The sequence below is a fragment of the Leptolyngbya sp. NK1-12 genome, from assembly GCF_032598965.1.
Lineage (GTDB): Bacteria > Cyanobacteriota > Cyanobacteriia > Elainellales > Elainellaceae > Elainella.
On the sequence record NZ_CP053586.1, the window covers coordinates 4,132,776 to 4,248,118 of the forward strand.

The following is a 115,343-nucleotide window of genomic DNA, read 5'->3' on the forward strand; positions in this document are numbered from 1 at the left end:
ATTTTGCCAAGCATTTTGCCGAGCGAGTGAACCGGGTCTGTTTCCAGCTTAGACGACAAAATAGTTCAATCCACCCACCAGCAGCACCAGCACGACCCAAGCACCAGAGCCTAGCAGAATCAGGCGCTTAGATTGCTCCCAATTCTGGGGAGAGGCATAGGCGACCGGTACACCAACGACCATGATGAACGACAGAATCACTAGAGCAGCGAGAGCAAGTTGGAACAGAATGGACATTGTTATCCTCCCAGTACAGCATCGGACAATACAACAATTAGGCATTGATGCGCCAACGCATTGCCCATGCTAGTAAGCTATCAGAAAGTGACACGCTCTGGAAGGATGAAGCTGGGAGGGAGGTTTTGTAGCTTGCTTCTGCGTAGCAGTGGTTTGAGTTTTGAGTTTTAAGTTTTGAGTTTTGAGTTTGGGCTGGCGCTTCAGGCTTGAGTTATGGATTTGATTCTTTGCCACATCACTGCTGATTTTGACACGCTGGGGGCAGCGGTGGGTTTGTCGCGGCTGTATCCGGGGGCCAGGATTGTGCTGACGGGCGGGGCGCACCCAGCGGTACGCGATTTTTTGGCGCTGCATCGGGATGAATATGCTTTGATTGAACGCCGGTCAGTAACGCCAGAGCAGATTCGCACCGTAATTGTGGTGGATGCTCAGCAGCGGGATCGGTTGGGGAAGGCGGCGGAATGGCTGGATCTGCCAGGGGTGGAGGTGATTGTCTACGACCATCATCTAGAGGCTGAGTCGGATATTGCAGCAACGGAACGACGCATCGCAGCGATTGGGGCAGTGACCACGCTGGTGGCGGAACAGCTTCAGGCACATCAGATTTCCCTGTCTCCGGTGGAAGCTACGGTGATGGCGCTGGGGGTGCATGTCGATACGGGTTCACTCACCTTTGATCACGCTACTGTGCGGGATGCGGCGGCCTTGACTTGGCTGATGCAGCAGGGGGCGAATTTGCGAGCGATTGCCGAATATGTGGAGCCGGGTCTTTCTCCCCAACTGCAAGATTTACTTTCAGTGGCGTTAGAGAACTTACAAACCGAAACCCTGCGGGGCTACTGTCTGGCCTGGGTACTGCTGTCGGTAGAAACCTATGTGGCGGGACTGTCGAATCTGGCTTCACGGTTACTTACCCTGACCGAAGTGGATGTGTTGCTGTTGGCAGCGCGCTATCCGATTAGCGAAACCGAAGAACGGCTGACGGTGATTGGTCGGGCACGCAGCAGTGCTGGGGCTGCTTCAATGCAGAGCTTTAATTTGGGAGCGCTGTTTCAGCAATGGGGCGGAGGGGGGCACAGTCGAGCGGCTGCCATGACCCTACGCGGAGCCGATCCAGAAGCTGTGCTGCAAGAGCTGATTGATTCGCTCCGGCAGCAGGTGCCCCAACCACCTACCGCTCGTGACTTGATGTCGTCTCCAGTCCGCACAATTCGCCCCGAAACCACGATTGCCGAAGCCCAGCGGATACTGTTGCGCTATGGTCACTCTGGTTTGTCGGTCGTGGATGCCAATGACCAGCTCGTGGGGATTATTTCGCGACGCGACCTGGATATTGCCCTGCATCACGGATTTAGCCATGCGCCGGTGAAGGGCTACATGACCACGAATTTGAAAACAATTACGCCCGATACGCCGCTGCCGGAAATCGAATCGCTGATGATGACGTTTGATATTGGTCGTTTGCCGGTTTTGGATGCCAGTCAGCTGGTTGGCATCGTCACCCGCACCGATGTGTTGCGCGAACTGCACCAAGCTGGATTACGAGAACAAGACCAAGCAGTTCCGGAGGCTGAACAAACGCTGCGAGATTACTGCCTGCTGCCGGGAGTGGTGCAAACTCTGCTGCGACAGCGGTTGCTTCCGGCTCTGTGGGATCTGCTGCTAGAAGCGGCGAAACAGGCCGAACAGCGGGGATGGCAGCTTTATCTAGTTGGGGGTGCGGTGCGCGATCTGCTGTTGGCAAAACCCGGCCAGCCCTTGTTGCTCGATGATGTTGATCTAGTGGTGGATGGATTTCACCGGGCGGCAGATCAGGCGGCAGGAGTGGCAATGGCAAAAGCGCTCCAGCAACTCTATCCAGCAGCGCGGCTGCAAATCCACGGTCGGTTTCAAACGGCGGCCCTGCTGTGGCACCATGATCCAGTGCTAGATTCCCTCTGGATTGATATTGCCACGGCCCGCACCGAATTCTATCCCTATCCGGCGGCCAACCCAGAAGTGGAAGCCAGCTCGATTCGGCAAGACCTCTACCGGCGCGATTTTACGATCAATGCTCTGGCGATTCGGCTGACGCCTCCCCGCATGGGGGAACTGCTGGATTTCTTTGGCGGAGTAGTAGACCTACGAGCCAAGCAGATTCGGGTTCTACACGCCAACAGCTTTATCGAAGACCCGACTCGCATCTACCGGGCCGTGCGGTTTGCGGTTCGCTTAGGCTTTGAGATCGATCCCCAGACCGAGGGCTATATTCGCACTGCCATTGCCAGCGGCATCTACCACCGCATTCAGGCAGAAGTGGAGAAAACGCCAGCCCTACAAACCCGGTTGCGGCAAGAGTTGCGCTATATTCTGGAAGCCCGCTACTGGAAAGCTGCGCTTCAGCTACTGTCGGAATTGGGTGCGATTTGCTGCATTCATCCAGACTTGGAGCTAAACGACACGCTCTGGTGGCAGTTGCGTTTGGTAGACCGTTGGCTGAGGTGCTTTATTCATCCTCTAGGCGGTGCGGAGCACTATCAACTCGCCAACCTGGAACATTGGCTGATTTTGTTGGAACTGATGCTATTCCATCTGGAAACCGAGGCGCGAGTCAAGGTTGCTACAAACTTCCAGTTGCCTGCCGAAAGCGTGCAGCGATTACAAGCGTTGGATCAAAATCAAACCGCGATTGTCGCGGCTCACTCTCACTGCCAACGTCCAAGTCAGGTAGTACGAGAACTGAGTCAGTACGATTTACCCACGTTGATTTTGGTAGCTGTGAGCGTACCGCGACCGATTCGCCGCCAAATCTGGCAATACCTGATCCATTGGTCGCAGGTGAAGGCTCCACTCGATGGCAATGATCTAAAAACGCTGGGCTACAAACCCGGACGGCAGTACAAGCAGATATTGGACCAGTTGCTAGATGCCACCCTAGATGGCGAAATTCACAACCGAGCCGAAGCCAAGGCATTGCTGACAGCCCAATTTCCACTGAAGTAAGCTAAATCAACGATAGCCAGCTGCCTGTAGGGCAAAAAGCTGGGCATAGCGTCCGTTTTGCTGCATTAATTCCTCGTGGGTGCCCTGCTCTAGCACTTTTCCTTCGGCCAGTACCATAATTTGATCTGCCATGCGCACGGTAGAAAAGCGGTGGGAAATCAAAATCGCCATCTGGTTTTGCGTCAGTGCCTTGAGGCGGCTAAAAATTTCGGCTTCGGCTTCCGCATCCACGGCAGATGTGGGTTCGTCCAAAATCAAAATGTCGGCATTGGCGCGCATGAAGGCTCGCGACAGGGCAATTTTTTGCCACTGACCGCCGGAAAGCTCGCGGCCACTTTTGAACCACTTGCCGAGACGAGTAGAAAATTGCTCCGGCAGTTCTGCGATAAAGGGGAGCGCCGTTCCCTTATCGGTCGCCACTTCCCAACGCTGCTGATCCATCAGGTTTGCCACATCACCTACGCCCACGTTTTCTCCTACCGTGAATTGGTAGCGGACAAAGTGCTGAAAAATCACGCCAATGCGCTGCTGCAACACGTCGATATCCCACTCTTGCAGATCGCGTCCGTCTAGCAGAATTCGTCCGGATGTGGGGGTGTAGAGGCGCGTCAGGAGTTTGATCAGGGTTGTTTTGCCAGAGCCGTTTTTGCCGACAATCGCCAGCTTTTGGCCCGGTGCTAGATGAAACGTGACGTTGTTGAGGGCAGACCGATCGTTGCCGGGATAGGTAAAGCTGACATTCTCGAACCGAATCCCGTCGTCGGGCTGGGGGCCATAGGTGGCGTATCCGGGCGGATCTGGAACCGGTTCTTCTAGGAATTCGTACAACGTCGCTAGATACAGATTGTCCTCATACATGCCGCTGATCGAGCTGAGGATGAGAGAAAAGGTAGACTGCCCCTGCCGAAACACGACCAGATACATGGTCAAATCACCAATCGAAATCCGTCCGGCAATTGCTTCAAGGATGATCCAGACATAGGTGCCATAGAAAGCAGCAGTGCTAATCAACCCCAGCAAATAGCTCCAAACCGTGCGGCGTACATGCAGGCTCCGATCTTCGGCATACACCCGCTCAAAGATTTGCCGATAGCGATTCACCAGCATGTCGCCCAACTGATAGAGCTTTACTTCCATTGCGTAGTCTTCGCGCCCCAGCAGTACCTCTAGGTAATGACGCTCTCGCGTTTCGGGTACCCGCCAGCTAAACAAGCGAAAGCTGTCTCGCGCAAATCGGGTTTCGGCAAAAAAAGCGGGGATGGCCGCCACCATCAGTAACAGCACGGCCCATCCAGAAAATTGCAGCAGCAAGCCGCTAAAGGTGAGAATCGACAAGCCATCTTTGACAAAGCCAAACGTGCGGTTGACCACATTCAAGGGCCGATAGGCCGCACCTTCACGAGCGCGAGTCATCTTGTCATAAAACTCGGCATCCTCGAAGTGGCTCATCTCTAACGTCAAGGCTTTTTCTAGGATGAGCAGGCCAATCGTGTGAGCCAACAGCGGTTTCAGCAATGCCTGACACAACAGCATCCCCTGCTGACAGCCCGATTGCAGCACAATCGCCACGGCCTCCAGCCCTACATACTGAAATGTCCGCCAGCGATCTGTTGCTAAACCAGACTGGGCTGCCTGCACCACTCCATCGACAATCAGCTTGCCCAAGTAGGCAATGGCACCGGGCAGTAAACCTGTCAAAATCGTCAAAATGGCCAGACTAATCGTCAGCAGGCGATCGGTGGTCCAAACCAGCTGCACGGCCCGACCGGAATATTGAAAAACTGAAAGGGATTGGTGAAAACCTCGGAGCTGCCGTAGAACCGTGGAGAGACAGGGGATGGTCATGGTTCTACGATAGCGCGCGGGAGGGGTGGGAGATGCGGCTCGTGAGCCTCGCCGAACGAGGGAAGGTGGGGGAGGACAACCCTGCGTACTTTGGCAAGCAGTTGTCCAAAGTCCGGCATCTGGTTGAAAATTGCTTTGCTAAGCTCAAACAGTATCGCGCAATTGCGACAGGCTACGACAAGCGAGCGGAGACGTTTCTCTGTGCTACTTACATGGCGACCGCCGTCATCTGGCTGAATTGATCACACGCTTTGACCTGTCAGCCACGTTTCATTGGGCTGACTGAGTCGCTGATTCTGTCGATGGCTGGGCTGCCGGTTGATTTGCCTGGAGCGCATCCTTTGCCGACAAATGGCTGCCCTGGGTGCCAAACTGCCACAGCACTGCCGCTGCCTCGGCTCGACTGACGGTTTTCTTGGGCTGGAATAGGGTCGTGTAGCCGAAGGCACGCCGGATGTTCGACAAGTCACCATTCTGGTGGTCGGCCAGTACGGCTCGCATCGCCTTAGGATCAATTTTGGCCGAATCCTGAAAGCCCCAGGCTTGTTGAACCGTGTCAATCGCAGCGTTGGGTAGCGCTTGGCGAGTATCGACCGGTACCTTCCAGAGAATCATGTCTTCGCGAGTCAGAGGCGCATCGGGCCGGAAGGTGGTGTTGGAGGTATCACCCGTCAGCGGACTGGGAATGACGCCAGCGTTGGCTAATCCCTGAATCACGGCAAAATCCGGATCTGAGGCAGGCATATCCTGGAAGGCGGGTTGATCGGTCGCGGCGGCTAAGCGAATTTTGCGAGCGGGCTGATTAGCATAGATCAGGTTGTTGGCGGTGACTAACCAGCGGGCATACTCGCGTCGAGAAATTTCGGCATTCGGCTTGAACTCGCTGCTAGTACCGTTCTTAGAAAAAGCACCCAGTTTGGCTAAATCGGTGATGTAGGGCTGGAGTTCGGCAGGTGCTTGGCTCAGATCGGAAAAGCTACCATTGCTAGGCGCAGGTGAGGCGCTTGGCTCCGACGCTACTTCTCCCGGCAAAACTGGCCCAATGAAGTCTGGGTCTCCGGGCTGGGGCAGTTCGCCGTCTGCAGTGGTTTCTGCCTCGCTAGGGCTAGGAACCGAACCCACTGTGGCCTCCCCAAACTGATACTCAATGGTGAATTCGGTATTGCCGGAAGAATTGTCTGAAGTACTAGCTGAACCACCTGAAGCGACTGTGGCAATTTGCACCTTCAAGCCGTCGCGCGTTGCTGCAATGGGCTGATCGCTACTCTCAGCCGTGTCAGCCGCGAGCTGCCATCCCTCAGCCTGGAATTTCTCCTGATAAAACTGCCGCACTTGAGCTGCATTGTCTGAAGTTTGCCAGCGGGTTTCGGTTGACTGATTGGCTCCCACGACAACATCCTCGGACGAGCTTGCGCCGCCAACTGCCACCAGTTCGGCATTCGGATAGCGGGGAATCTCGGCTGGAAAGTTCGTCGGCAACTCTACCCCTGCTGGCGAGGCTGTTGGCTCCGGGCTAGCTTCTACCGTACTCGCTTGCAAGCGGGGATCGGCAGACAGCGCCTGCTCTAACTGAGCGGCCCAAGGCGTATTGGCACAGGAACCAAGGGGCAACAACGCCAGAATCGTTAAACTGCTCCAGAGAACGGACTGCTTGAGGGGCAACACAGGCACTCCATAGAATTAAAGCTCTTCTCCCCTACGCTAGCGCAAATCAAAAACCACCGGGATCGGAAAACCTGCCCGCCAACGGAGAGATATCTCACTCCGGCATCACCGCCCCGTCTAAGTTGGCTCCAGTCAAGTCGGCTTTGAAGAGATTGGCTCCCCGCAGGTTGGCGTAGGAGAGATCGGCGTTTTTGAGGTTGGCGCGGCTGAGGTTGGCTCCCCGCAGGTTGGCGGCATGCAGACAGGCATGGCTGAGGTTGGCGCGGCTGAGGTTGGCCCAGCTGAGATCAGCGTGCTCAAAGATGGCTTCTACGAGGGTGGCACCGATCAAAAAAGCCCTGGTCAGGTGAGCTTCGGCAAAAATCGTGCGGTAGAGGCTGGCCTTGATCAGGTGGGCGGCGATCAGTTCGGCCTTGACTAAATTGGCGCGGCTGAGGTTCGCGTTGCAGCAGTTGGCGGCATTTAGGTTGGCGCGGCTGAGGTCGGCCTTCATTAGATTGGCGTCTCCCAGATCCGCATCGCGCAAAATCGCAGAGCGCAGATCGGCTCCAATCAAGTCGGCATGGTTGAGGTTGGCATGGGCAAGGAGGGCTTCGCGCAGGTCGGTAGTGCGCAGGTTGGCTCCTTGCAGGTCGGCTCCGGTCAGCGTAGCTCCAATCAAATTGGCATCAACTAGCTCGGCTTCGGTCAGATCGGCGGCGGTGAGGTTCGCCTCAAACAGATTGGCTCTGGTGAGGGTGGCCTGCCTGAGGATGGTGGCCGTCAGGTTGGCGCTGGACAAATAAGCGCGATACAGGTTAGCTCCACTCAGGTTCATGCCGCTCAGATCTCTGCCGCGAAAGTCGGCTTGGCTGAGGTCGGGTTCCACCTGCGGATAGTGGGAACGCCACTTACCCCAATCGATGGCGCTCCAGTGCAGGACTGCCAGATGCTCTCCGTTTGCCATCTCGATTGCCTTCCTTCGCTGTGCCTCCAACGTCAATCTCACAGTCCCAGCTACTCGTTCCTGCCGCCGGCCCGTTCGGCCCGACCGGCCACATTTTCGATGGCTGCCACCGCCGCACGGGAGCCAGCAATGATGTCTCGCTCTTGCCCACCCAGGTAGAGTCGCCCAAAGCTGCCCACCGCAGAAATATGCAGAATATTGATCAATGCGGCTTTCTCGGCTTCGTTAGCAGCAAGGGCGGCATAGGCGGCGGGTTCCACCTCCAATACATACAGCGTTTGCCCTGCTAGCAACATATTGCCTTTGCGGGTGCGGTTGATCAACTGGGTGTGGTGAGCGTCAATGTTGCGAATAATTTGACTGGAAATAATGCGCGGCTTCAGACAGTCGCGGCGGTCAGCTCCGATTGCTTCTAACACGGCTCGTCCTGCGGCCTGAGTGTCGCTCTGCCGACTCGAATGCACCTCCAGTAGCCCATACAAGCGCTCGATCACCAGCACCCCCGGACGCACCACAGCAGCCTTGAGGGCAATATCCATTAGGCGGTTGATTTCGATGCCAGGGGAAATCTCAACCCACAGCGAAGAGTCACCCGGCAATGGCAAAAAGCCCAGTGCTTGCGTTCCTAAATAGGCAGCATGCTGCGGCTGCAAGCTGTCCAGATATACGTAACTGCGAAGATCAATACCCAAGGTATGTCATCAAACCCCAACGTCAACCTGCACCATCGTCGATCTCGGCATAAACTGCGCTGACTCGCTCAATTAAATTCACTAATCGCCAGGATTAGCTGCAATCATTGACTGCCTTCGATGACGACCTTGCATTGAGTTCTATTATCTCTGAATTGTAAACAACCTTTAAAAATTTCTGTCTCCGGTTTTGGGAACGCACCTGCCGCTCTACTGCTAATTGTCACTGCCAATTGCTTCTGCCAATTGCTTCTGCTAATTGCTACAGGCAGGGCTAGTCAATATTCTTGATCTCAAACCCTTCATTTCAAGCTAGGATGAAGGTCGAGATGCCATATTCGGTGCTAAGTTGCATTTGTACAAGGTTGACAATCAACGCTCCGACTATTTAATTCTCTGTACTGTTACATGGAGCGGTTTATGTCAATCTACGTTGGAAACCTGTCCTATCAGGTCACTGAAGAAGATATTAATACGGTCTTCTCAGAGTACGGCACCGTAACGCGGGTGCAGTTGCCAACTGATCGTGAAACTGGCCGGATGCGCGGCTTTGGATTTGTCGAGATGTCATCGGATGCGGAAGAACAAGCTGCTATTGATGCGCTTGACGGTGCAGAGTGGATGGGGCGCGACCTGAAGGTCAATAAAGCTAAGCCTCGCGAAGAGCGCCCGGCAGGCGGTAGCTTTGGCAACAACCGCAGGCGGAACGACCGTCGCTACTAGTTGCTGTTACAGCCACTATTGAGCTTAGGCCGACATTAGGCTAATCAAAATATTCGGAGCTTTCAGCAGACCAGGGAACTGCCTTGCTCTGTTGGAAGCTCCTTTAGGCTTTAGATTTTTGCTGCTGTTTATGAATAGAGGAATTTCTGCATGGCTCAAGTCATTTTGGGAGAGAACGAAGGGATCGAGTCGGCCCTACGCCGCTTTAAGCGTCAGGTGTCCAAGGCGGATATTTTTGCTGACATGAAGAAGAACCGACATTTTGAGACGCCGTTAGAAAAGGAAAAACGTAAAGCACTGGCAAGACGGAAGAAGCGCCGCTTTCGCTCCAAGGCATAAGGGAATTTGAGTCTGGTCTCTAATTAGCTTTCGCTCAGTATTGTTCCTTTCGCACAGTATTGTTCATAGTTTTTGATAAGGTGCAGGTTAGATGGCGCAGTCGGTCAGTCCGTCTCGCAACCGCACCTTATTGGCGTATTTATTACCCATGCGAAAACTCGTCAGAGGTTTTGAATTTCAAAACCCCTTCGAGGATTTCGAATAAGCTCTTAAGACCGGATGAAGAATTTGCCCACCCTGCAATAGCGATGGCTGATCCAATCTCGCTGTCCGGAAATCTGCTGCTCTGGGCTGTGGTGAGTCGAGCTGTTACCCTTCTCAGAGATGGTTGCCCTGTTCACTGGCTCGATCACTAGCCCGGATAAGCTGCCACAATAAGCCGCTACAATAAAGCCATTCCATATTGATCACGCGATTCGATCAACGCTTATCCGCAAGATTCCATGACTACTGCAACTCCAGCAAAAAAAGCTGCCAAGACTGAGTACGAGGCCATTATTGGTCTAGAAACCCACTGTCAGCTCAGTACCGAAACCAAGATTTTTTCCAGTAGTTCAACCAAATTTGGATCCGATCCCAACACAAATATTGATCCGGTTTGTATGGGTTTACCGGGAACGCTGCCCGTGCTGAACGAAAAGGTGTTGGAATACGCGGTCAAAGCTGGTTTGGCGTTGAATTGTCAGATCGCACCCTACAGCAAATTTGATCGCAAGCAGTATTTCTATCCCGACCTACCCAAGAACTACCAAATCTCCCAGTATGACCTGCCAATTGCCGAACATGGCTGGCTAGAGATTGAGCTAGTCGATGCCGAAGGCAACCCGGTGCGCAAGCGGATCGGCATTACCCGTCTGCATATGGAAGAAGATGCGGGCAAGTTGGTGCATGCCGGAAGCGAGCGGCTGTCGGGATCGGCCTATTCCCTGGTGGACTACAACCGGGCGGGCGTGCCGCTGGTCGAAATTGTTTCGGAACCCGATATTCGGTCGGGACAGGAAGCAGCCGAATATGCCCAAGAGCTACGCCGGATTATGCGCTATTTGGGCGTGAGTGACGGCAACATGCAGGAAGGCTCGCTGCGCTGTGATGTAAATATTTCCGTGCGTCCGATGGGGTCCGACAAGTTTGGCACGAAGGTCGAGATCAAAAACATGAACTCGTTTAGCGCCATCCAAAAAGCAATCGACTACGAAATCGAGCGCCAAATCGAGGCGATTGAATCGGGCGAGCGGATTGTGCAAGAAACGCGCCTCTGGGATGAAGCAACCCAACGCACCTTTACCATGCGGGTCAAAGAAGGCTCCAGCGATTACCGCTACTTCCCCGAACCCGACCTGGGACCAATTGAAGTCTCACCCGACCAGCTAGCTACCTGGAAAGCAGAACTGCCCGAACTGCCAGCCCAAAAGCGGCACCGCTATGAATCAGAGCTGGGCTTATCGGCCTATGATGCTCGCGTGCTGACGGACGATCGTGCCATTGCGGAATACTTTGAAGCCGTGGTGGCCGCCGGAGCCAGTGCCAAACCCGCTGCCAACTGGATCATGGGCGATATCAGCGCCTACCTCAACAACGAGAAGCTTAGTATCAGCGAAATTCCGCTCAAGCCCGAATCGCTGGCGGAAATGATCAAGCTGATCGAAGCCAACACCATCAGCAATAAAATCGGCAAAGATATTCTGCCGGAACTGCTGACCAAGGGCGGCTCGGCTAAACAGTTGGTGGAGCAGAAGGGGCTAATTCAAATCTCGGATCCCAATCTGATCGAAGCCGAGATCGACAAGGTAATTGCCGCCAATCCGAATGAGCTAGAAAAATATCGCAGCGGCAAGAAAAACCTGCTGGGTTTCTTTGTCGGTCAGGTGATGAAAGCTACTGGCGGTAAGGCCGATCCGAAGCTGACCAATCAACTGCTCCAGAAAAAGCTAGATGGTTAATCGGGGAAATCCTTGGGCAGGATTGACCTGCCCTTTTTAATTGTGCAACTCAAAACTCCGCACTCCACGCAGGCTGCGCCAATAAAACTTAAAACTGAGAACTGGTGGTATGCCAAGCCTCTACTCCCCAGAGTTTTTCCCAACGGATTGTAACTTGCGAGCTAATTTGCTGCTTCTGCCGCTGCTGGTTTTGCTGCGGGTGCTGCGCCACCTAAACGAATCTCCGAACAAAAGGCCGCTGAGGTATAGTTGCCGTTGCGCTTTACGGCGCTAGTCCGCAACCGAAAGTTGGGATTAGCGAACCAGATCCGTTCTTCGGCGTACAGATCGCCTGCTTCGCTGGTGAGGGTCAACACCTCATCGTCACCCATTTCGTAGCGCCCCATCATCGGTTTCGGCGAATTGCTAGCCTGCCGCAACAGCTTGCCTTGATTCGAGTCAGCCGCATCGGGCACAATCACCAGCAAACTAGAGCCAACCTGAGGCTTGGGGTTGCGATCCACAATGCCATTCCAGTTCATCTTGAGGCTACACAATACCTGAGCCGGATCGACCCCCAACTGCTGACAGAGCTGCATCACCGCCGGATCATCCTGCGCCAAGGCTTCGACCATCAAATCTGATTTGGCGTTCTCGGTCTGGTTCTGGAGCAAATGGTGGCTGCTGCGCTGCGAAACCCATTTGCCAACGCTTTGCTGAAAAAATTCTGTAATATTCATGCACTCAAAAAGCGATTGCTGCTTAACCTTCTTTAAGAATAAAGGATGCGGGATCAGGATGCAGGCAGTGCCAGTGCAAAATTGAATCACAAAATTGAATCATTAGGCTGCTGTAATAGCTGCATCGCCTCGGTTTTATAGAGCCTGTCAATGACTTAGCTGGCAAAAATTTGATTGGCCGTTAGTGTCCATGCTGGAATGATACTGGATGCGATCCGTTGGTCTGCCGTAATTACGGTATCTTCGTACTGGCCGTCATTCCACTGACAAACTGTGACTTGTTGCAATTCCGGATCAACGATCCAATACTCGGCGGTGCCTCGGGCTGCGTATTCAGTGTGTTTGTGGCGGTAGTCGCGAGAGCGGTTGACAGCACCGGGGGAAACAATCTCGATCACTAGAGCTGGGGGCGGCATGTCGCGGGTGAGGGTGGCCCGGGTGGCTCCAGCCAAAGCGGCTTTTGATTCTTCGGTATGAACCAGCAAATCCGGCAAACGACACTTGGCTCGTCGTCCGCTCACCTCGATTTCGGTGTCTTTATAGCCAATTCGGTTAACCGGAACATGTTTCAGCAGTTCTACAAACAACCGTTTAGCGATGTCATTATTGTCATCACTCTCTGGAGGCATTTCTAGCAACTCTCCATCTACTAGTTCGTATCGCCGCTCGGTGCCATCGTCGTAGGCGAGGTATTCCTCAAATGTGAAGTAATGGGCTGTGGAGATTGGTGTTTGGGGCATGGCCTTGGTTCGCCTAGAGCTGAATCAGCTTAGCTGGATAATTTCGAAGGAGCTTATCGTTCAAGATATCGCTCACAAGATTAGGCAAATTCACTCAGTATTGTACTCATTATGCGGCTCTAGCAAACAGGCTGCTTGTAATAGCCGTAAATCTCGTTCTTGCAAAACTGTACAGGCGTTGAGGCGTTGCTGCACTAGGGGCGGGGCGTGTTTCAGGTTGTCTAAGGCAGCTTGCAGCGCTCGCGGGTATTGGCGAATCCATTGTGGCAGAGCAGCAGGATTAAAGGAGTTGGCATCGACCAGCCAAAAATCGACGCCGGAGGTCTCGATAAACCATCGCAGAGTAGCTAGGTCGGAGGTGTATTGGGCTTGAATCAAATCGATGGCTCGCTGACGAAATTGAGTGGCATAGCCGATGTGGTAAGGAACGGCATATTCGGGCGCAACGAATACCGAGCGTTGGGCAAAGGTGGGTAGATTATCGGCTTCTTTCAACAGGGAGGCCACCAGACTATCTTTGGGTTGCTGTGCCAAAAACTGATACAGGGCCTTGGCAGTACCCGTTCTGTAACCCGTATGGGGAAAATTTTCGGCATAGGTTGGGTAGAGCCACAGCAGGCCACCGAACCCTAGGATTAGACCCCAAACTAGCATCTGACGAGGCCAGGAAGCTGGGTATTGCTGGTATTGCTGGAGCCAGCGTAAGCCAGCTTCCAAGCATAGGGTCAGGTTAATAGCGGTGGCAAACACCAGCACCAATCGCAGTGTGTAGGCCGTGTAGCGGCTGGGTAGATGCAGGTAAAACAGCAGCAGATGGGCTACCCCAAACAGCATCAGAGCCACTACCACGATGTGTACCAGCACCCGCAGATTGGCTGTGATATGGCGAGTTGGTCGCAGTTGCTGGCGCATGAATTTAGAGAGGTGGGCCAGTCCCAGCATGACTGGTAGCAATAGCCCCAATCCTAGTAAGGGTGGCTTTAGGGTGGGAAAAATGCCACTGCGGTTGCCCGATAGCCAAAACATCCAAGGGTCAGACAGAAAAAAGCGCCCGCGTCCGTCTGGAGCAAAATCGGGAAGCTGTTTGGCAACGGCAGCCGTGATCACAGGACCATAGGGTGACGTAATCAGCCCATAGGGCAGCAGCACCAAGAGCGCGGTTAGCAAACCCGCTAAACAGAATCGGTACTCCTGGCGGCTCTGAGTCAGCCTCAGGCCATTTTGCCAGCGCAGGGGTTGTAAACAAAGAATTCCGGCGAATACCAGTACATATTGGGGATAAAATAACCCTTCTAGCCCAATCGTCACCAAGCAGGGCCACAGCGCCCGCCGCATCAGATAGTCGAGAAAGGCTAGAAAAAACAGCGGCATAAAGGCTCTGGGGGTTGCAGATGCCAAATCGTCGTGGCTCCAAAACACCTGATTCAGCAGCACTGCCGCCAGAAAGCCCGTGAACGGTATGGGCAGTAGCTGCATACAGACTCGAAACCCGTATAGTGTGGCCAGTACTCCTAAAACCAGCGGCAAGCCTTTACCGAGCCAGATTGGATCAATCCCCACGGCTGCAAACATGCGGTAGAACAGGGTGTAGCCCCAGGGCGCAACCGACTGGAAATAATCGGCAATCAGATCCTGGGGAAACAGCTCTGGATCCAGAAATCGCCGCAGCCAAAACAAATGCTGTCGGGCGTCGTCTTGCACCACATATTGCCCCCACCAAGCTGTTTGACAGCCCCAGATTCCATACCCCACGGCCACAAGCAGACTGGCCCCTAACCAAAACCGCAGTTGCTGGCGCGAGCTAGGCCATGATCTAAAAGCTAATCCAGAAACTGAATCAGAAACTGAATCAGAAACTAATCCGGGAAATAAGGTGGCGTACAATCGTTTGCTGAGCATCGTCTAAGGAGGCTGATTCAGGGCTAAGTGAAGGCTAAGTGAAGGCTAAGTAATAGGCAGAAATTGTAAGCTCTGAATTGTAAAAGGGTTGCCGGTCAAACGATTAAATCTCAACCGCTATAAGCCACAAAACTTAAAACTTGGCAGGCAAAACGTCCCTTAATCCTGTAAACTTTTGTGGACTTTATCCGATTGTTTTAAACGAGTTTGGCGGTATGAACAGTGAGGTTGGACTGGGGGCAGACGCACCGTTAGAGCCAGAAAACCTAGACCGGGAAAAACGACGCTCGCTGCCGCGCTGGCTCAAGTACAGCGTGATTGTGTTAATCGCACTGGGCGTGTTCTTTCGCTTCTATAACATCGATAAAAAGGTCTACTGGATCGACGAAACCAACTCATCCCTGCGGACACTGGGCTATACCAAAACCGAACTGATTGAGACGCTGTTTACTGGCGATGTGATTACGGCGGCCCAACTCCACCAGTTTCAGCAGCTCAGTTCAGAAAAGGGTTGGGACGACACTTGGAACGCCCTCACAGGAACCGCTGAACACACGCCGCTGTATTTTTTGCTGGCGCGGGCTTGGGTTGGACTAGTTGGTCATTCGGTGACTGCGATGCGGTTTCTGACAGCGTTGTTTAGTGTGCTGGTATTGCCCTGCCTCTACTGGCTCTGCTGCGAACTATTTGGTGCGCCTATCGTTGGCTGGATTGCCATGGGGTTGGTGGCCGTGACGCCGGTGCATGTGCTCTATGCTCAAGAAGCCCGACCCTATAGTCTGTTGTCGGTGCTGGTTTTACTGTCGAGTGCGGTGCTGCTGCGAACGCTGCGAACAAACACCCGCCGAAATTGGATTGCCTATGGCCTCACGGTAGCTGCCGGACTGTATACCCAGCTTTTGTTTGGCCTAGTTGTGATGGCTCAAGGTTTATATGTTTTCTTGACCGAGCAATGGCGGATGAAACGAACCTATTTAATTGCAGCTGGGGCTGGTAGTCTCAGTCTAGTGCCGTGGCTGCTGATCCTGGTCCGCAATTGGCAAAAGGTCCAGCAGTCTACGATTTCCCTCAACGATGGTTATTCTTCCAGCTATATTTTCGATCGCTGGTTTCTTAATCTCAATTTGGCGTTTTTGAGTCGTGAGTTGGGTGGAGCGAATATTTTCCTAGTCATCATCACGCTGATTGCGCTTTATGTATTTTGTCGTTCCGCGCCCAAGCGAGCTTGGCTGTTTGTGCTGCTGTTGATTGGCGTTACGTTTACGGTGTTAGCTGTACCAGATTTGATTTTGGGCGGGCGGCGTTCGCTGCGAATTCGCTATTTGTTTCCTTGCTTTTTCGGGATTCAGATCGCCTATGCCTATGTATTTGCGACGCAGGCGGTGTGGGCAAAAACTTGGCGGCAGCAGCTTTGGCGCGGGTTTATGGTGGTGTTAGTGGCCGGAGGATTGGCGGCCTGTATAGCCAGTTCCCAAGCCGTCGTTTGGTGGAATAAAAGTGTACCCCGCAGCAGCTACTATCCCCCGGTTGCTGAGCTGATCAATCAGGCAGCAAACCCGCTTGTAGTTAGCGATGGTCCAGTGACGGACACGCTGGCCTTTAGTGCGTGGCTAGAGCCAGACGTGAAGCTGCAATTAGTGGCTACCGAACCAAGAAAACTGAAAATTGCGCCGGGTTACGATCCGGTTTATCTGCTCAATCCATCGGAGCAACTACAAAAAATCCTGACGCGGCGCGGCTACAAGCTGAGTGTGGCCTACGAAGATCGGGCAGACCCAACCGAAGTAGAAAACCGTCTGTGGCTGGCGAAGCAATAGGAAGCGGATTTATAAGTTTTTAATGTTGCCCATGTTTCTTGCAAACGAGACGGATAAGTACCCATCTGGGTAATGCCGGCTACTGATCAAGTTGCTTAAAGTGAATACACCAGTCAGGAAATGCATTGAGTTACGGTGAATCGCTGCACGTTGTTATGACTAGGCTATGACTATCATTTTCCTATCAACATAACATTGAATCAATGCATCAACCGCGCTTGAATTTCAATTTTGCATTTCAGCTTCAAGACATCATTCAACCCAGTTAAAAACTAATACAGCGTTTTTCACTCATGTGAGGTATGGGGGATGTGGAAGCTTTGCCCCCACACAGGGGCAGTGCCCCTGCACCCCGTTTTTCGTACTTCACTAGCCTGAAAAAGGCCGTATCAATTCTCTAAAGTTTGGCTACAGATTCGGACCCCATCCATCCTCTCCGTGCCAAGGGGAGGTGCCGGAGGCGGAGGGGGAATCTTTTGTGGTTCTTACTTGAGGCATGACTAGCAACCCACCGTGAATAGATGGGTGAATGATGCATTTGGGATTTCGTTTCTGTTTGCTGACTAACTTGCTGTGTTCACGCAAATTGTGCAAGGAGATTTATGGCATTTACAGATAATTCTGACCTTTATGGTTCAGTCAATGAAGCAGGCGTCAATCGGGTTGTCCGACACATCATGCGAAAACGTCCCTCGTTGTTTAACTACGCCACAGCTGCGGTGGCTTCTAATCGCGCCCTCTGGTGTGTTCCGGTTGATTTCGACTCCTCTATTAATGATTCGTTTTTTGCCAACAAGAAAAATGGCGGACGCCCCAATCCCATCTTCACGATCGAAGATCCGCTGCCGGTTTTGGGTGCCCGTACTAGCTATAGTGTGCAGGTTGGGTTGAATTTTTGCGTTCAGCTCGTCAAAGCAGAGCTAGATTTGCATCCAGGCCGATTGTTTGAGCTACCGCCTGAACTAGAACCACCCCTAAAGGAACAGCGGTTTGCCATTCGGGCATCGGTTTGCGGTGGGTTGGGCTGCCCCGAAAAAGACTTTTTGGATGCGGTTCGTCCTGATCAAACCAATACAACGAGTTTGGCCGCGCAACGGAATCCAGTCGTGGTGCTGCCAAGCCGCAAACTCAACTGCTTCTGCCTGGATTTGTTTGTGGTTGGGCATGTGGAAGTTGTGCTGTCTGGCTCTGAGCAGCGCCTGCTGGCGAAGGTAGACGCTCTAGAGATTGTCGATGTCAAGCCAGAGGGTTTGGAAAGCAACATCGAATGTTATTTGGAATTGCTGCTGCAGTTGGTGATTTTGCCGCGGGTGAATACAGCAGCGAAAGAACTAGTGCTGGATTTGCTGACCACACTGAACAATCTCCCCGGAACCATCGTGCCCCTGATCATGCCCAAACCGCCAGCGATTCCCCATAATCCGGCGATCGAAGATGACCAACTCAAGCTATTTGTAGATTTGCAGGTGATGCCATGAGTGATTTAACGATTGCAGCGTCAGAGAATACATTTCGTCAGCTTTTCACAATCGTGCGCGACAACTTCAGCTTTGCTAGAAGCGACAGCGCCAATTTTGGTGGATTTACGGCCAGCTATGCGGTTGCGGCCCATCTAGAAGGCGGTACGGTTGACCTGCGGGACAACAACAGCGTTAGTATTAGCGAACTCGACATCAAGTGGGACACACTAGAAGCGGGAATTGGCTTTGATATTCCCGAAATTTGCATTGGCGGATTTTGCATTATTCCCAATCCCTTCGGGGGCTGTTTGTTGCGAGCACCTCGCCTCTGTATTTTTAGTGCCAATCCTGATATCGGCATTACTCTGCCCCTGAGTGGCATTACCTCGGAAGTGTCGGCAACGGCGCGGCTATTGACCAAGTATCGCGTCGATCCGGCTCGTACCTCCAGCATGTCAGACCTAGAGGCGGAAGAACGAGACCCGGCGATTCCGAACAAATGGCAGATTTTTATCGATCCGATCACGCTAGATCTGGATCCGCTCGATCTTGCCGATACGGTTGGCGATCTGCTGGAAAATGCCGTGAAAGCTGCCTTGAACAGTTTGCTGGGACCGTTACCGGGCTGGGCGAAGGATTTGATTCTGGCAATTTTGGGACCGATTATTGACCTAGTTCGCGCCATTCTGGATTTACCTGACGATATTGGCGAGTGGCTATCGAATTTGCTCGGCGTTAGCCTCGGTTTACTAAACGCGATTGCCCAGTTTATTGCTGACTATTTTGCCAATCAGTATCCGCTGCATGAATTTGAAGACCCGCTGCCCATCCTGAGCGAACAGCTAATCTCACCGCCTACGGGTGCCCTGACGCTGATCCCAGTCAAGATCCCGGTCCGCGACTTTGCCGTAAAAGTGAACGATGTAGAGATGATTTTGTCAGCGAATGTAGGAGCGTAACGATGAAAGCCGTAATCAATCAACGATTATTTACAGAGACCAGCATTGATAGTGGTGCTTTGTCGATGTTGGGAATGGTTGTGCATCGATTTGATCAACCGGGTGAATATCAAGGCACTGTGTTGCGGGACGGCCAAGTCGTGGCCAAGTTGGTGCTGACCGTTGATGAATGCTCAACGGCAACGCAGGTGAACATTGATTTGGCAGCCCTGAATGCCCGTGAGGTGAGCGAGTTTAGCGTCAGTGTAGCGGGTTATGCCGTGTTTCATGTCTCGCGGGGTGTGGGCGGCTATTCGGTGGTGCTGCGCCGCAGTGAGGATTGCGATAGCCACGAGTTCGACAGTCGCGAGCTCAATGCCGAAGATAGCTTTGCCGCCACCTTGCTGCGCCCCGGCATCTACCGTGTCACGGAAACCTACAGTGGATATCGGGGCGAAATTGTCGTAGCCTATCCCGATCCAGCCGCCCTCCGTTGCCCCCTCGATCCAATTTCGATTGGCTTTGACTGCAACGGCTTTGTGCCCGATTGGGTCGAAGTGCAGCCCACCCAAGGCATTGTTTACCGCATTGAGGAACGCGCCCGCATTCAAATTAACCTAGTTGAACCAATTGATCGCTAGGCTTGTTGGCAAGCTTATTGGTAATTGCTTTGGTAATTGCTCAATCATGGCTTGGCAGGCATCTGATTCGGCAGTCAACCCGTTACCTGATGCCTGCTGATCCAACGCTAATTGCACTGCGGTTTAGCTGAGCTGTTTCTTCTCTTCTAGGTCTTTAACTGGGCATAAGTAAACTGCTCAAAGTTGCCTTCGTTGAGTTTATTCCAGGCGTAAACCCGGTTGCGGAACTGTTTCCACTCGTCAAATACGGATTTGAAATCGGCATCTTTGGCCGCAAATTCATCGTAGAGGGCAAACGAAGCTTGTTCAGCAGCGGTCATGATCTCATCGCTGTAGCGGCGCAACTGCACCCCACCCTGGATCAAACGCTGGAGCGCTTCGTTGTTCTGGGACTCATAGCGCGACAGGGTAATCATATTGGCTTCGTGGGCCGCCGTTTCAATTGCGGCCTGATACTGAGGCGGCAGCTTTTTCCATTCGTTTAGGTTAATCTGCACTTCCAGAGTAGTGCCCGGTTCCCACCAGCCGGGATAGTAGTAGAACTGCGCGACTTTGTTCAATCCCAGCTTTTCATCGTCATAGGGGCCGACCCACTCTGCCGCATCAATGGCTCCGGTTTGTAGGGCCTGAAAAATTTCGCCACCCGGCAAGGTCTGCACCGTCACGCCCAGCTTGCCCATCACCTGTCCACCCAGACCCGGAATCCGCATTTTTAACCCTTGCAGATCGCTGAGTTGGGCAATTTCTTTGCGAAACCAACCGCCCATCTGAGCACCCGTGTTGCCCGCTGGGAACTGAATTACATTGAATTTACTGGCATAGATTTCTTGCAGTCGTTTCAAGCCGCCACCCTCATACAGCCAGGCATTTTGCTGCTGGGCATTAAAGCCAAAGGGCAAGCTAGAGCCAAAGCCCATCACCGCACTCTTGCCCACATAGTAGTAGGAGGCCGAGTGGCCGCAGGGCACAGCGCCTTGAGAAACGACATCTAGTACTTCCAGTCCCGGAGCCAGTTCACCCGCTGCCCGCGCCGTAATCTTGAACCGACCACCCGTCATTGCCGCTACCCGATCGGCAAACAGCTTGGCTCCACCAAACAACGTATCGAGGGAAACCGGCCAGCTTGTCGCCATTTGCCACTCAACAGTAGGCAGCGAAGCATCGGACGTAGCCGTGCCGCTTGAAGCCGTTGGTGTGGAGCTGTTGCAGCTACTAACAACACCGACGGTTGTGGCGGCAATTCCCCCCTGGGCTAACGCAGTTAACAATTTACGACGTTCCATAAAGCGCTCTTAATTATTTCTAAAGGGATCGTAAGCATAAGCGTTTGTTTATAAGGCTTACACGGATTTCTAGTGAATACCATCTTCTAGTGAAATGCGACGACCGGGCATAGTTTTTCAACAATCTTTAGTTTTCAGCGCTCTGAGGCTCGGGAAATTTGTGTTCAACATTGCTGCCAACCCCTTAACACTCCAAATCCTTAATCATTCTTTAGGCAGACCCGTAGTTCCATGAAGATTAGCCTTGGGTTACATTTAGTGAAATTGTCTTTTCGTTGGCAAAATAGTAAAATAAGATACAGAAATAAAAGATGTTTCGTTCATCTCTGCCCGCCATGTTTAGGGTGGGGACGGAAGTAAGGAGTTATTCCTGAAGGAACGCGCCTCTCTACACCTGATTGAATGACGCATTCCGGGAGTTAATATGCAGCTTACCTATCGTGGAGCACATTATAATCGCGAACCCCAACCTGTGGATATGGTGGATAGCCCAATTCAAGGCACCTATCGGGGGCAAGCTTTTTCGTTTAGTTATCCTCGCCATATTCCGGTACCTCAGCCGGTTCATACCCTCACTTATCGAGGCGCGACCTATCGCACGACTGAAACAGGCCAAACCATGCCTGCACCTCGTCCGGTCGCTCGCCCAGTGACATCTCCAGTGACATCTCTGTCTCAAGCTTCGGCTAAACGGGCTATGGCTTCCACCAATCCTAGATGGCAGACCAGCAAAGCTCAGTTTGCAGAATATGAGCAGACCCATCAAATGCATATCCGCCGTCGATTGCAGCAACGAATTGAAGCTGCTAAAGCTAGAGGCGACTATAAACTGCTGAACCTGCTGCAAAATGAGATGCAGCAAGCGGGTTGAATCGATTAGGCATACGGCTAATTGGTTCTGGCACAGCTAAATACACCGATCTGGAGTCCGCAGGATCATCACATTCTGTGATTCCAGATTTGTGTTGTTACTTTGGTGTTGAACAGTGAATTCGGTAGTTTTGGAGTAGTTTCAGTGATTTTGTAGCGCAGGCATCATGCTTCAATCGCACCTCCACAAGAGCTGCCTGCTCCCGCTGTGCAGCCAAAGCAGTGACGCCCTGTGATGATCTGCCGTTGGGCGAGTTGGGCGGGGTCAAAGTTACGGATATGGGTCGGTTTGCCGGCAGGATCTCGAATTTCTAGATCCAGCATTTGGTTGAAATCACAGTCAAACAGGCGTCCGTCCCAGGAAACTGATAGCGTGTTACGACACATTAACCCATTAATCGTTGCTGGATTAAAGCGACTGACCAGTAATTCCATATAGCGCTGTAAATTGCCCGACTGCTCTAGCCATTCCAAATACCGCGAAATTGGCATGTTGTTGAGGGTAATCAACCGATCAAACTGGATGCCGTGGTTCTTTTGCAATCCAGCTTTCCACTCCTGCTCCATCTTGGCCTGACCGCTGGCCAAAAACGCCCCCACCGGATTGGACATCAAGGTCAACTGGCGCTGTGGATCACCCTGACCGTACCCGGCTGCATTTAGTCGCTGTAGGGCTTCGATCGATTTTTCAAACGTGCCGTCACCGCGCTGGCTGTCGGTATTAAACTTGCGGTAGTGAGGCAACGAGCAAACCACTTCCACACCTCGTTCTGCCAGCCACTCTGGTAAATCTTGAAACGGCGGCAGCAACAGCACCGTTAAATTACAGCGATCGATCACATGCTTACCCCGCGCTACACATTGATCCACCAAGTAGCGAAAATGGGGGTTTAGCTCTGGAGCGCCGCCGGTAATATCTACTGTGTGAGCCGTGGTTTGGTCCAACGCCCGCAGACAGGCGTCCACGGTCTCGCGGTCCATCATTTCGCGGCGATCCGGTCCAGCATCCACATGGCAGTGGCGGCAGGTCATGTTGCACAGTTTGCCGACATTGATTTGAAAAATTTCCAACTGTGCAGGCTGCAAGGTTGACCATCCCTGCTGAGCCATCTGAACTGAAAAATTGCCCTGAGACGCCGTATGAGACAGATCCAATTCGGCCAGCCTCTGCATCTGATACTGGGGAGAGGCCAACGGCAATCGACGACGCATCAGCGAAGTAGTCGGCTTGGGACCCGCTGCGGTGCTGTCAAGATCCAATTCGGGGGGGGAGAACGCTTCAACCATGAAATTCAAAACTCAAAATTCAAAACTCAAAATTCAAAACTTAAAATGTACGGACCAAGCATTTAGCAAACCAATTATTGTCTGATTGAGTCTCAATTATCGAAATGCTTTGTCCCTACTACATTGCAACTTGCTTGACGTGATCGAGCATCTGCATGCCATGCACAAGTGAGGCTCCACCCCGGATGGCAGTAGCCACATGCAAGGCTTCCGTCATTTGCTCTAGGTCAGACCCCTGCTGTAGACATTCCTTACTGTAGGCGTCGATGCAGTAGGGGCACTGCACAGTATGGGCCACAGCAAGGGCAATCAGGGCTTTTTCCCGCGCCGATAAAGCACCTTCGGCAAACACAGCCCCGTAGTAGGCAAAGAATTTTTCGGCCAGTTCAGGATTGCCTTGGCTGACTTGACTAAACTGGGCAAGGTGTTCGGGCTTGTAATAATCAGTCATGAAATTATCCTTGGAGGAAGGGGGGCAGACGGAAATAGGGGCAAAACAGCTAGCTAGGTTAACTGGGTTGACCTACTGGTTGACCTACTTATCTAGGCTAGCGATCGTAGCTGAGAATTAGCTGAGTGCGGCTCTATCTTCGAGACTGTTTTTAACTGGGTTCAACTGTATTGTGGTGTTGTGCTGTATTTGTATTGTGCGTACCCTGCTCATCGATGCTGGACTCGATAGATGCGCCCGTTGGCTTCTTCGGTAAACAGCAGGCTGCCATCGGGTAGCACCAGCAATCCAACTGGACGGCCCCAAGTGGTAGGACCGGCTGGATCGGTAAGGAAGCCAGTGACAAAATCTTCGTAATGTCCTACAGGACGATGATTAGCGTTAAATGGAATGTACACAATTTTATAACCAGTGCCTTCATTGCGATTCCAGGAACCGCGAAACGCTACAAAGGCTCCGTTGCGATAGCGCTCTGGAAACGTAGTGCCATCATAGAATTGCAGGCCCAGTGCCGCCGAGTGAGCCTGGAATAGCACATCTGGGGTAAGGGTTTGGCTTGCCAATCCGGGATTGGTGCTGCGATTACCATCTATGTGGCGCGGATCGAGTCGGTCGGGCGTCAGGTAGGCATAGGGCCAGCCATAGAATTCACCTTGGCGGATGCGGGTCAGATAATCAGGAACTAAATCATCTCCCAAGCCATCGCGTTCATTCACGGTGGTGTATAGCTCCTGACTCACCGGATGAAAGGCCAGCCCTACCGGATTCCGCAGCCCCGTCGCGAAGGTTTGTACATTAGATCCATCCAGATTCATCACCTGCACCGAGGCGCGGGGCAGTGGTTCTCGATCCACATTCGACGCTGAGCCAATCGAGACATGCAGCTTTTGCCCGTCGGGTGAGGCAAGCACATTGCGTGTCCAGTGGTTGTTGTAGCCATCGGCAGGCAGTTCGGCAATTTTCTCGCCAATGCTAGTGATCTGGGTTTGAGCGGTTTGGTAGGGGAAGCGCAGCACCCCATCGGTATTGCCCAGAAAGAAATAGCTGCCGGCAAAGGTCATGCCAAAGGGCTGATTCAGGCCATTCTCGGCGTTGGCAAAGGTTTGTTTCACCTCCGCGACCCCATCACCATTGTGGTCACCTAGCAGCATGATGCGGTTCTGGCCAGTTTCCGTCACCAACACATCGCCCCTCGGTGTCAGGGCTAGCCAGCGAGGTCGAGTCAGCCCTTCTGCAAATACATTCACCTCAAAACCTGCCGGAACGTTCAGCGTAGGCTGAGCTGGGATTGCAACTACATTCGGGGATTTGGAAGCGCTATCAGTGGCAAAGGGAGGAGGCAGATCGGCTAGGGCAATTTGAATCGGCGTTGGAGTCAGGGGACGAGTAGCAATCAGGGAATGGGCTGGAACACGAGCAATCGATGCCAGAGCACTGGGAGCATTGCTGGGAGGATTAGCAGCTAATGGCTCTCCTTGTGACTGCGAGGATGGTTTCGTTATAGCCGCATTACAGGCCGCTGCAGTCAGTAAAATTGCCAAAATCAAAACCCGATTGAAACGCATGAGAAACACACCGCACAACTGGACACTATTGTCTGGATACTATACAGAGCCGATTCACCCAAATCCGGTTTACACAGATGCTAATTCTGAATCTGTTTTGGAGTCTTCGGTCCTCTGATTTTCAATGCTTTGGCTTTGGCTTTGATTTTCGGCTGTTTGATCGGCTGTTTGATCTTTAGCCACCTCAACCGGAGCACCATCCCGTGTCAGCGACGGTAGTTCACCCCCTTTATTGAACAAATTACTCACCATTGCCAGCATGGCATTCACTTTGCGATGTCGCCAGTTATCAACTTGGGCACAAACTTCAGCGTAGGGCAGACGTCGCTGCATCGCTTCTCGTAAATAGGCGGCATGCCGCTCTTCGTCTTTGGCAATGCTCAGTAAGCCTTTCTTCAAGTTAGCGCTGGCCAAATCGCTGTCGGGTAAAACCTTCGCCATGCGGGCAAAATCTTTGCTAGCATCAAGCTCCAGAATATGGGTACTGGCAAAAAACACAATCCAATCGATTTTCTGGGGAGCCAGATCATCCCTACTGTAGCCTTCATAATAGGCTGCCAGGAAAGGACTGCGGCGATTATTGGCTGTTTCGCTGGTTCTTGAGGCTTTGTCTGCACTCGCTTGCTTGGACAGAGCGCTAAAGTCAATCATCTGTTTGTTTAGCTGCTTCAGGGCATGGGCAAAAATCTGGCTGTGTCGCCGTTCGTCTTGCGCATGAATGGCCAGCTTCTCTGCCAACCAAGCATCGCCTTCCGCTGCGGCTCGTTGAGATAACGCCTCTAAATACGGCACTGCGCCACCTTCTGCCAATTGAAAGCCCGCCAGCATATCAGGCCGAGTCCGCGAATCACGCAAGTTGCGGGCCGTGATGTAGGCTACAGCTCCCGAACCGACGAGATGCAACAGTTGGGTCAATGGATTCATAAAGCTTCTCGGTATCAAAGGCATCTCTCTTAGTCTAGTCATATTCCATCGATCTGACTGGCGTGGGTAGAGGTTGCTTGAGTCTAAGCGTCAGCTTCGCCCTTGATGAAGTCGCTAATCACACAATTATCCGGTAGATCACTCATCACGGCTAGCTGGAGAAGGCTACACGGCATTGGCAGTTGATTTATACAACGGACAAGTCGTACAAACTCCAGAACAGGCTAGGCCACTTTCCCAGGCCGCGATGCAAAATCCGCAGGCGTTAGAAGTTAACCTGCGGCAAGCGTATCAATATCTGGAAACCAGAAACGCCAATTTTGGGCAGCTTTGGAGCACTGAACGATAACCCGCCAGTAGAAACCGTTCAACAGTTTGAAACGGCGCTCAAGTCCCTGAATAAACCGGATGAAGGAGCCGATCACGCCTTTGCCAACCCCTCAGGCACCCGCTATAACGAAACTGCTGCTGCCGATGCATGGGATAAAACAGTTGCGTTCCTAAAGCGTCATCTACAGAATTAGCAAAGACTGGCATGAGAATTGGTGAATCAAGTTGCTTTGCAATGCTGGACTTCAACCACAGTGTGAACATTACCGCGTGGTGCAAAGTCTCCTTTGATCGTTACCTCTAGTGGGTCGCAAGCAGCCACAAAGTCATCTAAGATTTGATTCACCGATTCCTCATGAGAGATATACCGATCGCGATAGCTATTGATGTAAAGCTTGATTGCTTTTAGTTCTACGACCTTTTGATCAGGTACATAGCGAATCTGGATCGTTGCAAAATCAGGATAGCCAGAGAACGGGCACTTGCAGGTAAATTCTGGCAGCGTAATGTCAATCGTATAGCGACGACCAAGACGCGGATTGGGGAAGGTAATTAGCTCCCCTGCGGCAATTATACGTTCGCCATATTTTAGTTTTGAGGTTGGTTCTGAGGTTGGTTCTGAAGCTGATTCTGAGATTGGCAGTTCGCTGGTCGGCACACTGGTCGGTACATTGGCTGGTACAGAAGTGGATTGAAAATTCATCGTTATAGATATCGGCTATAGATTGAGTCACTATCTAGGGCTAATCATATCAAATCCGACTAAACGCCCTAAATTTAAATGCCGCGTTGTACAGGCGTTTCGGCGAAACGCCTGTACGCGAACTCTGGCTGATCAACCGGATTTGATATCATAACCAATTCCGCATTCCCAATCCTGAACTATGAAAGCAAACGACGAACTAAAAAAATCCCCTCTCAGATGTCTGAAAAGGGATGGTAGGACTGATTGAGCTGTCGGTTTGGCGGTCCAATCAGCGTTTAGGTGGTTTCCGGAATGCTGGTTACTTTCAATCCGGCTTCCGCTTGGGAATAGGTGCCCAGATCAATCGGCATCGGCTCCACATCCCAAATATCGCGGCAGTATTCGGCAATCGTGCGGTCAGAGGAGAATTTGCCCATCCGAGCCACGTTGAGGATCGACATCCGGGTCCAGTTGTCCTGATCGCGGAAGGCTTCGCTTACCCGTTCCTGACAGTCCACATAGGATTGATAGTCAGCCAGCAGCATGTATTCGTCGCTATGCAGCAGAGAATCCACAATCGACATAAACAGTCCCGGCTCCTTGGGCGAGAAGAACCCAGAGGCCATTTGGTCGATCACCAGCTTCAGCTCTGGATTGGACTGATAGTATTCGGTGGGTTTATAGCCGCGCGCTTTTAGATCCACTACTTCCTGAGCGGTGAGGCCAAACAGGAAGAAGTTTTCAGTGCCTACCTCTTCGCGGATTTCTACATTCGCGCCATCCAGAGTGCCAATCGTTAATGCGCCGTTGAGCGAGAACTTCATGTTGCCCGTCCCAGAGGCTTCCTTGCCTGCTGTAGAAATCTGCTCAGACAGGTCGGCAGCCGGATAGGCAAACTGACCCAACGATACCGAATAGTTGGCCAAGAACACCACCTTCAAGCGTCCGGCAACATCTGGATCGTTGTTGACCACCTCGGCCACCGAGTTGATTAGCTTCACCACCATCTTCGCCATGAAGTAGCCTGGAGCTGCCTTGCCGCCAAAAATAAACGTGCGGGGCAGCATGTCCATCCTGGGATTGGCCTTCAAGCGATTGTAGAGGGTGATGACATGCATGGCGCAGAGGAGCTGCCGCTTGTACTCGTGAATCCGCTTGATCTGCACATCAAACAGGGAGTTTACATCCACTTCCAAATTATTGTTGCGCTGGATGTAAGTCGCTAAATTGATTTTGTTTTCCTGCTTGATCTGCCGCCAGCGGGCACGGAACTGGGGATCATCAACGAACACCTCGAGTTTGCGTAGCTCATCCAGGTCTTTGATCCAGCCCTCGCCAATTTTTTCGCTAATCAGGTGAGCCAGACTGGGGTTGCTCATCAGCAGCCAGCGGCGGGGCGTAATGCCGTTGGTCTTGTTCTGGAATTTTTCTGGCCACAGCTCATAGAAATCCCGCATCAAGTCCTGCTTGATCAGCTCGGTATGCAGCTCAGCTACACCATTCACCGTGTGGCTGCCCACACAGGCCAAATGGGCCATGCGCACCTGTTTTTCTTGCCCCTCTTCGATCAGCGACATGCGGGCTAGTTTCGCCGTATTACCGGGGTACTTGAGCCGCACTTCATCGAGAAAATGTTGGTTAATGTCGTAGATGATCTCTAGATGGCGGGGCAACAGACGACCAAACAGGCTAACCGGCCAGCGCTCCAGGGCTTCGGTCAGCAGGGTGTGATTCGTGTAGGCAAAGGTACGACGGGTTAGATCCCAAGCGTAGTGCCACTCAAGCTGATGCTCGTCGAGAAACAGCCGCATCAATTCCGCTACACCGATGGCCGGGTGGGTATCGTTGAGCTGAATCGCCACCTTATCTGGGAAGGCATCAAAGTTGTCATGCTTGCGCAAATACAGCCGGATGATATCCTGCAATGAACAAGACACAAAGAAATATTGCTGCTGCAAGCGTAGCTCTTTGCCCTGGGGGGTGTGGTCGTTGGGGTAGAGCACTTTCGAGATGTTCTCTGAGAAAGTCTTGGCTGCTACCGCCTGGGTATAATCGCCCGCATTGAACACGTGAAAGTCAAAGTCTTCGCCTGCTCTGGCCGACCAGAGGCGTAGGGTGTTGACCGTATTGTTGCCATAGCCAGGGACAGGCGTATCGTAAGGGGTGCCGAATACGGTGATGCGGGGCGACCAACGGCTGCGGGTCTTGCCTTCTTGGTCTATATAAACTTCGGTATGGCCGCCGAATTTGACCTCGACCATATAGTCGGGGCGGGCAATTTCCCAGGGATTGCCGAAGCGCAGCCAGTTGTCAGGATGTTCGACCTGCCAGCCATCGCAGATCAACTGGTCAAAAATGCCGAATTCGTAGCGGATACCGTAGCCAATGGCAGGAATTTCCAGCGTGGCCAATGAATCGAGGAAGCAGGCAGCGAGCCGACCCAAGCCTCCGTTGCCGAGACCTGGCTCCTCTTCGCGGTCGATCAAGTCCTCTAGATTGAGGCCAGATTCTTTCAAGGCTTGCTGGATCTGGTCGTACAGCCCCAGGTTGATCAGGTTGTTGAGCAGCAGGCGACCGATGAGAAACTCAGCAGAGAGGTAATAGACGATTTTGGCATCTTTCTCGTAGTAGGTCTGGGCCGTTTTAATCCGACGATGCACCAGACGATCCCGTACCGTGTAGGCCAGCGCCATGTAGTAGTCGTACAGGGTGGCAAAGGTTTCGTCTTTACCTTGGATGTAGTATAAATTGTCGGCGAGTGCCCGCTTGAGTGTAGAGACCGTCGTACCTGTGCGGTCGTCTTCTACATGTACATGAGCACAAAGGTCTGTTGGGTGACTGGTCATAAGCTGAAGTTGAGCGATGGTTCACCTAAACTAATGCACACTACAACCTTGAATGACAAGGATTCGTGTTTAAGATTACATCAAGCAAAGGCTTAAGCAATTCTTAGTAATTGTTTGGTGGTTGTTTAATAACTGTTCGGCAATTGTCTCGTCATTGTTCCCAGAATTGAACTCACGATGCCTTATAATTGCTGGCTACAGCATAAAGACAACATTAAGAGCCTGTCCAAAAACCCCTTCGGGGCTTTGAAATTCAGAAACTCTGACGAGTTTTCGAATAGGTGGTAAGCACCCTTGAGAGCGGCAAGAGACCTGCAAAAACACTCCACCTGAGCTGAGGGATTAAGAAAACATCAGCTCTTGTAGATTAGGATAATCTAGCGCAATCCTGCGAAAGCTAAAGCTTAGCGCGCGCGGGTAGAGTCATGCCGCAAAAAAGCACAAAAAACGTTACAGATTATGGGTTAATAACTCCAGGTCTCACTCCAAGCAAATATCCTCGGAGATTTCTTCAAAACGTCCTAGAAACAACATGTATTGCTATTGTATTGCCAATCGATTCGAGTGGGTGAGTTGTTGCAGTAACGTCATGAATGGCAATACTTGAAGCAGATTTATACACACAACTCACTAACCAAATTGGGTCAATCCAATCAACATCAACATTGATCTCAAGAAATTAAATCAATTGGTTCATCGGCAACCGATGTCGCTGTCATTTCCCCGGAAGTAGTAATGGCTAAATCAGCCAGGTTCATGTGTTCATAAACTTCAAAGGGTTGATGAATCCAAGGGTTGTCGCTGAGATAGTCCACGTAATAATCCGGCGCAATCATAGAGCAAGCTTTATACCACAGGACTGCTGTGCGAACCTCATCAACATAAAAGCCATAGTGCCGATCTAGCCAAGTTAAGGTGCGCTTAAGGCTTTCACCCGAATCCACCAGGTCATCTACTAACAGCACATGGCTGCCCAAGTTGGGGGTGGTCATGGTTAGATCGCGGGAAAACGTCAGCGAACTGCGGCTTTGCTTGCCCGGCCCCCGGTAGGACGATGTTGCCAGAATTGCCAACGGCAAATCAAAAATCCGGGATAGGATATCGCCGACTCGCAGCCCGCCGCGAGCCAGACAGATAATTTGGTTGAACTCCCAGCCCGACTGATAAATCCTTGCGGCAAGCTGCTCAATTTTTTGGTGGTATTCCGTCCAGGAAACATGGAGGTCTGACATGGCCGATGCGGTTGATGTTGCGGAAGATGAAAAGCATCATACCAACTGTGGCGGGTTTGGGAGGTAGAAAAGTTTTGCAGCCTTAGATCAAGGGATCGAGATCGAACGAGTCATGATATTCTACAGTAATCGCATCGGGGAACTAGGGTTTGGTTGCCGGTCGATCGCAATCGATTGTGTTCAGGTCATGCGCAAGTCATAGGCAGGAGGGCTATTGCGGTGGGTATTGTTGTGGAACGAGTATCGAAGCAGTTTGGTGACTTCAAGGCGGTAGACCAGGTCGATCTGGAAATCGAGACTGGCTCACTTGTGGCGTTGTTGGGACCATCGGGATCGGGGAAATCGACTTTGCTGCGGATTATTGCCGGGTTGGAGACCCCGGACAGCGGCAGGATTTTGTTGACCGGACAGGATGCCACGCAGCAAAAGGTACAAGACCGGAACATCGGCTTTGTGTTCCAGCACTATGCCTTGTTCAAACACATGACCGTGCGGCAAAACATTGCCTTTGGTCTCGATATCCGCCGGATGCCTCGGCCTAAAGTCAAGCGCCGCGTCGAAGAACTGCTGGAGCTAGTGCATTTGTCAGGGTTGGGCAATCGCTATCCCTCTCAGCTTTCGGGTGGGCAACGGCAACGGGTGGCGCTGGCACGAGCGCTGGCGGTTGAACCCAAGGTGCTGCTGCTGGATGAGCCGTTTGGTGCCCTTGATGCTAAAGTGCGCAAAGACCTGAGAGTTTGGCTGCGGCGGCTGCATGATGAAGTGCATGTAACCACAGTGTTTGTCACTCACGATCAGGAGGAAGCAATGGAGGTGGCCGACGAAATTGTAGTGATGAATCACGGCCGAGTTGAGCAAGTTGGCACACCCGCCGAGGTGTATGACCATCCGGCCAGCCCGTTTGTCATGAGCTTTATCGGCCCGGTTAACGTGCTGCCCAGTACATCGCGTCTATTTCAAACGAATGGTATTGAATCGGCCCATCCCGAAATGTTTTTGCGCCCCCACGATGTGGTGATTGAGCTGCAACCTGACGAAACAACCGTACCGGCCCGAATTAGCCGCTTGATCCATTTGGGTTGGGAGGTGCAGGCCGAGCTGACGCTGGATGACAGTCAGGTAGTGACGGCTCACCTGTCCCGCGACCGCTTCGACACCCTTCAGCTAGAACCACAGCAGCGCGTTTACGTAAAACCCAAGGGAGCCAAAGCCTTTCCTCTGTTTTATTCGATTTGATTTGAAATTTAGGATTGCTTTATGCCTGCTATAGTTGAATGCTGATGCAGAGAACTAGCCGATTCTGAGTAAGGTGGAGAGGGTTGGCATGAAAAATTTAGTGGATGGGATGCAGAGAAATTTGCAGAGCAGCAAGCTGCGCCAATGGTGGTCGGCGCTGCGGCGTGAACGGGTACTGCGGCTTGTGGGGCTGTTTAGCCTCTGTTTGCTGCTGACCGTGAGTTGCGGCGGGGGGCAGTCTACCTCTACAGGTAACACTCCGGCCACCGGAGCCACAGGCGATGGCCGGGTAACGATTGGCACGACGTTGGAAGCCCGCACCCTGGATCCAGCTGATGCCTACGAAGTTTTCCCAGGAATTTTGCTGCAAAATCTGGGCGACCGGCTCTATACCTACCAACCCGGCACCACCCAACTCGTGCCCCAGCTCGCAACTGCGCTGCCCGAGGTGAGCGAAGATGGCTTGACCTATACGATTCCCCTACGCACTGACGTAAAGTTTCACGATGGTGAGCCACTCAACGCCGAAGCCGTGGTGTTTTCCATCAAGCGGTTTATGGAGAACGAGGGGCGGGCTACCTTTTTGCTGGCAGACCGGGTGGAATCGATCGAAGCGACCGGCGAGAACGAAATTGCCATCAAACTCAATCAGCCATTTTCTGCCTTTCCATCGCTGCTGGCCTTTTATGGCACGACGCCTGTTTCGCCCAAAGCCTATGAAATTGGTGCGGGCAAATTCAAACCCAATGACTTTGTGGGCACCGGACCCTACAAGCTGGCCCAGTTCTCCCCCGACACCATCCGCCTTGATCCCAACCCCGACTACTGGGGCGAAAAACCTGCTAACCAAGGGGTTGACATCCAGATTATTGCCAGTCCAGCCAACCTCTACAACACCTTTAAGACCGGCGGCATCGATGTGGCCTATCAAACCCTCGATCCCGATCAAATTCGAGATTTGGTGAAAAACGCCCAGTCTAGCGGCTGGCAGGTGATCGAAGCTGGATCGAATGTGGTGAATTACCTGGTGCTGAATCAGAAGAGCAAGCCGCTGGATGATGTCCGAGTCCGGCAGGCCATCGCTGCCATGATCGACCGAGAGCTGCTGAACGAGCGGGTGTTTCAGGGGCAGGCCGAACCGCTTTATAGTCTGCTGTCTACTAGTTCTGCCGAATACAAGCCCGTATTCAAAGACCAGTATGGCGATGGCAACATGGAAAAAGCTAAGGCGCTCCTCACCGAGGCGGGCATTTCTGCGTCCAATCCGCTGACGCTAGAAATCTGGTATTCCTCCAGCTCAACCAAGCGCAATCTGGTTGCCAATACGCTTAAGGCCGCCATTGAAAAAGAGATGGACGGCATGGTGGTGATTGAACCAAAAAGCGTAGAAGCCGCTACCCTGTTTGACAACCTGGATAAGGGCACCTATCCTTCTGTGCTGCTCGACTGGTACCCCGACTATTTCGATTCCGACACATTTATTGAACCGTTCATGTCCTGTGAGAAGGGCAGCGCCACCACCGGCTGTGAATCAGGGCAAAGCCAAACTGGCGGATCTTTCTACTACAGCGAAAAAGCCAATCAATTGATTCAACAACAGCGATCCGAACAAGACCCGGCTGCTCGCAAACAGCAATTTGAAGAACTACAAGACCTGCTGGCCGCAGATGTGCCCTATATTCCCCTCTGGCAAGACAAGGACTATGTATTTGCCCAAAATGATGTCGAAGGCGTAGAAATTCAGCCCAGTCAGCAGTTTTTCTTCTGGCAAATCAAAAAGTAATCGTCCAACATTGAAGTGATGGGCAAGGGGAACATTAGCCCAGGGAGCAGCTCTCCTGGATACAGTTTGCTGGCAATCGATACAGTTGAATAATCGTTACATAATCTTCGGACAACCTCTTGCCGGCTATGAAAGTTGCCATTGCCCAGCTCAACCCCACCATCGGCGATCTGTCGTACAACACCCAGCAGATTTTAAGCGCCGCTCAAACTGCCGCAGCTCAGGGAGCGCGCTTGCTGCTGACGCCAGAACTCTCCCTCTGCGGCTATCCACCCCGTGATTTGCTGATGCAGCCTGCCTTTGTAGCCGAAATGGCGGCCATGCTGACTCAGCTTGCCCAGGCCCTACCGACAGAGATAGCGGTCTTAGTTGGCACGGTGACACCCAATCCGCACGCATTTCAAACTGGCGGCAAACCCCTATTCAACAGTACAGCCCTGCTGCAAAACGGCCAGATCGAGCAGTTCTTTCACAAACGCCTGCTGCCCACCTACGATGTCTTTGACGAAGACCGCTACTTTGAACCCAGCAGCCAGAGTCGCGCCTTTACCCTAGATGGCGTGCGGATTGGCGTCACCATCTGCGAAGACCTGTGGAACGATGAAACTTTCTGGGGCAAGCGCAACTACGCTATTGATCCCCTCGCCGAACTGGTAGCAGCCGGAGTCGATTTGATTGTCAATCTCTCGGCTTCTCCCTACAGCGTTTCTAAACAGCAGCTCCGAGAGGCAATTTTGCGGCAGGCTACCCAAACCTACGGACAGCCAATTTTGTACGCCAACCAGGTGGGCGGCAACGATGATTTGATTTTTGACGGCAGTAGTGTCGGATTTGACCGGCAGGGCGACCTGGTGTGTCGCGGTCAAGCCTTTGCCTCAGATCTAGTGATTGTGGAGTTTGACCCAGAGAAGGGCGACCTTTGTGCCGGATCGATTGCGCCCCAACCCGCAACGGCAGATGCTGAAATCTGGGCAGCTCTGGTGCTGGGGGTCCGCGACTATGTGCGCAAATGCGGTTTCTCAAAAGTGGTGCTGGGTCTGAGCGGCGGTATTGATTCGGCTCTAGTAGCGGCGATCGCGGCGACGGCGGTAGGGGTAGACAATGTGCTGGGTGTGCTGATGCCATCTCCCTACAGTTCCGATCATTCGATCAAGGATGCGCTGGAGCTAGCAAGAAACCTTGGGATCCAAACCCAAATTTTGCCAATTGGCGATTTGATGAAAGCCTACGATCAGACCTTTGCAGAGCTATTTGCCGGCACTGAGTTTGGCCTAGCCGAGGAGAATATCCAGTCCCGGATTCGCGGCAATTTGCTGATGGCAATCTCAAATAAATTTGGGCATCTGCTGATTTCTACCGGCAACAAATCGGAGTTGGCCGTCGGCTACTGCACCCTATATGGCGACATGAACGGAGGTCTAGCCGCTATTGCCGATGTACCCAAAACGCGGGTCTACTCCATCTGCCGCTGGTTGAATCAAACAGGCCAGAGCACTTCAGGATTAGAACCTTCCTTCAATCCCAGATCAAACCCTGCCCAGTCAGAACTGATTCCAGCCTCGATTCTCACCAAAGCGCCCAGTGCTGAACTGAAGCCGGGTCAAGTTGATCAAGACTCGCTACCGCCCTACGACATTTTAGATGACATTCTCTGTCAGTTTATTACGCAACACAAGTCTCCCGCCGAGATTGTTGCATCTGGACAGGATGCAGCTACCGTCGATCAGGTGATCAAGCTAGTGACACGAGCCGAGTTCAAACGCAAACAGGCCCCACCCGGCCTCAAAATCACCGATCGTGCCTTTGGTACGGGGTGGCGGATGCCGATTGCCAGCCGTTGGTTACCGACTCACGAACACCCAATAATGCCGACCTCACCACCAAAACTTAAAACTTAAAACTTAAAACTTAAAACTCAAAACTCAAAACTCAAAACTCAAAACCACGTGCCCCAGCTCCACTGCGTCACCGAACACGCACAGACTAAGCCACCAAGACTCAAAACTGAGACAAAAGCAAAACCCCGGCGTCGGAAACCGGGGAAATGAATTGGTCTGAGGATGGTGCTAGAAACCTATGAGATTTAGAATAGGGCCACCGTATGACGCCCATAGGTCGATTGTTTGTCAATCCTGTCACATTGTTTTTCTATAGATAAAGTAATTTCTTCTCAGGCAGTTCTGGAACACCAGCTGCAAACCGGGCTTGCAGTGCCCGCGTGTAGGGGAGCAGCAAGCTCAGCTGATCTGGCTTAACTCGCGCCTGAATCTCCTGGACTAGAAGCTGGAGGACTGATTCAACTAAGGTCCAGCTTACTCCCACAGTTGGAAACACCATTTGACAGAGCGGCAACAACTCCTGCTCAATCGGGGTCAGGTCATTCTCTAGCAGGCAGAGCCACAAGTAGGCTTGAATCATATTTAGGTCGCGAATCGTGGACGCAGCAATCTCTGGATTGCTAAACGCTCCGCGCTGACTGCACGACTGACCATGAAGACCACTAGCCTGCCGGTATACCTCCTCTGCAATCGTCTGGCTATTCGGTAACATCTGCTCAACCAAAACGAAAGTTGGCGAAACCGTTGAGTAGTGTTCTGCAGCCTGACAAATCCGCTGCCACGGAATACAGACCTGCTCTTCTACAAACTTGAGATAGGGTGAAAGCAACACCTGTTCGCAAGGAGATAGGTGCTTCAGCAGTTCTCGCGTACTGAAGTGAAACTGTGTTGTCATAAATCCAATCGATCGGCGATTGGAAGAACACAGATGCTGGGCTTGAAGCTGAAGTATGGCGGGTTCTACAGCCTCGGCAAGTTGAATTATGGTGGGCAACATTAGCGCCGAGAGCGCCAGCCTACTGAACACATCGCTAGAGACAGTCATGAAGCGGAGATAGCGGCTAGGAGGCGGCTGTTGCAGATACACCTCCAGCATAGTGCTATAGACCTGCTCAACCGAGTCAGCCAACTGACGTGCTTCGGCTAAGTTGACGATATTGGGGAGGTAGGAGAAAAGCGAGTTGGTCTTTAATCCAGCGATTTGGCAGTGGAGTTTCAGCAGTCGCCTTGCCTGTTCAACCGTTTGCGATCGCCCTGCTTCAGTTGCGTATTCCATTAAGCTAGCGATGGGAAACTGCCCCTTCTCAGCCGGCAGAACCGATAAATCGGGCATATATCGAGCTGCCCATAGCTTAATCAACTGATTGACTGAAGCTGTATCAGCAATTCGGGTTGGTTTCAACATGAGTTCCTTTGTTGTTCGAGCTAAGGGGTTGGGCTAGATAAAACAAAACTGGCGCAGAAGTGTGGCACTTCTAACCCACCCTGAACCGACAGCAAGTTTAGTCAGCAGAAATGGGTGCGCTAGCAGGATAGATGCCTCCCTCCAGCGGTTAGATAAATCTAAGCAAAAGCACCAAAATCAGAAAAATTAGAATCAGAAAAACAAAAGCAAAATGGTCAGGGCTAAATTAGCAGCCCGTTCAAAGCTGGCCTACCATCTAGTCAATAGCGCCAAGATTGCTCAGCTTCAGTAGGGCCACCCAAAGCAAGGTAGCCTAATTAATCCATCGAGCGAATGCCTGCGCGTTCTGTGGGCAGAGCGCAACCATCTGGTTCACCACCGGCAGAACGCCAGGACTACAGGAGCGCCAAATCATTGGATTAACTGGTTGAGCGGACTTGGTTTGAGGGATTCGCCCTACTAGCCTGATCTGCGACTTGGTCTTTCATCGTCCATCCGCTTGAAACTGGTAATTCTCGCAAAACACTACACAGGAGAACACAACTAAGACAAAATACTACTGAGTAAGACCGTAATATCCCGTAACTATCTAAATACATTATTCAAACTCGTAGCAAATAGCACTATAAAGATCTAGTGAAGCTACGTCGAAATTGCTTAAAGTTTCTTCAAGATCTGCACGATTTTAGCTGCCTTTATTGGCTGAAACGATGGATTAAAAAGGCTTTAGCCACTTGATACTCCCAGCTCAGCCATTAAGCCTGTTGATGGTGAACTTACTGAGATTTGATTCAATAGATCAGAATCTGTAAAGCCACCGAAGTATAGGAAGATCAGGGTTTAGTCGCAGATACTCCCGCTGATAGCTTAACCATTGCCTTACCAAGCCTACGTTGCGATCTTTACGGGTTAACAGATTGAATTACGATTCTAAGAATTGCTAAAGGAACAAAAAGGATAGATTGAGCGGATAAAGTTTCGAATAGTTGCTGCATGGGCTGTTTAATATATAGGTTTACGAGATAAATTGCTGTATATCTAGACTTATGTTGAGCAATCAATACAAGTTCCCAACTTTACTAGACCGACCAAGCAAAACTTGAGGTTATACAGCCTAAGTGAGCCTACATTACAGGAACTGACAACTGGCTTGCCTTCCCCTCGCTTTCAGCTAAAAACCCCTGTATGATTCCTCTTTAGGTAGTTTTTGTTTGGCGGTCTGTCCGCTTTAATGATTGGCAGATCTGGCACCTGAAGGTCATCATTTTCCTACTTCAGGGTGTTAGTTACCGTTAATCACCTTTGATGTGCCGAATCGGGAAGGAGTCTGCATGAGCTTTTTTGACCTGTTTGGGATCTTCATTCTCATTTCTTCGTTGCAGCCGGTCATTCAACGGCGGATCGTAGAATCTCGTCGGCTAGCAGCCATTCGAGCCTTGGAGCAACAGCGCGGCAGCCGGGTGATCCTGATGATTCACCGTCAAGAATCCATTAGCCTGTTGGGGATTCCCCTCTCTCGCTTTATCAATATTGAGGATTCCGAACAGGTGCTGCGAGCCATCCGTCTGACTCCCCCCGACGTGCCGATTGATTTGATTCTGCATACTCCCGGCGGGCTAGTACTTGCTACCGAACAGATTGCTAGAGCCTTGCTGCGTCACCGCGCCAAAGTGACTGTATTTATTCCCCACTATGCAATGAGTGGTGGCACCATGCTAGCCATGGCAGCCGACGAAATCGTCATGGATGAAAATGCTGTCCTTGGTCCGGTCGATCCTCAGCTTGGCAATACACCAGCGGCTAGTGTGTTGCGAGTAGTGGAAGATAAACCCGTGAGTGATATCGATGACCAGACTCTGATCACAGCCGATATTGCCCGCAAAGCAATCCGACAAGTGCAGCGGTTTGTGCGTGCTTTACTAGAGGATGAGGTGCCGCAGCAGAAAATCAATCCAGAAAATATTGACCGGATTATTGAGGCGTTGACCACAGGCCGAGTCACCCACGACTATCCCATCCTAGTTGAAGAAGCCAAGGAATTGGGTTTGCCGATTACGGTAGGACTGCCTCTAGAAATTTACAATCTCATGGAGTTGTATCCTCAACCTATGACCGGACGCCCCTCGGTTCAGTACATTCCCATGCCCTATCAGCCACGGCCCTTACCCGAAGCCGCAGACACCAAGTAGTGGCTTGCATCCTATCTTCCAATCTGCTAAGCACAAGGCACAGAACAATCAGCCAAGTGCTTTTTAAAATAAAGGCGGTAAAGCTCACAGCTTGGTTTCGCCAGCGTGCCATCTAGCTGGATTAACCCCAAGCTTTCGAGTTGGTAGGCGACCTTAAGGGTCTCCAAGCGAACTCCTATGTCGGAATTGAGCACTTGCTGCATGGCTAGCACCAGAGCAGGTTCATTTTGTACGATGGCCAAATGGTCTCGCAGATATTGGCCATAAATTCCGCTGGGTTCTGCGGCAGTATCCAACAGTTGCTCTAAGGTGAGCACACCACGACGCAGATGATAAAACGCCAAGTTCGTTAAGTAGGGATGCCCTCCTAGCAGTTGATAGAGACTAATTAATTGCGGGCTATCAATCTCCAACGCCCACAGCAAGCCATAGCGCAACGCCAAATCCTGCATCTGCTCCAGCGTAAAGGCAGATAAAGTCAGCGCCAGTCCCACATCAAAGGGAGATTGCTGAAAATCAGCCGAAGTATACACTTCTGTGCTTTGAACAACAATGAAGCGCAGCTTACGCCAAATCGTTCCTTGTTTAGCCTGCTCGTGCCAATAGCGCAGCATCGACAAAACATCATCCGCTACAGTGGGATAATCAAAAATCCGATTCACTTCGTCTAACCCCAGCACAATTGGTGCCCGAATTTGCTCTAGCAAATAAGCTTCAAAATACACACTACAGCTAACTTTGCTGCCCATACTTTCATCCCAATAGGCTGCAAGGGCCGGATTCAGATCCAGCTTTCGGCTGACATTAATACAAAGCCAACGCAGTAGCCGATCCAGCGACTCAAACACCGCATTATCTGCCTCCTGAAAGTCGATGTAAACGGGCCGACAGCCTTGTACCGCCGCGTGAGCCAGAATCCGGGTCAGCAGCGAGCTTTTTCCCATTTGGCGGGGCGCTCTAATCTGCAGGGCACAGCTCGGTTGGGTAATTTCTGCCAGCGCCAGTTCTTCGATAGGAGGACGAGCAACATAGAAGGGAGAATTTGCTGGTACCAGTCCTGAAGGGAATTCCAAGGAGGCTCTGAGGTTTGATTCAGCCGCAAGTGTTGCTGCAGGTATGGCTCCAGATGCTGCGACGGATTCATCTACAGTTCCCTGCGTCTTACGAATGGTTTCTTGGTTAAATTCCGCTAAATGGCGTTTGTCTTGTCGCAAAACAAGATGCAAATTCTTTTTAGTTACCTTTTCACCAGTTGCTTTCGAAAGATCCTGCCAGAGTTGGGAGCCAACTTCTTTAATGTAAGTTGTGCCATAGCTGCAATCTTGCGACATATCTTGGTAGTTCCGGCCCAGCCATGACTGTTGAAAGATAAATCGTTCGATTGGATTCAGTTGTCTCAGCAGCAAAACCTGCTCTATGACTTTTAGAGCTTCATCAACACTCATGTGGAGGCCAAATTGGGCGAAATTATTGTAAAGGTGAACTTAATCTATTACACTCACCGCTCCAGTTCAAGCTGGTTCAAGTAGTTCATTAAGACATTGAATTTTGCGTATTTTTACGCTGTAGAACCATCGCTGTAGTACTGGCAATTCCCAAACCTAGTCTCGATTTGGTAGAGGAAAATAGGTTCAAAGGTAGAGTAATTTCAGCTAATTCAATGTTTTCCTACGACAAATCTTATTGGCTTAGAAAGTAGTCGTAGAACGGAGAATCAAATAGCAATTTTTGCGTGTTTCAACTTAATAACTATTCAAAAGTTATACGCACTGTACTCTGGCCAAAAATCTTTTGGACTAGTTCATTTCGTCAGCAGTATAGTTCGTGTAATTACATACAACTCTAGAGTTTTGCAAGTACTTTCTGCTAAAACTGCCTGAAAAGCTCTACTAAAAAGCTAAGGCTCCAGTATTTTCCAGGTTAGAAGCTGGTCCTTTTGAAAGTCCTTTTGAACAAGTAGAGTAGCCGATCAGAGTCACAAATAGAGTCACAACTGGAGTCCATTCAGCTGTCAGCCGTAGGTTACAGTTTGAGGAGACAGAGCAGAAAAACCATACCTCTGTGGTCTAGACAGTAGCCCCAGGCTTAATCACTTCGACACGAAGTTGAAAAACCTAAAGCAATGGTGTCGATATAATGTCGCCAAAACACTACCAGGAACGTTATGAGCACCACGTTCCGACTCTGCCAGTTAAACTTTTCCCCGCTTATGCGCAGCCGAATTAGGATCTGTAAATGTTTCTGTAAATGTTTCTGTTCGCTTCGGTGCCTGACCCGCCCATAGATGAATCGCGGGCTATTGATTCGCGGGTGGGCGAAATACGACGTCAAACGCTGGATTGACCCAAAACTTTGAACAGCCCCCTAAATTAACCCTGGAATGCACTTAAACCAAGCTGCTCTAAGTAATTTCCTTGCTCCTTCACCTGACAACTCATGCAAAGTACGAGCAAGAAGATAAGCCTCAAACAAACTGATAATGCCTCTAAATCAGCATCCTATCAGTACTTTTAAGTGCTTTGATTCAGTATTCAATTCAGCCGCTATTGAACAAATGGCTAAGGAAATACACCCTGATTATCTTGGAGTTTCCTATTGATGACTTTCTCCTACCTTCTGTTTTACATCAACTAATTGACCAAAACAATACAAACAGAAATCCAACTTTTAATTTTGCAAAAAACTACTTCTAATGTGCCATCAACTGGCTCAGGTTTTCCTACTTTTCCTACCTTTGCAAATGTTCTCTAGATGTTCTGTAGCCAAATTTCTAATCATCAAAACTAGCTCCAAAGCCGTTGCAAAAACCGGATCTAGGGCTAGTTTCACTGCTTTTTGATTACTCGATCAATCATCAATCTAAGAGGAGGCTTTAAAGGTGCTGATTACTATTCAAACTGCTCTTCTAGCCCGTCAATTTGTCAATTTGTCAATTTGTAGCCCTGTGGGCATGACAAGGAGAACCCAGTTCGAAGTCCCAGCCCTGACGAGCATACCAGAGAGGAGATTTGGGGGCAGATGCAGCGTATTTGATACTTTTCAAGCATCTTCTAATCTCAATCAACAACAATCAACAAAAAACGATCGCCCCCTCCCACGGAAGCGATCGTTAATTTTCACCATAGGGACTTATTTAGCCCTACTGTTTGACGTTTCCTACTTTGTCTCAGAGAATTCAGCGTCGATCACATCATCTTCGCCGCCACTGGGGCCAGCAGAGCTGCCGTTGGTGTCGTCGCTGGGCGGTGTAGCTCCGCCGGCACCTTGATACAAGTTGCTGCCAATCGTGTAGAGGGTTTGTTGCAGTTCGCTGCTGAGAGACTTGATCTTGTCGAAGTCTTCCTGAGTAACTGCGTCGCGCAGATCTTTCACCAAGCCTTCGACTTTGCTCTTGTCGTCATCGGAAACCTTATCACCCAGGTCAGCAATTTGCTTCTCAGCTTGATAGGCCAAGGAGTCTGCTTGGTTCTTCAGGTCAATCCGCTCACGCCGCTCTCGGTCTGCGTCGGCATTGCGCTCAGCTTCGTTCACCATCCGCTCTACTTCATCCTTGGGCAGGGTCGAAGCACCTGTGATGCTGATCGACTGCTCCTTGCCAGTGCCCTTGTCGCGGGCTTTGACGTTGAGGATACCGTTGGCATCGATGTCGAACGTGACTTCAATCTGAGGTACGCCACGGGGAGCTGGCGGAATGCCATCGAGACGGAAGGTGCCCAAGCTCTTGTTATCAGAGGCCATCTCGCGCTCGCCCTGCAGCACGTGAATTTCCACGTTGGTTTGACCGTCAGCAGCGGTTGAGAATACCTCGGACTTCTTGGTCGGGATCGTGGTGTTGCGGGGGATGATCTTGGTCATAACGCCACCCAACGTTTCCACACCCAAGGAGAGGGGTGTCACATCGAGCAGCAGGATATCCTTTACTTCACCCGCCAGCACACCGGCCTGAATCGCCGCCCCAACAGCCACCACCTCATCTGGGTTTACCGTTTGGTTCGGGTCTCTGCCCAGGATGCGCTTCACCAGCTCTTGAACGGCGGGAATCCGAGTCGAACCACCCACCAAAACTACTTCATCGATGCTGGTCTTGTCTTTCTTGGCATCGCGCATCGCGTTCTCAACGGGGACGCGACAGCGGTCGATCAGGTCAGCACATAGCTCCTCAAACTTGGCGCGAGTCAGCGTCATTTCCAGGTGCTTCGGACCATCCTGAGTCGCGGTGATGAAGGGTAGGTTGATCTCAGCCTGAGTCACACTCGACAACTCGATCTTGGCCTTTTCAGCCGCTTCGGTGAGGCGCTGCAACGCTTGCTTGTCCTTGCGCAGCTCAATTCCTTCCTGGCTCTTAAAGGCTTCGGCTAAATAGTCCACGATCTTCTTATCGAAGTCGTCACCGCCAAGGTGGGTGTCGCCAGAGGTCGCCAACACTTCAAACACGCCGTCGCCCACTTCCAGGATGGACACGTCGAAGGTACCACCACCCAAGTCAAAAACCAGGACGGTTTCGTTGGTTTTCTTATCTAAGCCGTAGGCCAGCGATGCGGCGGTCGGCTCGTTGATGATCCGCAGTACTTCCAGACCCGCGATTTTACCAGCGTCTTTGGTGGCTTGCCGCTGCGAGTCGTTGAAGTAGGCAGGAACAGTAATCACCGCTTGGGTGACATCTTCGCCCAGGTATTTGCTGGCATCTTCTTTCAATTTGCGCAGCACTTGGGCTGAAATTTCTTCAGGGGCAAACTGCTTGCCTTGGGCAGGACAATCGATTTTAACGTTGCCGTTGACGTTGAGAACTTTGTAGGAAACTTCCGTGGTTTCGTGGGTGACTTCATCAAACCGTCGTCCGATGAATCGCTTCACCGAATAGAAGGTGTTCTCAGGGTTCATTACGGCTTGGCGCTTGGCGATTTGACCTACCAGGCGGTCACCATTCTTGGCATAGGCAACAACCGAGGGAGTCGTCCGAAACCCTTCGGCGTTAGCAATAACGGTGGGCTTTCCCCCCTCCATGACCGCTACACAAGAGTTCGTTGTCCCTAAGTCAATTCCAACAACTTTTGCCATAAAACTAATGCTCCGGTTCTAGATACAGAATCTTGTCTGGATAACCAATCAGTTGGGGAGTTCAGTGTCCCTTGGCTGTTTGTGCGTTACGAGTAACCTGGGGCCATTCCCCTACTCATCGCAAACGGGTTGGCGGCTGGTTGTCTGCTAACCATGCAAACAGCATTGTGCGGCAGGGAGTCAGCACCACACTTATATATACTGTGTGCCTTTCGCCGTTCGATGAAGGCGGGTTTACCGAACCAGGGATGGGCGGTTAACCTGAATTTCACTGAAAAACTGGATTGATTGCTCAATTCGCTTCATTTCAACTTGATGTTTCCAGTGTAGGCAGTGAGGCCATCACCGGAATTGGGGCGAACCGTAACATCAAAGGTGGGTTTGCCGCCAGAACTCGGTGAACTTCTGAATTACAGTGTTTTTCACTCCTGTGAGGTACAGGGGGTGGGGGGGCTTCGCCCCCACGCAGGGGCAGTGCCCCTGCACCCCGTTTTTCGTACTTCACTAGCCTGAAAAAGGCTGTAATTGCGATAGGCTGAATCTAGCATTTAGTCATGCTCGAACCAATGGCTACTCCGACTCCTGTTGCTAAACCGATCAGCCAACTCCAACTCGCACCCGGCAGTGTGGTCACGATCCCTGATGTGAGCTGGGACGAATTTGAGGCGATTTTGCAGGACCTGGGTAAAAAGCGAGCCGCACGGGTGGCCTATAGCAATCAAACGTTAGAAATTATGGTTCCGCTGCCTGAACATGAAAAGCCGAACGATTTAATTTCAGACATCGTCAAGCTTTTGCTGAGGCAAAGTAATAGAAAGTATGAACCGTTTGGCTCTACCACCTTTAAGCAGCAGGGCAAGGCGGGAGTAGAGCCAGATGCCTGCTTCTATATCCAAAATTATCAGCAGATGATTGGGCATCGCCGACTGGCCCCGACTGACCCACCCCCCGATCTGGCAATCAAAACCGATGTCACCTCAAAAACGACGCTGGATGCCTACGAAGCAATCGGAGTACCAGAGCTATGGGTGTATGGCAACGGCAGATTGACGATCTATTTGCTGCAAGCCGGAAAATATGTCGAGTCGAGGTACAGCCCCACGTTTCGCGATTTGCCCTTGACGGAACTGATTCCCGCTACGGTTGAGCGAGCTTGGCAGGTGGGGACGGTTCAGGCGCTAGAAGAATTTGAAACACAAATTGCCAGTAATTGCCGCGATATTGGTCAGCCATGAACTGAAAAACAGAGTAAAACTGATGTATCTACTCCCATAGCGGTAGATTTGCTGGAGGAGGTGGCGATGCAACAGCTTAAAGCATCAGTCTCCACTCAGGTGCAGGTGGTGGACTGTCGTAATTTTGATGAAGCAACAATCAATTTGTTTTTAGCGCTTGGAGTTAATCCCTATCAAGATACCGAAGAATTTTTGCTTGACTGTGAGATGCGCGCCGATGAGATGCCGCGGTTTGTCCGCCGAGCCTTGCTAGAGTTTCAGGTCCGCTCTAACTCCGAAGGAATTTTGCTGTTGCGCGGTCTGCCGATCGATCCGGGACTCTACCATGTCCACACGCCGATCAATGCTCGTCGCTCTGAGGAAAAAACCACCTTCGTCAGCGAACGCTGCTTAGCCATGATTGGTAGCCGTCTGGGTCATTTGGTGTCCTACATCCAGGAGAAAAACGGCGATCTGTTTCAAAATCTTGCCCCCGTTAAAACGCAGGAAACAATTCAATCCTCCGGCGGTTCTAAAACTCGGCTGCAATTTCACCGAGAGACGGTATTTCACCCTTACGCACCGGAATACCTGCTGCTGTTTTGTCTGCGGCCCGATCACGATCGCGTTGCCGAAACTACCTATGCCAGCATCACCCATGCGTTACCGCTACTTTCTTCTCGCCATCGTGAATTATTATTTGAACCGTTATACCGAACGGGTATTGACTATTCCTTTGGCAATATCCAAACCGTGAAAGGCAACGGTCCAGTTTTACCTGTACTCTACGGCAATCCCCAAGATCCTTTTCTTAACTACGACGAAGACCTGATGGAAGCCCTGACCCCCGAAGCTGAAGAAGCGCTGGAAGCTTTGAAAGACGCGATTGCCCAGGTATACCGAAGCATCAAGCTCGACACAGGCGATCTGCTCTGTATTGACAATCGCCGCACCGTACATGGTCGTTCTGCCTTTACGCCTCGCTATGACGGCTTTGATCGCTGGTTGCAGCGTTCGTTTGTGGTGCGGGACTTGGGCGAATCGGCAGGCGATCGCAACTTAGGAGAGCGAGTGATTCGGACGGTGTTTTGAAGAACAGGAGTCAGGCTTCCCAGAGCGTCAGCCGACGGGAGGCAGGAGTTGGGATTGTCAGATACAGATACCTGATCAGGGCTTACGCAGGAAGGTAGTACTGGGGTAGCCCACGTCCACATAGAGTAGTTCCATGCTGTCTGTTCTCTTAATTGGGTGATCAAGGGGTTGACTAGGGGAAAGCTGTTTCCCTTAAAAAGCACATTGATTCCCTCCTCGACAGTGTATTGCTACGCATACCACAATTTAGAGGCATCGCTGCGCTAGTTGCAGCACCCCAAGACCCAATCAAACTTCATCTAAGCTTCATCTAATCTCAGCGTTAAATTTACATTTGTTGTATAAATTAAAACTAATTCAAGAAGCTTACTGATACGGCATCAAATTGAGTAGCCTGCTCAGATTGCCCTAGTTGCAGCCTCCACAGCCACATCAGCTCTTCTCAATTTAGAATGCTTGAACGCTCGGTACGCCCCACTGAGCCAACATCACTAGCTCCTAGCTTCGTCCTACCGGCAAGTTGAGCATTTCTGCCGAAGGTTGCCCCAGTGAGTGGGGTTCAATCTGTGTTCAAGGCCATGTTTTTGGTCTATGCGCCTCTTTTTCACCTAAATTCTTCACCTAAATAATCAATATGTGTGACTTCTAATCAGTTGATTATTTCTTGCGTTCAGATTCTGCTGCTTTAGTTTGAGAGTGACATTGCTCTCAGCTACATCTTGCTGACTTCTCATGAGAAGTAACGCAGCAAAGTTTTTGATGTTGTTGCCGATTTTATACACAACAGCATCTCAGTTTCGCTTGCTTAGCTTATCTCAAGCTCAATTCAACGTTCAAATGATTCAACCCTACCATCATGGAAGAGATACCAATTCATTGGCTGGCTGCTGAACTTTCGCTGGGCAATACCCCTCTACTGCCACCTAATTCTGGGCTAACTTCACAGCAACCTGTTCAGCCCAGCTTGGGAGATCTGCCCTCTGCAGTTGTTCCAAGTGGTGTGGTGAGTTTATTCTCTGTTGTTCCACAGCTCAATTCTCTTGATTGGTCTAGCCCAGTTTTGGATCAGGCTTCCCCTCAAGATATCCTCACTGGCCGTCCTTCCGATGCTCCACTGGTCCACTCGGATGTAGAATCATTGAATCTGAATTTCACTCAACCCTTCAACAAACCTGGCAGCTCGACTGAGGAGACCTTGTCCGCAGCAGTGAAGATGGCTGCTCAGCAGCTAGAAGCTTTTCTGGCAGATCCAGCCTTCAGCGTCAAACTGCAACAAGCGTTTGGAGGACCGTGGACCGTGGAAGCTGGACGAGCAGCGCTGAGCCAATTGTTGAGTTCTAATATTACAACTCACGCTCCACTCCGCCTTGAGATCTTACCCACCGCTTCGTCAGCCGAGACGAGTGTGCAAGGCGCATTTTCAGCCGAGACGAATACGATTTATCTATTTGAGGATTTTCTGTCTCGCCAGATTGACCATCCTCAAGCCGTTGCAGCCGTGTTGCTCGAAGAGATCGGGCACTACCTCGATGCTCAGCTCAATCCAACTGATACTCCAGGTGATGAAGGCGCTATGTTTGCCGCCCTCGTCCAAGGAGATGCCTTATCGCCGCAAGCATTGGCGGACTTAAAGACCGAAACTGATTTTGCCACGTTGACGATCCGTGATCAACTCGTTCTCGTTGAATGTGCAGCCGCCAACGACCACTGGGGCAATGCAATCACTTTGAGTGGAACAACCGGCTCGGTTTCAGGCAGTAATGTGGGGGCAACCGGACAGGCTGGCGAACCGGCCCAAAGCGGCACCATTCACTCAGTCTGGTGGAAGTGGACCGCGCCGAACAGTGGAGGTACGCTCACACTAGATACATTTGGCAGTAGTTTTAATACATTTCTCTCGGTCTTTAGCGGCACCAGTGTGAGCAGCCTGACACCACTGGCGCGAAATGATGATACGGATGGTTGGCCACAAAGCCAGGTGCAGCTTGCGGTTCAACCGAATCAGACTTACTCCATTGCAGTTGATGGCCACAATACGGCTACTGGAACTATCAAATTAAACTACCGATTCGGGCCACCCCCAGCGAATGATAAGTTAGCTGCTGCGACAACGCTGAATGGCACATCCGGTTCAGTGCCTGGTAACAATAGGCATGCGACCGGAGAGCCAGGTGAACCCGCTCAAAGCGGTACCCTGAACACAGTCTGGTGGAAGTGGACGGCACCGAAAGATGGCGCTTTGACTGTCGATACGCTGGGCAGTCAGGTAGACGCTTACCTTTCCTTGTTTCGCACCAACAGCACCAGCAGCACCCCCAGTTTCGCCAATCTCACCTTACTGGCCCAAGATGATTACAGCGCTGGTTGGTCTCAAGGTCGAGTGCAGGTCGAGGTGCAATCCGGCAAGACCTATTACATAGCTGTCGATGGCAATGCGTATCTGACGGGTGCAATCACACTCAACTATGCCTTCGCTGAGTCGCCTCGGAATGACAAATTGGCGAATGCGATACTTTTGGAAGGAACCGCGAATCAGGTGACAGGAACCAATGTCAATGCATTCGGGGAAAGCGGCGAACCCGCCCAAGATGGAGTGATTCACTCAGTCTGGTGGAAGTGGACTGCTCCGCGCAATGGTGTGTTTACAGTCGATACCGGCGACAGCGATTTTAACACCTATGTTTCAGTGTATAGCGGCACTAGCCTCAATACGCTCACCTGGCTGCCGCGAAATGGGGAAGGCTGGGGCATGCAATCAGATCGCTGGCAAGCGGAAGTACAAGCTGGAAAAACGTATTACATTGCCGTAGATGGTATTGCTGATCACACGGGGAACATCATCCTCAAGTACAACCTAGCTGACCCACCCGCCAATGACAAATTTATGCAGGCGGCTGAATTGACCGGACGGAATGGTCGAGTCGTTGGGACGAATGTCAATGCCCTCTCAGAAGCTGGTGAACCAGGACAAAGTTGGACGATCAACTCGGTGTGGTGGCGTTGGACTGCGCCAAAGAATGGGGTTTTGAATCTGGATACGATGGGTAGCAACTTCGATACCTACCTCTCGCTGTTTAGCGGTAGTAGTCTAACCAGCTTGAGTGTATTGGCCCAGAATGACGATATCAGTGGTACCAATTACCACAGTCGCATTCAGGTTCCAGTTCGAGCGAACACCACCTACTACATTGCCGTAGACGGTGCTGGGCATGAGACTGGCGAGATTACCCTCAATTACCAGCTTTTCGCCCCGCCTGCCAACGACCACTTTGCCAATGCCAAGGTACTGTCGGGTTCATCGGGACAGGATACAGGCAGCACGATTGATGCCAGCGCTGAACCGGGCGAACCGATTCAAGATGGGGCGATTCACTCGGTCTGGTGGACATGGACCGCACCCGCCAATGGTGTATTCACTGTGGAAACGAGGGATGAGCGCTTCATGGGCACGTACCTGTCGCTGTTTCAGGGCAATCGTCTCAATACGTTGACCCGACTGGCCCAGGACGGTCCGGGACAAAGTCGCGTGCAGGCCGCCGTGCAGGCCAACACCACCTACTATATTGCCGTCGATGGCTATGCCGACCAAATGATGGACTTCAGCCTCAGCTACCGGTTTGGACCGCCGCCGAGCAATGATTCATTCACCAATGCCAGTTGGCTGACAGCACCATTCGGTCAAATCAGCGGCAGCAATCTCAATGCCTTGGCTGAGGCCGGAGAACCCGACCAAAGTGGCCCGATTAATTCGCTCTGGTGGCGCTGGAGTGCACCGAGTGATGGCTGGTTGACGCTTGACCCCAGCCAGAGTTGGATTGAACCCTTTGTCTCGGTGTTCAGCGGTAGCCAGCTCAGCGCCCTCACAGGTCTGGCCCACACCAATCCTGAAGAGTTACAAGCGCCTCTGGCCGTCCCCGTACAGGCTGGAGTGACCTACTACATTGCCGTCGATGGCTATGATAACCTGCTCGGCACAATTCAGCTCGACTATCGCTTTGAGGCCGCACCCGCCAATGACAAGCGCAGCAATGCAATTGAATTAACCGGCACCAGCGGACGAGTGGTGGGGCACAACCGCACCGCCTGGAGCGAAGCGGACGAACCCGACCAAAGTGGTCCAATTCACTCAGTCTGGTGGACATGGACCGCACTCAGAAATGGGCTGCTCAGCCTTGATACACTCGGCAGTGACTTTGATACCTATCTGTCGGTGGTGAGTCGCCATCTAAACCACTTGACGCTATTGGCCCAGAATGATGACATCGCGACCCACACTGTCCAAAGTCGGGTGCAGGTTGCGGTTCAGGCTGGAATGACCTACTTCATTGCCGTCGATGGCTACAACGAGGACACCGGCACTATTACACTCAACTACCAGTTTGTGGCCAATAATTTGGCTCCTACCGATCTGCGCTTGAGTGCGACCCAGATGCCAGAGAATCAACCGATTGGCACGCTGGTGGGTGACTTCACCACGGTGGATCCCGATGGAGATGACTCGTTTCGCTACCAGCTAGTATCGGGGGCTGGCGATAGTGACAATGCCCGCTTCATGGTTGTAGGTCATCAGCTCTATACCAATGCGGTGCTCGATTACGAGGCGCAACGGCGTTACAGCATTCGCGTCCAAACTCAAGACAACCAGGGCGGCATCTACGAAACCGTCCTGACCCTGGACCTCAGCGATGATATCCGCGATAACTTCACCAGTGTGCTTCAGGTGGGCCTGGCTCGCGATACGGCAGCCCATGGCGGCACCGACACCGATGGCCTCACCTCAGACCCCACGCTTGAGGGCTTCATCAGCCAGCCACATCAACTGGTGGCGCTGCGGGCCAGGCTGAATGGCATGCCCACGACCGCCGATGCCAATCTCTTGGCAGCCGTGCAGCCGGATGGTCGCTTTCGCCTCAGCCGCGAGCAGTTAGAGGCAATGGCGAAACGGCGACTGAGCGATGGCACCCATGTCGTGCAGGTGCTGGCCACCGACCGCTATGGCAATACCAAAACCGCAGCGGTGCCCTTCACCTTAGATACTCAAGTACCGGTGTTTGAGGTACAGGGCTTAATCGATGGCATTCGCTGGGCGGCGACCGAACGGCTCAAAGGCCAACTCAAGCAGATGGAGCCGGGAGTGCGAGTTGTGTATCAGTTTAACGACCAAGGCGAAGTTGACCTAGCGATTGCCGCAGACGGCAGGTTTAACCAACTGCTGGCGGTTCCGAGTCAAGCGGGTGCTCATACCCTCACAATCACCAGTATCGACGGGGCAGGCAATCGTCACACGGTCGGGTTTAGCTTTTTCGTTCGGGTTTAGCTTTTTCGTTCAGGAGCCGCGGGTGGCGGTGGATGAAGATTGGCTCACCTCCTTCAGCGGCAGCGGCGAGTATGGGGGCGGCAGTGATGGCGGCGGCAGTGGCGGTAGTAGCGGCGGCACCAGTGGCGGCAGTGGCAGTTCCTCGTCGGGGTCAGACTATCGGGGCGGTCCAGCGTTTGGTTGGTTGATCCTCACCGGTGGCAGTGGAACCCCTGGCGGCAACTACGGTGATCCGGGAGCACCGCCACCGCCACCCCCACCGCTCGACCGTCCTCCCACTTATCTGGAGAAGGTGGCGATTATTCTCGACCGCGCCTTCCACCTCATCGATGAGACGCCAGAGACGATTCACAAAAAAGCGGCGCTGTTCAATCGCATGACGCTGCTGATGGAACTGGCGGCAGTGGTGGAGCACTATCAGCTGTATGACGCGATGGCAGGGGTGCTGCATGGCATCTATGATGAAGCCGAGGAGACGATTGACACGCGAGCCGAGGCCACCGAGCGCGGCGTTGTTCTGGCTGCGCAACTGCTAGAGGACCGTGATGCAGTGCGCACTGAGGTGTATCAGGCGGCCTTGCTGACGGTGGTGAATCAGGTGTGGATAGACAAGCACTACCCGACCCTGAGCGAGGATGAGCAGCAGCAGTTGGTCAATGGGCTGTTGGAGTTGGGCCGCACCTATGCCGCACTCAAGCCCACACTAGCTCCGGATACGGCTACCACTACCACACCCGATTTTCTCGATTCCTTGTGGCGAGCGCAGTTGCCTACTGACCCCAGCACGCCCAAACCCTACCAGGAGATTCGGGCTGAACTGCAACGAGGAATAGCAGCGCTCGACACCTTGCTCGAGGGGGTGGAGGACCCGTTAGGAGCACTGCGCTTTGTCAACAACTTGGTGGTGCAGGCTGTTACGAATGTCGAATCACTGTCAGACGATGCCGTGCTCGATGCCCAATTCCTCAGAGAACTGGTGATGTTTGGCTTTGAGTATGCCAAGCTCAATCCCACTGTGCTGACGACTGCAACTGAGAATGGAACTGAGGCATTCTTGGCAACCCTGTGGCAAGGTGAGTCGGCTCAAACTGAGTCCATTGCTATGCGGCAAGCTACTGGAAAGCTGAGTGAGCTGTTTGCGGGATTCGACACACCCGAAGCACGGTTGCAATGGTTGAGGTTTGCTACGAACTTGGTGCAGGCAGTTGGACAGAGCCTGGCACCTGAGGAAAATGCTAATCCGGTGGTTGTGAGTGCACTTATTGAGTTAGGCGCTATGTATGCGCAGCTCAACCCCACGGCTCCTTCAACCGAGCCGCCGTTGAACTTCTTCCTCGATACGCTGTGGCAGGCGCAGGATGAGGTTAGGCTGCAAACCGGAGCAGAGCAATTACAAGCGTTCATTCAAGATAGTGCGGATCCCACTCGCTTGCTGAAGTTGGCAACAGGTTTACTGAGAGCAATGGAAGCACTTTCACTGGAGCTGCCACCCGATGCTCAAGTGCTCAGTGCGCTGCTGGAGTTGGGCAAAGCCTATGCCGTGCTTGACCCGATTGCAACGACCACCGAAGGTGATGCATCGCTCAATTTCTTCCTCGATACGCTATGGCAGAATCAGGATGCGGCTGCAATTCAAAAAGGCACTGAGGAACTTAAGCAGTTCTTGGAGGACACCAATTCACCGAGCTTACCACTGTTGAAGTTCGGAACAAATTTGCTGAAGGCAACTAAAGTTGCACCTGAAGAATTGCAACAGCAAAAGCATGAGCCTAAGTTCCTCAGTGCTTTAATGCAAGTAGGAGGCGCTTATACGGCATTGGACCCCATTCCAAACTCAGCATGGAAAAATAACCCTCTCTTTTCTTCCCTCGACACCCTGTGGCAAGCGCAAGATGAGCAAGAGATAGTAAATGGTGCTAATAAGCTGGGATCATCCTTCCAAGGCTTAAATAACTCCGACAAGTTAAATCTCTTGATATTTGGAGAATATGCACTTAAGCTTGCTCAGCAATTCTCAGATGTTATAATTGCCCATTCTCAGCAAGAACCTGTTCCACCACCTTCAACTGTTAATCCTGTATACCGGGTATTTGATGTTTTTCCAGGACCCGCCGTTTCTTGGTTTATGCAGCACTACTTTGAAGGTAATGGGGAACCTGTTGATTTAGAAGTTTGGGGGCTATTAGACGAGTATAGGAGTACACCAGAGGTTGCTCAAGGAATTAGCAAATTGAGTTTTGACGCAACAAACTATGTCAATCGTCATCTAACATCAGCAAATCCTGTCGTGAATGGTGAGCTTGAGACTCAGGTTAATACTACATTCACCTTCTTTGTCATGGGAAATAGTAATTTAGTCCTCAGGTTTACTGCTACCCTTGATACAACAATTGAACCACAAGCTGGACTATTTTCTGGAGCACCCGATTTTGTGTCTTATCCTTACAAGCTAAGATTGGAATATTCAGTTTCAGATAGGTTTGATGATGTCCCAGATACCGCCAATCTCATTGATGATGAGAAGTATGGAAAGATTGAATTTCCAGGTGGCACTCCCTACGATCTCAGGGCTTCATGGACAATAGAAAGCAACTTCTGGACAGTTCCACACTAAAGTCGGTGAACTAGTTATTGACAGAGAATTTTTAGGAGTACTTTGATGATAACAATAAGACAATTATTAGGAGTATTCATTATGCTCATACTTTTCGTCAAATGTACTCCTTTTGACTATGAAGGAAGGTTACCAAATGGTTATGAGATTAACAAAGTTAGCAGTACAAATATTGCAATAGCGCGTGGTTTGACAGTCTTCAGAGGAGACATTAACCGAGTGAACGTTAGAGGCAGTATAGTCTTTGGTAGAATTGATAAACTGTCACCCGAAGAACAAAGAACTCGAACTAGCAAATTCGAGGCTCCTCCAGGGTACTTTATCTTGGATACGAAAACAGGTTCATTTCTATTGGGGCTAGAAAAGGAAGCATGGCTTAGACAACTAGAAAAGTTAGGCATTTCAGAGGAACCAACTTTAAGAATGCCGACAGCGTTTGCAAATGAACCTCGTTTCATCACTATAGTGAAGCTTTTCATTTTTCTAGGTGTACTGAGATTTCTTATTTTTCCTCTTAGATAGTCATGTCTAAAGGGGTGGCACTTGCAGTCAGGCGGGATGCAGTATCAGTTAATAGTTCAACAACTATCCCCCTATTGTGAGTGCCTCTGCATAGAATACATGCTCAACGAATTTCTCAGCTATGCACGCGAGAATTTACAACGTGAACTTAAAGATTGACCAAGCTTATGTCTAGAACTCATATTCCTCGATCCAGAAGAATCTGGAGATTTTTGAGAAATCTCTTAAAATCCGTGTCAATTGCAAGTATCTCAATCCTGTCAGTCCTCATTGCCGCTTGCCTAGTTGGTGATGTTGCTGCACTTCTAAACGGAAAAACAGTGTCAACCGATGCAGGTGTTCCACCGTGGCCAGAGTGGGTTGGATTAGGCTTAGTCATTTGGTTATTTACGGAAGATGGCTTTTCAGGGGCAGCCCAAGCTGCTTTGACAGGAGAACGTCCATCCCCTTATCGGGAATTTACTTACACAGAGTATATGCTCAACAAATTCCTTAGCTATGTGTATCAAAACTTGCAGCGTGAACTTGGATTTTAATTGAGCTTATGACTAGAAATCGTACATTTCAATCACGGAAAGTTTGGAACATATTCAGAGCTTCTTGTAGACGTATACTAGTTGCGGCTATTTCGATTGGTTCTATTTTGCTCGTAGCTTGTCTTCTCGTTGATGTCTCTATCTTTCTTAAAGGAAGAGCAGTGGGTCAGCAAATATGGTACATAGTCAGTGAGCATCCTTTGCTAGGTCTAGGATTCTGGGCAATTGCTTTTCCCTTAGCATCTGGCAGCATACTGTACTTCATCAAGCAAAAGATGGGCAGAAACAGTAGCTTGTCCTATTGGGTTGGAGGGTTGACAGCTTTGATCTGCTACTTTGCATTGGGCTTATTTGTGCTGTTTGCTAATCGTCGAGACATTCCTCTCTGTGTTTTTATTGTTCGGATGATAAAGGACTTAATTACTCAGTAGATTGGTGCAACTGCTCATTGTAAGCTTAGGGTGCGTGTCACCTTCTTGATAGAAAAATCAGGCATCCCTGTCAAAGGTTTGCACTAGTCACAGCACGTCAGGGCATTTCTTTTTTCTCTATAGAAGGTGACGCACACCCGTAAGCTTGTAGCTACCAGCTTGGGGTTTTATTGAGATTATGTCTAGCAATCGTATATTCCAATTACAAAGAAACCAGAGATTTCTCAGGAGTTTCTGTAGAAACATTCTAGTTATAGTTGTCTCAGCCGTCTCTGTTCTGCTTATAGCTTGTTTTTTGTCAGATATGGCCCTTTTCCTTAAAGGGGAAGAAGTAGGTACGAATTCCTGGGCATCGACTGACGAATATCCTTTACTAGGCATAGGATTTTGGGCAGTTGCTTTTCCGTTAGTATCTAGTACCCTGTTGTACTTTATCAAGCGAAAGTTGAGTAGAAACAACAGCTTGCCCTATTGGTTTGGAGGATTGATAGCTTTAATGTGCTATTGTGCTCTAGGATTACTTGTGACCTATTTGGGTCGTTCAAGTATTCCCCTCTGTGGTTTCGTTATTCGCCTGATAAAAGTTTTGGTTACTCAATAGAGTCAGTTTCCTCGACTCGCTGTGGCGGGCACAGAAAACGCAGCAATTGATTCTGGACCAGCTTTAGATCGAGGACAGCCAATTCCTCCAACCATTAATCCTCAAAATTATCATATAGAAATTCAGTGGACATCTGAAATAGTGTATGAAAAGAGAGGTGGAGTAGAAGCATTTTATGGCTGGCCTTTCACCGCAAACGGAGGCTTGATTCCTTAATAAATAAGGTAAGGTTTTAACATGACAAGAAAATCAGCAAAATCCGTTTTAACAGTGACCATTTTATTCCTCCTTTCTATAGGCGCAGGTGTTGTAATTGGACACTCAGAGTCTGAGGATGAAATCACCAGGATTCTTGGAGCACAGCTTCCTGAATCGGCAACTGAAATAGACTATAAAATCTCCCGTGGATGGGATGGTCCCAGTCTATTTCTATGTGCAAGAATGTCTAAACCAGAGTTTTTAAGATACGTTGAGGAGATTCGTATCAAAAAACAATCTGAGGGGAAACTTGTAAAACAGCGGTATCGACAATCTACAACATCAGCATTTTCACATTCAAAGTTTTTGGGTTTAAGTTGTTGGTTCGCTACACCTGCTAGCAATCAAGATACATATGTACTGTTTTCACCTAAGAATTATTTTATGGTTATTAGGTATCAGAATGAAACCATGTTTGTTTCATTCAGCAGCCAGTAAAGTAATCGCACGGCAATTCGGCAAGCAATTGAAAAGTTGAGTGACTTGTTTGAGGCGCTGGAAACCAAAGAAGAACGAATTAAATCACTCAAGTTTGGGACGAATTTGCTGAAGGCGGTTGGACCAACAGGACAAGAGTTACAGAAAGAGAAGCAGGACTCCAAATTCCTTGGTGCTTTGATCAGGTTAGGCAGTGCTTATGCTGCACTTAAACCAACTACGAACTCAGCAAATGAACCGCTCAACTTCTTCCTCGACACGCTCTGGCAGGCACAAGACGATGCTGCAATTCAAAAGGGGACTGAGGAACTTAAGCAGTTCTTGGAGGGCACCAATTCACCGAGCTTACCCCTCTTTCAGTTTCAAACCCATTTGTTGAAGGTTGCCAAGCAATCGAACGAACTGCTGGAGGAGAAGCATGAGCCTAAATTCCTTAGTGCATTAGCACGCTTGGGAAGCGCTTATGCGGCACTTGAACCAACTGGTAGTTCAGAAACTAACTAACTCAACTTTTTCCTGGACACAATCTGGCAAAAAGGTGATTCAAGCATACCGAAAGGCACGCAGGAATTTGAAAGCCTGCTTAATGACTTCGTTTTATCTAACAGCAGCTCAGAGTTTCTGAACCTCGGAAGCTACCTGTTAAAAGAAGTCAAGCAGTCCCCAGAATTACAACCACAAGCACAAACTCCAGAGTTTCTGCATGAGTTTATGAGAATGGCAAAAGCGCATATAGCTCTAAACTTGCCTGTTGTTTCAGAATGGGAAGATGAGTCCAATTTCTCCTTTGATACACTATGGCAACAAGGTGAGCCATATGCATACAGTCCACCCCTTAACGAAAACACCGTAGTCAACACAAGCATAGTTGTCTATGTGTTTGATGGTCGTTCTGATGGGTTTTCTGGAAGTGGTGGTTTTAACCCGTTTGGACATGCGGCAATCTCAGTAGATGGTGTGTTTTACAATTACTCTGGCGAAGACGGATTTTTCAGAACCAACGAAGCAATATTCAATGAATTTCTCGTTCGTCCAGGTGTTCGAGTAGAGCGATAGCGATAATTGCACAACGCTTGTAATTGATGCTCTGCAAAATACACTGATTGGGCAAGAACTGCTTCAAGATGAAATTTATGCTCCGTTTGACCTGAGATTGTATCTAAGAATGTGGTCAGGACAGGAAATTGATCCAGTTCTTCGTCCCAATGCAGCACCAGCCGATGTAGAGGTCATTAGACTAAGCGATTACTTTCACAGGGGAGAATAGGGATGGGGATTTTACGCATGGAATAACTCCTCGTAGGTGGGCAAAGTAGTTAATACCTTTACATTTGTCCTAAACAGTTGCCAGAACTGGATACGAAAAAACATCGTTCTGGCAACTCAAACATTTCAGTTTAATATTGCTTTACGATAAGAGCGAGTCTGATAGATGAATGTATCTGACCGCAGCAATAAAACTGTATCAATCTCCACACAGAAACTGCAATTTTTTACGTTATTAACTTAATGAGCAAATGAATAACAAAACTTTACTGATAGGTACTATGCTTTTGATAGCAATATTAGGTGCTATGTATCGAGAATTCGGTCCGGTTGAGTATGGTCGCTTAGAGCAATTTTTAGCGGCAGGAAACTGGCAAGCCGCCGATCGAGAAACAGAGCAGATTATTCTTAAAGTATCTGGACGGAAATGGACTGGCTCAATTGCTGGACTATTAGGGTGGGAAAACTCACTCAAACACTTTCCTTGTAAGGACTTACAGACGATTGACCAGCTTTGGTTGAAGTATAGCGACCATCATTTTGGCCTCAGTGTTCAGCAACAAATCTTTCAGTCTTTTGATGTCAATGATTTTAATGGCGATTGGTTTGGTGTTTGGAAGGCTTTTCATGAAAGGGTTGGATGGCGATACATGTTTCAGTCAAAGGGGAAACCTGAATTTGATTTGAATGCACCACGCGGTCATCTTCCCTCTCCTCATTGGGCATTAGCAGCCGGAGGAACTGAAAAAACGGCACCTTGGATGAGCAACGCTCTTTATCTTCTCCAGCGCGTTGAAGCTTGTGAATTAAGCTCAGGTCTTGAATAATATTTGGAGTTGGGGCGCACTTATGCAGCTCTTAATTCCACCAAGGCACTTGATACCGATACCACTACCACACCGGACTTCCTAGATTCCCTCTGGCGCGCGCAGTTGCCCACTGACCCCAGCACGCCCAAACCCTACCAGGAGATTCGGGCCGAACTGCAACGCGGGATGACAGCGCTTGATACGCTGCTCGATGGAGTAGAGGACCCACTGGGAGCACTGCGCTTTGTCCATAACTTGGTGCAGGCGGCGACGAATGTGGAATCACTCTCCGATGAAGGAACACTGGATGCCCAATTCCTCAGAGAACTGGTGGCCTTTGGCTTTGAGTATGCCAAGCTCAATCCTGCTAGCTTGCCTAACACGGGTGAGGAAACCGATGCCTTCTTAGCAACCTTATGGCAAGAAGCTTCAGACTATACACCCTCAATGAGGAAAGCCATCGGCACTATCAGTGACCTCTTTGAAGCCCAGGATTCACCGGAAAAACGGATCAAGCTGCTTCAGTTTGCAACCAGTCTACTCAAAACAGCCAAGTTAGTACCAGCCTTACAAGCACAGATCCACGATCCCAAGTTGCTGAGTGCCATCGTCGAGATGGGCGGAGCTTATGCGGCTCTCAATCCTACCAACGCTCCATCTTCCAACAATGAGTTTTTCCTCTCCACCCTCTTCGCCACCAACAATTTTGATCGAGCGGCTCAGCAATTTCAAGAATTTCTCAGTGCTGCCAATAGCCTGACTCCGTATGGTAATCCCAGCATCTTCCGTGCATCTTCAGATGGACGAATCTTTTACGATGCTCCTGGTAATGACGCCGATTACTACTACACTGACGGCGAAGCTGCCTTTTACACAGTCTATTCTCCTATTCGCGGCGCATTGGATGAACAATTTGCTTCGCTCAAGATTGTTCGAGCAGATGGTAGGGAGGAGATCTACACAGGCGATCAACGTTTTCGTGTCTATCTCAACCCTGCAAGTTTAGAACAACTCAATAATTTACGAACCAATGAAGTTGCCCTTTTTGCAGGCGATCACCTGTACGTAGAAAACTTCACAATTCCAGTGCTCGATCAAATTCGGGGAGCAACCAAGTTGATGAAGTCATTGGAGTTGGTAGGGCGAACTACAACAGGTGAGGTGCTAGAAACTTGGAACCTCATCAAGGACAATTGGTTGTTAGCTACTGGTGTGCTGGGTACGTTTGCAGCCCTTCAATTTACCCCTGCTGGTCCAGTACTAGATGCGATTCTGTTACTAGCCGCAGGCTATCAAGCGGGTTACTCAATTGCCTCTTTTGTGATTGAAGCAGGCTGGGCAGAGACGCAACAGGATCTTTACGAAGGGGCACAGCATTTTAGCCAATTTCTGAGTGCATTGTTAGAGATTGGCACCTCTAGTGCGCTACTCCGCTACTCGCGAGGTGGACAAGAACCTGTTTCGATTGCAGACGACCTCAGCAGGGTGTGGGAAACATTAGGAAGGCTCACGAACAAATTCAATGCCATTAGACAACCAGAGCTAACAACAGCGCAACGACTAGATAGTGGGATATCGGCTTTATTTGACGCATTCAATGCCCCTGACTCAGCGATTGGGCAATTGCTCTCCTATGGCGACAGGCAGGTAGTGGAGTATCTCAAGGAAGCGGTGGGTGCGTTGACGGAGAACCTTACTGAGCTAGGAACGTTACGACAACGCCTGCTGCCGTTGATGCAGGAGTTGGGCGAGCGGTGGAATCGGGTTAATCAGGTGGCTGAGCAGCTTGCTCAAAATGCAGGACTAGCTACTGCTTTATCTCAGCAACCCAATTTGGTAACACCACTATTACAATTTCGTGATGTACTAGGACCGGAACTATTTAGCCATCTGCTTAATCCCCAACGGTCAGTACAAACAATCGTAGATTCCTTGCGAGCAATAGACTCTGCTGACAATGACATTGTAGCTATCAACGCAATTGCAGAAGTTGTAAGGCTAAATAGAGAAACAGGAGGTGTAAGTAATGTACAGATGGAAAACACCTTCTCCAGTCTTGCAGACTTTATGGAGAGTTATCCAGGGCGCTTATCTGGCGATTTCGCTACCCGCTTTCTTCGGACATTTCAATCAAGCACTCCGTTGGAACAAATTAAGGCATTGCAAGCTAGGAGTGAAATCAATTTAGCTGAAGATTTCTTAGAGGGTAGAACACTGTTAGGAAATAGCCGTATGGTTGAGGGAGTCGTTCAACCAAGAACAGAAGAGGGTAACCTTATTCAAGGCGTTCCTATCCCTGAATATCGAGTTGTCAGTGAAAATGGTGTAAAGTATCTTGCTGAAGTCAAAACACCTGATGGAGATTTTACGTCTAATAATGTCAAACGCAATCTTTCTGATGCCATGAGTCAGATTCGAGAAGAAGCCCTCAATACAGATATAAAAGGATACATTCGCATCGACTACATTACCAGCAATGCGCCATCTACGGCATTAGCTCCTGACGAAATTTTTCGCGCTGTCAACGGTGAACTGCGGGCACCTCGTCGAGTAGACATAGGAAAAGAAACTAGAGAGATTAGGGGAGTTGATTTTGTAGAGTTTGTAGAGATTCTTTATCAGGAATGATCGGGACAATTCCAAAAACGCTTGTATAGAGTTCAAAATAGCAATGTCATTGACATCACAAATTGATAGATTTAACTATGCAGATTGAAAAGTCACTGGCTCCTGTTAAACCCCTATTGGATACTTGGGGAATTTTAGATGGAGATAAAATTTCTTGGTATCCGGAGCAACATGTTGATTTTACTTCTCTTTCGACTTCTGAAGTAAATTCTTGGTATTCTGACACTGTAACTAAAACTCTTGAATCATTTTCTAATTTTGCACGGGTTTGGGAAGTTAGTTTTGGTACAGATTACTCACGAGAAAATGAAGCCAAACCAATGCTTTTGAAGTGGGAAACAGGCACCTGTCATGATGATTATGTTAAGAGGATAATTGCTGAGATTCAATCCTATTCTGAGCCGATTTACTTTCTTGAGATGAAGGTCGATCTATTTGTATATGTTCGCACTTCAGAATCTCCCTCTCGTCCTATTCAAGGGTGGGTTAGACATCTTGGTGAGTTCAAAATTTGGGGAGGACCGGAGGTTGGTCAAGAACCTGGAATTTTTTTTGAAATAGGTGCAACTCTATTTTACCCCTCTTATTTTAGATACGGAGATAATAGTGAGCTTTATTCCATTAATTCTCATTTGTTAGCTAATGCTTTACATCAATGGGAAAGGCGCTTTGGCTCACTTCATAGAGAGGGTGGGTAAATTTCTGTCAATTATATTGAATGCCTAAGTACAGGACAAAAATTGTAGAACCTCCAAGAACTGATCGATTTTCTGTGCCAGGTTCAGCACAATGTTTCGGAGATGGTCAAAACCATAACGAAAAATGCTCTTGGCTCTACGTCCATGCTTTTTAATCGTGATCGGCTTGAGTTGTTGCAACCACTCTCCAGTTAAGAACACCCAGCACAGGGCTAAGGACAGTAGGGCTAACAGCTTACTCAGGCGCTCAGCGTCCGTCAGATGCGTCGATTCTAAACAAAATTCACGAGTCTTGAAAATGCCAAATAATGTTTCAATTGACCATCTTTTGGCATAATCACTGATCGCTGATTTCGGTTTGCTTTGAGTTGCAACGACCAGTAGCGAGTCATCTTCTAACCGCACGGCTGCAATGTACACCCAATGTCCCCACAACCGCCGCTTATGACGCAGAACTTTAGTCTGTCCTACAGGTAAATCAGCAAACAAAACACTGACTCGAAGATTGATACGACCATCACTGAGCTTGTGATTTTCTCGAATGCGAATCCGAAACGGGGTGAGTGGATCATCGAGTAAATAACCAAACCAGGCTTTACCCACAAACTCTCGGTCGGCAGTCAGGCAAGCAACCTCTCGATCGCCAAAGCGCTCTAGAAATTGGTTGAACAACTCCATCCGTTCAACACTGTTGGAAGTACCCCGCTTATCAAGCAGGCACCAGACTAAAGGAAAGGCAACACCTTCATGGACAACTCCTAGCATCCGGATATTGAAGACACAATCCCCAAATTGCCATTCGGTCCGGTCGATTGAAAGGGTCCATGGTTCTGGAATTGCCATCAGTGCCACAACCGCTTGAGCAATCTCAGCATAATCGAGTTCGTAATGCCGAAAGAAGCGTTGGAGTCGTTTGTAATGGGAATCGGTTTGCGCTTTGCCACTGAAGGCGGTTGCCAACTCACTACAGTTCACAGTCTTGACTCGCAGCAGGGCAACCAGCAAGGCAGCAACAAAGCTCAATCTTGCTCCATGCCAAGCTAAATGAGGGCGCAAAGCATCTCGAAGTAGAGTAACCTGGTTCATGAGGGTTTCGTGGTTAAAGAATGTGGTAATTCTCATGAAACCCTCTCCTGCTCCCCTTTCGCAAGCTTTTGTCCTGTACTGAGGTTCTACTCACACAGCATGGACCGGATCAATCCAGAACGATTGAGCTTGAGGTTAACGTGGATGATCCAACCAGAGCTTTTCAATATCTGGTTGATTTTGGACAAGTCATCAACCGCGCAGACCTGAATAGTCAAGAGTTGACCAAAGAACTGCTTGAATTAGCATCTGCTTATCTAAATTTGAATCCTTCAACAATCCCTACTGTAGAGGACAATTCCTTCAACTTTTTCCTGAACACGCTCTGGCTAAGCCCAGATCAAGCAGGAATTGAACAAGTTGTTAGAGAATTTAAAGCATTTCTAGCAGATTTCCCTAGCTTAGCTGACCAGATCAAGATGGTAGATTACATCAGTGATGTTCTAGAGGTCAGCAGAAGCATTGCAACACTACGTGAGGAGCTACGCAGTCCATCACGCATCAATGATTTAGTGCTGTCCGCTATTGTATATCCAACCTTTACTTCAGCCTTACATGATGTAGGTACAGATGCGTTGGATAGCTTCTTTGCTCAAGTGTGGGATGCGCAAGATGAAGCAGACCTGAATGCCGCAGCAGAGAATTTGAAAACACTGACAGCTAGTGCATCGTCCGAGTCTCCTGAGTTGCCGCTTGCCAGCTTGTTGCTTGGACAAATTATTAGTTCGCCATTGCCTGAAACGCCACCAATTCCTGCTCCACCCCAAGTTCCACCTGCTTTGTCTCGCCCTATTGCCGCGTTGATTGCCATTGTCCTCGCTGCAAGAATCATAGACGCAGGACCAACGGTATCGCCTAGAGGAGATGAAGTTAACCCAATTACAAGGCTGCCTTATCAAAGTGATGAAGAGTATGAACTTGTACAACAACTGAGCCCCGATGAGATTGAAGTACTGCGACAAGTTACCGGAGAACAGCTTGAGGAATTGGTTCGTCTGGCTCGAAACCGACGTTGGTTTACAGATAATTATCTAGATTTCGATCCTGACCACAAAGTAGAAATGGACGAGGGCCACAAGCGGTGTATCATTGGTGACGTTCCTAGAGTTGACCCCTTCATCCGTGACCCTGACAATATCACTAAGCAAGCAAAAGATATGATTCGAGCGAATGCTTATGCTCAGCACATCACTGGATCTGATTTTGATTTTTATGCCCTAACTCCTGGAGGCGTAGGTAGACAGTTTGATGGACGTACTCCCGGAACCAGAACAATTTGGGAAGTTAAAGCACCTCGTGTTGATGAAGCAGGAAACTTCTTGTATTCTGCACTTGGTTCTTCACCAAATCCGAGAGCAGTAGTAGCCTTGGGAAGATTGGATTTTCAAAGAGACACCCAAGCTCAAATAGCTGAAAGATGCAATTTTGAGTATCGGTATGCAGTTGCAAGTCGGGGGTTAGCAAAATTTTTGAATGATAGGTGGGGGCCAGACTTTCAAGTTGAATATGAGCCTTACCCTCATACACCTTTTCCCTAATCAACGAACGGACGCGATAATCAATATGACTGAAACAACCCAAGAATTTAAACCTGTACTCGAAGGGCGTGCGTTTATCTCTGAACGCTTGGCTAGATCTGAACCATCACGCGAGCAGTCCACATTCCATGCGCTCAACATTTTGGCTCGTGAGCTGACAGTTAAGCTTCAACATGATATTGATACTGAACGATTGGTTGAGTTAACTGAAACAGGAATAGCAAGATGGATGGCTCAACGTGATGAACTCAACGAACTCAGTGAGTCTCGGCTTTCTCAAAGTTATGGTTTAGTTAATCATTTTTCTGATGATGCAGTCATCTTTTGGTGGAGAAGAAGACCGTTTTACTCTCCATCCAAAAAGCAACTTGAATTTAGAGAAGAACTTGAATGCACTATTCCGCATGAGGTTACCTTGGAACCTTTGCTAAACGTTTTTTCTCAAATCAGTTCCTATTTCCAAGCTGATTACAGTTACACGTACAACCTGACCCTGCGTAATCTCCATGGTCGTGCCATGCGAGGATATGAACGTGCACTCGCCAAAAGACCCCCAGAAGAGCATCGGCGTTTTCTTAAACCCGATCCTTATGAAGGAGTCACCGATAACCTACCACCTTTGTTGCTTAGCGATGAATTCGACCGTTTACGGGTACCAGACGGGGTGTGGTGGATCAACTACTGGTCTCCCTTACAAGTGGAAACCGTGGGTATTGAGCGAATTAGAACTGCAAACTGGGCACGCTTGATTGAATTGCCGAACGGTGGTGCTACACTGGCTGTGACTGAAGAAGCATTCGATGTCACCAATCCAGCTCATATGGCAAGGCTCGGAGAAATTGTCGAACATCTCCAACTCCGACAGCTACAGGAACACTATCGCATTCAGCGGGACTGAGTGGCCAAGCCTTTCGTCTTTATGGAGATTCTAGTTTAGTGATGTAGGTGTGCAACCGTAACGTTGAATAGCAAAGGCTGAATTTGAAGATGAATGAAATAGATCGTTCTAATCAAGCATCTCAGTACTTACACAATGTTCGTAGAATGCTTGAAGTTGCCAGCATTGATACAGCTGATGCCTCGCTATCAACAGCCGTGCTGGCTTTAGCTGAAGCCTATTTAAGGCTCAATCCTTCTGTAACCGCCAATGCTAAATGTCATGCCCCCATCTTTTTCCTACACATCCTCTGGTGCCAGCCTGATCATGAAGGCATCGAGCAAGCTGCTAGAGAATTTGACGCATGGTTAGGAGCATACAGCCCTGCGGATCAACTCGAGATTCTGACCGCCTTAACCAATGTCCTATCTGCGGCTCGACAAGTTCCTGCAATCTATGAGGAGTTGCGAGATCCCTGCAACATCAATAATCTCATCAATGCCGCATTGCTCTATGCTTGCTTAACGTCTGCGGATTGGCAGGACAATGAGGAATGGAACTGTTTGGACATTTTCTTGAGCGAAGCGTGGGAGGCTAATGAGGAGGAGCACCAGAAAAGTGTAGCTAATCGTTTACAAGGTTATCTTGAAACCTATTCTGCTGAGTCGGCTGAATCCATGTTTGAAGCTTTACTCAATGGTCGAATCATCACCTCGAATCCTGATTGGGATGAGATATAGTCAATCGTGCTTATAATATTGAATTTCGTGCTGGATTTGGCGTACAGGTTCAACAATTCATGCCTCTAATTCAATCAATGGTATTGGAGATAGCATTGTCGAGTCACTCTCCGAGGAAGCCGTGCTCGATGCCCAGTTTCTCAGAGAACTGGTTAACTTTGGCTTCCAGTATGCCAAGCTCAATCCGACTCCACTGGCAACTGCGACTGAAGACGGAACCGAGGCATTCCTAGCAACCTTGTGGCAGAGCAACTCTACTGAGGCTGAATCCATTGCAGTCAAAGCAGCAACCGGAAAACTGAGTGAGCTGTTTGCCGGATTCGACACGCCAGAAGAACGGCTGCAATGGCTGAAGTTTGCCACGACCTTGGTGCAGGCAGTTGGACACAACCTAGCCCCGGAGGAGACCGTGGATCCCGTGGTTGTGAGTGCACTCATTGAGTTAGGCGCTGTGTATGCGCAGCTCAACCCTACAGCTTCGTCAACCGAGCCACCGCTCAACTTCTTCCTCGACACGCTGTGGCAGGCGCAGGATGAGGTTGGGCTGCAAACCGGAGCAGAGCAATTACAAGCGTTCATTCAGGATGTGGCAAATCCCACTCGCTTATTGAAGTTGGCAACAGGTTTACTGAGAGCAATGGAATCACTTTCACTGGAGCTGCCACCCGATGCTCAAGTGCTCAATGCGCTGCTGGAGTTGGGCAAAGCCTATGCCGTACTTGACCCGATTGCAACAACACCTGAAGCCGATGAACCGCTCAATTTCTTCCTCGATACGCTCTGGCAGGCACAAGACGATGCTGCGATTCAAAAGGGGACTGAAGAACTTAAGCAGTTCTTGGAGGATACCAATTCACCGAGCTTACCACTGTTGAAGTTTGGAACTAATCTGCTGAAGGCGGTTGGACTAACAGGACAAGAGTTGCAGGAAGAGAAGCAGGACTCCAAATTTCTTGGTGCTTTGATCAGGTTAGGCAGTGCTTATGCTGCACTTAAACCAACTACGAACTCAGCAAATGAACCGCTCAACTTCTTCCTGGATACGCTGTGGCAGTTTGAAAGTGAAGTAGACATCCAAAAGGGATCTGAGGAATTTCTATTCTTTATCCAAGACTTTGATGTTCCTACTGAATTGATTGACCATCAATACAAATTGCTTACCGCTTTAAAAATGGTACCGTCTTTGCAGGATGTTGTAATTCAGCCTTCTTTTATAAAAGATATGGCTATTACAAGTAAATCCTACGCAACTTTAGAACTTGAGACAGAACATCAATATAAAGGTTTTCTTCATGACCTATGGAAAGTGCATAGTGAGCAGGAATTGAAGGATGTTGCAATCAGTTTCCAAAATTTCATTCTGAATCCATATAATGGTTACGATCTTTATGCATCAGCAACGAGACCTGGGCCTGGTGACGGACCTGAATTCAATAGGTGCTACGACCTTGTGCAAGCAATATTGACTCTGCTTCAAGGCGGGATCGATTTGGTATTTGGGGAAGATAGAGGTTTGAGGCAACGCTATTACGAGATGCAAAGGGACGTTCACGGTCTTTATCAAGCTCATGTTGAAGCTTTACAAGGTAATCCTCAAGCCGAACAGAGGAATATACAGCAAGGCTTAGGAACCTGGACTGGGCACCAAGAGAGGTACAATAGACTTCGCCAGAGACTGAGAGAACTCTATGATGAGTTCAACGAAAACTGTGATGACATGGATAAGAATTATCTCAAAAGGTTTGAGCCGGATATAGAAATTTTACTCAACGACGCTGAAACCTATGCAGAACAGGAGCCACCAGATCAACCAGATCCCAACCAAATTTCCTTGCCAAGTTGGTTTTCTAGGTTAGGAATTGTATTATCTGGAGGTGCGTTGGTTGTGACAAGAACAGCAGAGGTACTGTCAGGTTTTGCTCTAAGAACACTTCAAGCAGTTGCTGAGGCGTATGGCTTAATCTTGAAATTTTCCCAATGATTAGTTGAATATTTTGTGAGAATAAGTTAAATCCTGTAAAAAAGCTCTGACTTGTTCTCACAAGATTCTTAACTTTCAGCAAATCTCTCACCTGAAGTTGTGATCATCCGTAAGCTTTGAACATCTCAACTCGTGAAATCTGTAAGGCTCATTCTGATTGAATGAGTTTTGAACCAAAAGTATACCTATTAAGAGCGCTTTAAAGATTTGGTATGAATCAGAATAGCCCCTCAAGAAAACTTACTCCTGAACAAGAAGCTTTATCTATCGCCTATCACAAAAAGTGGTTTGATCTGGAGTATTCAACTGGATTAACTGATTCTAATAAAGTTGAAGAATCGATTCATCTTGCTTATAGAGCCTTAGATAAACAGAAGCCCAAGATTGTCTTCTGTAAAAGTCCATATCAAGCAATCAGAGAATTGGATGAATGGAAAAATCAACCCATGATTCCATTAATGAGCTTGGGATGGCAATTAAGAAGTCAACTCCCACGAGCTGGGCAAATGGGAGTAAAACGGAGGGAAAGAGCAGTACACCCAGAAGGACCTATGGGTGCTCAGTTAAGATTTGCTTTAATCAGACGACTTGGCGATCAAATGGCAGATGCAATTACTACCAGTGCTTGGTTTGGGTATACGAGCTGGTTTGATTTTTGTATTTCTGTTCTAAACTATCCTTGCGACTTAGAAGCATGGGAAGCAATTCAGTCAATCGTCAGATATTGTGGCTTCATATTTCCGTTTGAAACTGCTTGTCTTGTGATCGATCGTCCTACAAGCTTTTCACTTGATGAATTAGAGCGTTTCCATGCCGATTCCAAACCTGCTGTCACTTATGCTGATGGATTTAGTTTATATTTCTATCACGGGATAGGATTACCGGAAGAATACGGACAATTGCCTACCCTAGAATGGAAAGCACAGTGGCTATTTCAGGAACATGATCCTCGAGTTCGACGAGCATTACTACAAGGAATCGGCTACGAGAAAATCTCTGAGGACTTAGAAGTTACTGAAATAGATGTTTTCAATGAATACAGTTTGCTAAAACTTGAGAATGATTATGCGATTCCCGTCCCTTTGCCTATTCTTCTGCTGAAGCGTACCAATTCTCATTCAGGAAAAGTCGAAATTATTGAAGCTCCATTACACAGTGAAACTGTCTGCGAAGCATTGGCTTGGGTGAGCAAGTATTGGTTTATTGAGACTGCCGAAGACTATTATTCTCTTCTCTAAATAACTACCTTTGACAACTTAAAGTAGAAAACTGAAAAATAACACATTGACCATCACACCGTTGAAGGAGATACCTATCCCTATGCCTTAGTTCTTCATCAAGGGCAGCTCACCTATTACCCCAATGGCGTTAACTATACCCTTCATCCAGGCGATAAAGTCATCTATCCAGCGGTATCTAGTGCTCAATTTCCATTGGCGTTTCTACAAAGCTACATTGCCGAAGATATTGTTGAGCCACTACTAGATTTCAATGTAGTGCTTGGTCAATTTGTACTGGGTGCCATCTATCAGTTTTCGGTTAATCAAGGGGAACCCCTCAGAACCCTCCTATCCCTCGATCCAGAAGTCCATCGATGGTTTGAGAATGCAGAGGCAGGAGCGGAGGATGTTTTACCAGACACAGTGGCGTTTCAAGCGGGTCGGCTGTTGGGAGACGGAGCGGCAATAGTCGCTGGCATCCTCGAAATCATCGGAGGCATAGGCATTGGGGTTGGAGGAACCGGAGCTGGATCAACCCTTTGCCTCACAGGCGTGGGATGTATTGCAGGCGCACCCGCGATGGCCGTTTCACTTGCGGCAGGTGCAGCACTGGTTGTACAAGGTGCAGGGACCGTTGAAGCAGGTGCTCTAGGAGCCATCGAGCGAATCAGTACATTGATGGCAATCACGGGTGGAGAATCTGGAAGTGCGCCTCTACCGGGGGATCCAGTTCCAGGAATTAGTGGCGCGACCTATGGTGGAAGCCGCAACAACAGTCCTGATCAAGCAGATATAGACTACGAAATCAGGGTAACTGGAAAAAATGCAGACGAAGAGGATCTTGCTGTTTATGTCAATGGAAAAGAGTTTGATTGGTTTGATGGAACAACTTTGCTAGATGCTAAAAACTGGAACAAGGGTGGAGTCAATGATGTAACTAGACCAGATCCCTTTATACAAAACGTGAGAATTCCTAAGATTATTCAGGATGCCATAGGTCAGGTCAACGCATTACGTGGAACAGGAGCTACAGGAATTGAGTGGCGTGTAGCAGATGAAGATATCGCTCGAGCATTGCAAGATTTGTTTAATAGAAGAGGCGTTAATATTAATGTTGTTTGGTACCCTTAAGCTATTTGGAGTAAAGCACAGTGACTAAATATACTGTCAACTTCTTGTCTTTCTCGCCTCATGAAGTAGATATTGTTTGTTCTATACTTTCATGTCCTACCCTAGAACAAATTCTTTTTCCTGCAAAGCTTCCTATAAAACCTGGGAAAAGTAATGCCACTCTTGAACTTACTTGTGCCAAACAGTTCGACCTCTCAGTTGTTCCTAGAGAGTTTTCTAATGAATCTCTTATTAATATTCCTCTGTACGGTGATAGCGGTATAGAGTTTTTCTCAACAGTATACTTCAATAAGGAGAATCTTGTGCCTCATGCATTTGGTTTAGAGTTTACGAGTGAACATCTTCAAAAGAACCAAATCACTATTGAGTCTTTAAAGAACCTGTTCACAGAAGCGACCCCGGTTTTTCAAACTCATTACGGCTCAGCCTACGATCAGCAAGTTAGTTATCGTCTTCATCAATCAAGAAGCCGAAAATGGTATAAAGATGAAAATTACAGAAGTTACCCACTAAGAATTGAGTGGATGACGTACTTTGGCCCGGAGATGTTGAAGTTTTTGGGTAATGAACGCTTCAGAAAACTCCACACTTGTGCAGAGAAGTATGAACTCCACAAAGGTGTGATGGTAATTTTGCAGGAAGAACCTTATGACGACAACAATCCTGAACATCGTCAGAAAAAAAATCAAGCTGAGATAGAAATGCGCTTTGATGAATTGCTTGAGAGTTAATGAAACAACTTTGCTAGATGCTAAGAACTATTCTTTAGACGGACCCTTTGCTCCAAATCCACCATCAAGAATTCCTCAGTTTGTAGTAGACAATGCTCGCACAGAGCTTGTAGACCAAGCAAGACGACAGTTGAGAGCACTGTCTCAAAGCAATGCTACTGAGATTGAATGGCGAGTAGCTGACCCAGAGTGTGCTCAGGTCGTCCGAGATCTGCTAGAACAGGCAGGGATCATGACGATTCGTGTTGTTCATGTTCCATAATGGAGGCAACCAAATGATTCATTATGTTACAAGATTGCTTTCCTTTCATCCTCATACACTTGAAGTTATTTCTTCCACGCTTCGCTTGCCTACAATTAGCCAGCTCATTTTTCCCGCAAAACTGCTCACCGGAATGGACAGCAGAATCCTGTTAGGCTCAGCCAAACAATTTAATCTTTCTATTGTTCCTAACGAATTCTTTAAAGAGACATCCATCCAGTTTTCTTTGTATGCAGAGAATGGGATCGAGCTATACATGGGAATTTCAACAGAGAATACATTGGATTTAATAACTCCTAACGTTGTGGGTCTGAAGTTTACGAGTGAGCACATTCAAGCAGGTAGTATTAGTTTAGAAATTTTGAAATCCCTATTTCTAGAAACTGTTCCAAATTTTCAAGTTCATCATGGTTCGGTGTATGACCAACAAACTACCCGTCGTTTGCAACAGCTAACCAGAAGATACCTGAAGGATTCCAAACACAGATGCTATCCACTTGAACTGCACTGGATTAATTATTTTGGTGGACCAATGCTCAACCTTTTAGGTCGCGGGCGATTTTCTAATCTTCATACTTGCTCAGAAATGTACAAGCTTCATGATGGCATTATGGTGATTTTGCAAGCCGAGCCATATGATGAGAGCAATCCAGACCATCGTTCCAGACAAGCTCAAGCCGAACAAGAAATGCGCTTTGATGAATTGCTTGAGAGTTAATAGAACAACTTTGCTAGATGCTAAGAACTATTCTTTAGATGGACCCTTTGCTCCAAATCCACTATCAAGAATTCCTCAATTGTGAACCATCTTCAACTCGGGCAGCTACAAGAGCACTATCGAATTCATCGCACCTGATTTGACGCACCATTCCCCTGCTCGAATCCCCAGATCGATGAGGCCATGCTGCTGCTGGTGCATCAGATGTGGATAAACAAGCAGGGTAGTGCTCTTTAGTAAAGGGTAGAGAAAATTAGGACTAGCTATCATGGTTGAGTCTGTTATGATGCATCTCCTACTTTCCAATTTTCCCCATGAAGCCTTATCTCCTCTGCCCTAACTGCGGCTCAGACGACATCATGAAAAATGGCACCACTCGTCGCGGTAAGCAAAACTATAAATGTCGTGATTGTGGTCGTCAGTTCGTTGAAGACCCGCAATGGAAACCCATCGACCCAGACCGTAAGGCAATGATTGACTGCCTGTTGTTGGAAAAAATTCCCTTGGCGGGTATTGCTCGTGTGATGAACCTATCAGAGGACTGGCTACAACGCTATGTCAACCGTTGCTACGCTGGGGTACGGCAACGGGTGCAAGTGCAACCCAAAGCCAAAGGGCGCTTAGAGGTGCAGATGGATGAATTATGGTCGTTTGTCGATGACAAGGGGAACAAGCGGTGGGTTTGGCTGGCAGTTGATGTGGCAACGCGCGAGATCGTCGGGTGTTATATTGGCGACCGTTCAGCAGAGGCTGCAATCAGATTGTGGCAATCGATGCCTGGTGTTTATCGACAATGCGCCATCGTGTACAGCGATTACTGGGAAGCTTATGCCAAGGTTTTGCCGAGCAAACGTCATTGTGCTGTAGGCAAGGAGAGTGGCTTGACCAGCTACATTGAACGATTCAACAACACACTCAGACAACGAGTGTTACGTTTAGTGAGGAAGACATTGTCGTTTTCTAAGAAGTTGGAGAATCACATTGGAGCGATTTGGTATTTCATCCATCACTACAACAAACAGATACGTTCAGGGTTACTCAGTTGTTTGTAAAGACTGCTTATTCTCTATCCTTTACTAAATAGGACTACCACAAGCAGTACCCGACCCTGAGCGAGGATGAGCAGCAGCAGTTGGTCAATGGGCTGTTGGAGTTGGGCCGCACCTATGCTGCCCTCAAGCCGACACTAGCTCCGGATACGGCCACAACTACCACACCCGACTTTCTCGATTCCTTGTGGCGAGCACAGTTGCCCACTGACCCCAGCACGCCCAAACCCTACCAAGAGATTCGAGCTGAACTGCTACGGGGCACCACAGCCCTTGATACGCTACTCGATGGAGTAGAGGACCCACTGGGGGCACTGCGGTTTGTCCACAACTTGGTAGAGGCCGCCACTAATGTCGAATCGCTCTCCGAGGAAGCCGTGCTCGATGCCCAGTTCCTGAGAGAACTGGTGGCCTTTGGCTTTGAGGTGGCTAGACTAAACCCCAGCGTCACCCTCAGTGATTCGGGTGGAATCGAGCAATGGCTCTCCATCTTATGGAGCGGAGAGGGCGATTTACGGCAGGCTCAAGGTGGATTAGCCCAACTCTTTGATCAACTCAGCAGCCCACTCAACCAACTCGAACCACTCACCTTGCAAGACCAATTGGAACGCCTGAAGTTCTCTACGCAATTGGTCAAAACTGTTCAGCTCGTGGACGACTCAGACGTCAAACTGCTGGCTCAGAGTTTAGAGCATTTAGGCTACCTGCTGGATCTAGGCAGTTCCTATGCGGTTCTCAAGCCTGCTGTTGACAAGGCTGACTCTACTGAGGCGTCTTTCCTGACGCTGGTGGCACAAGGTGATTTGCAAGCGGCTGCCAATGAACTAGAAAAGCTGATTCAACAAGCTTTAGATACTATTCAATACACTGGAGAGATAACAGTCACCACAGTCATTACCGCACGGAGGTTCGATGAGCTGATTCAACAATTAAGTACAAGGGGGATAAACTTTTCTGCTGATCGTCTAGTCAAAATTGATGAAATTCCTGGAGGAGTAGTCACAAAGGTGGATGCGACTGGCAATGCAATCAATCGGACAGACATCGTTTTTCTAGAGATTGGGAGATCTAGAGCAGTAACTGATAGACCCGCTGGTTTCGTGCATATTCTAGAAGAGCATGCACAGCAATTTGCAAGTCGAGGAATTTCAGAAGAGCAAATTGCTGATGCCCTTATGACAGCTTTAAAGCAAGGAAGAAGCATCGGTGTTCAAGGCACAACAGGAGATCGGCTTGTCTATGAATTTGTTTTCAATGGTAGAACTCAATACGTTTCTATTACAGTAAGCAACAATGGTTTTATTGTTGGCGCTAACCCGACTCCACAAGATTTAGTAGATCAATTACTACGGAGTAACTAATGCTACCCAGGAAGATTAAATTGTATGCTGAATATGGCTGCTGGCCCATTTGGGGCATTGATGAGATCTACAACGGACCGCCAGAGAAGTTTCCCCTTCGTCAAGAAACAATTGCTCGCCTCAATGCTTGGCAGGATGCGTATAACACTGCCTACAACAGCGATTATCCTGATGAATGGGGGGGATTTCCTAGTCAGGAAGCACACCTAGATTGGAGACGAGAGGGTCTCAAGCTGTGGAAGCAGATGCAACAAGAACTAGGGGCAGAGCATGATGTGTACTACAGTGCTTACTTTGACGGAAGACCACAACTTATTTACCGCTCTGAAGAACTACCAGATGAGCTAAAAGGATTATTAGACAATTGACATAGGCAGCAATGGTACTGAATCGTTGAGGTTTCCTTAAACTAGATCCATCTAATGGACTGCTGAATATAACTCGCTTTTTGAACGAAGACGACTCCGGCAGGAAGTTGCCCTATTGCAAAGCGCTGGGGGACTGCGCTCGATTTCGGATGCCATCGAGATTCCCTTTCGCGTCTTTGCTAATACTGATACCGCAGTAGGGCGGCTACTGCAATATGGGGCTGAGAGCGTTACAGCGTTCCTCAAAGGAGGCTTTGACCAGTTTGAGAGCGGATTGCCAACCATTGAGGGATTGGCTGATTTTGCCGATCGGTTTAAGCGGGTGCCTGAAGTCGCGGAAAGACTCGATCAATTGGATGCGGCTACTGTTACAAGATGGCTATCTGAGCATCCTAGTGCAGTAGGAAATATTCTAGAATTCAATCCGGCAGATGCTGCAAATGCTGCTTTGATAGACAGACTCAACCAAACGATTCCAGGAAGATTTTCACCAGAGAATCTTGTTGCGATTTCCATGCGTAACAACCCATCAGAACCCACCATCAAAGTCCTTCCCAGAGGAGCAGATCCATTCAATCCTGACAGTCTTGTTGAAATAGAAGGTCCTATCTTTTTGGAAATAGGAAGCAATACTCGAACAATTGATATTGATGGTAATCCTGAAGATAATGGTGCTGGATTGGTACACATTCTAGCTGCACATGCTACAGACTTTAATAATCAAGGAATACCTGAAGACAGGATTGTGGATGCTGTAATAGCTGCTGTAACTAAGGGAACAGATGTTGGCTAAGGAAAGAAAGTAGGTCGTCGCATCTACGAAGTGAATTTGGAAGAAGCACTAGGAATTCCAGGGCTTGGGGTGAGGCGTATAGCTGTAACCGTAGGAGACAATGGATTTATTGTCGGAGCTAATCCGGTCAGTTTTTAGAATCAGTAATTCTCTTGAGCAAACCAACTAGGAGAGGTAACTATGGTTTTGAGATTCAAATTGAAGGCGGATTATGGTAGTTGGCCTACATGGTATGCCGACGGTAACAGGGTTGGAGACTTTGATCCTGCTCAACTTCCTATTAGTCAAGAAACCCTACAGCGCCTGCTCAAGTGGCAGGAGGTTTATGACAGCACTTATCAGGACGACTATCCATATAACTCCAGCTTTCCCAGCCAAGAGGCACGAGAAGTTTGGGGCCGAGAAAGACTGAGGCTTTGGGTGCAACTGCACAATGAGCTCAGTTCAGAGTATGAGGTAGTTAGTGACATCATGCATGAAGGAAAGATACAAGTTTTGACACTAGAAGAGTTACCAGACGAAATTAAGGCAAGATGTCAGAACGATATCGAGAACGCATCACAGTCATTGTTGTAGAATGTGCTTACAGAAGTGCTAACTCATATTGTTGTGCTTAGATAACAGTAAGTAGACTACTGCAATATGGCACTGAGAGCGTTACAGCGTTCCTCAGAGGGGGCTTTGACCAGTTTGAGGGCGGATTACCAACCATTGAGGGGTTGGCTGATTTTGCCGATCGGTTTAGACGAGTCTCTGAAGTTGCTGAACGACTGGCGCAGCATGAAGAGATTGCTACTGCGCTGAGTCAGTATCCAGAGGCAATCAAATCCGTGCTAGAGTTTGGTTCTGAAGCTGTAGAGTTGCTGGCTAGACGTTCAGGGGCAGGAGATAACATTACTCCCTGGTTACAACGCATAGATCAATCCCCTCAAGGCAGAGAAATTTTAGAGATTTACTCTAGAGTGGACAATGCACTTGGTTCTACTAATTCAGGAACAGTCCTTGAAGGGCAAGTTGCTCTCATTGCTCAAGAGAATGGGTTTGATGTGATCAATTTCCAAAAGAAGTTTGGTCCCAATGGTTCACTTGGTGAAGTTGATGTAGAAACCCCTACAGCTATCCTTGAGATGACAGTGGGTTCTAGTGGCAAGTTAAGCCAAATTAGAGGTTTACTGACTGATTCCATTAGGAATTCACTAAGCAAACCTGTCATTCTGTATGCACCAAATTATGGCAACACAGCAGGTCAAGACATTATTAATGCTGGAGCGTATGTTGTTCGCACTGAACAAGAATTGATTCAACTACTAACGCAACTGGGACAACCTTAAAATGTCGAAATCTAATCTTTCGCTTGATTTTTCTGAACCAATAGCTATCTTTTCAGATTCTAGAATCTCAAAAGAAGAACTTTCAGCTTTTTTACGCTCCATAGGAGCAGTTTCTGGAGAAAGCAGTTCATTTTTGGGACGTTTATCAGAACAAGATAAACACATTTGGATTTCTATATCCAATGAGGAATTAGAATATCTAGAGGTGTCTACACGAGAAGCAGTTGCACAGCATCTTAAAGATGAACCGAAAACGTGTATTGTACTTGAGTTGAGTAGTGCTACGGGAACTGAACAGCTAATGATTAAATTTGCAACTGCCTTTGCTGAAAATTGGTCATGTGTAATTCTTGGTTTTACTGAGGGCAGTAAGATTTACACAGTGCAGGAGTTACGCAAAGACCTAGAGTCTGAAATTTAATACAATTCTTTTGTGCTTATTGCTAGCGCATTAGACCAAAGACAAAAGATGAAAGTTAGTAGGGTGGCAGTTACCACCCTATCTTTTTTAAGACGTAAAGCAAGAGTGTTACTGCGTTTCTCAGAGGAGGCTTTGACAGGTTCACAGAAGGATTACCAACCATTGACGGGTTGGCCGATTCTGCCGAGCGCTTTAGGCGAGTGTCTGAAGTCGCGGAACTGGTTGCCTGACAGAAGTAGGTGAAACCCAACAAATACGAGGGCATTGGCGAAGAGGGTAGAGAGTCATGAGAGGCTGGAGTTACCACACAACAGCCCAAAATCATGACACCCTCTACCCATTTGTATGGTCAACTATTCGACTTATTGCGTCAACACAGTCGCGTTTGCGACCTGCGCCACTTGAAAACTCTAGCGTGGATGGTGAGTGCTCTACTCTACAGCGGAGAATTGAACCTGGCTGCATGGGAACCATATGTAATGAGTCGAGCGACAAAAGCGCAAAGTACTGAGCGGCGCTGGCAGCGATTTATGGACAATTGCCGCATTAGCGTGATGGCAATTTACGGACCCTTGGTGCTGGCAGCTTTGAGTGGATGGAAGCAACAGCGATTGTATTTAGCCTTAGATACAACGGTTTTGTAGGATCGCTTTTGCATGATTCACCTGTCGGTGGTGTGCTGTGGACGGGCGGTTCCCTTGTTGTGGCGAGTCCTTGAACATAGCAGTGCCACCGTTGCCTTTGAAGAGTACCAACCCGTCTTGCGCCGTGCTCGGTGGCTGTTGCGGCATCATCCTGATGTGGTGTTGTTAGCCGACCGAGGCTTTGCCAATCATGAATTAATGAGCTGGTTACGGCAGAGTCACTGGCATTACTGTTTACGGTTACCGTGTGATGTCTTGATCCACACCAAACGACGCTATCCCTGGATGGTTGGGGCACTCTATCCTCCGCTTGGCGAAGCCCGACTGTATGAGAATGTGGGTTTGTGGCTCGATGGTGAGCATCGCTGTAACTTAGTGGTTGCAACGGTACAGGGAGCCAAAGAATCTTGGGCGGTTGTCACGGATGAACCTCCGACCTTGCAGACGCTCTGGCAATATGCCTTGAGGTTTCGGGTAGAGGAATTATTTTTGGATAGCAAGTCTGGCGCATTTGAATTAGAAGACTCGCGCTTGCGCTCTGCTGCTGCTCTTGAGCGCCTTTATCTAGTTGCTGCCATTGCTTTGCTGTTTGCCACTACCCAAGGTATGGCGGTGCAACTGGCAGGTTTGCGGCAACAGGTAGACCCGCACTGGCGACGAGGTATTAGCTATCTCAAAATCGGACTCCGCTGGCTGCAAGGGGTGATTCATAAAGGAAGAACCTTGTTGTCTTGCGTTCCGTTGTTGCCCAACGATCCTCAAGCTTGTTTTGCCTCCCTCAAAACCAAGCGCGACTACGATGACCACATTTGGTTTCATCGAGTTCGCTCTATTGTTTGTAAACCTGGTTCTACCCTCATTTAGAAAAGATTTGTCAGGCAGTCAGGTCGCGGAAAAACTCGATCAATTGGATGCGGCTACTGTTACGAGATGGCTATCTGAGCATCCTAGTGGGATAGCTAGTATTCTTGATTTCAATCCAGAAGATGCCACTAATATTGCTCTAGTTGAACGTTTGAGCCAAGGTGGTATTAGATTTACTCGTGAAAACATTGTCAGAATTGCCGAAGCGCCACCGGAGGGCATTCTTGCTCTTAGCAGAACAACAGGAGAAGTGGTCGCTGTGGAAAGTCCTATCTTTCTAGAAATAGGGACGAATATTCAAAGAACTGGTCAGTCGGATGCGGGAGCTGGTCTTGTTCATATTCTTGCTCGTCACGAGTCAAACTTCGTCGATCGAGGAGTTCCCAAGGAAGAGATTGTCGATCTCATTATGAAGGCTTTGACACAAGGTAGAAACATTGGTTCCGATTCAGCCGATGGAAGTCGATATGTTTACGAAGTTATTGATTCCCTTGGCAGAACCCAGTATCTCTCTATAGTTGTGGGAGACAATGGGTATGTCGTGACTGCTTTCCCTACTGATAGACAAGTCTACACTGATCTTTTAGAGAGACTTAACTAAGGAGCATCTTTATGGCTAAAAGAATTAAATTGGGCATGGATTGGTTTTCCTGGCCGGTGTGGAATGTTGATGATAGTGGAGACGTTAATCCTAACAAACTTCCAATTAGTCAAAAACTAATGAGCGACTTAATAGCTTGGCAGAAAGCTTATAACGCTAATTTCAATCGCGATTGCCCTCATGAGTCTGATTTTCCTAGTGAAAAAGCCGCAAATAGTTGGTACAAAGAAGGAATTATGCTTTGGATGCGAATGGTTGATGAACTTAGTCCATATTTGGAATATGAGGTGTTTTATCCATTCGATTACCAAGGAAAGAAACAGCTTTTCAAACATCCAAATGAACTGCCAGGTGAATTAAGGACTAAGTGGCTAAACGATAACAATACCGATTCACAATCCTAGCTACGACTGTTCCGTTTGGGGGACTGACGAAGCTTGAGCCATCGGATGGGCTGCTCAATACAACTCGGCTTTTAGATGCAGCGCAACGGTTGTGGCGAGAGGTTGATCTGTTGGACAGTGTAGGGGGACTGCGATCCCTATCAGATGCGCTTGCGATCCCCTTTCGGGTGTTTAGGGATAGTGATACTGCGGTTGCTCGGTTGCTGCAATATGGAACTGAGAGCGTTGCAGCGTTCCTCAGAGGGGGCTTTGACCAGTTTGAGGGCGGATTGCCAACCATTGAGGGGTTGACTGACTTTGCTCAGCGCTTTAGGCGAGTGTCTGAAGTTGCCGAAAAACTCGATCAATTGGATGCGATTACTGTCACAAGATGGCTAGTTGAGCATCCTGAAGCAATCAGAAGTATTCTAGATTTCGATCCAACCGATTCCACCAATCGTGGTTTAATTGAGCGGTTAAGCCAAGTATCTCCACCCGTTAGATTCTCTCGTGAAAACATTGTCAGAATTGCTGAAGCTCCTCCAGAAGGAATTCGTGCAGTTTCCCGAACAGGGCAAGAAGTCAGAGTAGAAAGCCCTATTTTCCTAGAAATAGGAAGCAATACTTTAACATCTGAAGGGCAGAGCCGAGGGGCTGGACTCGTACATATTTTGGCGGCACATGCAGACGATTTTGAAAATCGAGGGATACCTAAAGAGCAACTTGCTGATTTTCTAGTGACTGCTCTAACACAAGGTAGAGATATTGGTAATCAAGGTCAAGATGCTAGCCGAGTTGTTTATGAAGTTAACTTCAATGGCTCAACTCATTACGCTTCTATTACAGTTGGAGACAATGGATTTATTGTCGGTGCTAATCCTACTCCCAGCGATTTGATCAATCGTTTGCTCAACCCTTAATTTAGCAGGAGAAGACAATGACCAAAAAAATCAAACTATACACTGAATACGGTGGATGGCCTCTATGGGGTGTTGGCGAAATTGATAATATTGACCCAGCTACATTACCCATAACCCAATCCTTGATCAATCGATTAAATCAATGGCAATCTACTTACAATGCTACACTTGCTGACTATCCACCAGAATCTGGCTTTCCTAGTAAAGAAGCAGAGGAAGAATGGTATCGAGAAGGAATACGGCTATGGCTACAGTTACAGCAGGAGCTAGGAGCAGATTACGAAGTATATTATCACTTCTTGTACAAGGGAGAAGGCCACCTCTTCACATTAGGTCAATTACCTCATGAGTTGAGAACTCAATGGCTAAACGATGACACCACCGATTTACAATCTTAGCTAACACTGTTCCATCTGAGAAGTTAATCTGTTGAACAGTCTAGGAGAGCTGTGATCCATATCAAACCAACAGAACCACTCATTTCTGGCAGTGCTTCTGGTAGTGCTACACAAGTAATGATGCATTGTAGTGATGGATGAAATACCAAATTGCACCAATGTGATTCTCTAAGGATTTGGAGAAGGATAAGGTTTTTCAGACTAAGCGAAACACCCGTTGCCGCAATGTGTTGTTGAATCGTTTTGCTTCGCAATGCTAACGCGAACAATGTAGCTGGTTTTTCCAGGCTCTTTACCCACTGCTCGATGACGCTTGCTCGGTAGAACGGCTGCATAAGCCGCCCAAAAGTCAGTGTAGGTAATCGCACATTGGCGTAGAGCTTCGCTCCGCCAAAGGCGTAAGACCGCAGGTAAGGATTGCCATAATTTGTGAACTGCGGCTTCATCGCGTGCGCTAATGTAAACACCCACCATCTATCGTTTGTGGATACCCTTGGTGGACTAACGAACGTGCTCTTTCTCGCCGATGATGCGACTCGGCTAGCTGGCGTAATTTCGTATTTCGAGCCTCTGGTTGAGCAACTGCGCAGGGCTGAGAACCTCAACGACCAGTTGGCGATGGTGTGGCAGCTTTTGACGACATTGCTGGATAGCACGCTTGCCGGTCGAGCACCCGCTTTAGCGGTCTTTGATGAGCTAGCAGAGCAGAATCAGGCCGTTGGGCAGTTCAAGCAACTCTATGGCAATAACGAGCGGGTGCAGGAGTTTCTCAATGGGGCAGATGCCGCGCAACTAGCACGAGTCGCAGACATTGCTGAACGGCTCAGACTACCTGAACATGCAAGTGTGGCGGATGCGTTGTCTCAGTATCCTGATGCACTCAAACTAATTATAGAGTCTGGTTCTGATTTTCTAGATCGAGAATTAGTTGCTTTGCAAGAAACGGGTTTGAGCACCAACGATGTAGTACATTTATTAGATTTGTTTGAGGATATTCCTCTATTTCGTGGTACTACAGATGGTTTTCCTGGAAATGATGTACTTCAACGACTCGGCATCTCTCCTGCATCCATTGATCCTCTTGTCGCAACAATATTTGCACTCGAAGGGAAAGCACAAGGTGGGGATGCAATCGTCCTAATCGCAACTCAGAGAGGATTAGGTAATCCTGCTGTTGATATTGGTAACGTTAGACGGACACTTGAACGTGAGGTTCAAGTTGACATGTTACCATTAGAGTTTCAAAGTAAGGCATCTTATGCTATATCGGTTGATAGAGCACGACAAATTTTGAGTGAAATGGGGGTAGTGGAACTGCCTAATTCTATTAGGCCAGAAGACAGCGTCGATTATCTGAGGAATACACCTCGAATGACACCAGAACAAATTCGTGATTTTTTCAGGCGTGCAACAGAACAATAAGTTACCTTAAAAAGGTCATAAGCACAGAGAGATGATTACTACTCTGTGCTTAATCAGCGATCCTAGAACAGGGTGATTCGAGGAAAAGGAGAAAGAGATATGGAATTTTTAGTTGATTCTATAGAAAGGGACGGAGAGGCTTATTGTGTTAGAGGTGCCTGTACTCATGGCAAAATTGATATAGGCACAATTTTTTCAAAAGCATATAAAAAAATCAAAAGGTTTTCAAATAATCAAGTTGAATCAATTAGAACAGAGAATCACCGAGTTGTTTCATTAAGGGTTGAAAAGATAATAGCTTATAGGCATAGTTTGGATTCCCTTCCTCAAGGCATGTCTGGTGAAATCTACTTAGTTGGAGAAGGAGGATATAATCTTAATACCGAAGATACTTTGGCTTCTGAGTGACAAACAGTTCAATTGTCTTCTCTATGGAGTACGGCAATAGAAAACTAACTGGAATACAGGTGATGAGTATCTTAGCTGATACGGCGCAATGGCAGCGAAGAGACATCCGTGCTCACTGCTTGTCCAGATCTTAGACATACTTATGCCGCACTCAAGCCCACACTAGCTCCGGATACGGCTACCACTACCACACCCGATTTTCTCGATTCCTTGTGGCGAGCGCAGTTGCCTACTGACCCCAGCACCCCCAAACCCTACCAGGAGATTCGGGCTGAACTGCAACGAGGAATAGCAGCGCTCGACACCTTGCTGGAGGGGGTGGAGGACCCGTTAGGAGCACTGCGCTTTGTCAACAACTTGGTGCAGGCTGTTACGAATGTCGAATCACTGTCAGACGATGCCGTGCTCGATGCCCAATTCCTCAGAGAACTGGTGATGTTTGGCTTTGAGTATGCCAAGCTCAATCCCACTGTGCTGACGACTGCAACTGAGAATGGAACTGAGGCATTCTTGGCAACCCTGTGGCAAGGTGAGTCGGCTCAAACTGAGTCCATTGCTATGCGGCAGGCGATTGGAAAGCTGAGTGAGTTGTTTGCGGGATTCGACACACCCGAAGCACGGTTGCAATGGTTGAGGTTTGCTACGAACTTGGTGCAGGCAGTTGGACAGAGCCTGGCACCTGAGGAAAATGCTAATCCGGCGGTTGTGAGTGCACTTATTGAGTTAGGTGCTATGTATGCGCAGCTCAACCCCACGGCTCCTTCAACCGAGCCGCCGTTGAACTTCTTCCTCGATACGCTGTGGCAGGCGCAGGATGAGGTTGGGCTGCAAACCGGAGCAGAGCAATTACAAGCGTTCATTCAAGATAGTGCGGATCCCACTCGCTTGCTGAAGTTGGCAACAGGTTTACTGAGAGCAATGGAAGCACTTTCACTGGAGCTGCCACCCGATGCTCAAGTGCTCAGTGCGCTGCTGGAGTTGGGCAAAGCCTATGCCGTGCTTGACCCGATTGCAACGACCACCGAAGGTGATGCATCGCTCAATTTCTTCCTCGATACGCTCTGGCAGAATCAGGAGGAGCTGGTAATTGCAAAAGCTACTGAGGAACTCAAAGAGTTTTTAGAAAGTGGAAATACTAAAGAGAAACGAGTAAAAGTGATCGGATTTCAGAAGAATCTGCTAAAGGCGACTAAATTAATAACAGATTTTCAGAGTTCTGTGAAAGATCCATTATTCATTAGTGACATGGTCACTTTAGGCAACCTCTATACATTTCTAAGATTTAGTGAGGAAAGTCAAAGCCCAATCTACTTCTTGGCTAATGTATGGAAAGCCCAAAACCAACAAGAACTAGAGGATGCAGCTATTAATTTCCAGAATCTAATTTCGGAAACCATTGATGATTCTGTTGAAATTAGTACTGTAGTTGCTCAAAACCTTTTTGACCAGCTACGACGAAGATTTGGAGGAAATCCAGAAGTTTACACTGGATTGTGGCCTTGGCAGGAACGCCAAGATTCCTTCCACGAAGCACAGCGACAATGGGCACTCGATATAGTTAGAGAAAATGCCGAATATATTTGTGAAGTGGCAAATTATTATGGAATCACTGCTCATGCGATTGCTGGAGCTATTCTATGGGAAGCACTTGAAAATCCCTACAATCTCATTGGTAGAGGAGGAACTGGACTGTTTCGTCCAGGTGGTCCTTTAACTTTTGGCATTCCTGGTAAAATCCATACAGCTCCAGCTCCGGATCATCCTGCCACAGATCCGGAAGTTGAAAATAGAGTAAGGCAGAGACGTCCAGATGCATTCTCAGCTTCGGTACCTCAAGATCCTAGTGTTGAAGAGTTTCAAAGGACAAATCGATGATTGCGCGATCCAACAATAGCTATCAAGTACATCGGTGCTATTTTGGCCGAGCATGTAGAAGATTGGGAAACCGTAGCAAGAGAGGAGTTTGGCAGAAGACCAGGGAGCATTGCCGATGTCTATAATATTAGAGATCAAGCTGGTATTCTTGGTGCTTTTTATCAAGGTCTTAATCCGGAAGTAGGAGCTAGAAACTTTGAAACCCGACGGCAGGCATACTTTGAATTAAGTGAGGAACAACGGCAACCTATACCACCTCCAACACCTCAATTACCAGAGAAAGATACAATGGGCAATTGGATTAGTCAATATAGATGGTGGATCGCTAGGTACTTAGAGGCATTTGGATGCCGTCAAACCTCTTTTATCGGATCAGGTGAAATACCGGTTCCTGAATCATTTGAACCGCGCGCTGATTATGACATCTGGAACGATCCATAAATAGGGCCAGATTGTAAGGCTAGGTTTAGCATACAAGTAAGAATTTATATCCAAAACTATATGCTGAGCCTACCCTTCTAAAGTTTTGAAGTCATACTAGAGGTGTTTATTAGTTGCCCAGTCGTATGATCTTAAATTCTAAATTTTTAGTCATACAATTTCCTGTAGAGCGATTGCTTTTGGTCTGTTTGCTCTCTCTGACACTGCTCACGAGTTGCACTGACAAACAAACGGTCACAAGCTGTTTAGCAGAAACATCCAACTTAGAGCAAGCCCAAAATTCATCTCCTACACCTCGGTTTATTATCTCCAAAAATCAGAAATCAGGCTTCATTGACCAGACTGGAACCGTTGTGATAGAGCCAGAATTTGATCAAGTGGAGCCTTTCTTTGAAGATCGCGCGGCGTTCAAAGCGAATGGCAAGTGGGGCTTCATTGATCCAAGGGGCACTATTGTCATCACTCCTCAGTTTGAATCAGTTGGTAACTTCTTTGACCAACGCGCAGTCGTTATCAGTGGATATAAACAAGGACTGATTGATCCGAACGGAAATGTTGTTGTTGAACCTCAGTACGAGTTACTCATTCCACTCCACGAACAAAGATGGGCATTCAAGCAACATGGTCAGTGGGGAATCATTGATCCAGACGGAACTATGATTGCTAACCCCCGCTTCCTCGATATTGAATCGTTTTCTGATGGTTTAGCGGCTGTTGTGATCAGCAGCAGTGATCAACAAAAAATCGCTTTTACCAACCGCAGCGGAAAAATTGTTTTTGAGTTACCAGAGGAACTACAAATTAGCCCTGATGATGGTATTGAGGGTGCCGAGCACTTCAATCATGGCCGATTGTTGGTATTTATCCGAAGTCTGGGATCCTCAATTGAGGACATTTTGGACGGAAGGAGGTACTCCCGATTTGGCTACCTTGATCTTAGGGGACAACTAGTCATTCCACTGAGATACAGCTCAGCTAGCCCCTTCTCAGAATGTCTAGCGGCTGTAAAGCTGAAACAGGGATATGGCTTCATCAACCTGTCAGGAGAAGTTGTCATCCAACCCCAATTTCATGATGCCGGCTCTTTTCATGAGGGATTGGCACATATTAGTATTAACTTAAGACATGGATATGTTAATACAAATGGTAAGATTATCGTAGAACCTCAGTATGACGATGCTCACAACTTTAGTGAAGGGCTGGCAAGTGTAAAAGTAAACGGTAAATGGGGCGCAATTAACCGTATGGGAAAGATGGTTATAGAACCACAGTTTGATCGTTACTTTTCATTCAAGCAGGGTTTAGCCTTGATTATTCGCAATGGCAAACGGGGATATATCGATCGCGCAGGAAAATTGGTTTGGTTTGATAGTTAGAATCATGTGTGAATCATGAGTCAATGCGCTGTTGAAGTTGGGGCCGACTTATGCAGCTCTTAATCCAGCCAAGGCACTTGATACCGATACCACAACTACACCGGATTCCCTCGATTCCTTGTGGCGCGCCCAGTTACCGAGTGATCCGAGCACGCCCAAACCCTACCCAGAGATTCGAGCTGAACTGCTACGGGGCACCACAGCCCTTGATACGCTGCTCGATGGAGTGGAGGACCCACTGGGAGCACTGCGGTTTGTCCATAACTTGGTAGAGGCCGCGACGAATGTCGAATCACTCTCCGAGGAAGGAACACTGGATGCGCAGTTTCTCCGAGAACTGGTGGCCTTTGGCTTTGAGTATGCCAAGCTCAATCCCTCACACCTGGAGTCGGCTACCGAGAATGGAGTCGAAGCATTCTTAGCAACCTTATGGCAGAGCAACTCTACTGAGGCTGAATCCATTGCAGTCAAAGCAGCAACCGGAAAACTGAGTGAGCTGTTTGCCGGATTCGACACGCCAGAAGAACGGCTGCAATGGCTGAAGTTTGCCACGACCTTGGTGCAGGCAGTTGGACACAACCTAGCACCGGAGGAGACCGCGGATCCGACGGTTGTGAGTGCACTCATTGAGTTAGGGGGGGTGTACTTGCCCATCTGCTCTAGTGTCGTTAGATCCACAAATGGAATTCATTGTCTGAAAAAATCTTTGTTTCACGCCCTTTTCTCTCATTTTGCTCCCCCTGGCGCAACTTATACACACGTACTGGTGCAAGATGTGAGAATAGAAACTTTATCAAGAAACTGCTGGGATACAGTCCCCACTCCCTGATTGCTGCTTATGATTACTGCTTACGAGTTTATTGGGTTTTCTGAATGCTAATCTCTGAAGTCACAACGTTTGCTTTTACAGTCAGGCAGTTTTTGGAACCGCATTGGCTCGCTGCTCATCAAGGTTGGAATGAAATTCCGTCTCCTCTCAGCCGCTGGATGTGCCGCTACAGCAGTATTTTCTTGGTAATGCTGTTGCGCGAGCTACAGAGTGAACATGTTTGGGAAATTGTTGGAGGACGCCCGCCGCAAGACATGGATGGCACTCTCCAAGCCCAGGTGGGAATGCTTGGATGCGACGGAATTTGGTGTGATCACTGTTGGGTAAAAGGTAACGAATTAATCATTGACCTAACTGCCGATCAATTTGGACATGCCCCAGTGATTGTGACCCATACCTCCGACCAGCGCTATCGTGCCAACCTAGCGGAGATTGACCTGGAAAAAGATTTACAGAAGTTGCAGCGGAGGCCAATGCAGTGGTTGAGCGCTTGGAGAGCAAACGATTCGGCATAGGGTTAGGAGATCAGGTCAACGCAGATCACCGATGCATCAACTTCATCAAGGTTCTGTAAAATCAGGGTTTTTACGCCTATCATGGCTGTTTTGTTATGCCAGGATCGAGTCAGAGTGACATTCAGTCACTGAATCTGTGTGTTATCCGCGTGTTATCCGTATTGGTGCAGCAATGGCAACTCCTCAGCAATCCTCTGCCCGCTTTCGTCCCGCGACTGACTTTCCTAAAACCATCGCCCAACTTCCTCCCGTCGAAGCCGAGCAGCTTTATACCGAAATGCGGGACTGTTTGATTTTTACCAACCGCAGTCGTGCCCAACTAGTCCGCCGCAACGAAGAGCACAAGCAGAAAACCCTGCAACTCAGAGCCAATGTTGCTCAGATGCAGCAGCTAATTAACCAGCTTGAGCTAGACAAACAGCAGCTAGCCGTCAAGAATCAACAGGTAGTGGCAGAATTGAGTCAGCAAGTTCAAATCATGTCTGGCCATTTCGATCAACTCACTGCAGCTTACGATGCGATTGCCGACATTGACAATCCGGTCGGCTTTATGGCCCAGCCGAACCGCTTCTTTCGGTTTATCCAAGCTTTGAAAGCTGTCATCTTGTTCTGGCGCGATGAGAAGGAGCCGTTGCTCGGTGAGCCTCCATCTCAAGTCTTACCAGACCATACGAATCGAACCAACCCTTACGGAACTGATGCCGACCGGCGTGAGAATCCGCAAATGTATCAAGACCCCGCATCGATCAATCGCTCGTTGCTGGATGATTAAACCTCATGGGCAAAAAACGCATCAACCAACTGCTAGAGCAGCTCAAAGAAAATCAGCAGCAGGATCTCCAGAACGCGGCGGCCATTTTTACCGTGGCCCAAGTAGCCGTCAATCGACTGCGCGAACAGGTCGAACCAGTCGAAACGGTACCCGCGAGGGCGGCCTTACCCGGAACTGAGGTCGCGGCCCTGCTGCCTACGGCTCCCATCCCAATTGAGCGAGCCGAGCTAGAGCGGCGCTATGGCTCCTTTAATGCCTGTCGGCAAGCGGCCAAAGCGCAGGGCATTAAATTCAGCAAAACGCCATCTTGGCAGCAGCTCTCGGTAGCCTTTGGCTATCTGGAAGCCTGTCAGCAGATGGTGCAGGCCTATCTGCAAGCCCATCCCAGCAAGCAGCTCAAGGGCGTTTCGATCGAACTCAAGCTGGGCTAGAAATAGGTTGAGCGCTCGGACGAGATTCCGTCAAAATGCCAATCAAAATTCGCACCAGATCCTCTAATTCCTGCGGAACTCGGTAAAGGGTTAAATCCTCGGTTAAGTGTCTGCTAGCTCGTTCAAACTGGCCGAACTGCCAAATTTGTCCGGTTGTGACCGCGCCATACAGAATTGGACTGGCTGAATCGGTCCATTGGTCGAGGGCGACCAGTTCTGCGCCAAGCTGAGTGAAACCACTGTAGAGGTTTTCCCGCGTGGCCTCGATGATCAGCAGATTATTGGCTTGAAAGTAATAGTCGAGCGTACCTCGCAGCCAATTGCTGACTAGCAGTGGATACTCGACTCGGACTTTTTGCTGCGTATACCGACAAACCTGACTGATAATCGGTGCAATCAAAAATTCCCGCCGCGCCTGCTCGCTGCTAATGGTCGTGAATTGGAAGGCCGCTTGCAGAATCAAGTGCAAATCCTGGAGATCGAGGTCGCCTGAGGAGCGGGGTAGGCTGAGAGTCTGACTCGAAATCGTGCAGTGCAAATCCGCCAGAATGTCCTCTCGGTCGTAGGGCAGTTCGGTGTAGCGCGTGAAGGTATAGGTTTCGTTCGGGTCAAGGACTTTGGGCATAAAAAAACGGAATCGCGAAGATAAATTGCACTGGCCTGTTTATAAATTTTTGCCCAAGAAGAGGCGGTTCTGTCTAGGATTAGATCTGAAGCAGAATTGAAGACTGTGACAATTCTGCCAATTCGGCAATTACTGTTTCTCTTAATCTAATGTCAATCATGGTTACGCTGTCTCCTGCTCTGAAGGCTCGCCTATCTACCCCGCTGAAGATTGGCAATTTTGAGGTCAATAGTCGGGTGTTGCAATCTCCGCTGTCGGGCGTGACGGATCTGGTGTTTCGGCGGTTGGTGCGGCGCTATGCTCCTACATCCATGATGTATACCGAAATGGTCAATGCCACCGGGCTGCACTATGTCAAGCAGTTGCCCAAGATCATGGAAATTGACCCGAACGAGCGGCCCATCAGCATCCAGTTGTTCGACTGTCGCCCCGATTTTTTAGCAGAAGCGGCTCAGATGGCGGTTGCAGAAGGAGCCGATACGGTCGATATCAATATGGGCTGTCCGGTGAACAAAATCACCAAAAATGGCGGTGGTTCCTCGCTGCTGCGGCAACCGGACGTGGCGGAAGCAATTGTGCGCTCGGTGGTGAAAGCCGTAGATGTGCCGGTCACGGTCAAAACCCGGATTGGCTGGAGCGATAAAGAAATCAACGCGGTCGAGTTTGCCCAGCGGATGCAGGATGCCGGTGCCCAAATGCTGACGCTACACGGACGCACCCGCGCTCAGGGCTATAACGGACCGGCCCGCTGGGAATGGATTGCCCGCGTCAAAGCAGTGCTGTCGATTCCGGTGATTGCCAACGGCGATATTTTTTCGGTCGAGGCGGCGGTGCGGTGTCTAGAGATGACGGGAGCGGATGGGGTGATGTGCTCGCGCGGTACTCTAGGCTATCCGTTTCTGGTAGGCGAAGTCGATCATTTCCTCAAGACTGGCGAACCGCGGACTCCTCCGTCTCCGATTGAACGGCTTCAATGCGCTCGTGACCATCTGGAAATGCTGTGGGACTACAAGGGCGAGCGGGGAATCCGGCAGGCCCGCAAACATATGACTTGGTACGCTAAAGGCTTTCAGGATGCGGCAGAGCTGCGCGGCAAATTGGCGGTAATCGAAAACCTGGAGCAGGGGCTAGCCTTGATCGACCAGGCAATCGAGCGGTTGAGCCAATACGGCTGGCAGGCTGACACTGTAGATGAACCGCAGCTAGTTGAGGTTTAGCTGATCGAACGACAAAACCAAATACTGGCGGTTAGAGACCGCATCTACACAAACAGAACCCGCGAAGGCGGGTTCCTCAGCAACATTACTTGGCAATGAGTCGGTGCGGACCGACTTAGTCTGTATACCGGCGGTTTTATTAACCCGGCAATAATTGAGACTACATCTATTCAAGCCGCATAAGCAATAGCAGGAGGCTGGAAATACTTAACGATTCGAGTTGGTAACTTCTGTAATTTGAATAGATGCGATCGTAACCGCTCTTTCAACTGACTCAAATTGCGCGTCGGTGGCTTGGAATGCACCCCCTGCTTCACATCGCCATTGCCATACTCGGTTGAATTTAACTGCGGTGAGTACGGCGGCAGGAAATGCATCTCGATTTTGTCTTGATGCTCCTGTAGCCACTGTCGAACTGCATCCGAGCGCTGAACTGGATGTCTGTCCACAATCCACATCAGCTTGCGCTCTCGTTTAGCAATCAAGCGTTCGAGAAATACGATCAACACCCGTGCTGTTAACTTGCGGGTGTTGATCAATAAATCAACTTTTTTCTGTGTTAGCAACAGTTCGACGCGATCGGGGTTCACCGTTTCATAAGCAACCTGAGCTAGGAAGATAGGCTCTGAATGGTATTGAATCTATTCTGTTGCTTGAACAGACAAATTAGAATGAAATCCATAAGTTAAAGCAGCAGGAAAGAGTTCAATATAGCCACTTACATAATCCTTCTCTTGATACGAAACCGTCTATCTACGCCCCTCTAAGACAAGCTCCAACTCAACTGCTTGATGCCCTAGTGGAATAACGACCATATGTTGAGAGTTAGATATTTCAGGCAAATCTAATAAAGATTGGCAATAATGGGCAAGCTGAATGCTATTCCAACCTGATTGAATAACTGAGAGTATTCCTCACAAATCCTATGGATTTCTTCAACAATCTCATCCTAGTATAGGGTTAACCTCCAAGCAGTTCATAGGGTGTACAAAAATACACCAATGTACAACTTAAATGGTGCTTGGCAGCTGTTATAGGGCAGCGTCCCGCAGGGTAGGCACAGCTACACAGACAAAACCTGCGCAGTTCAACGCCAGTGGGTGGGCTAGAGTCAGCGTCGGCGAACATCGTTTGTGTAGGCGCGGTTTCAACCACCGGATATTGGCCAGCAAACTAATAGCTATCGCCCGACTCCACATTGCGCTTAGCTAAAAACCAATTAGCTTGACTCAGCCGTTCAGCAATGGCCTGCCGCCAAGATAAACTCACCTTCGGGTCGGCCAAAATTTCCTGAGCGAGCTGACGGTACAGCGCACCGCTAGCTATATCCATTTGCTCGAGCGATTTTAGCTTGTTATAAACCGTCTGGGGCGAATGCATAGCAGTATTCCTCTCTTTGAGCGGCGAAACAACGCAGGCAGCGGCAAACTATCAAAACAAGTTGTTCAAACCAAGGATTTAGTTCTGCTCCTCAAGGCAGCCCTTAGCAAACAATCACCGTCCGATCAAGACCAACTTGCAGATTCTGCATTATCAGAATTCAGGTTGCCTTAACTCTATTTAGGCGGATTGAACCTGCCGTTGCCGCATTTCTTTTACAGTTTGTGTCAGTTCTTTACAGTCAGTTAAAACCCGCTAGATTCCGTAGCAGAGCGTTGATTTTTCTTTGCCGTAATTGTGAAGAATTGTGTGAAAAAACGTCCTTAGTTCAAGATTGGCGGATTGCGGGAAGTTCAACCTAGAGCTTGCATCAGCAACGGTCATTTTATAGTTGAGTAACAAATTTTGCTAGCTTTGCTAAAACAAGTAAAAACAAGATAAGCAATCTAAAATGCTAGGAAAACCTGACATTTAACGCATTACTTCTATCAATTTCCTTAAGATCTGACATGAGCCGCGTTCGCTGTTAGAGAATGCGATTTATCTAGAGCTGAAATTTCGATCGAATTGCTCGCAACTGAATCAAAGCAATCGAGTTTTTGCTCTAGATTACGTTTAACCTGCTGATTCAATCTTGCTGATCAATACTTCTAGGGCCTTCATAAATGAACATCAACGCATTGCCACCCAAGCAAGGACTCTACGATCCCCAGTTCGAGCACGATGCCTGTGGGGTTGGGTTTATCGTCCATATGAAAGGGCACAAGTCCCACAGTATTGTCGAGCAGGCGTTGACCATTCTTGCCAATCTGGAGCATCGCGGCGCTTGCGGGGCCGAAGCTAACACCGGCGACGGGGCGGGCATTTTGATGCAGGTGCCGCACCAGTTTCTCCAGAAAGTTGCTGCCGCGGAAGGCATGACTCTACCCGCTCCGAGCCAGTACGGGGTTGGCATGATCTACGCCTCTCGTGATCCGCATCAACGTCAGCAGAGCCGCCAGCAGTTCGAGCAAATTGTCGCCGCAGAAGGGCAGCAGGTGATTGGGTGGCGCGATGTGCCAACAGACAACTCTCCGTTGGGCAACACCGCCAAAGCCAGCGAACCGTTTATGGAGCAGGTGTTCATCCAACGCAATCCCAACCTGACCGACGATCTGGCCTTTGAGCGGAAGCTGTATGTGATTCGCAAACGGGCGCACAACGAGATCCGCACCTCTCGGCTTGATCCCTGCTGGTATCCGGCTAGCCTCTCCTGCCGCACGCTAGTTTATAAAGGCATGCTGACGCCGCTTCAGGTGGGCCAATACTATCCGGAGCTGCACGACCCCGACATGGAAAGCGCGCTAGCGCTGGTCCACTCTCGCTTCAGTACCAATACCTTTCCGAGCTGGGAGCGCTCCCACCCCTATCGCTATATCGCCCACAACGGCGAAATCAACACATTGCGTGGCAACATCAACTGGATGCATGCCCGCCAGTCTCTGTTTGAATCCGAGCTGTTTGGCGACGACATCAAGAAAATCAAGCCGGTGATCAACCCCGACGGCAGCGATTCCACGATTTTCGACAATGCCCTAGAATTACTGATGCTGGCCGGTCGCTCGTTGCCCCATGCGGTGATGATGATGATTCCCGAACCCTGGACGGCTCACGAGTCGATGAGCGACGAAAAGAAAGCCTTCTACGAATACCATTCCTGCCTGATGGAACCCTGGGATGGCCCCGCCTCGATCGCCTTCACCGACGGCACGATGATCGGAGCAGTGCTGGATCGAAATGGGTTACGGCCCTCGCGTTACTACGTCACCAAAGATGATCTAGTGATCATGGCCTCTGAAGCCGGCGTCTTGCCAATCGCCCCCGAACGAGTCGCCCACAAAGGCCGCTTGCAGCCCGGACGCATGTTCTTAGTCGATATGGAGGCGGGCCGAATTGTAGCCGACGAAGAAATCAAAACCCAAATCGCCACCGCCCACCCCTACCGCAACTGGCTGAATCAGTACCTCGTCGATCTAACCCAACTACAGGCCGCTGTCACTGTTGACGAAACCAGCCCAAACGGCACCCCCTCACCCCCTCACCGCTCGGCTGATTTTTCTGGCCCCATGGGGGCAGTGCGCTCGCATCGAAGCCCTCTCACTGCTCGGCTGAGCGCTCGCGTCGAAGCCCCCTCACCCCACTCCCTCACCCAACGCCAAACCGCCTTTGGCTACACCTTCGAGGATCTGCGCTTACTGCTGACGCCAATGGCCCGCGATGGAGTGGAAGCCGTGGGCGCGATGGGGTCGGATACGCCGCTGTCGGTGCTATCGGAACGGCCCAAATTGCTCTACGACTACTTCCAGCAGTTGTTTGCCCAGGTGACGAATCCGCCGATCGACTCGATCCGGGAAGAAATCATCACCTCAGCCCAGACCACAATTGGCTCCGAGCGCAACCTGCTCAAACCCGAACCCGAAAGCTGTCGATTGATCAAACTAAAAACGCCCATCCTCAGTAACGCCGAACTAGCGACGCTAAAGCAGCTCTCTGGTGATTTCCAGTCCATCACCCTGCCGATGCTGTTTGACCCCAAAGCGGGCGTCCAGGGCTTAGAAGCGGCGATGGCTCACCTTTGCCAACAAGCGGATCGAGCCATCGAGCAAGGCGTCAGCATCCTGATTCTTTCCGACCGCGATATCGATCCAGACCATGCGCCAATTCCCGCGTTGCTGGCCGTAGCCGGACTGCATCACCATCTGATTCGAGCGGGCAGCCGCACCAGAGTCGGAATTGTTTTAGAGTCGGGCGAACCGCGCGAGGTGCATCACTTTGCTGTGCTGATTGGCTATGGCTGTGGGGCGATCAATCCCTACCTGGCGTTTGAAACAATTGGCGACATGATCCAGGACGGTTTGCTGCCAACGGTGGACTACCCGACCGCCTGCAAGAACTACATCAAAGCCGCCACCAAAGGCGTAATCAAAGTCGCCTCGAAAATCGGCATCTCGACGCTGCAAAGCTATCGCGGTGCCCAAATCTTTGAAGCGATTGGCCTCAACCATTCGGTGATCGATCCCTACTTTACCTGGACTGCTTCCCGCATCGAAGGCGCTGACCTGGAAGTAATTGCCAAAGAAGCGATTCTGCGGCACCATCACGCCTTTCCAGACCGGCAGGTCAACGGCCACACGCTCGATGTCGGCGGGGAGTATCAGTGGCGCAAAGAAGGGGAAGCCCATCTGTTTAGTCCCCAGACGATTCACACCCTGCAACGGGCCGTGCGCGAAAACGACTACTCGCTCTACAAGCAGTACGCCAGTCTGGTAAACGAGCAGCACCAGAAGTTCTTCACCCTGCGCGGTCTGCTGCAATTCAAACCGCGTCAGCCTGTCCCCATCGAAGAGGTAGAGTCAGTCGAAGCGATCATGAAGCGGTTCAAAACCGGGGCCATGAGCTATGGGTCAATTTCCAAAGAAGCCCATGAATCGCTGGCGATTGCCATGAACCGGATTGGCGGCAAATCCAACACCGGCGAAGGCGGCGAAGACCCCGAACGCTATACCTGGACCAACGAACAAGGTGATTCCAAAAATAGCGCCATTAAACAGGTGGCATCGGGGCGGTTTGGCGTCACGAGTCTGTACCTCTCCCAGGCGAGGGAACTGCAAATCAAGATGGCACAGGGCGCAAAACCCGGTGAAGGCGGCCAACTTCCGGGAGCCAAGGTCTACCCCTGGATCGCCAAGGTGCGCCACTCGACGCCGGGAGTCGGTTTGATTTCGCCGCCGCCCCACCACGATATCTATTCGATTGAAGACCTGGCCGAGCTGATTCACGACTTGAAAAATGCCAACCGTCAAGCTCGGATCAGCGTCAAGCTGGTGTCAGAAGTGGGCGTGGGAACAATTGCTGCGGGTGTGGCCAAAGCCCATGCCGATGTGGTGCTGATTTCCGGCTTCGATGGCGGTACGGGTGCCTCGCCCCAAACCTCGATCAAGCACGCCGGTCTCCCCTGGGAACTGGGTTTGGCCGAAACCCATCAAACCCTGGTGCTGAACAATTTGCGTTCACGCATTGTGGTAGAAACCGATGGGCAAATGAAAACCGGACGCGACGTGGTGGTCGCCGCTCTGTTAGGCGCTGAGGAATTCGGCTTTGCGACCGCACCATTGGTGACTTTGGGCTGCATTATGATGCGGGTCTGCCATCTCAACACCTGTCCGGTGGGTGTGGCGACGCAAGATCCGAAACTGCGGCAGAACTTCACCGGCGATCCGGCCCACACGGTCAACTTCATGCGGTTTATTGCCCAAGAAGTGCGGGAACTGATGGCGCAGCTCGGCTTCCGGACGCTGAACGAAATGGTGGGCCGCACCGATGTGCTGGAACCCAAACAAGCCGTCGATCACTGGAAGGCGAAGGGCATCGATCTGTCCAAAATCCTGTACCAGCCGCAGGTGGGCGATGAGGTGGGCCGCTATTGCCAGATACCCCAAGATCACGGACTCGATCAGTCTTTGGACCTGACGGTGCTGCTGGATCTCTGTAAACCGGCCATCGAGCGGGGCGAACCAGTGAAAGCCACTCTGCCGATCAAAAACACCAACCGCGTCGTCGGTACGATTTTGGGCAACGAAATCACCAAGCGCCATTGGGAGGGGCTGCCGGAAGATACGGTGCATCTGCATTTTCAGGGCAGTGCCGGTCAGAGTTTTGGCGCGTTTGTGCCCCAGGGTGTAACGCTTGAATTGGAAGGGGACGCCAATGACTACTTGGGCAAAGGGCTAAGCGGCGGCAAAATCATCCTCTATCCACCCGCTGGTTCGGACTTTGTGGCGGCAGAGAATATCATCGCGGGTAATGTTGCCTTCTACGGTGCTACTGGCGGCGAAGCCTACATCAACGGTATGGCCGGAGAACGCTTCTGTGTCCGCAATTCAGGCGTCAACGCGGTGGTGGAAGCCGTGGGCGATCACGGCTGTGAATACATGACCGGCGGCAAAGTGGTCGTGCTCGGCTCGACCGGACGCAATTTCGCAGCAGGCATGAGCGGCGGCGTTGCCTATGTCCTGGATGAAACCGGCGACTTCCCGATTCGCTGCAATACGCAAATGGTGGGGCTAGAAACGCTGGAAGAGCCGGAAGAAATTGCCGACCTCTATCAAATGATTCAACGCCACGCCACTTACACGCAAAGCCAAAAAGCAGCCCAAGTGCTAGTTAGCTGGCAGGAAATGGTGCCGAAGTTCGTCAAGGTGATGCCGAGAGACTATAAGCGAGTCCTACAGGCGCTCCAGGATGCCCTCGCCTCTGGCTTGAGCGGCGACGAAGCCCTGACCGCTGCTTTTGAAGCCAACGCCCGCGATGTCGCTCGGATTGGCGGAGGTTAATTCATCGCACCGCTCGGCATCCTACTTGTCGTTAAATTAAGACACTTGGGATGTCGAGCAAACTAGCGAATAAAACAATAAATACAAAACATGATGAACACGCAAATTATTACAGTGAAAGAATACATTCAGGAACGAGAAGGATGTTACCGAGTTATTGGTAAGCGAGTTTCTCTCGATTCAATCGTTTATGCATTTCTGGCAGGACAATCACCAGAAAGTATCGTCCAATCATTCCCAGCCCTAACTCTAGAGGAGGTCTATGGAGCGATTACTTTTTACTTAAGAAATCGAACTGCGATTGATGCCTATCTAGCTGAAGGAAAACAGCAATTTGAAACGTTGAGGCAACAAGCTAAAGAAACAAATCGCTTACTCTATAAAACGCTATCGGCTAATGCATCTAATCAATCGTGAAGCTTCGTTTTCAGGCAGATGCTGATTTAAACCAAACCATCGTGACAGGAATTATTAGGCGAGCACCGGAAATTGATTTTGAAACATCAAATGCATCAAATCTAAGCGGTTTGAGCGACTTAGAAGTCTTAGCGTTGGCAGCACAAGCCGGTAGAATTTTGGTTTCCCACGATCAACGAACAATGCCAAAGTACTTTGCTGAATTTGTGGCCACTCGAACGAGTTCAGGCGTAATTATCGTTTCACAAAGCTTGTCCATCCAGGAAGCCATCAATAATCTCATCAAACTATGGCAGACAACAGAGGCAGAAGACTGGCTTAACCGAATTGCTTATCTACCGCTCTAATGCTCAGGACAAACAACCCTATTTCAACAAGAGAACACACCTATGGGAAAACCAACTGGCTTCATCGAATTTCTGCGCGAACTGCCCTCGGAAGTGGCCCCCTTAGACCGAATTCGCAACTGGGATGAATTTCATCTGCCCATGCCCGAAGACCGACTGCGCACCCAAGGCGCTCGCTGCATGGACTGCGGCACGCCCTTTTGCCACACGGGCACCCTAATTAGCGGCATGGCCAGCGGTTGCCCGATTAACAATCTGATTCCAGAGTGGAATGATTTAGTCTATCGCGGCCTCTGGCGGGAAGCGCTGGACCGACTGCACAAAACCAACAACTTTCCCGAATTCACCGGACGAGTTTGTCCGGCTCCCTGCGAAGGTTCCTGCGTCCTCGGCATCACCAATCCCCCGGTGACGATCAAAAACATCGAATATTCGATTATCGAAAAAGGCTGGGACGAAGGCTGGATCACGCCGCAAATACCGGCGAAACGCACCGGCAAACGAGTGGCCGTGATTGGCTCTGGACCCGCCGGACTCTGCGCCGCGGCTCAATTAAACACCGCAGGCCATACCGTGACGGTGTTTGAACGGGCCGATCGCCCCGGTGGTTTGTTGATGTATGGCATTCCCAACATGAAGTTGGACAAAGAGCAGGTGGTGATGCGGCGGCTGCAAATCCTAGAAGCTGAAGGCGTCAAGTTCATCTGCAACACGGAAGTAGGCAAAGATTTGCCAGTCGAAACCCTGCTGCGGGAATTTGACGCCGTGGTGCTTTGTATTGGCGCCACCAAACCGCGCGACCTGCCGATTCCAGGCCGCCAGCTCAAGGGGATTCACTTCGCTATGGAATTCCTCACGGCTAACACTAAGGCGGTCCTGGATCGCCAACCAGACGACAGCTTCATCTCAGCCGCTGGCAAGGATGTGGTAATTATCGGCGGCGGAGATACAGGCACCGACTGCGTTGGGACGTCGATCCGTCACGGCTGCAACAGTTTGGTGCAGCTCGAAATTATGCCCAAACCGCCGGAAACTCGCGCTGCTAACAATCCCTGGCCCGAATGGCCAAAAATTTACCGCATGGACTACGGCCAAGAAGAAGCGGCAGCGAAGTTTGGCGATGATCCACGGGTGTATCTCACAACCGCTACTCAGTTTGAAGGCGACGAGAACGGTCAGGTGAAAGCGGTGCATACCGTCGAAGTGCAGTGGGAACGCAACGAAAAAGGCCAGTTTATTCCCAACCCGATTCCCGGTACTGAGAAAGTTTTGCCGGCTCAGTTGGTGCTGTTAGCAATGGGCTTTTTGGGACCGGAACAATTCCTGCTCGATGCGCTGCAACTAGAGAAAGATCCTCGCAGTAATGTCAAAGCTGAGTATGGCAAATATGCCACCAATATTCCCGGTGTGTTTGCCGCAGGCGACTGTCGGCGCGGCCAGAGTCTCGTCGTCTGGGCCTTTAACGAAGGACGAGAAGCAGCGCGGGAGTGTGACCGTTACCTGATGGGCCATACAGATTTGCCTTAGGTCAGTGATGAAAGATCTGGAGCAGCGGAAGATTCTCTCACTGCTCCTTTTGGCAAAACACTTTTTAATTAAACGCCCTAATTTAAATGCTGGAGTGTACAGGCGTTCTGGCAGAACGCCTCCACGTAAATTCTGGTGGATCAACCGAATTGATATTAGGCTTCGGGCAGATGATCCGGATCAAAACCTTGTGAGCGTAAAAATGCCTCTAGCTGTTCTCGCCGCTGTTGTTCTGCTTGGGCACGCTGTTGTTCTGCGGCGGCGCGTTCTTCTGGTGTCAGGTAGCGATTGCCCTGCTGGTCAAACCAGGCTAACTGCTCCTGCGGCAGGTTGCCAAAGACAACTTGACACCGCCCAATGCCTAATCCAGTCTCTGCCATCCAGTACGGCTCTCCGCTCTGCAACTGATACTCACCAGCCTCCAGCTTGTACACCTCAAACGGTTGGTGCCGGTCGCGCTGCCCATACTCCGGGTTGTACACCACATAGTACAACACCCCTAGCTTGGCGTAGATCCTCATCTTTTCGTCATATTCGCCCCTTGGCGTTTGCGATACCATTTCCAGTACCAGAATCGGCACCACTCCGTTTTCTTCCCAGACTGCGTAGCTCTTGCGATACTTACCCCCCTTTTTGCGCTCCACGCCAATACTCAAAAAGGCATCCGGCACGACTGGAATGCGGGGATTGTCGCCGGTGGTGTGATAGACGGCCATATCGACGCCAAAGTACCAATCTATTCGCTCAGCCCAGATTGAGTTGAGCAGAAACAGCAGCATGTTGGGCAGCAGATTTTGTTCCTCATTGTCCACGGGCGTATCGTCGGAACAGGGGAGTTCATCAGTAGAGGGCAGGTGTTGTAGGTCAATCGGCAGCATGGCGGCACCTCCAGCATCCTCAGGTGGATTCATTGTAGCCTGAGCGAAATATGCTTGTTGATTCAAATCTGCAAGATGCCTTCGGGATTGACCGAAAAAATTGCCCGCCGCTGGAGTCCTTCCCGATGCAGCACTTCGTTTGCCGCCAACAGGCCACTGCTGACCGCCCGCTCCATCAGGCCGCAGGGAAACGGCATCTTCACCCAATCGCCAGCAAACAGCAAATTCAAGATCGGCGTAGCGGTTTCCGGGCGGTTGGCGTAGCTGTGGGGCGGATAGCCGGAGAAATTCTTTTGGTTAACTAATTCACGGTGCAGGAGTGTGGCTTGCCGCAAAGACGGCACAATCTCGTACAGTTCCTGCTCAAAAGTGGCAATTAGGTCTGCCTGAGTGGGGAATTCCTGCTCTTTGTAGCAATAGGCATGCAGTTCGACCACACTGCCTCCGGTGCGTTCGGCCCAGGCAATAAACTGATCCTGAATCCGGTGATACAGCGTGATACTGTCGGTGAGACGATAGCCGGAAAGCGACGTGAAATCGCTATGAAACCATTCAAAGTCTCGATCAAACCAAAACCGACATACAGCAAACGGATCGGCAATGGCAAGCGATTGAATCTGCTGCTGTAATTGAGCTGGAACATCACCGGATACGTGATTGAATAAATACTGTGTCCCTGGAACATCGGTAGCAAAGACGTAATAATCGGCTTGCAGTTGGTGGGCTGGCGTTGTTGTCCCTTCTGCTCCAACGAGCTGAATTTGATCCACCTGCTGCTGCACAACTTTGAATCGCGGCAAATCTCTTTCTGCTGGAGCACGCACCACTCGCCCCTGGGCATCAAACACCGCACCGTGACAGGGACAATGAAACTGCCCGTCTGCCTGCGGCTGCACCGTACAGCCTTGATGGGTACAGGTGAGGGAAATCGCCTCGTTTCCATTCTCGCTGACAGCAAACATCTGATCGCCTGCACCATAGAACCGCTTGGTCATAGTGCCAACGTTTGCGGCAAACAGCGGATTCCGATCTACCCAAAACGGCACCGAGGCGCTGACCTCACCGACCTGATACTTGAGCGTTTGAATCCGATCCTCTGCATATTGAACGTCACTGACAATTGCATTCGTTATAATTTTGCCGCCGTTTTGCAGAATCGCCTCAGCAATCGGCTGCACCAGCGACGTGCCCATGTCCTGCTTCGTCCCGTTAAAGGCCAGCCCTTCTGGGTTGCCAAAAAAGTAAAAGTGGAAAAACTGCATTAGCTCGGCAGCGCTCATCAGATCCGGCGCATTCAGGCTGGATTTGGCAAAGGGGAGAAAGTAGAGGTCGTACAGCCCGCGCGGAAAGTCGCTTGCCACCCATTCCGCCACCGAGAGGTGATCCAGCTTCTGGTAGCTTTTTTGGGGATGGAAGCCAGTTATGGCGCGAAACACTTGCCAATGCTTGGGATGGGTCAGATTAATTCCCCAGCGCAGCCGGTTAGGAGAGGCAATTGCCAGATCCACAATGTTCCACGGGAAGGCCGAGTGGCTAGGGCGAAACACCTCTGGCTGATACTGGTTTTCCCGAAACACCACCGAATAGAATTTCAGATCGACAAAGTTTTGCTGAATCCCCAGCTCTGCTACCAAGCTCTTGAGGTTGTAGTATTGCGGGAAAAAGCCATGAAAGCCATGCTCCATCTGAAACTGATCGCCTCCGACCTGAATCGGCCAGCTCGCAATTTTGCCACCCAACTGGGGCGAGCGTTCCAACAAAGTAACAGCAAACCCCCGTTGGCTCAGCTCATAGGCACAGGCCAACCCGGCCAACCCGGCTCCCACGACTACCGCGGTTTTCGGCTGACTGAGGTGGCGAGGTAAATCCAAAACATCGGGCTGATGCACTGTGGGCTGCGGTTTGCTGAAGCGAGAATAGCCCAATAGCCCAGCCGTGGCTCCAATTCCAAAGGTTTTTAGCAGGGCACGACGAGAGAGGGAAAACGAGAGAATATCCTGGTGATCCACGCGAAACCGAACTCCTCAGAGTAGACTTCTTTTAAGCATTGATCCGGTCAAACCAATTGCCGCTTTTCCAAACGATTTCTTCCACTTGCTAAACAGCTCATGAAGTATTGGTACGAAACCTTAGCAGTCGCGCAACGAATCTTAACCGAACTTTTGAGACGCCGTCGCAGTTTAATTTTTTGGAGCATTTTTCCTGTTTCGGTACTGCTGCTGAACGGATTCATTTTGGCCGAACGGGCCAACCTATCGATGCAGCAAGCCTTTGAGAATGCGGCTCCGGTTACGTTGGTGGGTGCGGCGTTGTTCTTTAGCTGCTTGGGTGGCAGTGTTTCGACCGTGGTGGGTGAACGGGAACAGCTCACCCTAAAGCGATTGTTCATTTCACCGCTGAGCGGCACGTCCTATTTTCTGGGAATTTTTCTGGCTCATTGTGCAATTGGACTGGGGCAAACGCTGCTAGTGTATCTGATCGCCGCCGTTTGGGGAGCACGATTTCAAGGTTCACTGGGGCTAGGGTTAGCCATCCTATTGCTGAGCATCGCTGCCTATGTTGGCGTTGGCTTTGTGTTGGGAACCCAGTTGGCAAAACGCACCGAGGATGTGAATGCCCTGGTTGCGGCCTTTGGCGTGCCACTACTGATTCTGGGGGGGGCATTTTTACCCAGTTCGCTGTTTCCAGAGTCGCTGTTGAATTTGGCTCAGTTCAACCCGATTTATCACATGAACGAAGCTCTGCTCAAGGTCTCTGCCAATGGTGACGACTTTGCCGCCATTGAGTTCCACTTTTGGTTTCTGGCGCTGTTTGCGCTGGCAATGGTGATCGCGGGCTGGCTCTCTTACCGGCGGATGCTGCAAGTCGAGCGGCAGTTGTAAGTCGCGTCTTTGGGAAACTTCCTGACCCGAACCCAAGACATAATGGATTGAGCCTCTATTCTTCTAACCTGTGCTGCAAATCAACAGTCTGTACAAATCCTATGGTCAGCGTCCGGTTTTGCAAAGTCTGTCGCTCAAGATTCCGGTGGGTGAGGTCTACGCGCTCCTGGGTCCGAATGGGGCTGGCAAAACCACGACGATCAATATCATCTGTAATCTGTTGCAAGCCGACAGCGGCACAGTTTTGATCAACGAGCAGCCAGTATCCAACAAAACCAAGCGATTGATTGGGATCGCGCCGCAGGAAAATTTGCTCTACAAGTCCTTGAGCTGCGCTGAGAATTTGCAGTTTTTTGGCCGTATTTATGGGCTGTATGGACGGAAACTGCAACAGCGAGTCAGAACCTGTCTGGAAGCGGTGAATTTAGCCGATCGCGCCAACAGCCCAATCGAAACGCTGAGTGGCGGTATGCAGCGCCGCATGAATGTGGCTTTGGCTCTGGTGCATCAACCCAAGCTAGTCATTCTGGATGAACCGACCACGGGACTCGACATCGAAGCTCGCCACGAAATTTGGACGCTGATCCAGCAGTTGCAGCGTCAAGGCATCACGATTTTATTGACCACTCACCTGCTCGATGAAGCAGAGCGGCTTGCCAACCGGATCGGCATTCTGAAGCAGGGGCGGATTGTGGCCGAAGGCAGCCTAGACGAATTGCGTCGCCTGATTCCCGCCAAAGAGGTGATCATCGTTCAAACACCCGAACCTAAGAAGGTGATCGACCGCGCCCGTAAGTGTGGCTTTACGCCCCGGCCCTACAATAATGATCTGGCGTTTTGGCTGCCCAAACACATGGAGCTGAAGGAGATTGTCGATCGGTTTGAAGGGGTTGAGCTAATTTCGATTGCGCGACATCCGATACGCTTAGAGCATATTTACCTAGAAGTGACCCAACGCGCTGCCAGTAATATGCTGCCCACTTCAGCATCTGCCAAATCTTAAAATTGCTAACAGACTAAGATTGCTGACAAACTAGGATTGCTCACATACAAACCGAGCTGCGGCCTCCCCCGTGCTGCCTAGCATTGACTCTGCCAGTCCGCCAGTCTTCTCGTAATCCACTCGACGAATCACCTGCCGATCGGAGTTAAACAGCACCAAGCGCTGAATTCGACTCGTATTTGCATCACAATTCACCGAGCGGTAGATCATCATGCCATAAACGGGCTGATTGCTGGCGACTCCAATCGATGGGCTGCGGCGCAGCTCCCGGTATTCCCAATAGCGCACTTGATTTTCATTCCGCTGAATTGAATCTTGATTCACCAACACCCGATCGCCCATCGAGTTGGTTGTCACTTCAACCCAGGCTTCGGCTGCCATTCCTACAGGCGCGTAAACCCACAGCCCACTCAACACAACCCAATTCAGCAATCCTCGCATAACCACCTGCTTGTTATAGCAATTCTCCTACGGCATTTCTTTTGTAACAAATCACACTAGGCCCTGCCCAACGGCTGCTTATCTTACCGCGATCTAGACTAGATGAGAAACCGATTGATTCGATAGCTAAGCCGAATAACCAGCCGAGTCATATGCGTTCCTCCTAATCAGACCACTGACCGCGACATTAAACTGCTCGCCCACTGCCAATTCCGTCCCACTGCTTGTAGCAGCAAGCCCTATAAACTCAGAACTTAAAACTCAAAACTCAAAACTAAGAATTGTCTTATGGTCCGCGTTCGTGCTCCCGAACTGCCTCATGACTACGACTGGTTAAATACAGCGCAGCCCCTCTCGCTCAAACAACTCCGAGGCCGAGTTGTGCTGCTCGACTTTTGGACTTATTGCTGCATTAACTGTTTGCATATCTTGCCGGACCTCCACTACCTAGAGCAGAAGTACAAAGGTTGCCTGACGGTGATCGGAGTACATTCGGCCAAATTTGACAACGAAAAAGACGTAGAAAACATTCGCCAAGCAATTCTGCGCTACCACATCGAGCATCCGGTGGTAGTAGACCAAGGCTTTCATCTCTGGCAACACTACACGGTTCGGGCTTGGCCTACTGTCGTGGTGATCGATCCAGAAGGGTATGTGGTCGGGGCTGTATCCGGAGAAGGCAAGCGCGATTTTCTCGACGAGCTGATCGCCAAACTGATCGAAGAGCATAAAGGCAAAGGCACAATTAACGTTCAGGAACTCAACCAGCGCTTAGAAAAAGAAAACGCCGCCATTCATCCCCTCGCCTTTCCAGGTAAAGTCCTGGCGGATCAAGCAACCGACTCGCTGTTTATTGCCGATACCGGCCACCATCGGATTGTGATTACTACCCTGGCTGGTGAAGTGAAGCAAGTAATCGGCAACGGAGATGCCAGCCTTTGGGACGGGGATTTTGGGGAAGCTCAATTTTCCTCTCCTCAAGGCATGGCGTTTGATCGAGAGCATCAGTGCCTCTATGTGGCTGATACCGACAATCACTCGATCCGGAAAGTAGATCTGCAAAGGCAAACGGTTGAAACTATTGCTGGCATTGGACACCAGAGCCGCAACCTGCGTCCCCACCAAGGCGATGCCCACGAGACAGCACTCAACTCACCCTGGGATGTGGTGATATCTGGGCATTTTTTGCTGATCGCGATGGCCGGTTCTCACCAAATCTGGGCCTTGAACTTGGTTGATGACGCGCTGGGCACCTTGATCGGTACCGGAGCCGAAGCCTGTGTGGATGGCGGGACAGAAGTGGCTACCTTTGCCCAGCCGAGTGGCTTGGCAACCGACGGCAAGGAACTGTTTGTAGCCGACAGTGAAGGCAGCACGATTCGGGCCGTCACACTCGACAAAGCGCCTCAGGTGCGGACCGTTTGTGGCAGCGGCGATTTGTTTGGGTTTGGCGATCGAGATGGGCAGGGCGAGGACGTGCGGCTTCAGCACTGTATGGATGTCGAGTACGGCGGCTCGAACCAGCTCTGGATCGCAGACACCTATAACCACAAGATCAAGCGGGTGGATCTGGCAACCGGTATCTGCCAAACGCTGCTTGGTAACGGCGAACCGGCCCTGCGCGACGGCCAAGGCTTAACTGCTAGTTTTTATGAACCCTCTGGCTTAAGCATGGCTGGCAACTGGCTGTTCATTGCCGACACCAACAATCACGCAATTCGGCGCGTCCACCTGAAAACGCTGACCGTCAGCACTCTGGAAATTCCAGGACTTTGTGCTCCCCAAGCCTGTTTTGATCTAACCTGAAATTAAATTCATCAGCAGAGCTAGTTCTGACCAGCAATCGAGTTAATTCTATGACTCAAACAACCTCAAATCAGCCAAATTATCAACGCTGGACCAGCGCTGATTTGGAATTGCTGCCAGATAGCGAATGGAAGCGCTACGAGATTGTAGCTGGAGAATTGTTGATGACTCGTGCACCTCACTTAGGCCATCAAGATGCCATTGGCCGCATCTATGCACGCTTACTCTTTTGGTCAGAGGAGACCCAGCTAGGTCAGCCCTTTTTAGCCCCTGGTGTCGTCTTTTCCGATGTCGATGACGTAATTCCAGACGTTGTCTGGATCAAACAAGAACGGCTAGCCGCCATTGTCGATGAAGCTGGACATCTAACAGCAGCCCCCGATCTAGCTGTGGAAGTGCTATCTCCAGGCTGGCAAAACGAGCGCCGCGATCGGGAGCTGAAACTACGACTCTATTCTCTTAAAGGTGTTTTGGAGTACTGGATTGTGAACTGGCAGCTTCGAGAAATCGAAGTTTATCGTCGCGAAAGTGGACAACTCCAGTTGATCGGTACATTGCGATCTGAGGATTACCTAACCTCGCCACTCCTACCAGGTTTTCGCTGCCAAGTTGCCCACTGCTTTTGAAAGAATCTGAGAGGACGGGTCTTCGCTAGTAGGTCGTCGTATCCTCAGAAAAGGTTTTCGTGCCTGCACTTGAGAATAACCCAAATATTGGCCCCAAAATTGCTCCTACGACAAAACCACCAGCGTGCGCCCAGTAGGCAATTCCCCCGCTTTCCATGCCAATATTGGCCGGTGCACCCAAGCTAGCAAAACCATACAGCGCCTGTTGAATAAACCAAATGCCCAAAAACACCACTGCCGGTACGCGAAACGTGAAAAAGAATAGGAAAATCGGCACAAGTCCCAGGATCCTTACTTGTGGGAAGCGCAATACATAGGCTCCTAACACACCCGCAATCGCGCCACTTGCTCCCAGCGAAGGAATGCCAGAATTTGCCGCAAAGAAATACTGGGCCAACCCAGCTAAAATACCGCAGAGTAGATAAAAGATCAGAAACCGCACATGCCCCATCTGGTCTTCGACGTTGTTGCCAAAAATCCAGAGATACAGCATATTGCCGCCTAGATGCAGCAGACCAGCATGCAGAAACTGCGAAGTAACTAGCGTTACCGCTTCTCCTGGAACCGAATAGCCTGGTATTCCCTGAAGACTAGCCGTCAGCTCTGCCGGTACAACCGCCCAACTATGAAAAAAAGTTTCTAGGCTCGGCCCCATCAAACTAGCTTCGTACAAAAAGGCCAAAATATTTAGGATAATCAGCCCGTAAGTGACGTAAGGCGTGGTTTGGCCTGGATTTTCGTCGCGAATTGGAACCACAGCGATGCCCTCAATTGTCGATAAAAGCATTGTAAGGGGAGATTAGGTCATTCGGAATCGCTGGCGCGTCCAACTTCTGACAGATCTTGAATTGATTCAAAACTTAACGTTATAGCAATCTGGATCAGCTACCACTCTGCACAATCCTGCTGACTCAAATGCCGCGCAATCACAATCGCTTCTTCAGGCGTAAACCGAATGGGTATACCGGGTTCCCACGATTCCACATAAGTACGCCGAAAAATTCCTTCGCAGGTAAAGCTATAGGTCTGCTGAATCCGCCATTGAGGAACATCCCGATAGCGGTAGTGAACTAGGGTGAGAACGGCTAATTCTAACGACGAATCAATCGGCAGTTCTCCTTCCACCTGCGAAAAATCGTTTAAGCCCGTCAGACCCCTTGCTTCACGCCGCTGCTGCTCCTTCAGACGGTTGAGCAACACTTCTAGGCTATCTGCTTCACCCATATTTTCCTTAACCACAAAAATTAATACATAAGTACTAAAAGAATAGTACCAGAGGTGCAGGCAAGGGAGATAGTATTTGCAAAATTTTCTGCGGGGTTGGCGAACTGCTATTCAAACAAGATAGGGCAAGAATCAAATCTTACTCAGGTGCGGTAAATGCCTACCCAGAGACGACTTAACTCTTGCCCTATTCTGCTTTTTCGTGTTTTTGAGACCAGTTTGCTACCACACGGAGTTCAAACTCTAGATTAGAGTTTCTACAGCAAAATTATTGAACAACTATTGGACAACAACTTTGCCGGCCATGCCTGCTCCCCGGTGAGGAGAACAGTAGTAGCTGTAGGTTCCAGGCGCATCGAAGGTGACTTCGTAGGATTCACCCGGCGAGAACATCAGCTGATCGTGAGACTTATTAGCCGCATCCCCTTCAAACACGATGTTGTGGGGAGGGAGTTTGTTATTGACCCACTTAACAGTGTCGCCCGCTTTGATCGTTACAGTCGAAGGCTCAAAGGCCAACATACCGCTGTCAGCACCCATTTTGACGGTAACGGTATCAGCAGCAGCAGGAGAAACTGCCATGAAAAAGCTGCCAATTACCAATACAACCGCACACAGGGCGAGACTTAAACTCCGCGAGACAGAAGAAATCAGTTTCATGAAATACCTCGGAGATTTAAGTTAAATTCATTCTCACTGAAAATTTTATCTTGAATGCTACCCTTTACCATCCTGACTACCCCTTCAAAAGGTAGTATTTCCCCAACCGGGCGCTTTTTGAGCTGAGCGCAAAATGAATGCAGAGACATTCTCGGCGTCTTCCTGCGACAGCCAACTTTCTGGCACCTGACGGCAAGCATAGGTTTCTTCGCTACCGTCGTAGGTCATGGGCTGCCTTAAGAAGGTGACCAAGTTCAAAACCATATCGCGAGGAGGGGTAGCCCCGCGCAGTGCCTCTAGTGACAGGGGCACCGTTGGATTGGGCAAGGTTGCACCTCCAACATGACAATTCTTGCAATTGTCCTCAAAGAATCGCTTCCCGGCTGACAAATCTGCTGCCGAAAAGACGCGAGTTTGACCCTCGGCATTCATTACCAACGACACAGGTTCTTGCACATCTAAATAGCGGCGGACATAGGGATCAACATTATTTGCCTTACTACTTGCCCAACTTGGCGATCCGAAGCCGAACAAGCCGCAGCCGATAAATAACAGAAATGCTGCAAAACGCAGACAAATGTTACGCCCAGGCAAAAATGGCATGGCAGGGCAACAACCTATTTCTAACTTCGATGTTCAGCCTAATGATGTTTAACTTGTTCTAAGCTAGAGCAGCACAGCAATCTTAATATCAGAATGCCATGCTGCAATGACTATCTTAATTACCGAAAACCCGTCCAGATTTTCAGCAGTAGATTGGGCTTAGTAGATTGGGCTTAGTAATAGATCTTGCCGCCGCCCCATTTCACACCAACCACCTTCGGTTGCAGCAGAATGTGCCCCGCAATCGCAACAAGGTCATCCTCAGTTAGGTTACGCATCTTGGGGAAAATGTCTGTGCTTTGGGTACTGGGATGCAGTTCTGCAATCGAATCAGCACCGTCGAACGTAGTGGGATTGTGCATGTAATCGACTAGCGCTTCCAAGTTGTCGCGTCGCGGAGTCGCTAACGCTAGTGTCTCTGGATCGAGACCAACGTTGGGGTCCGTTTTGGTGATGCCACCCACATGGCACTGCCCACAGGCATAGTTGAACAGACGCTTACCTTCAGACACTTGGGCCAAGCTAAGCGTAACCGTTTCTCCTTGTTCATTCAGCGGCACAGTCCGGGTGGCTTCATCCAGTTCAGCAGCAACCGCTCCTCCAGCAAACATTTGAAACGCCAGAAATACGGTAAGCGCAACAAGCCAGATGCATTTCTTAAACATGGTTCTCCTTGAAAGCGTCCTCAGTTATCGGAAGTTTTACATGAGTTCAACACAGCGATACCCAATCCGGCGGGCAGCAGGATGAAAGGGGAAAGATGAAGGATGAATAGGCTGATCGTAAACTGTAGCCTTTGAGCAAACCTGAGGATGCTAAATGGTGCAGACTGGTTAAAACCGTTCCGGCACATCCTTCATGCTTACCTCGTCAACCTCTTGCCTGACTGAGATTGAGCTTACTCATTCAATATCATGCCACTGAATGGACCCTTTCCCAAGTCAGGGTTTGTGATCCAGAAACTTCTTGGCTAGCGATAGTTCGTGAACTGCAAATCGACCGGATAGTCTTCCTGCTTCAACCGCTGAATTACGGCCTGTAACTCGTCCTTAGACTTGGCAGAGACCCGCACCGCATCGCCTTGAATCGACGCCTGCACTTTCTTAAACTCATCCCGGATCATTTTGGAGATTTGCTTGGCAATTTCGGCGCTGATGCCCTTGCGCAACTTAATTTCTTGCCGCACCCGGTTGCCGCTGGCTGGTTCTACCTTACCGTAGTCAAAAATCTTGAGAGACAGGTTACGCTTAGCTGCTTTCGTCTGCAGAATGGTGTGGATGGCCTGCAGGGTAAAGTCACTGTCGGTGTTGACAGTGATGACATCGTCTCCCAGTTCTAGGGTCGTTTTAGTGTCTTTCAGATCATAACGAGTGCCAATTTCTCGCGTGGTTTGATCGATAGTATTCACCAACTCCTGCCGATCGAAGTCACTAACCACGTCAAATGAGTATGTAGAAGCCATGTGTAAATCGGATGCAGTTAGATATCTTACAAAAAACTCGAACGAGTAAAATTTGAATTCGGGTCACTATTTCAGCGGTTTCCAGTTTAGAAGCGGAAAACCCCAGCGGTCATAATATATCGATAGTCTACCGAAAGTTTACCTAACTTTCAGCCGCTCTGATCCACCAGCAATGATCCCAAACTAAGATCCCAAACTAAGACAACTGCATTAGGCTCGAAATCATTAGCACCGCAATGCTGGCCGACCCAACTCCAAACATCAACGATCGCAAAATAGGCAGATTCAGGATGTAGAAGCTGGAGTAGAGCAATCGCGCACTCAAGTAGGCAAGCACCGCTCCAGTTGCTAAAGGCCCATCGACTTGAGTGACATGGGCCATTAATGCCGCCGCTGTGAATAGGGAGAAAGACTCAAACGAGTTCTGGTGTGCCCATGTTGCTCGTTGGGCATAGGCCGGCAGCTTGTCAAACAAAGCTCGCGGAGCAGCAATGTCATAGCCCGCCTTAACTCGCCCATAGGCTACCACGAGAAAAGGCACATAAACTAGTACAGCTGCTGCAACAATACCATAGAGTAGAAGAGCAGAAGTTGGAAGCTGCATAAGGAGGGGCTAGAAAGCCAGGAACAACAATCATAGCTAATCGAAATAAAACAGCGTTACAACTTTGCGTTGCTCCTCCGCATCTTGACAGGTCTTCAGTAGCGTTTGGCTATCGTGGAACGCGAAGCAAATGAGCTGTTGACAGCGAGAGATAATTTCCTGGTTACAAATAGCGCTGGCCTCAGCAAGCGATAGATGATCGTTTTCTGGGTTCTCCACTAAATGGATCACCTGTTCAAGCTGCTCGCGTGATTCTCTCGGTTGACGCTCTAAACTCTGGGGCAAGATCACCGTTAATAGGTTGGGATCAGCCCGCATAGCACCTCGGATAGCAGCGGAATTGGTTCCTGTTGCACCAGAAGTTAAAAGATGATTGCCCGACAGCACCAAGGCGTAGCTCATTAGCTCGATCAAATGCTGATGGGTAATAGGGACGTGACGAGATCCCAGCAGAGCAATGCGCTTAGATCCAGTTTGCTGAATCGCTGCTAGCTCCTGCAAAAACTCATCGACTTTGGGCAGATCTACAGATTGACTCAAAGACTAAAAAACTATACATCAACGAACGACCACGCTATTGTAGCAGGTGTCAGGGATGAACGATAGAAGTCTTTAGTCGTATCAAAATAAGAGCTATTCCGAGTCACCTAAACGCAAAAAGCCCGAAGTTTCATGGTATAGGTCTAAAGTTGGAATACTGTCTTCTTCCACATCTTCGGCCTGTTCGCTCACGACCTGCACTGCGATTCCTACTTCAGAAGCAGTTGCTTGGGCCGCAGCCTGATGGTGGGCAAGGCGAGTGACAACTTCCGCCGGTAGTGGTTCCAGGGTTTTCGTGGATTGGCAGAGGAAGAAGGTGAAGGCCACACTGCCTAGGCGCACCTGGTCTCCATCCCTAAGCAGTACCTGGCGAACTAGTTCACCGTTGACAAAGGAATGGTTACGGCTGCCCAAATCAATTAGGTAAAAGCCTTGATGCGGCACATACCTGATGGCAGCATGGCAACGGGAGAGCCGGATGTCTTGAATCGAGATAAACGAACGACGCGGATCCCGTCCGATAACCCAGGTCTGCTGAGGTTGCATCAAAGCCTGCGTTTTACCCTGCATCAGATTGGTCACTAGGTATCCCTGTTCGTCAGACATAAACCCTTGCACATAGGCCGAAGTCATGCCTACTGAGGTGCTGCTTGAGTTTTCCAGATCCAAAATCTCATCCAGCAGCCCACGGTGATGTTCATAGAGCTTTTGAAATACCTGGTACAACTTCAAGCGCTCTTGGAGTTCTGCGTACTCGCTCATATTGACCAGGGAGGAAGTGTATGCTGCCAATTCATTTCGATTTGCCATACCAAGACAGTCCTAGATTGTTTCCGACGGAGTGAGAAGATAGATGCTGCCAAAAAGACTGTGTGCAGGTTGTGTGCAAGTTGTGAATTCGGTAGAACTTTTGAATGGTCTCTAGCAGGTAGAATACCTCCACAGTCATGAGATCATCGATCATTTAGAGCCATCAGTCTTTAGAGCAACCAGTGTCTAGAGCAATGCGCAACGTAAAGACGTCTTTGTCTAAAAACTTTTTGCTTAAAAGCTAATTGCCTAATGCCAACTATCCAGTAACCTAACCAGTATTAGGACGATGCGCGCCCTGCTCGTGAATCTACTGAGGGTGGAACTAGGAAAAGACGAGGTCTGAAGTGGGCGTACTTAATGCCCAGCCTACAACCGATCAAGTTTTGGCCTTTTGATGTCAACCTTAGCAAATGCTGGATTGGCCTCTGATAGCATCAACTG

103 protein-coding genes, 1 pseudogene and 1 riboswitch are annotated in these 115,343 nt (G+C 49.7%); of the genes and pseudogenes, 68 read left to right on the forward strand and 36 right to left on the reverse strand.

Features of this window, described 5'->3' with window-relative positions; genetic code table 11:
• Positions 1-48: 48 nt before the first annotated feature.
• Positions 49-237 carry a photosystem II reaction center protein PsbZ gene (gene psbZ / locus HJG54_RS17530; RefSeq protein ID WP_316430297.1) on the reverse strand — a complete coding sequence of 63 codons (189 nt, stop codon included), beginning with the start codon at positions 235-237 and terminating at the stop codon, positions 49-51.
• Between the two features lie 213 nt (positions 238-450).
• On the opposite strand from psbZ, the gene HJG54_RS17535 reads away from it, so the two are divergent.
• The gene (locus HJG54_RS17535) at positions 451-3,219 is read left to right on the forward strand and encodes a CBS domain-containing protein (protein ID WP_316430298.1); all 2,769 of its coding nucleotides are present in this window, start codon (positions 451-453) and stop codon (positions 3,217-3,219) included.
• A 6-nt stretch (positions 3,220-3,225) separates the two neighbouring features.
• On the opposite strand, the gene HJG54_RS17540 is transcribed toward HJG54_RS17535, so the two are convergent.
• Entirely contained in the window at positions 3,226-5,064 is a 1,839-nt protein-coding gene (locus tag HJG54_RS17540; protein ID WP_316430300.1) for an ABC transporter ATP-binding protein, read from the reverse strand.
• Positions 5,065-5,105: 41 nt separating this feature from the next.
• Between HJG54_RS17540 and HJG54_RS17545 the strand changes: the two genes are divergently transcribed.
• Complete coding sequence (locus HJG54_RS17545) at positions 5,106-5,306, forward strand: transposase (RefSeq protein ID WP_420717261.1); 201 nt, start codon at positions 5,106-5,108, stop codon at positions 5,304-5,306.
• A gap of 28 nt (positions 5,307-5,334) precedes the next feature.
• On the opposite strand, the gene HJG54_RS17550 is transcribed toward HJG54_RS17545, so the two are convergent.
• From HJG54_RS17550 to HJG54_RS17560, 3 genes are all read right to left on the reverse strand, one after another.
• Positions 5,335-6,729 carry an S-layer homology domain-containing protein gene (locus HJG54_RS17550; RefSeq protein ID WP_316430301.1) on the reverse strand — a complete coding sequence of 465 codons (1,395 nt, stop codon included), beginning with the start codon at positions 6,727-6,729 and terminating at the stop codon, positions 5,335-5,337.
• Positions 6,730-6,823: 94 nt separating this feature from the next.
• Positions 6,824-7,675, reverse strand: coding sequence for a pentapeptide repeat-containing protein (locus HJG54_RS17555; protein WP_316430302.1), 852 nt, complete (start codon positions 7,673-7,675; stop codon positions 6,824-6,826).
• Between the two features lie 50 nt (positions 7,676-7,725).
• Positions 7,726-8,367 carry a hypothetical protein gene (locus tag HJG54_RS17560; RefSeq protein WP_316430303.1) on the reverse strand — a complete coding sequence of 214 codons (642 nt, stop codon included), beginning with the start codon at positions 8,365-8,367 and terminating at the stop codon, positions 7,726-7,728.
• Positions 8,368-8,787: 420 nt separating this feature from the next.
• Here HJG54_RS17560 and HJG54_RS17565 point away from each other — a divergent pair, with 420 nt between their 5' ends.
• The 3 genes from HJG54_RS17565 (at position 8,788) to gatB (ending at position 11,369) form a co-directional block, all read left to right on the forward strand.
• A complete protein-coding gene (locus tag HJG54_RS17565; protein WP_035996351.1) occupies positions 8,788-9,090 on the forward strand; it encodes an RNA recognition motif domain-containing protein in 303 nt (100 codons plus the stop codon).
• Between the two features lie 150 nt (positions 9,091-9,240).
• The gene (gene rpsU, locus HJG54_RS17570; protein WP_035996349.1) at positions 9,241-9,429 is read left to right on the forward strand and encodes a 30S ribosomal protein S21; all 189 of its coding nucleotides are present in this window, start codon (positions 9,241-9,243) and stop codon (positions 9,427-9,429) included.
• Between the two features lie 443 nt (positions 9,430-9,872).
• A complete protein-coding gene (gatB, locus tag HJG54_RS17575; RefSeq protein WP_316430304.1) occupies positions 9,873-11,369 on the forward strand; it encodes an Asp-tRNA(Asn)/Glu-tRNA(Gln) amidotransferase subunit GatB in 1,497 nt (498 codons plus the stop codon).
• Between the two features lie 161 nt (positions 11,370-11,530).
• Here gatB and HJG54_RS17580 read toward each other — a convergent pair whose 3' ends face one another.
• The 3 genes from HJG54_RS17580 to HJG54_RS17590 all read right to left on the reverse strand — a co-directional run bounded on the left by HJG54_RS17580 (position 11,531) and on the right by HJG54_RS17590 (position 14,727).
• Positions 11,531-12,088, reverse strand: coding sequence for a phycobiliprotein lyase (locus tag HJG54_RS17580; RefSeq protein WP_316430306.1), 558 nt, complete (start codon positions 12,086-12,088; stop codon positions 11,531-11,533).
• A gap of 155 nt (positions 12,089-12,243) precedes the next feature.
• The gene (locus tag HJG54_RS17585) at positions 12,244-12,828 is read right to left on the reverse strand and encodes a Uma2 family endonuclease (RefSeq protein WP_316430307.1); all 585 of its coding nucleotides are present in this window, start codon (positions 12,826-12,828) and stop codon (positions 12,244-12,246) included.
• 90 nt (positions 12,829-12,918) lie between these two features.
• Complete coding sequence (locus HJG54_RS17590; protein WP_316430308.1) at positions 12,919-14,727, reverse strand: hypothetical protein; 1,809 nt, start codon at positions 14,725-14,727, stop codon at positions 12,919-12,921.
• Positions 14,728-14,942: 215 nt separating this feature from the next.
• Here HJG54_RS17590 and HJG54_RS17595 point away from each other — a divergent pair, with 215 nt between their 5' ends.
• The 4 genes from HJG54_RS17595 (at position 14,943) to HJG54_RS17610 (ending at position 19,583) form a co-directional block, all read left to right on the forward strand.
• Positions 14,943-16,544 carry a glycosyltransferase family 39 protein gene (locus tag HJG54_RS17595; protein ID WP_316430310.1) on the forward strand — a complete coding sequence of 534 codons (1,602 nt, stop codon included), beginning with the start codon at positions 14,943-14,945 and terminating at the stop codon, positions 16,542-16,544.
• A 602-nt stretch (positions 16,545-17,146) separates the two neighbouring features.
• Positions 17,147-18,022, forward strand: a complete 876-nt coding sequence (locus HJG54_RS17600) for a hypothetical protein (RefSeq protein WP_316430311.1) — start codon at positions 17,147-17,149, stop codon at positions 18,020-18,022.
• Positions 18,019-18,963 (forward strand): hypothetical protein, encoded by a 945-nt coding sequence (locus tag HJG54_RS17605; RefSeq protein ID WP_316430312.1) that lies wholly within the window; start codon positions 18,019-18,021, stop codon positions 18,961-18,963. The genes HJG54_RS17600 and HJG54_RS17605 overlap by 4 nt, the downstream gene beginning before the upstream one ends.
• Before the next feature lie 2 nt (positions 18,964-18,965).
• A complete protein-coding gene (locus HJG54_RS17610) occupies positions 18,966-19,583 on the forward strand; it encodes a hypothetical protein (RefSeq protein ID WP_316430313.1) in 618 nt (205 codons plus the stop codon).
• Between the two features lie 146 nt (positions 19,584-19,729).
• Here the strand turns inward: HJG54_RS17610 and HJG54_RS17615 are convergent, their stop codons facing one another.
• Positions 19,730-20,866 carry a TRAP transporter substrate-binding protein gene (locus HJG54_RS17615; RefSeq protein ID WP_316430314.1) on the reverse strand — a complete coding sequence of 379 codons (1,137 nt, stop codon included), beginning with the start codon at positions 20,864-20,866 and terminating at the stop codon, positions 19,730-19,732.
• Between the two features lie 315 nt (positions 20,867-21,181).
• Positions 21,182-21,251: riboswitch (Glutamine riboswitch) on the forward strand.
• Between the two features lie 39 nt (positions 21,252-21,290).
• Between HJG54_RS17615 and HJG54_RS17620 the strand changes: the two genes are divergently transcribed.
• Complete coding sequence (locus HJG54_RS17620) at positions 21,291-21,737, forward strand: DUF4278 domain-containing protein (RefSeq protein ID WP_316430315.1); 447 nt, start codon at positions 21,291-21,293, stop codon at positions 21,735-21,737.
• Between the two features lie 164 nt (positions 21,738-21,901).
• On the opposite strand, the gene arsS is transcribed toward HJG54_RS17620, so the two are convergent.
• The 4 genes from arsS to HJG54_RS17640 form a co-directional block, all read right to left on the reverse strand.
• Complete coding sequence (gene arsS, locus HJG54_RS17625) at positions 21,902-22,909, reverse strand: arsenosugar biosynthesis radical SAM (seleno)protein ArsS (protein ID WP_420717396.1); 1,008 nt, start codon at positions 22,907-22,909, stop codon at positions 21,902-21,904.
• A gap of 232 nt (positions 22,910-23,141) precedes the next feature.
• Positions 23,142-23,474 (reverse strand): arsenosugar biosynthesis-associated peroxidase-like protein, encoded by a 333-nt coding sequence (locus HJG54_RS17630; RefSeq protein WP_035996336.1) that lies wholly within the window; start codon positions 23,472-23,474, stop codon positions 23,142-23,144.
• A 209-nt stretch (positions 23,475-23,683) separates the two neighbouring features.
• Entirely contained in the window at positions 23,684-25,039 is a 1,356-nt protein-coding gene (locus tag HJG54_RS17635; protein ID WP_316430316.1) for a PQQ-dependent sugar dehydrogenase, read from the reverse strand.
• Between the two features lie 69 nt (positions 25,040-25,108).
• A complete protein-coding gene (locus HJG54_RS17640; RefSeq protein ID WP_316430318.1) occupies positions 25,109-25,963 on the reverse strand; it encodes a ferritin-like domain-containing protein in 855 nt (284 codons plus the stop codon).
• A gap of 175 nt (positions 25,964-26,138) precedes the next feature.
• On the opposite strand from HJG54_RS17640, the gene HJG54_RS17645 reads away from it, so the two are divergent.
• Together HJG54_RS17645 and HJG54_RS17650 are read left to right on the forward strand one after the other, a co-directional pair.
• Positions 26,139-26,312 carry a hypothetical protein gene (locus HJG54_RS17645; protein ID WP_316430320.1) on the forward strand — a complete coding sequence of 58 codons (174 nt, stop codon included), beginning with the start codon at positions 26,139-26,141 and terminating at the stop codon, positions 26,310-26,312.
• Positions 26,284-26,487 carry a dienelactone hydrolase family protein gene (locus HJG54_RS17650; RefSeq protein ID WP_316430322.1) on the forward strand — a complete coding sequence of 68 codons (204 nt, stop codon included), beginning with the start codon at positions 26,284-26,286 and terminating at the stop codon, positions 26,485-26,487. The genes HJG54_RS17645 and HJG54_RS17650 overlap by 29 nt, the downstream gene beginning before the upstream one ends.
• A 26-nt stretch (positions 26,488-26,513) precedes the next feature.
• On the opposite strand, the gene queF is transcribed toward HJG54_RS17650, so the two are convergent.
• From queF to HJG54_RS17665, 3 genes are all read right to left on the reverse strand, one after another.
• Positions 26,514-26,996 carry a preQ(1) synthase gene (queF, locus tag HJG54_RS17655; protein WP_316430323.1) on the reverse strand — a complete coding sequence of 161 codons (483 nt, stop codon included), beginning with the start codon at positions 26,994-26,996 and terminating at the stop codon, positions 26,514-26,516.
• A 278-nt stretch (positions 26,997-27,274) separates the two neighbouring features.
• Positions 27,275-29,824: a glycogen/starch/alpha-glucan phosphorylase gene (locus HJG54_RS17660; protein WP_316430324.1), complete on the reverse strand. Its 2,550-nt coding sequence runs from the start codon at positions 29,822-29,824 to the stop codon at positions 27,275-27,277.
• Between the two features lie 671 nt (positions 29,825-30,495).
• Positions 30,496-31,056, reverse strand: a complete 561-nt coding sequence (locus tag HJG54_RS17665) for a phosphoribosyltransferase (protein WP_316430326.1) — start codon at positions 31,054-31,056, stop codon at positions 30,496-30,498.
• Between the two features lie 219 nt (positions 31,057-31,275).
• Here HJG54_RS17665 and HJG54_RS17670 point away from each other — a divergent pair, with 219 nt between their 5' ends.
• The 3 genes from HJG54_RS17670 (at position 31,276) to HJG54_RS17680 (ending at position 35,973) form a co-directional block, all read left to right on the forward strand.
• Positions 31,276-32,292 (forward strand): sulfate/molybdate ABC transporter ATP-binding protein, encoded by a 1,017-nt coding sequence (locus tag HJG54_RS17670; RefSeq protein WP_316430327.1) that lies wholly within the window; start codon positions 31,276-31,278, stop codon positions 32,290-32,292.
• Between the two features lie 88 nt (positions 32,293-32,380).
• On the forward strand, positions 32,381-34,075 hold the full coding sequence (locus HJG54_RS17675; protein WP_316430329.1) for an ABC transporter substrate-binding protein: 1,695 nt from the start codon (positions 32,381-32,383) through the stop codon (positions 34,073-34,075).
• 128 nt (positions 34,076-34,203) lie between these two features.
• Positions 34,204-35,973 carry an NAD+ synthase gene (locus HJG54_RS17680; RefSeq protein WP_316430331.1) on the forward strand — a complete coding sequence of 590 codons (1,770 nt, stop codon included), beginning with the start codon at positions 34,204-34,206 and terminating at the stop codon, positions 35,971-35,973.
• A 250-nt stretch (positions 35,974-36,223) separates the two neighbouring features.
• On the opposite strand, the gene HJG54_RS17685 is transcribed toward HJG54_RS17680, so the two are convergent.
• Entirely contained in the window at positions 36,224-37,318 is a 1,095-nt protein-coding gene (locus HJG54_RS17685; protein WP_316430333.1) for a hypothetical protein, read from the reverse strand.
• Positions 37,319-38,649: 1,331 nt separating this feature from the next.
• On the opposite strand from HJG54_RS17685, the gene HJG54_RS17690 reads away from it, so the two are divergent.
• Entirely contained in the window at positions 38,650-39,507 is an 858-nt protein-coding gene (locus HJG54_RS17690) for an SDH family Clp fold serine proteinase (protein ID WP_035996331.1), read from the forward strand.
• Between the two features lie 26 nt (positions 39,508-39,533).
• Here HJG54_RS17690 and HJG54_RS17695 read toward each other — a convergent pair whose 3' ends face one another.
• Complete coding sequence (locus HJG54_RS17695) at positions 39,534-40,952, reverse strand: AAA-like domain-containing protein (protein WP_316430334.1); 1,419 nt, start codon at positions 40,950-40,952, stop codon at positions 39,534-39,536.
• Between the two features lie 1,711 nt (positions 40,953-42,663).
• Positions 42,664-44,565, reverse strand: a complete 1,902-nt coding sequence (gene dnaK, locus HJG54_RS17700) for a molecular chaperone DnaK (protein WP_316430335.1) — start codon at positions 44,563-44,565, stop codon at positions 42,664-42,666.
• 71 nt (positions 44,566-44,636) lie between these two features.
• Here dnaK and HJG54_RS17705 point away from each other — a divergent pair, with 71 nt between their 5' ends.
• The 13 genes from HJG54_RS17705 to HJG54_RS17765 all read left to right on the forward strand — a co-directional run bounded on the left by HJG54_RS17705 (position 44,637) and on the right by HJG54_RS17765 (position 62,989).
• Positions 44,637-44,825 (forward strand): hypothetical protein, encoded by a 189-nt coding sequence (locus HJG54_RS17705; protein WP_316430337.1) that lies wholly within the window; start codon positions 44,637-44,639, stop codon positions 44,823-44,825.
• A 306-nt stretch (positions 44,826-45,131) separates the two neighbouring features.
• Entirely contained in the window at positions 45,132-45,800 is a 669-nt protein-coding gene (locus tag HJG54_RS17710; RefSeq protein ID WP_316430339.1) for a Uma2 family endonuclease, read from the forward strand.
• 66 nt (positions 45,801-45,866) lie between these two features.
• A complete protein-coding gene (locus HJG54_RS17715) occupies positions 45,867-46,871 on the forward strand; it encodes a TauD/TfdA family dioxygenase (protein ID WP_316430341.1) in 1,005 nt (334 codons plus the stop codon).
• 856 nt (positions 46,872-47,727) lie between these two features.
• Complete coding sequence (locus HJG54_RS17720; protein ID WP_316430343.1) at positions 47,728-52,188, forward strand: cadherin domain-containing protein; 4,461 nt, start codon at positions 47,728-47,730, stop codon at positions 52,186-52,188.
• 22 nt (positions 52,189-52,210) lie between these two features.
• On the forward strand, positions 52,211-54,802 hold the full coding sequence (locus HJG54_RS17725) for a hypothetical protein (RefSeq protein ID WP_316430344.1): 2,592 nt from the start codon (positions 52,211-52,213) through the stop codon (positions 54,800-54,802).
• Between the two features lie 755 nt (positions 54,803-55,557).
• Entirely contained in the window at positions 55,558-55,860 is a 303-nt protein-coding gene (locus tag HJG54_RS17730; protein ID WP_316430346.1) for a hypothetical protein, read from the forward strand.
• Positions 55,861-56,913: 1,053 nt separating this feature from the next.
• On the forward strand, positions 56,914-57,108 hold the full coding sequence (locus tag HJG54_RS17735) for a hypothetical protein (protein WP_316430347.1): 195 nt from the start codon (positions 56,914-56,916) through the stop codon (positions 57,106-57,108).
• A 21-nt stretch (positions 57,109-57,129) separates the two neighbouring features.
• On the forward strand, positions 57,130-57,588 hold the full coding sequence (locus HJG54_RS17740) for a hypothetical protein (RefSeq protein WP_316430349.1): 459 nt from the start codon (positions 57,130-57,132) through the stop codon (positions 57,586-57,588).
• Positions 57,589-57,633: 45 nt separating this feature from the next.
• A complete protein-coding gene (locus HJG54_RS17745; protein WP_316430350.1) occupies positions 57,634-58,092 on the forward strand; it encodes a hypothetical protein in 459 nt (152 codons plus the stop codon).
• A gap of 213 nt (positions 58,093-58,305) precedes the next feature.
• Positions 58,306-58,644, forward strand: coding sequence for a hypothetical protein (locus tag HJG54_RS17750; RefSeq protein ID WP_316430351.1), 339 nt, complete (start codon positions 58,306-58,308; stop codon positions 58,642-58,644).
• Between the two features lie 461 nt (positions 58,645-59,105).
• Positions 59,106-59,681, forward strand: coding sequence for a GUN4 domain-containing protein (locus tag HJG54_RS17755; protein ID WP_316430352.1), 576 nt, complete (start codon positions 59,106-59,108; stop codon positions 59,679-59,681).
• Positions 59,682-59,690: 9 nt separating this feature from the next.
• Positions 59,691-62,291, forward strand: a complete 2,601-nt coding sequence (locus HJG54_RS17760) for a hypothetical protein (RefSeq protein ID WP_316430353.1) — start codon at positions 59,691-59,693, stop codon at positions 62,289-62,291.
• 77 nt (positions 62,292-62,368) lie between these two features.
• Positions 62,369-62,989, forward strand: a complete 621-nt coding sequence (locus tag HJG54_RS17765; RefSeq protein ID WP_316430354.1) for a hypothetical protein — start codon at positions 62,369-62,371, stop codon at positions 62,987-62,989.
• A 24-nt stretch (positions 62,990-63,013) separates the two neighbouring features.
• On the opposite strand, the gene HJG54_RS17770 is transcribed toward HJG54_RS17765, so the two are convergent.
• A complete protein-coding gene (locus tag HJG54_RS17770) occupies positions 63,014-64,075 on the reverse strand; it encodes an IS4 family transposase (RefSeq protein WP_316435645.1) in 1,062 nt (353 codons plus the stop codon).
• Positions 64,076-64,215: 140 nt separating this feature from the next.
• Here HJG54_RS17770 and HJG54_RS17775 point away from each other — a divergent pair, with 140 nt between their 5' ends.
• From HJG54_RS17775 to HJG54_RS17875, 21 genes are all read left to right on the forward strand, one after another.
• The gene (locus HJG54_RS17775) at positions 64,216-65,613 is read left to right on the forward strand and encodes a hypothetical protein (protein ID WP_316430355.1); all 1,398 of its coding nucleotides are present in this window, start codon (positions 64,216-64,218) and stop codon (positions 65,611-65,613) included.
• 25 nt (positions 65,614-65,638) lie between these two features.
• Positions 65,639-66,511 (forward strand): hypothetical protein, encoded by an 873-nt coding sequence (locus tag HJG54_RS17780; RefSeq protein WP_316430357.1) that lies wholly within the window; start codon positions 65,639-65,641, stop codon positions 66,509-66,511.
• An 89-nt stretch (positions 66,512-66,600) separates the two neighbouring features.
• The gene (locus HJG54_RS17785) at positions 66,601-67,230 is read left to right on the forward strand and encodes a hypothetical protein (protein ID WP_316430358.1); all 630 of its coding nucleotides are present in this window, start codon (positions 66,601-66,603) and stop codon (positions 67,228-67,230) included.
• 121 nt (positions 67,231-67,351) lie between these two features.
• The gene (locus HJG54_RS17790; RefSeq protein ID WP_316430359.1) at positions 67,352-69,211 is read left to right on the forward strand and encodes a hypothetical protein; all 1,860 of its coding nucleotides are present in this window, start codon (positions 67,352-67,354) and stop codon (positions 69,209-69,211) included.
• A gap of 212 nt (positions 69,212-69,423) precedes the next feature.
• The gene (locus tag HJG54_RS17795; RefSeq protein WP_316430360.1) at positions 69,424-70,449 is read left to right on the forward strand and encodes a DUF6745 domain-containing protein; all 1,026 of its coding nucleotides are present in this window, start codon (positions 69,424-69,426) and stop codon (positions 70,447-70,449) included.
• 195 nt (positions 70,450-70,644) lie between these two features.
• The gene (locus HJG54_RS17800) at positions 70,645-71,562 is read left to right on the forward strand and encodes a hypothetical protein (RefSeq protein WP_316430361.1); all 918 of its coding nucleotides are present in this window, start codon (positions 70,645-70,647) and stop codon (positions 71,560-71,562) included.
• 20 nt (positions 71,563-71,582) lie between these two features.
• Positions 71,583-72,293 (forward strand): hypothetical protein, encoded by a 711-nt coding sequence (locus HJG54_RS17805; protein WP_316430363.1) that lies wholly within the window; start codon positions 71,583-71,585, stop codon positions 72,291-72,293.
• 275 nt (positions 72,294-72,568) lie between these two features.
• Positions 72,569-73,273 (forward strand): hypothetical protein, encoded by a 705-nt coding sequence (locus HJG54_RS17810; RefSeq protein ID WP_316430365.1) that lies wholly within the window; start codon positions 72,569-72,571, stop codon positions 73,271-73,273.
• A gap of 314 nt (positions 73,274-73,587) precedes the next feature.
• Positions 73,588-74,325 carry an IS1 family transposase gene (locus HJG54_RS17815; RefSeq protein WP_316430366.1) on the forward strand — a complete coding sequence of 246 codons (738 nt, stop codon included), beginning with the start codon at positions 73,588-73,590 and terminating at the stop codon, positions 74,323-74,325.
• Positions 74,326-74,405: 80 nt separating this feature from the next.
• Positions 74,406-75,683: a hypothetical protein gene (locus HJG54_RS17820; RefSeq protein WP_316430367.1), complete on the forward strand. Its 1,278-nt coding sequence runs from the start codon at positions 74,406-74,408 to the stop codon at positions 75,681-75,683.
• Between the two features lie 20 nt (positions 75,684-75,703).
• Entirely contained in the window at positions 75,704-76,051 is a 348-nt protein-coding gene (locus HJG54_RS17825) for a hypothetical protein (protein WP_316430369.1), read from the forward strand.
• Positions 76,052-76,166: 115 nt separating this feature from the next.
• Positions 76,167-76,844, forward strand: coding sequence for a hypothetical protein (locus HJG54_RS17830; RefSeq protein WP_316430371.1), 678 nt, complete (start codon positions 76,167-76,169; stop codon positions 76,842-76,844).
• Between the two features lie 180 nt (positions 76,845-77,024).
• Positions 77,025-77,420 carry a hypothetical protein gene (locus tag HJG54_RS17835; protein WP_316430372.1) on the forward strand — a complete coding sequence of 132 codons (396 nt, stop codon included), beginning with the start codon at positions 77,025-77,027 and terminating at the stop codon, positions 77,418-77,420.
• Between the two features lie 143 nt (positions 77,421-77,563).
• Positions 77,564-78,175, forward strand: a complete 612-nt coding sequence (locus HJG54_RS17840) for a hypothetical protein (RefSeq protein ID WP_316430373.1) — start codon at positions 77,564-77,566, stop codon at positions 78,173-78,175.
• A gap of 1 nt (position 78,176) precedes the next feature.
• Positions 78,177-78,596, forward strand: a complete 420-nt coding sequence (locus HJG54_RS17845; RefSeq protein ID WP_316430375.1) for a hypothetical protein — start codon at positions 78,177-78,179, stop codon at positions 78,594-78,596.
• 323 nt (positions 78,597-78,919) lie between these two features.
• Positions 78,920-79,240 carry a hypothetical protein gene (locus HJG54_RS17850; RefSeq protein ID WP_316430377.1) on the forward strand — a complete coding sequence of 107 codons (321 nt, stop codon included), beginning with the start codon at positions 78,920-78,922 and terminating at the stop codon, positions 79,238-79,240.
• A 12-nt stretch (positions 79,241-79,252) separates the two neighbouring features.
• Positions 79,253-80,104 carry a transposase gene (locus HJG54_RS17855; RefSeq protein ID WP_316430378.1) on the forward strand — a complete coding sequence of 284 codons (852 nt, stop codon included), beginning with the start codon at positions 79,253-79,255 and terminating at the stop codon, positions 80,102-80,104.
• Complete coding sequence (locus HJG54_RS17860) at positions 80,040-80,705, forward strand: hypothetical protein (RefSeq protein ID WP_316430380.1); 666 nt, start codon at positions 80,040-80,042, stop codon at positions 80,703-80,705. The genes HJG54_RS17855 and HJG54_RS17860 overlap by 65 nt, the downstream gene beginning before the upstream one ends.
• A gap of 11 nt (positions 80,706-80,716) precedes the next feature.
• Positions 80,717-81,109: a hypothetical protein gene (locus HJG54_RS17865; protein ID WP_316430381.1), complete on the forward strand. Its 393-nt coding sequence runs from the start codon at positions 80,717-80,719 to the stop codon at positions 81,107-81,109.
• Positions 81,110-81,378: 269 nt separating this feature from the next.
• Positions 81,379-82,008 (forward strand): hypothetical protein, encoded by a 630-nt coding sequence (locus tag HJG54_RS17870; protein WP_316430382.1) that lies wholly within the window; start codon positions 81,379-81,381, stop codon positions 82,006-82,008.
• A gap of 17 nt (positions 82,009-82,025) precedes the next feature.
• Positions 82,026-82,406 (forward strand): hypothetical protein, encoded by a 381-nt coding sequence (locus tag HJG54_RS17875; protein WP_316430384.1) that lies wholly within the window; start codon positions 82,026-82,028, stop codon positions 82,404-82,406.
• 106 nt (positions 82,407-82,512) lie between these two features.
• On the opposite strand, the pseudogene HJG54_RS17880 reads toward HJG54_RS17875, so the two are convergent.
• Positions 82,513-82,874, reverse strand: a pseudogene (locus HJG54_RS17880) (IS1 family transposase); the annotation flags it as partial.
• 42 nt (positions 82,875-82,916) lie between these two features.
• Here HJG54_RS17880 and HJG54_RS17885 point away from each other — a divergent pair.
• The 9 genes from HJG54_RS17885 to HJG54_RS17925 all read left to right on the forward strand — a co-directional run bounded on the left by HJG54_RS17885 (position 82,917) and on the right by HJG54_RS17925 (position 90,475).
• On the forward strand, positions 82,917-83,828 hold the full coding sequence (locus HJG54_RS17885) for a hypothetical protein (RefSeq protein ID WP_316430385.1): 912 nt from the start codon (positions 82,917-82,919) through the stop codon (positions 83,826-83,828).
• Positions 83,829-83,927: 99 nt separating this feature from the next.
• A complete protein-coding gene (locus HJG54_RS17890; RefSeq protein ID WP_316430386.1) occupies positions 83,928-84,236 on the forward strand; it encodes a hypothetical protein in 309 nt (102 codons plus the stop codon).
• Positions 84,237-84,344: 108 nt separating this feature from the next.
• On the forward strand, positions 84,345-86,111 hold the full coding sequence (locus HJG54_RS17895) for a hypothetical protein (RefSeq protein WP_316430388.1): 1,767 nt from the start codon (positions 84,345-84,347) through the stop codon (positions 86,109-86,111).
• On the forward strand, positions 86,112-86,552 hold the full coding sequence (locus tag HJG54_RS17900) for a hypothetical protein (protein WP_316430389.1): 441 nt from the start codon (positions 86,112-86,114) through the stop codon (positions 86,550-86,552).
• Between the two features lie 125 nt (positions 86,553-86,677).
• Entirely contained in the window at positions 86,678-87,928 is a 1,251-nt protein-coding gene (locus HJG54_RS17905; RefSeq protein WP_316430390.1) for a WG repeat-containing protein, read from the forward strand.
• A 37-nt stretch (positions 87,929-87,965) separates the two neighbouring features.
• Positions 87,966-88,757, forward strand: a complete 792-nt coding sequence (locus HJG54_RS17910; protein WP_316430391.1) for a hypothetical protein — start codon at positions 87,966-87,968, stop codon at positions 88,755-88,757.
• A gap of 44 nt (positions 88,758-88,801) precedes the next feature.
• Positions 88,802-89,272, forward strand: coding sequence for a hypothetical protein (locus tag HJG54_RS17915; RefSeq protein WP_316430393.1), 471 nt, complete (start codon positions 88,802-88,804; stop codon positions 89,270-89,272).
• Between the two features lie 172 nt (positions 89,273-89,444).
• Positions 89,445-90,044, forward strand: coding sequence for a hypothetical protein (locus HJG54_RS17920; protein ID WP_316430395.1), 600 nt, complete (start codon positions 89,445-89,447; stop codon positions 90,042-90,044).
• A 5-nt stretch (positions 90,045-90,049) separates the two neighbouring features.
• The gene (locus tag HJG54_RS17925; protein ID WP_316430397.1) at positions 90,050-90,475 is read left to right on the forward strand and encodes a hypothetical protein; all 426 of its coding nucleotides are present in this window, start codon (positions 90,050-90,052) and stop codon (positions 90,473-90,475) included.
• Here HJG54_RS17925 and HJG54_RS17930 read toward each other — a convergent pair.
• The gene (locus tag HJG54_RS17930) at positions 90,462-91,100 is read right to left on the reverse strand and encodes a hypothetical protein (protein ID WP_316430398.1); all 639 of its coding nucleotides are present in this window, start codon (positions 91,098-91,100) and stop codon (positions 90,462-90,464) included. The two genes, HJG54_RS17925 and HJG54_RS17930, sit on opposite strands and share 14 nt — an antisense overlap.
• A 149-nt stretch (positions 91,101-91,249) precedes the next feature.
• Here HJG54_RS17930 and dusB point away from each other — a divergent pair, with 149 nt between their 5' ends.
• Positions 91,250-92,317 (forward strand): tRNA dihydrouridine synthase DusB, encoded by a 1,068-nt coding sequence (gene dusB / locus HJG54_RS17935; RefSeq protein WP_316430399.1) that lies wholly within the window; start codon positions 91,250-91,252, stop codon positions 92,315-92,317.
• A gap of 170 nt (positions 92,318-92,487) precedes the next feature.
• Here the strand turns inward: dusB and HJG54_RS17940 are convergent, their stop codons facing one another.
• Positions 92,488-92,907, reverse strand: coding sequence for a transposase (locus HJG54_RS17940; RefSeq protein WP_316430401.1), 420 nt, complete (start codon positions 92,905-92,907; stop codon positions 92,488-92,490).
• Between the two features lie 583 nt (positions 92,908-93,490).
• Positions 93,491-93,697: a hypothetical protein gene (locus tag HJG54_RS17945; RefSeq protein WP_316430402.1), complete on the reverse strand. Its 207-nt coding sequence runs from the start codon at positions 93,695-93,697 to the stop codon at positions 93,491-93,493.
• A 665-nt stretch (positions 93,698-94,362) separates the two neighbouring features.
• On the opposite strand from HJG54_RS17945, the gene gltB reads away from it, so the two are divergent.
• The 4 genes from gltB (at position 94,363) to gltD (ending at position 101,360) form a co-directional block, all read left to right on the forward strand.
• Positions 94,363-99,069, forward strand: a complete 4,707-nt coding sequence (gltB, locus tag HJG54_RS17950) for a glutamate synthase large subunit (protein ID WP_316430404.1) — start codon at positions 94,363-94,365, stop codon at positions 99,067-99,069.
• A gap of 90 nt (positions 99,070-99,159) precedes the next feature.
• Positions 99,160-99,486 (forward strand): DUF433 domain-containing protein, encoded by a 327-nt coding sequence (locus HJG54_RS17955; protein ID WP_316430405.1) that lies wholly within the window; start codon positions 99,160-99,162, stop codon positions 99,484-99,486.
• The gene (locus HJG54_RS17960; protein ID WP_316430406.1) at positions 99,483-99,833 is read left to right on the forward strand and encodes a DUF5615 family PIN-like protein; all 351 of its coding nucleotides are present in this window, start codon (positions 99,483-99,485) and stop codon (positions 99,831-99,833) included. The genes HJG54_RS17955 and HJG54_RS17960 overlap by 4 nt, the downstream gene beginning before the upstream one ends.
• A 42-nt stretch (positions 99,834-99,875) precedes the next feature.
• Complete coding sequence (gene gltD, locus HJG54_RS17965) at positions 99,876-101,360, forward strand: glutamate synthase small subunit (protein ID WP_316430408.1); 1,485 nt, start codon at positions 99,876-99,878, stop codon at positions 101,358-101,360.
• Positions 101,361-101,515: 155 nt separating this feature from the next.
• Here the strand turns inward: gltD and HJG54_RS17970 are convergent, their stop codons facing one another.
• Together HJG54_RS17970 and HJG54_RS17975 are read right to left on the reverse strand one after the other, a co-directional pair.
• On the reverse strand, positions 101,516-102,271 hold the full coding sequence (locus tag HJG54_RS17970; RefSeq protein ID WP_316430409.1) for a Uma2 family endonuclease: 756 nt from the start codon (positions 102,269-102,271) through the stop codon (positions 101,516-101,518).
• Between the two features lie 29 nt (positions 102,272-102,300).
• Positions 102,301-104,247: an FAD-dependent oxidoreductase gene (locus tag HJG54_RS17975; protein ID WP_316430411.1), complete on the reverse strand. Its 1,947-nt coding sequence runs from the start codon at positions 104,245-104,247 to the stop codon at positions 102,301-102,303.
• A gap of 99 nt (positions 104,248-104,346) precedes the next feature.
• Between HJG54_RS17975 and HJG54_RS17980 the strand changes: the two genes are divergently transcribed.
• The gene (locus tag HJG54_RS17980; protein ID WP_316430412.1) at positions 104,347-105,120 is read left to right on the forward strand and encodes an ABC transporter permease; all 774 of its coding nucleotides are present in this window, start codon (positions 104,347-104,349) and stop codon (positions 105,118-105,120) included.
• A 70-nt stretch (positions 105,121-105,190) separates the two neighbouring features.
• Positions 105,191-106,123, forward strand: coding sequence for an ABC transporter ATP-binding protein (locus tag HJG54_RS17985; RefSeq protein ID WP_316430414.1), 933 nt, complete (start codon positions 105,191-105,193; stop codon positions 106,121-106,123).
• Positions 106,124-106,153: 30 nt separating this feature from the next.
• Here the strand turns inward: HJG54_RS17985 and HJG54_RS17990 are convergent, their stop codons facing one another.
• Entirely contained in the window at positions 106,154-106,564 is a 411-nt protein-coding gene (locus HJG54_RS17990) for a surface-adhesin E family protein (protein ID WP_316430416.1), read from the reverse strand.
• 288 nt (positions 106,565-106,852) lie between these two features.
• Between HJG54_RS17990 and HJG54_RS17995 the strand changes: the two genes are divergently transcribed.
• Positions 106,853-108,370 (forward strand): thioredoxin-like domain-containing protein, encoded by a 1,518-nt coding sequence (locus HJG54_RS17995; protein WP_316430417.1) that lies wholly within the window; start codon positions 106,853-106,855, stop codon positions 108,368-108,370.
• 50 nt (positions 108,371-108,420) lie between these two features.
• Complete coding sequence (locus HJG54_RS18000) at positions 108,421-108,996, forward strand: Uma2 family endonuclease (protein WP_316430418.1); 576 nt, start codon at positions 108,421-108,423, stop codon at positions 108,994-108,996.
• A 25-nt stretch (positions 108,997-109,021) separates the two neighbouring features.
• Here the strand turns inward: HJG54_RS18000 and HJG54_RS18005 are convergent, their stop codons facing one another.
• From HJG54_RS18005 to HJG54_RS18045, 9 genes are all read right to left on the reverse strand, one after another.
• Entirely contained in the window at positions 109,022-109,783 is a 762-nt protein-coding gene (locus tag HJG54_RS18005; protein WP_316430419.1) for a rhomboid family intramembrane serine protease, read from the reverse strand.
• Positions 109,784-109,881: 98 nt separating this feature from the next.
• Positions 109,882-110,220, reverse strand: coding sequence for a hypothetical protein (locus HJG54_RS18010; protein WP_035997139.1), 339 nt, complete (start codon positions 110,218-110,220; stop codon positions 109,882-109,884).
• A 279-nt stretch (positions 110,221-110,499) separates the two neighbouring features.
• On the reverse strand, positions 110,500-110,880 hold the full coding sequence (petE, locus tag HJG54_RS18015; protein WP_035997141.1) for a plastocyanin: 381 nt from the start codon (positions 110,878-110,880) through the stop codon (positions 110,500-110,502).
• 84 nt (positions 110,881-110,964) lie between these two features.
• Positions 110,965-111,483, reverse strand: a complete 519-nt coding sequence (gene psbV2, locus HJG54_RS18020) for a photosystem II cytochrome PsbV2 (RefSeq protein WP_316430420.1) — start codon at positions 111,481-111,483, stop codon at positions 110,965-110,967.
• Positions 111,484-111,656: 173 nt separating this feature from the next.
• Positions 111,657-112,148: a photosystem II cytochrome c-550 gene (psbV, locus tag HJG54_RS18025; RefSeq protein WP_035997144.1), complete on the reverse strand. Its 492-nt coding sequence runs from the start codon at positions 112,146-112,148 to the stop codon at positions 111,657-111,659.
• 305 nt (positions 112,149-112,453) lie between these two features.
• Entirely contained in the window at positions 112,454-112,945 is a 492-nt protein-coding gene (locus HJG54_RS18030; protein ID WP_035997148.1) for a YajQ family cyclic di-GMP-binding protein, read from the reverse strand.
• Positions 112,946-113,141: 196 nt separating this feature from the next.
• On the reverse strand, positions 113,142-113,549 hold the full coding sequence (locus HJG54_RS18035; protein ID WP_316430422.1) for an MAPEG family protein: 408 nt from the start codon (positions 113,547-113,549) through the stop codon (positions 113,142-113,144).
• A gap of 36 nt (positions 113,550-113,585) precedes the next feature.
• Positions 113,586-114,089 (reverse strand): DNA recombination-mediator protein A, encoded by a 504-nt coding sequence (locus HJG54_RS18040; protein WP_035997154.1) that lies wholly within the window; start codon positions 114,087-114,089, stop codon positions 113,586-113,588.
• A gap of 93 nt (positions 114,090-114,182) precedes the next feature.
• Positions 114,183-114,899 carry an FHA domain-containing protein gene (locus HJG54_RS18045; protein WP_316430424.1) on the reverse strand — a complete coding sequence of 239 codons (717 nt, stop codon included), beginning with the start codon at positions 114,897-114,899 and terminating at the stop codon, positions 114,183-114,185.
• Positions 114,900-115,343 lie beyond the last annotated feature (444 nt).

What these genes read in the sequence shown, in the direction of transcription:
- psbZ (WP_316430297.1), bottom strand. Translation starts at nt 237, where the DNA reads ATGTCCATTCTGTTCCAACTTGCTCTCGCTGCTCTAGTGATTCTGTCG.
- HJG54_RS17535 (WP_316430298.1), top strand. Translation starts at nt 451, where the DNA reads ATGGATTTGATTCTTTGCCACATCACTGCTGATTTTGACACGCTGGGG.
- HJG54_RS17540 (WP_316430300.1), bottom strand. Translation starts at nt 5,064, where the DNA reads ATGACCATCCCCTGTCTCTCCACGGTTCTACGGCAGCTCCGAGGTTTT.
- HJG54_RS17555 (WP_316430302.1), bottom strand. Translation starts at nt 7,675, where the DNA reads ATGGCAAACGGAGAGCATCTGGCAGTCCTGCACTGGAGCGCCATCGAT.
- HJG54_RS17565 (WP_035996351.1), top strand. Translation starts at nt 8,788, where the DNA reads ATGTCAATCTACGTTGGAAACCTGTCCTATCAGGTCACTGAAGAAGAT.
- rpsU (WP_035996349.1), top strand. Translation starts at nt 9,241, where the DNA reads ATGGCTCAAGTCATTTTGGGAGAGAACGAAGGGATCGAGTCGGCCCTA.
- gatB (WP_316430304.1), top strand. Translation starts at nt 9,873, where the DNA reads ATGACTACTGCAACTCCAGCAAAAAAAGCTGCCAAGACTGAGTACGAG.
- HJG54_RS17580 (WP_316430306.1), bottom strand. Translation starts at nt 12,088, where the DNA reads ATGAATATTACAGAATTTTTTCAGCAAAGCGTTGGCAAATGGGTTTCG.
- HJG54_RS17585 (WP_316430307.1), bottom strand. Translation starts at nt 12,828, where the DNA reads ATGCCCCAAACACCAATCTCCACAGCCCATTACTTCACATTTGAGGAA.
- HJG54_RS17590 (WP_316430308.1), bottom strand. Translation starts at nt 14,727, where the DNA reads ATGCTCAGCAAACGATTGTACGCCACCTTATTTCCCGGATTAGTTTCT.
- HJG54_RS17595 (WP_316430310.1), top strand. Translation starts at nt 14,943, where the DNA reads ATGAACAGTGAGGTTGGACTGGGGGCAGACGCACCGTTAGAGCCAGAA.
- HJG54_RS17600 (WP_316430311.1), top strand. Translation starts at nt 17,147, where the DNA reads ATGGCATTTACAGATAATTCTGACCTTTATGGTTCAGTCAATGAAGCA.
- HJG54_RS17605 (WP_316430312.1), top strand. Translation starts at nt 18,019, where the DNA reads ATGAGTGATTTAACGATTGCAGCGTCAGAGAATACATTTCGTCAGCTT.
- HJG54_RS17610 (WP_316430313.1), top strand. Translation starts at nt 18,966, where the DNA reads ATGAAAGCCGTAATCAATCAACGATTATTTACAGAGACCAGCATTGAT.
- HJG54_RS17615 (WP_316430314.1), bottom strand. Translation starts at nt 20,866, where the DNA reads ATGGAACGTCGTAAATTGTTAACTGCGTTAGCCCAGGGGGGAATTGCC.
- HJG54_RS17620 (WP_316430315.1), top strand. Translation starts at nt 21,291, where the DNA reads ATGCAGCTTACCTATCGTGGAGCACATTATAATCGCGAACCCCAACCT.
- arsS (WP_420717396.1), bottom strand. Translation starts at nt 22,909, where the DNA reads ATGCAGAGGCTGGCCGAATTGGATCTGTCTCATACGGCGTCTCAGGGC.
- HJG54_RS17630 (WP_035996336.1), bottom strand. Translation starts at nt 23,474, where the DNA reads ATGACTGATTATTACAAGCCCGAACACCTTGCCCAGTTTAGTCAAGTC.
- HJG54_RS17635 (WP_316430316.1), bottom strand. Translation starts at nt 25,039, where the DNA reads ATGCGTTTCAATCGGGTTTTGATTTTGGCAATTTTACTGACTGCAGCG.
- HJG54_RS17640 (WP_316430318.1), bottom strand. Translation starts at nt 25,963, where the DNA reads ATGAATCCATTGACCCAACTGTTGCATCTCGTCGGTTCGGGAGCTGTA.
- queF (WP_316430323.1), bottom strand. Translation starts at nt 26,996, where the DNA reads ATGAATTTTCAATCCACTTCTGTACCAGCCAATGTACCGACCAGTGTG.
- HJG54_RS17660 (WP_316430324.1), bottom strand. Translation starts at nt 29,824, where the DNA reads ATGACCAGTCACCCAACAGACCTTTGTGCTCATGTACATGTAGAAGAC.
- HJG54_RS17665 (WP_316430326.1), bottom strand. Translation starts at nt 31,056, where the DNA reads ATGTCAGACCTCCATGTTTCCTGGACGGAATACCACCAAAAAATTGAG.
- HJG54_RS17675 (WP_316430329.1), top strand. Translation starts at nt 32,381, where the DNA reads ATGAAAAATTTAGTGGATGGGATGCAGAGAAATTTGCAGAGCAGCAAG.
- HJG54_RS17680 (WP_316430331.1), top strand. Translation starts at nt 34,204, where the DNA reads ATGAAAGTTGCCATTGCCCAGCTCAACCCCACCATCGGCGATCTGTCG.
- HJG54_RS17685 (WP_316430333.1), bottom strand. Translation starts at nt 37,318, where the DNA reads ATGTTGAAACCAACCCGAATTGCTGATACAGCTTCAGTCAATCAGTTG.
- HJG54_RS17690 (WP_035996331.1), top strand. Translation starts at nt 38,650, where the DNA reads ATGAGCTTTTTTGACCTGTTTGGGATCTTCATTCTCATTTCTTCGTTG.
- HJG54_RS17695 (WP_316430334.1), bottom strand. Translation starts at nt 40,952, where the DNA reads ATGAGTGTTGATGAAGCTCTAAAAGTCATAGAGCAGGTTTTGCTGCTG.
- dnaK (WP_316430335.1), bottom strand. Translation starts at nt 44,565, where the DNA reads ATGGCAAAAGTTGTTGGAATTGACTTAGGGACAACGAACTCTTGTGTA.
- HJG54_RS17710 (WP_316430339.1), top strand. Translation starts at nt 45,132, where the DNA reads ATGGCTACTCCGACTCCTGTTGCTAAACCGATCAGCCAACTCCAACTC.
- HJG54_RS17715 (WP_316430341.1), top strand. Translation starts at nt 45,867, where the DNA reads ATGCAACAGCTTAAAGCATCAGTCTCCACTCAGGTGCAGGTGGTGGAC.
- HJG54_RS17720 (WP_316430343.1), top strand. Translation starts at nt 47,728, where the DNA reads ATGGAAGAGATACCAATTCATTGGCTGGCTGCTGAACTTTCGCTGGGC.
- HJG54_RS17740 (WP_316430349.1), top strand. Translation starts at nt 57,130, where the DNA reads ATGACAAGAAAATCAGCAAAATCCGTTTTAACAGTGACCATTTTATTC.
- HJG54_RS17750 (WP_316430351.1), top strand. Translation starts at nt 58,306, where the DNA reads ATGGCAAAAGCGCATATAGCTCTAAACTTGCCTGTTGTTTCAGAATGG.
- HJG54_RS17755 (WP_316430352.1), top strand. Translation starts at nt 59,106, where the DNA reads ATGAATAACAAAACTTTACTGATAGGTACTATGCTTTTGATAGCAATA.
- HJG54_RS17765 (WP_316430354.1), top strand. Translation starts at nt 62,369, where the DNA reads ATGCAGATTGAAAAGTCACTGGCTCCTGTTAAACCCCTATTGGATACT.
- HJG54_RS17770 (WP_316435645.1), bottom strand. Translation starts at nt 64,075, where the DNA reads ATGAACCAGGTTACTCTACTTCGAGATGCTTTGCGCCCTCATTTAGCT.
- HJG54_RS17780 (WP_316430357.1), top strand. Translation starts at nt 65,639, where the DNA reads ATGACTGAAACAACCCAAGAATTTAAACCTGTACTCGAAGGGCGTGCG.
- HJG54_RS17785 (WP_316430358.1), top strand. Translation starts at nt 66,601, where the DNA reads ATGAATGAAATAGATCGTTCTAATCAAGCATCTCAGTACTTACACAAT.
- HJG54_RS17795 (WP_316430360.1), top strand. Translation starts at nt 69,424, where the DNA reads ATGAATCAGAATAGCCCCTCAAGAAAACTTACTCCTGAACAAGAAGCT.
- HJG54_RS17810 (WP_316430365.1), top strand. Translation starts at nt 72,569, where the DNA reads ATGATTCATTATGTTACAAGATTGCTTTCCTTTCATCCTCATACACTT.
- HJG54_RS17815 (WP_316430366.1), top strand. Translation starts at nt 73,588, where the DNA reads ATGAAGCCTTATCTCCTCTGCCCTAACTGCGGCTCAGACGACATCATG.
- HJG54_RS17835 (WP_316430372.1), top strand. Translation starts at nt 77,025, where the DNA reads ATGGTTTTGAGATTCAAATTGAAGGCGGATTATGGTAGTTGGCCTACA.
- HJG54_RS17845 (WP_316430375.1), top strand. Translation starts at nt 78,177, where the DNA reads ATGTCGAAATCTAATCTTTCGCTTGATTTTTCTGAACCAATAGCTATC.
- HJG54_RS17850 (WP_316430377.1), top strand. Translation starts at nt 78,920, where the DNA reads ATGACACCCTCTACCCATTTGTATGGTCAACTATTCGACTTATTGCGT.
- HJG54_RS17855 (WP_316430378.1), top strand. Translation starts at nt 79,253, where the DNA reads ATGATTCACCTGTCGGTGGTGTGCTGTGGACGGGCGGTTCCCTTGTTG.
- HJG54_RS17860 (WP_316430380.1), top strand. Translation starts at nt 80,040, where the DNA reads ATGACCACATTTGGTTTCATCGAGTTCGCTCTATTGTTTGTAAACCTG.
- HJG54_RS17865 (WP_316430381.1), top strand. Translation starts at nt 80,717, where the DNA reads ATGGCTAAAAGAATTAAATTGGGCATGGATTGGTTTTCCTGGCCGGTG.
- HJG54_RS17875 (WP_316430384.1), top strand. Translation starts at nt 82,026, where the DNA reads ATGACCAAAAAAATCAAACTATACACTGAATACGGTGGATGGCCTCTA.
- HJG54_RS17890 (WP_316430386.1), top strand. Translation starts at nt 83,928, where the DNA reads ATGGAATTTTTAGTTGATTCTATAGAAAGGGACGGAGAGGCTTATTGT.
- HJG54_RS17905 (WP_316430390.1), top strand. Translation starts at nt 86,678, where the DNA reads ATGATCTTAAATTCTAAATTTTTAGTCATACAATTTCCTGTAGAGCGA.
- HJG54_RS17915 (WP_316430393.1), top strand. Translation starts at nt 88,802, where the DNA reads ATGCTAATCTCTGAAGTCACAACGTTTGCTTTTACAGTCAGGCAGTTT.
- HJG54_RS17920 (WP_316430395.1), top strand. Translation starts at nt 89,445, where the DNA reads ATGGCAACTCCTCAGCAATCCTCTGCCCGCTTTCGTCCCGCGACTGAC.
- HJG54_RS17925 (WP_316430397.1), top strand. Translation starts at nt 90,050, where the DNA reads ATGGGCAAAAAACGCATCAACCAACTGCTAGAGCAGCTCAAAGAAAAT.
- HJG54_RS17930 (WP_316430398.1), bottom strand. Translation starts at nt 91,100, where the DNA reads ATGCCCAAAGTCCTTGACCCGAACGAAACCTATACCTTCACGCGCTAC.
- dusB (WP_316430399.1), top strand. Translation starts at nt 91,250, where the DNA reads ATGTCAATCATGGTTACGCTGTCTCCTGCTCTGAAGGCTCGCCTATCT.
- HJG54_RS17945 (WP_316430402.1), bottom strand. Translation starts at nt 93,697, where the DNA reads ATGCATTCGCCCCAGACGGTTTATAACAAGCTAAAATCGCTCGAGCAA.
- gltB (WP_316430404.1), top strand. Translation starts at nt 94,363, where the DNA reads ATGAACATCAACGCATTGCCACCCAAGCAAGGACTCTACGATCCCCAG.
- HJG54_RS17955 (WP_316430405.1), top strand. Translation starts at nt 99,160, where the DNA reads ATGATGAACACGCAAATTATTACAGTGAAAGAATACATTCAGGAACGA.
- gltD (WP_316430408.1), top strand. Translation starts at nt 99,876, where the DNA reads ATGGGAAAACCAACTGGCTTCATCGAATTTCTGCGCGAACTGCCCTCG.
- HJG54_RS17970 (WP_316430409.1), bottom strand. Translation starts at nt 102,271, where the DNA reads ATGAATCCACCTGAGGATGCTGGAGGTGCCGCCATGCTGCCGATTGAC.
- HJG54_RS17980 (WP_316430412.1), top strand. Translation starts at nt 104,347, where the DNA reads ATGAAGTATTGGTACGAAACCTTAGCAGTCGCGCAACGAATCTTAACC.
- HJG54_RS17990 (WP_316430416.1), bottom strand. Translation starts at nt 106,564, where the DNA reads ATGCGAGGATTGCTGAATTGGGTTGTGTTGAGTGGGCTGTGGGTTTAC.
- HJG54_RS17995 (WP_316430417.1), top strand. Translation starts at nt 106,853, where the DNA reads ATGGTCCGCGTTCGTGCTCCCGAACTGCCTCATGACTACGACTGGTTA.
- HJG54_RS18000 (WP_316430418.1), top strand. Translation starts at nt 108,421, where the DNA reads ATGACTCAAACAACCTCAAATCAGCCAAATTATCAACGCTGGACCAGC.
- HJG54_RS18005 (WP_316430419.1), bottom strand. Translation starts at nt 109,783, where the DNA reads ATGCTTTTATCGACAATTGAGGGCATCGCTGTGGTTCCAATTCGCGAC.
- HJG54_RS18010 (WP_035997139.1), bottom strand. Translation starts at nt 110,220, where the DNA reads ATGGGTGAAGCAGATAGCCTAGAAGTGTTGCTCAACCGTCTGAAGGAG.
- petE (WP_035997141.1), bottom strand. Translation starts at nt 110,880, where the DNA reads ATGAAACTGATTTCTTCTGTCTCGCGGAGTTTAAGTCTCGCCCTGTGT.
- psbV2 (WP_316430420.1), bottom strand. Translation starts at nt 111,483, where the DNA reads ATGCCATTTTTGCCTGGGCGTAACATTTGTCTGCGTTTTGCAGCATTT.
- psbV (WP_035997144.1), bottom strand. Translation starts at nt 112,148, where the DNA reads ATGTTTAAGAAATGCATCTGGCTTGTTGCGCTTACCGTATTTCTGGCG.
- HJG54_RS18030 (WP_035997148.1), bottom strand. Translation starts at nt 112,945, where the DNA reads ATGGCTTCTACATACTCATTTGACGTGGTTAGTGACTTCGATCGGCAG.
- HJG54_RS18035 (WP_316430422.1), bottom strand. Translation starts at nt 113,549, where the DNA reads ATGCAGCTTCCAACTTCTGCTCTTCTACTCTATGGTATTGTTGCAGCA.
- HJG54_RS18045 (WP_316430424.1), bottom strand. Translation starts at nt 114,899, where the DNA reads ATGGCAAATCGAAATGAATTGGCAGCATACACTTCCTCCCTGGTCAAT.